Raw genomic sequence first — 115,343 nt, 5'->3', positions numbered from 1 at the left:
ACAAGTCTCAGCTGAAGAACCTTTCTCCGCACCGCTGCCGTCACACGTGTCACACTCAACCAATGTTGGTACTTCGATTTCTCTCGATACACCACGAACTGCCTCTTCTAGTGACAATTCCATGTTGTAACGTAGATCTGCGCCACGCTGTGCACGATGACCACCACCACCACGGCGACCACCACCAAAAATATCACCGAATACATCACCGAAGATATCGCCGAAGTCTGCACCGCCGCCGCCGAAGCCGCCACCGCCGCCCATACCGCCTTGTTCAAAGGCTGCATGGCCATATTGGTCGTAGGCTGCACGTTTTTGAGCGTCAGTAAGAATTTCGTACGCTACTTTTACTTCTTTAAACTTTTCTGCAGCGCTATCATCACTCTGATTACGGTCTGGGTGGTATTTCATCGCTAAGCGCTTGTACGCTTTCTTAATATCGCGCTCTGATGCATCGCGGCTTACGCCTAATACTTCGTAAAAATCACGTTTTGACATGTTCTTCGTCACCAATGTAGTACTGCAAACAGTGGCGTCGACCACTGCTTGGTGTTTATATCATTCTAGATAAAGGCTTTAAACAAAAGTGCTTATCTGGAAAGACAGTTAATTACAAACATACGGGCGTATGAGTTCCCCCAAACGCCCGCAAACTAAAGTCTTGTCGACGCTAGGCGACCATAGGCCGCCCAGTTAGAAATATTATTTCTTATCGTCTTTAACTTCTTCGAACTCAGCATCAACAACGTCGTCATCTTGAGCCTGTTGAGCATCAGCGTCAGCACCTTGTGCTTGTTGCGCTTGAGCTTGCTGTTGAGCGATTTCCATTAGCTTTTGAGCGGCTGCCATAAGCGCTTGAACTTTAGCGTCGATAGCTTCTTTGTCATCACCCTTACGAGCTTCTTCAAGCTCAGAGATAGCTGCTTCAATCTTCTCTTTTTCGTCAGCAGGAAGTGCTTCACCAGCTTCTTCGACTTGCTTACGAGTACCGTGAATCATTTGGTCAGCTTGGTTACGTGCAGTCACTAACTCTTCGAACTTTTTGTCCGCTTCTTTGTTAGCTTCTGCTTCTTGTACCATTTTCTCGATTTCTTCGTCTGATAGACCGCCAGAAGCTTGGATAGTGATCTTCTGCTCTTTGCCCGTCGCTTTATCTTTCGCAGATACGTTCAGGATACCGTCAGCATCTAGGTCGAAAGTTACTTCGATTTGTGGCATGCCACGTGGTGCAGGCTGAATGCCTTCTAGGTTGAACTGACCAAGAGACTTGTTGTATGTCGCTTGCTTACGCTCACCTTGCAGTACGTGGATAGTTACCGCGCTTTGGTTGTCTTCAGCTGTCGAGAACACCTGGTCCGCTTTAGTAGGGATAGTTGTGTTCTTCTCGATTAGCTTAGTCATTACACCACCCATCGTTTCGATACCGAAAGACAGAGGAGTAACGTCCAGTAGAAGTACATCTTTAACGTCACCAGCTAGTACACCACCTTGAACGGCAGCACCCATAGCGACTGCTTCATCAGGGTTCACGTCACGGCGCGCTTCTTTACCAAAGAATTCAGCAACTTTCTCTTGAACCATAGGCATACGAGTCTGACCACCAACTAGGATAACGTCAGTGATGTCACCTACTGATAGGTCAGCGTCCGCTAGAGCGACTTTTAATGGCTCAAGAGAGCGTTGAACTAGGTCTTCTACTAGAGATTCTAGCTTCGCACGAGTCACTTTAACGTTCATGTGCTTAGGACCAGTCGCATCCGCAGTCACATAAGGTAGGTTTACGTCAGTTTGAGAAGTAGAAGAAAGCTCGATTTTCGCTTTTTCTGCTGCTTCTTTAACACGCTGCATTGCTAGTGGATCAGTCTTAAGATCGATGCCTTGCTCTTTCTTAAACTCTTCTACTAGGTAGTTGATCATGCGGTTATCGAAATCTTCACCACCAAGGTGAGTGTCACCGTTAGTTGCAAGTACTTCGAATGTCTTCTCGCCTTCAACTTCGTCGATTTCGATGATAGAGATATCGAATGTACCACCACCAAGGTCGTATACCGCGATTGTGCGATCGCCACCTTGCTTGTCCAGACCGTATGCTAGTGCAGCAGCGGTTGGTTCGTTGATGATACGTTTAACATCAAGACCTGCGATACGGCCAGCATCTTTCGTTGCTTGACGCTGAGCATCGTTGAAGTAAGCCGGTACAGTAACAACAGCGCCAGTTACTTCCTCACCAAGGAAATCTTCAGCTGTTTTCTTCATTTTTTTCAGGATTTCAGCTGAAACTTGAGGAGCAGCCATTTTCTGACCTTGCGCTTCTACCCAAGCATCACCGTTGTCAGCCTTAACGATTTTGTAAGGCATGATTTCGATGTCACGCTGAACTTCTTCATCTTCAAAACGACGACCAATTAGACGCTTAATTGCAAATAGCGTGTTAGTTGGGTTTGTAACTGCTTGACGTTTAGCAGGTTGGCCTACTAGCGTTTCACCGTCTGTGTATGCAACAACAGAAGCGGTTGTACGCTCGCCTTCAGCGTTTTCAATTACGCGTGGCTTGTCACCATCTAGAACGGCAACACAAGAGTTAGTAGTACCTAAGTCAATACCAATGATTTTACCCATCAGGCGATCTCCGAATATATTATATTTTCGTTTTGCTATACCCCCTATGTGGGGACGTAGAGTCGGGTTTCAACCCTTACTCACAAACAAAAATAATGTTGTTTGCTTCTCTATGACCAATAGATAAGGGCGCCAAATGGCTTTTCAAGGGAAAGAGCAAAAAAAATTGAAAAAAGTTGTGTAAATAGAGAGGCGAGAGGCGAGAGGCGAGAGGCGAGAGGCGAGAGGCGAGAGAGCGTAACTTCTTTTGGTTAAATAAAGTCAACTCTCATTTGTTCAAACTTTTTCTAAACATATCTACCGAACAAAAGGATAAAACTAACGCTTTAACGAGGGATTAAAGTGAAATATGAAAAACTAAACGTCTGGAAAACAAGTTTCGATTTGTGTAAGCGCACTTATATCAGCGTTCAACACATTCAAGATTATTCTTTCAGAGATCAAATTCGCCGTTCAAGCATATCAATTCCAAGTAATATCGCTGAAGGTGTGGAGCGAAATAGCCCCAAAGAAACCGCTTACTTTTTAAATATCGCAAAAGGTTCAGTTGGAGAACTCAAAACTCAGCTAATGCTGGCTAGAGAACTCGACTACCTTCCCAAAAGTATTTGCGATGAGCTATGTGCATCATGTGAGGACATTGGACGAATTTTAGGTGCTCTTATCACTAAGCATAAAGCGCAGCTCTGATATCTCGACTCTTCAATCTCGATTCTCGTTTCTCCATAAAGCAAAGCGAGGCCCTAAGACCTCGCTTTAGATTCGATTTAGTGAGCAATGCTCATCTATACATTTGCTTGCGCTGGCTCAACATCCACGATTTCTTCTTTACCAATCTCGTTTTCAGACTTGGCAACAATCGTGTTTACGGCAGTATCACCGACAACATTAGATGACGTACAGAACATATCATTAATACGGTCAACTGCGGCAACGATAGCTAAACCTTCTGGTGGCAAGCCCAATTGGTGAAGGATAACGCCAACCATAACCACGCCGCCACCAGGAACACCACCCGCACCGATCGACAGTAGCAGAACCGTAAAGCCTAGTGTCACCAGATCAGATGCCGCGATAGGCTGACCAAATGCGTTCGCACAAAATACCGCTGCAATTGCAATGTAGATTGAAGCACCCGCCATGTTCATCGTTGCACCGAGTGGTACACCAAAGCCAGCAACCGATTTAGAGACACCGATCTTGTCAGTAAGGGTGCGCATCGTGACTGGAATCGTCGCGTTTGAGCTTGCAGTTGAAAGAGAGAAAAGCACTTGCTCACGAGTTTTGCGAGAGAACTCACGTGCAGAGATACCTGTAAACATCTGAACCGCCAGTGGGTAAACCACGAAGATCCAAAGCACCAGCATTGAAACCACAAGTGCTACATAACCCGCTACCGAAGCAAGCGTGCCCGCATCCAGAGTGGCACCAAGCTGAATCATTAGAGCGAAGACACCGTAAGGCGCAAGGCTCATCACAAGACCAATCAGCTTCATCATGATTTCGTTCGCCATCTTAAAGGTGCGAACCGCAGGACCACCTTTTGAATCAAGCGCTTGGATAGCAAGGCCAGTCAGAATTGCCATAAAGATGATTTGCAGCATGTCGCCATTTGCAAACGCCTGAACTGGATTACTTGGAACAATATTCACAACCATAGAGAAGATGTCTGGCGTTTCAGTGGACTTAAGCGCCACAGAATCAGAAATCGTACCCGCAAGGTTTGCGCCTGCACCAGGCTGAACAATCATAGCAACAGTAAGAGCAGCAACAATCGCAACGACGGTATTCAAAATGTAAAGCGTAAAAGTTTTACCACCCAAGCGACCAAAAGAACGAATGTCTTTAAGCTCAACAATGCCACATACAATTGACACGTAAACCAAAGGTACAACCAGCAGTTTGATCAACGAAACGAACATGCCGCCCGCCCCCTCTGCCGTACCTAGGATATAAGTATCAAAAATCGCAATACCGCTAAATAAGTACTGAATAGCTGTACCCAGCACAAGGCCGGCGAACAAGCCAATAAAAATCTTACTAGAAAGCGATTTATCCATCATAAATCTCCGAAATGTTGTGTTTGCTATTTATATTTTTGTAGTTACATCTGCTGTTTTTTTACAACAGACATCGCAAATAATACACAGCAAGGTTACAAAATAAAGACTTTATTTACAGAGATGTTAATAGTTAGGATTAGAGGTAAAACACTAGAAAAATACAGATACTCAGAATTAAATATTGAAGGCAAGCCTGAATGACCACTTATAGACACAGCATTCTATAACTAAACAACATAAAGAAAAGATACACCCTATCAGAAATATATTTTCCGATAAGAAAAACTTTGAAGAGGATCAACTTTAGCACCTACCTCATACTCAAGAGGATGATTATGCTTAAAGTCATATTTGAAGAAAAAACGCCGACTGTTTCGTAGTCGGCGTTTTAATATACTGTGATAGACAATGTTTAGCTGACTATTTAGCCACCATCACCATTGCTGGGCGGATAACGCGGCCGTTGAGCTCATAACCTTTTTGCATAACAAACATGACTGTGTTTGATTCGTGGTCTGGACTCTCTTGAATCGACATCGCTTGGTGGAATTCAGGGTTGAATACCTCACCTTCTGGGTTGATCTCTTTCAAACCAAACTTCGATACTGCGCCTACAAACGTTTTGTGCGTTAGCTCAACACCTTCAATAATCGGCTTCACCACTTCGTGTTCTGCGTCTGCAGCTTGAATGGCGCGCTCTAGATTATCGATAACGGGTAGAAGTTCTTCAGCGAATTTGTTTAGAGCATACTTACGCGCTTTGTCGACTTCTTGTTCAGTACGACGACGCATGTTCTCTACTTCTGCTTTAGCGCGAAGCACCGCATCTTGCTGATCTTTCACTTTTGTCTCGCTAGACAACAGCGCAGCTTCTAGTTGAGCAATTTTAGCGTCTTTCTCGTCACCAATATCTTCAAGTTCTTCTTCGGCTTCTTGTGCTGCCGCTTCCGCCTTCTCAGCTTCTGAGATGATTTGATCAAGCTCTTCTTCTGTTACTTTGTTTTCTTCGTTGCTCATGATATCTCCAGAATTCAACTTAATGTCTTTAAAGCCATTCGATTTTTGCGGGCTCTAACCACATAAAAATTCGCATATTTAGGTAACTTGCCATTATTATGGGGATGAAGATTCCTGATTCAAGCCTCTTTAGTGCGGAAATTCTATGAAAATACCATGTAACGTGATCGCGATTATCGGAAAACCCCGAGATCAGCAAGCGATTCAAACTCACAAAGAGTTGTACGAATGGCTGACATCCGAAGGTTACCAAGTGTTTATCGATGATCGCCTTGCTGCCATTTTAGACGAAATCCCACAAAGCCAGTTTGCAAGCCTCGTCGAACTAGGCAAGCACGCCGATCTCGCCATTGTGGTTGGCGGTGATGGCAACATGTTGGGTGCTGCCCGTGTGTTATCGCGCTTTGATGTCGCCGTTATTGGTGTCAACCGCGGTAACTTAGGCTTCCTAACGGATTTGAACCCGGACGATTTTAAAGCAGCACTAAAAGCCGTACTTAATGGTGAATACATTGAGGAAGAGCGCTTTTTGTTAGAAGCCGAGATCCATCGCAACGGGCAAATCAAAAGCCATAACACGGCATTGAATGAGGCAGTGCTTCACCCAGGCCAAGTGGCGCACATGATTGAGTTTGAAGTCTACATCGATGATAGCTTTGCGTTTTCATTGCGCGCCGATGGCTTAATCGTATCAACACCAACCGGCTCTACGGCCTACTCTTTATCAGGCGGCGGCCCAATTCTGTCACCAAGTTTGAACGCGATATCTTTGGTGCCAATGTTCCCACATACCCTTTCAAGCCGTCCATTGGTTGTCGATGGAAAACGCCGCATTAAATTGATTGTGTCACCTGAGAACCGTGGCACACAAGAAGTCGGCTGTGATGGACAAATCTCACTGCCAGTATCTCCGGGTGATGAGGTCCATATCTATCAAAGCCCAAACGTACTCAAGCTCATTCACCCGAAAGACTACAGCTACTACCATGTGCTGAGAAACAAACTTGGTTGGTCGAGCAAACTGTTTTAACCGACAAAGGTTGGTGGGAAATCATCAACCTTTTTTGAAAAAATCGCCCAATATAAACCACCTAATTTCCCCATAACACATTCAATTTAAACAAGTCGTTGTACCATACGCGACCTGTTTTTCCTTTCCTCATCACAAAAAAATACTTCTTTGATAAAAAATACCGTCCTTGACTTTACTGTATAAAGAAACAGTATATACTGTTTTCTTATACAGTATTGTTCAGTTATACAGGTAAATAAAAATGCTGGCTCATTTAAGTGTTAATAATTTTGCGATTGTTAAGTCCTTACAGCTCGAGCTTTTAAAGGGTATGACCACCATCACTGGTGAAACAGGCGCAGGTAAGTCTATTGCTATTGATGCTTTAGGTCTTTGCCTTGGTGGACGAGCCGATGCAGGCATGGTTCGGCAAGGCGAAGAAAAAACCGAAGTCAGCGCCGCCTTTTTACTGGACAACAATCTACACGCAACGCGTTGGCTAGAAGATAACGACCTGCTGGATGGCAGCGAATGTATCTTGCGTCGCACCATCACCAAAGAGGGCCGCTCAAGAGCCTTCATCAACGGCAGCCCTGTCCCACTTTCACAGCTCAAATCTCTCGGACAACGGTTGATCAACATCCATGGGCAGCATGCGCACCATCAATTGATGAAGAGCGAGCATCAAATGGCCATGCTTGACCAATATGCTGGGCACCTAAACTTGCTAAAAAGCACTCGCAGTACCTACCAGCATTGGCGTCAGGCCGATAATAACCTTAAGCAGCTAAAAAAGAACAGCCATCAAAATCAGGCACAAAAGCAGTTGCTTGAATACCAAATCAAAGAACTGAATGAGTTATCGCTAGGTGAAGAAGAATTCGCAGAGCTCGAACAAGAGCACAAACGACTGTCTAACAGCGGCGAACTTGCCGCTACCTGTCAGCAAGCCATCGAACTTATTTACGAGGGTGAAGAAGTCAATGCGCTTAGTATTTTGCAATCGGCCAATCACGCCCTAAGTGAACTGGCTGAGTTGGATGACAAATTAGCTGAATTGCCAACTATGCTGGCAGAAGCAATGATCCAACTGGAAGAAACCAAGAACGAACTTCGTAGCTACCTTGATGGTATAGATGTCGATCCGGGGCGCATGGCTTATGTCGAAGAACGTTTTTCCAAAGTGATGTCGATGGCTCGCAAGCACCACGTGATGCCCGATGAGCTATACCAACATCATCAAGAGCTTTTGGCACAAGTCGAAGCATTAGATTGCTCGGATGAGCGCTTAGAAGAGCTAGCCCAAGAAGTTGAACAACAATACCAAAGTTTCCTGACTCAAGCAGAGAAACTGCACAAATCACGCAGCCGTTACGCAAAAGAGCTGAACAAGCTGATCACTCAAAGCATGCACGAATTGAGCATGGAAAAAGCCGTCTTTAGCATTGAAGTAAACAACGAGAACACTCATCCGTCACCACTTGGCATGGACAATATATGCTTCTTGGTTTCAACCAACCCAGGCCAACCATTACAGCCAATTGCCAAGGTAGCATCGGGGGGGGAACTATCGCGTATCTCACTCGCGATCCAAGTGATCACCGCACAAAAAGTCGATACACCAAGTTTAATCTTCGATGAAGTCGATGTGGGTATCAGTGGCCCAACAGCAGCCGTGGTTGGAAAAATGCTACGCAAGCTGGGTGAATCGACCCAAGTCATGTGTGTTACCCACTTACCGCAAGTCGCCGGCTGTGGCCACCAGCAAATGTTTGTCGCAAAACACACCAAAGGCGGCCAAACGGAGACCCAGATGCGCTCACTCGATGAAGAGCAACGCGTGGCAGAGCTAGCCCGCCTTCTTGGTGGCAGCCAAATCACAGACTCAACATTGGCCAACGCAAAAGAACTGCTTATCGCCGCTTAACTTGTTATTTGAGTCACTGCCCATCCATCAGGTCAGTGGCTCATGTTCGTCCAAAGCTCATGCTCGCCCAAAGCACCAACTGCCCCTTTTTGCTTTTACTTTTTAGTGCGCGAATGAACAATGTTGTGCTGGGTATGACTCAATATCGAGCAATAAATGCAACTCAACTCAAAATTCGTGGTCAGATTTCCTACCATGCGACGCATAGCTTTTTACATCTGCGTCGAGCTTGTTTATTATCAGCGCAGTATTTTAAAGGTTACTAAGAAATTATTATGCAATTGAAGAAGTGGTTAGTTGCCGTACCATTAGCAATGACATTGCTGACAGGATGTTCGGTATTGGAAAAACTGGTTTATCGCATTGATATCAACCAAGGCAACTATGTAGAACAAAGTGCGGTTGATAAATTAAAGGTTGGGATGACTAAAGCACAAGTTCGCTACGTTCTTGGTTCACCTATGTTGGTGGAAAATGGCTACCCAAATACGTGGTACTACATTTACCACCAAACTCCAGGTCACGGTGACTCAGTGCAAAAAAATCTTATCGTTCAGTTTAACGACCAAGGTACGCTGTCAGACATCACTGGTGACTATCCGAAGAGCGATGCGTTTTACCAAAAAATTCAGTAAAGCAGCCTACTTTCGCAATATTGTTAAAGCCTTTGCGCACGCAAAGGCTTTTTGTATCCGCTGACTTTCTCTAAGCGCTCTGCTTAGCGGCGATCACTGATTCCCAGCAATTTTTGCCTGTTCCGCCCGCTTTCGACGAATCTCTTTAGGGTCTGCCAATAATGGTCGGTAAATTTCAATGCGATCTTTATCACGCACCGTTGCTTCTAAGCGGACGTTACGGCTGTAAACACCCACCTTATTTTTCTTCAAATCAATCTCAGGGTACAGCTCAAGTACACCCGACTGGCTGATGATCTCTTCCACTGTGGCTTGGTTGTTCACCACTAGGTTAAACACACGCTGCTCTTGAGGTAAGGCATACACCACCTCGACATGAATCATGTCCGACTCAATACTCATAGCATTCGTACACCTGTTTCGCTCGGCTGGTAAAAGCATTCACCATATTGCTGGTTAGATCATTAAAAATCTTACCAAAAGCCATCTCGATCATCTTGCTGGAAAACTCAAACTCCAGTTTCAGCTCTACTTTACACGCTTGTTCATCGAGTGACGTAAAGATCCACCCGCCACGTAATGTCTTAAATGGTCCATCGACCAAGTTCATCATGATGGCCTGCCCAGGGACAAGCTCGTTAGACGTGGTGAACGTTTTGCTGATACCTGCTTTTGCAACATCGACAGAAGCCACCATACCCTCGCCCGAAGACTCAATGATTCTTGAACCTGAACAACCAGGCAAAAACTCAGGATACTTAGAAACATCATTGACCAGATCGAACATCTGCTCTGCACTAAAAGACACCAAAGCAGAACGGCTGATTTGCTTCATACACACTCCTATCGATACGCGTACAAGTTTAAGACTTGTGCCAATTTTACTTTTATTCCACGATAGCGCAAATAAAAGGATTTCCTAACCTATATCCAACCCGTATAATGAGGTCATTATGGTAAAGAAAAAATCAAAGCAAAAAGCGGGTAGCAACACTATCGCGCTGAATAAAAAAGCTCGCCACGAATACTTCATTGATGATGAAATCGAAGCTGGCATGGAGCTACAAGGCTGGGAAGTGAAATCACTTCGCCAAGGCAAAGCTAATATCGCTGAAAGCTACGTTTTCATGCGTGACGGTGAGGCTTATGTCAGCGGAATGACCATCACTCCTCTTAATCAGGCTTCTACTCACGTTGTCGCGAACCCGACACGCGTGCGCAAACTATTGATGAGTCGTCGTGAACTCGACAACCTTCTCGGTCGCATCAACCGTGAAGGCATGACACTCGCCGCACTATCATTGTATTGGTCTCGCTCTTGGGTGAAGATCAAAATCGGTGTTGCTAAAGGTAAAAAGCTGCACGATAAACGCACTGATATGAAAGAAAAAGATTGGGCGAGAGATAAAGCACGAATTATGAAGAGTAGTTTGCGTTAATTTTAAGCACTTAAACGCACAGAACTAGACAGGATAAGCTTTTCTGGTACTATGCAGTTAACACTTGGGGCTGATTTAGGATTCGACAGGAATTTTGAAGTCTGAGGTGCATGCCGTGGGGCGGTTGGCCACGTTAAAAGCCGCAAAAAAATAGTCGCAAACGACGAAAACTTCGCACTAGCAGCTTAATAACCTGCTCAGAGCTCTCTTACCCTAGCTTCCGCTCGTAAGACGGGGAACAATAAGAGATCAAACCCAAACTAGCTAGCGTGGCTTCTCCCACCTGAGAGGAAAAGCGCGAATTATAATTCAGGTTAGCCTTTAACTAGCGTGTCGGTTCGCAGGTTGCTGGTGAATTTAAAGATCGACTAAGCATGTAGTACCAATGATGAATGATTTTTGGACGCGGGTTCAACTCCCGCCAGCTCCACCAAACGTTTGGAAAGGGCCAACTCGAAAGAGTTGGCCCTTTTTGTTTGCCTTCAGGTTCGGTTTAACCGGATAAATCTAAACAAGGAAATATGGCAACATCATTTCAAAACACGCCTAGTAATGCGTCAGGAGTTTGCTGGGAAGAAATCGTTCAGAGTAACGTCAATAAAATCAAAGCTGACAGCACTAAAGCTCTAACACCCTCTGACAAAGGCTGAAAAAAGATAGAACTGACTGAAAATGGTGCTGGTCGTAATGTTAAGAGCATTACGGCTAGTATGAAGCGCTAGAATTTATCACCGAGAGCGGTATGCAATGATTAATTGGTGAACTAACACAAAGCCAAGCGTTGAAATCGCTTACGCATAAATGTACTGAAGCTAAAACAACAGATAATTATGCTGTCCCATCCTGCTATATTGAACAGTCTGGCGGTTGGGGGCAAAATGCACACTGACATTCTGTAGTGATAGTTAAGAAAGTGAAGATAGAAAAATTACACGTTAGCGTACACGAAGCATCATCCAATCAAAATATTTCAATATTCAGACATAATGACACCATTAAAAAATAGAAATTTTAATGGAGTAAATAACACGTGGACTAATAGTGCGATTAAGTACAAGTCACGCTCTAGAAAAAGAGTAAAGGTTACTCACCCCAGAGCTTTTTCCATGCTAGCTTTTCTTGAATATCCTCTATTTTCTTTCTTGTTTTAGGAGGACGAACTGGCAGTTCTTTCTTGGTATTCTTTTTGTTAGTTACAGTCATATAATCCCAAACCTTATGATGCACAAATCGCGACACTGTTAATCCAGCGGTTATTTTCTTTATAGGCAACAAGCCTGCCAAGAATATCTCTCAACTCAATCCGGTATGTATATGATGGAGCAATTGATGATGCGGATATTTTTGCACCTCTTAACCCTTTCATAAAGACGGTTTCTGATTTTATTGTTGTATTTGATTCGTTTAAATATTTAATATTAAATGCTGACATTTTATTTCTCTTGTATATTATGCCAATCGTAGTAAATAGCGGATCATTCTCGCTTGTTATAACGCCCCATAACTCACTTAACACCTTGATTGTAAATAAATTACTAATCGAAAGATTTAGGCTTGTTGTTCGGAATTTTTCTGCGCTGTTTATGATTACTTATTTAGTTTGATTGGTATTAGTTCACCACAATAAACGAGAAAAATCCCATTTAGGCGGTTATTTATTATTTCACTCTATAACTGGCAAAAAGCACGGTACATTACTTCGAGTATTGTTAAATCCGTTCGCTTAACTTACATACATAAAAAGAGAATATGATGACGAGATAAAGGTGCAGCAAATAAGCCACTGAAGGGACGATTGAGGAAGATAGATGTGTGAAATATTTACTTGAAGGAAGGCAAGCAGCTTAACTGCTTGCCAACGCTTTAATTCTTATCCAGCTACAACGTTAGCTGCTTGAAGGCCTTTCGGGCCTTGCTCTACGCTGAAAGACACTTTTTGTCCTTCAACTAGCGTTTTGAAGCCTTCTGAAACAATAGCTTGGAAATGTACGAATACATCCGCGCCGCCATTATCTTGAGTTAGGAAGCCGAAACCTTTCGACTCGTTAAACCATTTTACAGAACCAGTTGCTTTGTTAGACATAATTTGTCCCTTATATTTAATAAAATTTAATCGTTAAAATTACGATTGATACGCTTGAAGCTTGAATTATTTAATGCATCAATGAAGCTAAGGGAAACACAGAGGATAACAACTAGGGAATTCTGAGGGTTTTTCTTTACAGCGAGAGTTTCATTTAATAACTCTGAACAACAGAGCAACGCCATAGTGCGCCATTATTTCTTATATGTAAAGAGATATTGTCTTTTTTTTAAAAAATATTAAATCCGCAAAGTTTAAATACACCATTTCCTTTTCACGCAGCGTACTCGCCAGAGACTTTAACCAACCACTGCTCTACCGAAATCTGGCTGATGTTCCCCAGCGTTCGGATTGCGGTGTGGCGACCCTTCTGTATCTGTGACGATTGATAAACTCGACTCTACTGTAATAATTTAAAGAGTACGATACCCAGCCGCCTCGGATGCTGGAGTATACAAACCCATCACTATTATCAAGTGCATGTCAGGTTTTACTGGCCGAGGTTGACCAAAATTACCAATAGGAGTATCACTCCTGCTTCGTTCCATTGTGGTTAGAGGAAAGCGTTTGGAACACATAGATGAATTATTAATGGCGACGAAACCATTGCTTGAACACTATGGCTATCTCGCCCTTATCGTCAGCATTTTTCTTGAGGGCATTGGCATTCCGATGCCCGGACAGTCCCTGATGATTGCAGCGTCAATCATCGCATCCGAGCATGTCATGAACCTCAGCTTGGTCATTATCATTTCCTGGCTGAGCTGTTTTTTTGGCAACACTTGTGGTTATTTAATTGGCTACTACTTTGAAGGCTGGTTGGATAAGAAAGGTTACATTTCTGGGCCTAAAATGCAGAGGCTACAAAATACAATTCAAAAGTATGGCCCTGCTTGTTTGGTAGTAAGTCGCTTTATTGAGGGAATGAAGCAGTTTATGCCGCTCGCTTGTGGTATTGCTAAGATGCCGCGCAACGCATTTTTGTTAGGAAATGCTCTCGCAACCACCATTTGGGTTGCCGTGTTCAGCGTGCTGGTTAATTTCACCTTTGAGCATTTAAGCGTACTCAGTCAGTTCTACACTGAGCACCGGTATCTGGTTTGGTCGAGTGCCGCTTTGCTGTTCTCACTGATGCTCTTCATGCTTATCAAGCGTAAAAAACGTAATTAGTCTACATCAGTAAAACTCTCAAAAAGCCCACAGTATCAATAAGATATTTTAGGTGGGCTTTTTTGGTGCGTCTTTCTATTAAAATTAACCAGCCATTTAGACGTCTAGACGTTGACAACAATTAGGCATCCGATTAGTCTGCACGCCTTATTTGTTGATTATGTTGTCGTTCACATGTCTGGTTCTAAACATTCTAATAAAGCCATCGCACCATCAGCGATCGCACTTTTACCTTTAGTACTGTTTCTTACGCTGTTTATTGGTGTAGGCACTTACTTATCTTTTCAGGGCGTTGCCCTTGCATTTTATCAATTCCCGGCTCCTATCGCCGCTCTGCCCGCGGTGATCCTTGCTCTTATTCTTAGTAAAGATAAGCTCAATCGCGCCATTGAGCACTTTATGCAGGGGGTTGGCCACACTGATATCATCGCTATGTGTATGATCTACTTGCTTGCTGGGGCTTTTGCTTCTGTTGCAAAAGCGTCAGGCGGAGTGGATGCGACAGTGAATTTTGGTTTGGCTATTCTGCCGCCAAGCCTCATTTTGCCCGGTATTTTTGTGATTTCAGCCTTCATTGCGACCGCGATGGGCACCTCGATGGGAACCATTGCAGCAATTGCACCTGTTGCGTTAGGTATCGCGCAGTCCGCGGGGATGAGTCTTCCACTTACCGCAGGTGTGGTACTGAGCGGCGCGATGTTCGGGGATAACCTTTCAATCATCTCTGACACAACCATTGCGGCAACACGCTCTCAGGGCTGCCAGATGAAGGATAAATTCAGAGAGAATATTCGAATAGCAATACCAGCAGCAGTCATTGCGATTCTGATTTTCACCTACTTTAGTACCGAAGCAGTATTGCCGGAGACAGGAGCGATTGAGTGGCTTAAGATCTTGCCGTATATCGCTATTCTTATTTTGGCAGCTTCAGGAGTGAACGTCTTCGTCGTCTTGACGATAGGGATAGCGCTAGCGGGCATCAGTTGTCTGACCTTTGTGGAAAATTATGCCGTGGCTAACCTTGCAAATGATGTTTACTCTGGCTTCACAAATATGCAAGAGATATTCTTGCTCTCGATGCTGATCGGCGGATTGAGTGAGCTTATGCGTCGTCAGGGTGGCTTAGCATTTCTGACAAACCTTGTCAGTATCGTTATCGCTAAATTTAGCTCCAAGCACAGTCAGAACGTTAGCAGCCGTGCTAGCGAACTAGGCATCGCAGGCCTTGTTGCATTGGTCAATACCTGCACAGCCAACAACACGGTTGCCATCATCGTATCTGGCAGCGTGGCTCGCCAACTGGCCGAAGAGAACAATGTATCCCCACGTCGCTCTGCCAGTTTGTTGGATATCTTCTCGTGCGTGATTCAGGGTGTACTGCCATACGGTGCGCAGGTCCTGCTACTTGGGTCTGTATTTCACCTCTCTCCACTAGAGGTCGTCGCGAATTCTTACTACTGTTTTGCCTTGGCTATTGCGGCCATCGTGGCCGTGTTTATCAAGCATCCAGCTCGGCAACAAACGCCTCAGACAGAAGGCTAATATTTCGTATAAAAAGGCTCCGCTTGGAGCCTTTTTTTTGCGCTCTCGCTCAATGGTATCTCGAAAACTTGTCGCATTAAAAAACACTGCACTTGCTCTTCGTGACCGAAGCAACGCAGTAATATAAAACGGGAACATAAAGGGAGAATAGCGCAGCACCATAAGCATTTGGAACACGGCAAACCCAAAAGTAAAAGCCTATATAAATAAATAACTTACATGGCAAATAACAGAACCTATCCAGCAAGGTACATGGGAGACCAAAACCTCACCAACAAAACCAGCCACCGCTATGTTGCGTTTTTATCTCAACACCTGCGATGCAATGCGCCCTTCGCCATTTATCTGATCTGAACTGAAAATCGACTCAGCATCACACCTGCCCTTTTATATATACAGTACACTGTGTTAGTCATATTTTATTACGGAACTTTTATATGAAATCAACATGGATCCCTTTCGCCCTATCCGGTCTTGCACTGACGGGCTGTTTTTCGGAAGAAGTCAAACAAACAGAAACCATTGCAGTGCCAATTAAAGCAACAGCGGCTGATAAAATATTCTTTGGTGGAGACATCCTCACCATGGCTGGAGATACCCCAGAATACGCTGAAGCGATTGCAACATCGGGTGAAGAAATCATCTATGTGGGCAACAAAGAGGGGGCGATGGAGCATAAGTTTGGTAAGACCCAGTTGGTTGATTTAAAAGGTCAAACCCTTATTCCCGGTTTTATTGATCCTCACAGCCATGTTTATGGTGTCGGTCTGCAGGCGATGGTGGCGAATGTCCTTCCCTCTCCTGATGGTCAAGCAGACACAGTGGATGACATTGTGACCATTCTAAAATCCGCCGTTCAAGACCAAACAAAGCGTCTTTTCATAGAGAAAACCGGTTGGATACTTGGCTTTGGTTACGACGATGCGCAGCTTGATCGCTACCCAACGAAAGCAGATTTGGACAAAGTCAGCACAGACACACCCATTCTTATTATTCATACCTCTGGTCACTTAAGTGTTGCGAACAGTAAAGCACTTGAATTAGCTGGCATCACTGCGGAAACTCAAGACCCTCAGGGTGGCGTTATTCGCCGACTAGATGGTAGCCAAGAGCCAAACGGAGTGTTAGAGGAAAATGCGCACTTTATTATGCTTTTCAGTTTTACTAAGGCCATTGACCTAGAACTGCAAGACATGATGCTTGAGGCAGCTCAAAAGATGTATGCCGAATATGGTTACACAACCGCTCAGGAAGGTCGCGCGACACTAGAGGGTTATGAAGCAATGAAGCGCGCCTCTAAAGAAGGCAAGTTACTTATCGATTTGGTGGCTTATGCCGATATGGTTTCAAGCAGCGAGTTTATGAACTCTGAATACAACTCTCTCACCTACACCAATCATTTCCGTATTGGTGGTGTTAAGCTGAATTTTGATGGCTCACCTCAAGGTAAAACGGCTTGGTTAACTCAACCCTACTTCCACCCACCTCATGGTCAACCAAAAAGCTATCTTGGATATCCAACGTTTAAAGATGAAAAAGCTTACCAATACGTGGAAACGGCATTTCAAAACGACTGGCAGGTTCTAACACACTCCAATGGAGATGCGGCGATAGAGCAATTTATTGATGCCGTTGCCAAAGCGAACGAAAAGCTGGGCAAAAAAGACCGACGCCCAGTGCTGATACACGGACAAACCATTCGCCAAGACCAAATTGACCGCTTAGCTGAATTGGGAATATTCCCATCACTCTTTCCAATGCACACCTTCTACTGGGGTGATTGGCATGTAGAATCGGTTTTGGGTCACCCTCGAGCAGACTTTATTTCACCAACCAAAGCCGTCCGAAACGCAGGCCTGATGTTCAGCACTCATCATGACGCCCCAGTCGCTCTACCGAGTTCATTCCGGGTATTGGATGCGACCGTGAACCGAACAACTCGAACCGATAAAGTCCTAGGACCAGATCAAAGAGTCGACGCTTACACGGCATTGCAAGCCATGACGATTTGGCCTGCCTATCAATACTTTGAGGAAGCAACAAAAGGCAGTTTAGAGGTAGGTAAAAACGCTGACCTAATCATCTTAGATAAAAACCCATTAAAAGTAGAACCAAGCGCCTTGAAAGACTTAAAAGTCCAGCAAACCATCAGTCGTGGTGAAACCGCTTATCAACGTTAACCCTGCTAGATCTTTGAACCGCAACCGCCTCAGATGAGGCGGTTTTTATCAGGCAAATTTCAACTGCATCCTCAGTTTACAAAACACCTGTCGTGAGCCCTGCGAATTAAGTTTAATTCGGCACTGCAAACCCGCTGCAATCGATGTCTTGATGCGCGTGATGTCAATAATTAAAACAAAAGCCAGCCCCCTTTCGCATTCACTATTAACCAATAATTATGCACCCCCCCCCTACTCACCATGAGTTTTCGCTGTAAACCGCCCCCGTATACCAAGTGAACTTTTCTTTAACAACAGCCTTGTACCACGTGCTCACCATCACATTAATGGCGAGCATTAGTTAAAAAGGTTTACAATTAGATTACAAAAAAGGGTAATGTTTTCGCACGAAAATTAATCATAGAAATATCAAACAGGGAAAGTAATCATGCAGTCATTAGTTGATTTACTGAATGGAATAATCTGGAGTCCTGCGCTGATTTATCTGTGCCTTGGCGCTGGTTTGTTCTACTCGATCATGACGCGCTTTGTGCAGATTCGTCATTTCTTTGAAATGTGGCGCTTACTGCTAAGTGGTAAAAGTTCAACCAAAGGGATTTCATCATTTCAAGCATTGGCCGTTTCACTATCTGGCCGTGTCGGTACAGGTAACATTGCAGGCGTTGCCGCTGCTATCGGCTTCGGTGGTCCGGGGGCGGTTTTCTGGATGTGGGTGGTTGCCTTTTTTGGCGCTGCAACGGCATACGCAGAATCAACACTGGCACAAATATACAAAGAAGAAGATGAAGGCGAATTCCGCGGCGGACCTGCTTATTACATAGAAAAAGCCATGGGTCAAAAGTGGTACGCGTGGATCTTCGCTATCGCAACAATCTTTGCCTGTGGCGTTTTACTTCCTGGTGTTCAGTCAAACAGTATCGGTAACGCGGTAGAAGCGGCATTTGGCTCAGGTGATATGATTGAAACTGCGATTGGTACCTTCAGTTTCGCTAAAATTTTAACTGGGACAGTGGTTTGTATCATTCTCGCCTTCATCATCTTTGGTGGTGTAAAACGCATCGCGAACTTCACTCAGATTGTGGTTCCGTTTATGGCTCTGGCTTACATCATCACTGCGTTCATTATCATTTTGCTTAACATCGGTGAAATTCCACGCATCCTTGGTATGATCCTGAGTGATGCATTCACACCAATGGCCGGATTTGGTGCAGCGATCGGTTGGGGTGTAAAACGCGGTGTTTACTCTAACGAAGCTGGTCAAGGCACTGGCCCTCATGCAGCGGCAGCGGCAAATGTTGATCACCCAGCACAACAAGGTTTAGTTCAGTCATTCTCGATTTATATCGATACACTGCTCGTATGTTCTGCAACCGCATTTATGATTCTTATTACTGGCGCGTACAACGTACAGGACGCCGTTGAAGGGACATTCCTGGTACAAAACCTGCCAGCGAATATCGGTGCAAATGGGCCTGTATTTACACAGATGGCAATTGAAAGTGCACTTCCAGGCGTTGGTAAGCTGTTCATTGCCATTGCTCTGTTCTTCTTTGCTTTCACAACGATTCTGGCTTACTACTACATTGCAGAGACCAACATCGCGTACATCCGACGTACTTTCAAAGTAAACGGCTTGATGTTCATCCTGAAGCTTGTGATTATCACGGCCGTATTTTACGGCACAGTAAAAACAGCCAATCTCGCATGGGCAATGGGTGATGTCGGGGTTGGCCTAATGGCTTGGCTGAACATCATTGGTATTGTGATCATTTTCTTCATGTCAAAGCCCGCACTAAAAGCGCTGACTGACTATGAAGAACAGCAAAAACGTGGCGTCACTGAGTTTACCTTTAACCCTGTCGCTCTGGGTATTAAAGGTGCCGATTACTGGGAAGAAAAGTACAAACGTAAAACAGGCAATGCTCCAACGGCAGACAGCGATACAACCGGAACGGTAAAACACGCTTCTACGTAAAGTCGACTTGAAACCTCACGCAATAGGTGAGAGTGAGCGATAAGAAAAGGTAGCAGTCCAAATAACGGACATCAAAAAAGGGTTAGCCGCTGGCTAACCCTTTTGTTTTACATTCCATTCGGAGCGATTATGCCGCAACTTCTTGCGCAGCAACTTGAGGCTTTTGCTTTTCGCCGATAGGAAGTACAGTGCGGCCGTACTCGTTATTTAGAACTTGAGCCATTGCAAAATAAATTGCGCTCGCGCCACAGAAAATACCTTCAAAACCAGCGATAGTGCCGATCAGTGTGCTGCCTGAGAAGTCACGTGCTGCAAGAAGGAAAAACAGGATAGTAAGGGAACCAAATACAACTTGCTTCGCGACTGGGTAGCATAGAGAGCCGATGAACATGAAACCAGTGAAGATGCCCCATAGAAGTAGGTACCACCCCATGAAATGAGCAGGGCTAGCTGGTAGACCCATGTAAGGCATGACGATCAGACCAACCAATGTTAGCCAGAACAGACCGTAAGAAGTAAACGCAGTGGTACCGAATGTGTCACCACGCTTGAAGCACATCATGCCAACAAGTACTTGGCTTAGACCACCGTAAAAGATGCCCATCGCCAAAATCATAGAGTCCATTGGGAAGAAACCTGCATTGTGGATGTTTAGCAGAATGGTAGTCATACCAAACCCCATTAGACCTAGTGGCGCTGGGTTAGCCAGTTTTGTAGACATGTACATTACCTTTTCAAAAATGTGAATAAAAATTGCGCGCGAATTCTAATCGACAAAAAAGCAAAAGAGAAAAGACGTTATTGAAAACTTAGATTACACAAACAGGCAACAAAACAATTAAAAAAAGGCCCTGCCAAAAAGCAGAGCCCTTATAAACAGTTAGGTGTTTTTTTGTTCAACTACTGGCAAGATATCTCATCCCAAAACCAATTACTTTGAGTGGGTGTTTCCCAAACTCCAGGGGGGTTCTTGGCAATAAAGCATTTCCCTTGATAAGTCACTTTATCACCACGAGCAACTTGAGTTACCCCTGGCTCCCATGTAGTAAAATCACCCGATACCGGAGGTTCTGTCACTGGTGGCTCAGTCACTGGCGGCTCGGAAGGGGTACCCGAAACCAATTTCCAAGGGTCGCCTTTAGTGGGTTCATTACCTTGTGACCACCACTTCGCCTCATATATTGCACCTTGGTAAGAGACTTGATCCCCCGTGTTGTATACCTTGGTGGCATCCCAAGCGGCAATGCCATCCACTGGAGGATCAACGGGATCATTCGAGTCTAACTTGTCAACAATTCGAACATCAGGCCAACCAGCATGGGATTGGTAAAAGTTTGTAACGCATTTCTCATAATCACCAGCAACGAGCGCCGAGTAAGCGGTTTGGAAGCCCACCAGCTCACACTCAAATGAATGACCACCGGGGCGATCTGAGTAGTATTTCCAGTTACCATCCCAGTTGGTGTAAAGCACATCGGTTGCACCATTGAGGTTTAAACTGCCATAAGGCGTTTGTTGCCAACAAGTATTGGTCTCATCTGATTCAACGGGAATTTGGTAGTGCGCAGCGAGCCCCTCCCAATAGCGGATACGGTTAACAGGCTGACCTTTGTCTTTATTTTGTTCACCGCACTCAATGCCGCCATTAATGACATTAATCGTGGTACCGAAACCGTAACCAATACCCGCGTTAATTTCACGTTGCGACGGCACCCAAGTACGATCAATCACATGCAACATTGCGGGCTTAGGAGCTTGAGGTGTTAAGAAGAACCAAATTGCAGAAGCCAAGTTCAACCATGAGTCAGCGACTAAACCCGGATTTTTTAGCAATACCGATGCATCACCGTCAAACATTACTTCAGAGAATGCGCCGTAGTTAAAGTGGTAAGAAAGCTGTTTTGCACCACGACCAAAATACCCCTGCCCCGGCTCACAAGGCCAACGCTTGTTTTGCCAATCATCCTGACCACAACCCGTCGTGTAACCTTCTTGACCTTCAGACCACCCCATTTCACGAACGTGCACAAGCGCTTGCTGCCATTCTTCCAGCGCAAGCGGATTATCCGATACATTATCAACTGCAATGTGCCCACCGGTCTCCTGAGCAAAGTGTGCGAATGCTGTCACAATGGATTTCTTACAAACGGCGTCTGAATCACGACCATCGGTGTACTCACCACAGAATGCTGGAAACTTACCAATAGCACGAAGGAAACGAGTATAAGTATACTCAGGCGCCGCCATCTGAGTAAGGAAGTTCCACTCGTTTTCAGGGAATACCTGCTCTACTCGCTTTACGTTTTCAGGGTTACTCGCTGCTCCAGGAATGATAGCTTCTACTAGCGTGTTGGGACGAGTTTCCAACGCTTGTGCCCAGATGGCATACATAGGGTCAGAAGTTTTGCTTTGTTCCACTGTTTGAATGTCGCCACGAGCAATCACGTAGCCATTTGGGTTTTGTGGATCAGGTTGAATGTTCATGCTGGCATGAGCTTGTACAGAAAGTGCACAACCCAATGCGAAAGGCAGGTGTTTAAATGCAAACATGTCTAATCTCCGTATTAAACAATACAACGTACAGTTGAAATTAAACACATAGTGAGTGATCTGTAAAAAACGCCGAGTAAAGTGGATTAATTCTGCGAGGCAAATTTGATAAATAAATACGATTGCACAGCGAGTATCACAGAACTGTTAGTTCGATTCTAAAAATATGAGGGAGTAACTCTCGGAGAAGCCAAGCCGCGGCGGCTATTTTCTTACATAAAAAAACCAGCCCGGTGGCTGGTTTTTAACTTGGTATAACGAATAACTAATGACTATTCGCTAATCACTCATAGTTATAGCTAATGGAGATTTATTCCCACTCAATGGTCGCTGGTGGCTTACCAGAAATGTCGTAAACCACACGAGAAATACCTTCAACTTCGTTGATAATGCGGTTAGAAACCTTACCTAGGAAGTCGTATGGCAGATGCGCCCAGTGTGCTGTCATGAAGTCGATAGTTTCCACTGCACGAAGAGACACAACCCAATCGTACTTACGACCGTCACCCATTACACCTACAGAACGAACAGGCAGGAACACTGTGAACGCTTGAGAGACTTTGTTGTACAGGTCCGCAGCGTGAAGTTCTTCAATGAAGATGGCATCTGCACGACGTAGCAAGTCGCAGTACTCTTTCTTAATTTCACCAAGAACGCGCACACCTAAACCAGGGCCTGGGAACGGGTGGCGGTAAAGCATGTTGTACGGAAGGCCAAGCTCTAAGCCAATTTTACGCACTTCATCTTTGAACAGCTCACGCAGTGGCTCAACAAGGCCCATTTCCATGTCATCAGGTAGGCCACCCACATTGTGGTGAGATTTGATCACATGCGCTTTACCTGTCTTAGATGCAGCAGACTCGATAACATCTGGATAGATCGTACCTTGAGCTAACCACTTCGCATTTTCCAGCTTCTTAGACTCTTCATCAAATACGTCTACGAATACGTGACCGATTGTCTTACGCTTCTCTTCTGGATCCGACTTACCTTCAAGTGCATTGAGGAAACGCTCTTCTGCGTCAACCTTGATGATGTTCAGGCCAAATTTATCGCCAAACATATCCATTACTTGTTGGCCTTCGTTAAGACGAAGTAAGCCGTTGTCTACAAATACACACGTCAACTTGTCGCCGATTGCACGGTGAACCAACATAGCGACTACAGAGGAATCAACACCACCAGATAGACCTAAGATAACTTCATCTTCACCCACTTGCTCTTTAATACGAGCAACCGCATCTTCAATGATAGATTCAGAAGTCCACAAACGTTCACAGCCACATGCACCAAGAACGAAGTTCTCTAGCATTTGCAGGCCACCTTTGGTGTGCGTTACTTCTGGGTGGAACTGAACGCCGTAGTATTTCTTCTCTTCATTCGCCATTGCAGCGTAAGGACACGTATCTGTCTCACCTACTTTTACGAAATCAGCAGGAATTTCTACTACTTTGTCACCGTGGCTCATCCACACATCTTGAGTCAGTTCAAGATCTTTAAATAGCGCAGATTCACCAGAAACTTTAACTTGTGCATAGCCAAATTCACGTTCTGTTGAACCGGCCACTTTACCACCTAGCTGCTCAGCCATAGTTTGCATGCCGTAGCATACACCTAGAACTGGCACACCAGAGTCGAATACGTACTGAGGAGCGCGTGGAGAGTTATTTTCTGTCACGCTTTCTGGGCCACCAGATAGAATGATGCCGTCTGGATTGAATTCACGAATATCCGCTTCTTCAACGTCCCAGCTCCATAGTTCACAGTAAACACCGATTTCACGTACACGTCGCGCTACTAGCTGAGTGTACTGAGAACCGAAGTCTAAGATCAGGATGCGTTGGTCATGAATATTTTTAGTCATTTTGAGCAGTCTTATAAGCTAGGTAATTAAAACGGAGGCGAGTGTACTCGCCTCTTATTAATGCTTCAAGGAAAAAGCAAACGTTTCCGTTGGGTGTATGGATTGTATTTTTACAACCTTAAATATTAACCGCGACGGTAGTTTGGTGCTTCCTTAGTGATTTGAACGTCGTGTACGTGGGATTCAGCCATGCCTGCGCCAGAGATGCGAACAAATTCCGCTTTGGTGCGCATGTCTTCAACCGTTGCAGAGCCAGTAAGACCCATGCTTGAACGTAGGCCACCCATTTGTTGGTGTACGATTTCTTTTAGTCGGCCTTTGTAGGCGATACGACCTTCGATACCTTCTGGTACTAGCTTGTCTGCTGCATTATCCGACTGGAAGTAACGGTCAGATGAGCCTTGAGACATTGCACCAAGAGAACCCATACCTCGGTAAGACTTGTAAGAGCGGCCGTTGTAAAGAATCACTTCGCCCGGTGCTTCTTCTGTTCCTGCAAACATAGAGCCAACCATCACACAGGATGCGCCAGCGACGATAGCTTTACAGATGTCACCAGAAAAACGGATACCGCCATCAGCGATAACTGGAATACCGAATGAATTCGCTACTTCTGCTGCGTCTGCGATTGCCGTTACCTGAGGAACACCAACGCCAGTTACGATACGAGTCGTACAGATTGAACCAGGGCCGATACCAACTTTCACTGCGCTAACGCCCGCCTCGATAAGTGCTTTAGCACCAGCACCTGTCGCCACGTTACCGCCAATAATGTCTAGGTCTGGATACGCTGCGCGTGTTTCACGGATACGGTTTAACACACCCTCTGAGTGACCGTGTGAAGAGTCGATAAGTAGAACGTCAACGCCTGCTTCAACCAGAGCGGCGACACGCTCCTCGTTGCCAGCGCCTGCACCAACCGCTGCGCCAACACGCAAGCTACCGCGCTCATCTTTACAAGCGTTTGGTTTACGTTCTGCTTTGTGGAAGTCTTTCGCCGTGATCATACCGGTAAGTTGGAACTCATCGTTAACGACTAGTACTTTCTCAACGCGCGCTTCGTGCATCTTCTCTTGCACTTCTTCGCGAGTTGCACCTTCTTTAACTGCAGCAAGGGTTTCTTTTGCGGTCATCACTGAAGAGACTTTCTTGGAAAGGTCAGTAACAAAACGTACATCACGGCCAGTGATAATACCTACAAGCTCATTGTTCTCTGTAACGACAGGGAAACCAGCAAAGCCGTGTTTGTCAGTCAGTGCAACCACATCGGCGATCGTCGCGTCAGGGTTAACCGTTACTGGATCAGAGACAACACCAGCTTCAAACTTCTTAACTTTACGTACTTCAGCAGCTTGCTGCTCAATAGACATATTTTTGTGGATAAAGCCAATGCCACCCTCTTGCGCCAGCGCAATGGCTAGACGAGCTTCAGTAACAGTGTCCATCGACGCTGAAATCATTGGGATGTTTAGGGTGATGTTCTTAGTCAACTGAGTGCGAAGATCAGCTGTATTTGGGAGAACAGTGGAGTGAGCTGGCACGAGTAATACGTCATCGAATGTCAGCGCTTCTTTGGCAATTCTTAGCATTTGCAATATCTCACAATTTGAGGAGTAAAAGGACAATCCGTTCTCATCGTTTCGCATAATGAGCGTAACCAATGTTAGGTAATTGACTACGTTTAGATTGGATATTGCGGACGGATTATACGGTGAACGCAATCGCTTTACTACAAATTTCTTTGATTTTTTTCTTGCAATCTACCCCTTGATATATATTATATTGCCGCTAAGTTCTATACTCACGTCTACGGAATCAGCGTGCTCTCCCAGACCAACCAAAATATCTTCACTGTTTCTCGTCTCAATGCCGAAGTGCGTCTGCTGCTCGAAAATGAAATGGGTATCGTCTGGCTTGTCGGAGAAATCTCCAATTTCTCAGCACCTGTCTCTGGTCACTGGTATCTCACTCTTAAAGACTCTCGCGCTCAAGTAAAGTGTGCCATGTTCCGTGGTAACAATCGCCGCGTGACTTTCAAGCCCACGAATGGCAATCAAGTATTAGTCAAAGCACGCCTGTCTCTGTACGAGCCACGTGGTGATTATCAGTTGATCATTGAAAGCATGCAGCCAGAGGGTGACGGTCGCCTACAGCAAGAATTTGAAGCACTTAAGATGAAACTTGCTGCGGAAGGTTTGTTTGCTCAGACCAATAAGCAGTCATTACCAGAGCATCCAAGGCGTGTTGGTGTAATAACCTCAAAAACGGGTGCCGCGCTCTACGATATCTTAGACGTATTGAAGCGCCGTGATCCCTCTCTACCCGTTGTGGTTTACCCAACCATGGTGCAGGGTGAAGATGCCGCCATTCAAATTGCGCAAGCCATCGGCCGTGCAAACAGCCGAGGTGAATGTGATGTGCTGATCGTTGGTCGAGGCGGAGGCTCGTTAGAAGACCTATGGTGCTTCAACAACGAGATCCTTGCTCGTACTATTGCATCAAGCCAAATTCCGATCATCAGTGCGGTTGGCCATGAGGTTGATGTGACGATTGCCGACTTTGTTGCCGATATGCGAGCACCGACCCCATCAGCGGCAGCGGAATTGGTAAGCCGCGATAACAGCCACAAAAATCAAGCTTTGGTGGCTCGCCAACACAAGTTAGCCAGTGCAATGCGTTACTACCTAGCGCAACAAAAACAGCAATCCGCTTCACTGATGCACCGTCTAGAACGTCAGCACCCAAGCTATCAACTGCAGCGTCAGACGCAACAACTTGATGAGTTGGACATGCGCTTACAACGCGCAATGCAAGGCTTCATAACAACGCGCCAACAAGCTGTTGAGCGCAAGCATCACCGCTTACAGCTGAATTCACCAGTGAAACGCTTGGCCGAGCAGAAATCGAAATTAGATCGTGTCGAGCAAAAGCTGATGGATGCAATGGATCGTAAATTACTGACCATGCGACATCAACTGGCCATTGCAGCAGAGAAGCTAGATACGGTAAGCCCACTGGCAACACTAAAACGTGGCTACTCCATCACTCAGACCGAACAAGGCCAGATTGTTACGCAAGCGAAAGAAGTGAAATCAGGTGACGTATTAGTCACTCGCTTATCTGATGGTGAACTTCGCTCAACTGTTAATTAACTGATTTTTTGAAACTCAAATCGAACCCGTGATTTCGATTTAAGTTCATTGCAGTCGCTGCAAAAATAGTTTTCCGCACCGCAAGCCCGCAGCTTCTCCAACGCCACATCGCAATCTGGGCAAAAACCCACTTTTTGATACACAGATTCACATCTGTTGCAGCTGTATTTTCCTTCCCATTCAAGTTCAATGTCGCATGTTGGGCAGATATTTGGTTGCATGGTTATCCTTTAAAACGTCGAATGACTGTTTATAGTTTAATCATACGGCAAGCTTGTGTTTTGATTCTTATCATATTTGTTTCGCACGTTTATTTTGATACATTGCCACATCGGCCTGTTGAATGAGCTGTTGCAATACCGCTCGTTCACACGCTGTATCACAAGCAGCACCAATACTGGCTTTTACTCTGTATTCGTTTAACTGACACACTTGGCTCAGCCTTTGTTCCAAGCGTGATACAAAAGCTTGATAAGCATGTTGGTTCGAGAAACAGCAGAAGCCAACAAACTCATCTCCCCCATAACGGCCTATCACTGAACACGCACGAAACGCCTGTTTAAGATGCTCTGCCACCGATACCAAGACTTGATCGCCAGTCTCATGACCAAAACGATCATTGATGTACTTAAACTCATCAATATCAACAAAGAAACACCCTACCAAGGTATTGCGACCACATTTTCCATTAATTTTTCGATCGACTTCCGTCAACAAAGCGCGGCGATTAAAACAATGTGTCAGTGGATCTCGGCTGGCATGGAAATGAAGTTGTTCCTCTAAACGATACTTCTCCAGCGCAACCGCATATAGAGCGGCCAACATCTCGAGCACTTCGAGTTCATGAGGGTGAGGTTCAGAGGGAATATCGCTGTACACCGCGAATGTTCCCAATACATGTCCATCGGAAGCAATGATCGGAACCGACCAACACGCTAAAAGCTGGGCCTGTTGAGTCAAGTTGAGGAAAGGGGCCCAGTTAGCATGATTCTCGATATCGCTGACAACAACGGTTTGTTTCAAGAACGCAGCAGCGCCACATGAACCAACTTGGGGACCAATTGGAACCCCCTCAATCGCTTCGTTATAGAAATCAGGCAAACATGGGGCGTATTCCAAATGCAGTGTGTTGGTATCGGGGTGCAATCGTAATATGGAAGCTTTCCTCTTACCGAATAGACTTTCACTTAACTCAATAACCTCGTGGTTGAGGCTCTTGCGTTCCATTCCTAGAGCGAGCTTACCTAGAAGACGATTGACTGCTCGGTGAGCATCTAACAGTCTGTCTTTATCCATTGTGACATATTCATATTGTTATTAGGCTGTTAATATTTTTAGCCTGAGATGTAATAGCTATAAAAATATGACACATATAACCAAATCACAACATGTGAACGCAACACAAGAAAAGATCATATACTGATCTTCGGATATTTCCTTTTTGATCAGCGATCAGGCCTTAAAAGAATATTTATATAACCACACACCGAAAGCATAAGTTACATATTCTGCATTTCAATTTGAAGCAGGATTAAAAACTACCAGGTAAGATTTAAATTAAAAAAACAGGATTTTGTAAAAAGATCGAAATCAAAACTTAGCGTATTACATCGCTGTGCATTTCAATTGTTTGTTGGTCGATTTCCACAAGTGTCACATGTATAGAGCCAAAGTCACTCAAATGGCTCGCATGCGTTCCCCCACAAGGGATGATAGCCACTTCGCCTTCGCCTAAATCGCACTGCCAATAACGTGAATCGGTAAGATGCTCGCCGTGACAATCGATAGTAATCGCTGCGTCTCTTTTCAGCCAATCTTCCAACAGAAGATTCACCTGTTGTTCGATTATTTTTAGGTCAGACAGCATATCTGCACTGTTTAACCCTCTTTTTCGGATTGTTTTGCCTAAACGGTAGGTATCCAGACATTTATCTGGCGTAACAAAACTGGTTTCTTGCGCATAGCTGTTGAAATCGTAATTACCGTGTGGGTCTTTGCGGTCCGCATCTTTACGCCAATAATTCTGCGCCAGGACTTTATTAAGCGCAAGGTATGCGATATGTCCCGCACTATGACCGCGACTCAGTGACAGCTGATACTCTTTATCCACCTCTAAAAAGACAACATCTCCCACAACGATGGTCTCATTACGTGCTAATACGTGTACCACCACAAATGCCCACCCTTCACTGTCGCGCTTTACCGGTATCGCAGCACCAACGTGCAAGGCTCCACTGGCCAGTTCAACCGCACCAACTTGGCAATCTATCACTTCAAAGCTCACCCCTTTGACTGTTAATGTCCCTTTGTCAGCTGGGTGATCGGGCCAGATGTGGCTGACAGGATGAAAAGGGGTCACCTCAGTGAGAACATAAGTGAGATCTTCTGTAGAGTGAACAAGTTGCACTGACGCTTCCAGTTGCCAAGTTTGATGACAGAAGCGTGTCTTGGTTGCTGTGATAGTCATATTTGTCATACTTCTAATGCATTGCTGTGAGCAAAAATCTGCTTATAAAAAAATACCCAAGTCAAAACTTGGGTATTGATAAAATCTTAGCGGTTACTTGTTGCGGTTTTTCACCGCAGACATCATCCGCTTGCGCTTACGCTCTTGAGATAGCGTTAGCTTGTTTGTGCGGTTCTCGTAAGGGTTATCACTGTTCTGGAAGTTAATTCGAATCGGTGTACCCATGATTTCAAGAGACTTGCGGAAGTAGTTCATCAAGTAGCGCTTATAAGAGTCCGGTAGCTCGCGGACCATATTGCCGTGAACAACGACAATTGGCGGGTTATAACCACCAGCGTGGGCATACTTAAGCTTGATGCGACGCCCACGAACCATTGGTGGTTGGTGATCGTCTGTCGCCATCTTCATAATACGAGTCAGAACAGAAGTACCAACACGTGTCGTCGCCGACTTGTATGCTTCTTGAATCGATTCAAACAAGTGACCAACACCTGTGCCGTGAAGCGCTGAAATAAAGTGAATACGAGCGAAGTCGACGAAGCCTAGACGACGGTCGAGCTCTTTCTTCACGTTCTCTTTCACTTCGTTATCTAGACCATCCCACTTGTTCACTGCGAGTACGATTGAACGACCTGCGTTCAATGCAAAGCCAAGTAAACTCAGGTCTTGATCAGAAATGTTTTCACGTGCGTCGATAACCAATAGAACCACGTTCGCATCTTCTACGGCTTTCAAGGTCTTTACAACGGAGAACTTCTCGACAGTTTCATTGATACGACCACGGCGACGCACACCCGCAGTATCGATCAATACGTACTCACGACCATCACGTTCCATTGGAATGTAGATAGAGTCACGCGTAGTGCCTGGCATGTCGTATACCACAACACGCTCTTCACCAAGAATACGGTTTGTCAGTGTTGATTTGCCAACGTTTGGACGACCAATGATCGCCAGTTTGATTGGCTGGTCTTGCAAACGTTTGAACTCTGCTTCTGCGTCTTCTTCGGTGTAATCTTCAATCGCCAGCTCTTCATCTTCGAATCCAGTCAGATCTTCGATCTCACCTTCTTCAGATTCACTTGCCAGTAGATCATCAAAGAATGGCGCTAATGCACGTTCTAACAAGGCCGTTACACCACGACCATGTGCCGCGGCAATATGGTACATGTCGTCAACACCAAGCTGCCAGAAATCGGCACAAGCTGCATCCGCATCAATACCATCGATCTTGTTTACTACCAGCATTGCTGGTTTTTCGATTTTACGCAGGTGCGCTGCAATCGCCTCATCCGAAGGCGTTAATCCAGCACGGCCATCAACAAGGAATAGCACCACATCAGCTTCATCAATCGCCGCTAATGATTGCTCTGCCATCTTGGTTTCCACACCTTCTTCTGTGCCGTCGATACCGCCGGTATCGATAACAATGAATTCGTGCTCTTCACCAAGGCTTGCCTGGCCATATTTACGGTCTCGCGTTAGACCAGGGAAGTCCGCAACCAACGCATCACGAGTGCGTGTCAATCGGTTAAATAGTGTAGATTTACCTACGTTCGGACGCCCTACTAGAGCAACAACAGGTACCATAACAACCTCTACAATAATTTTTCTTCTGTAGTTATAGGTAACAACTTGCTTGATGCCAAATCAAACCAGATATTTACCTATAACCACGTCAGGAATAATGGTGAATAAATAATAATTTCAAACAACAAAACGGCTCCTAGCTGTTGCCAACCAGGAGCCGAATGTGAATTATATCACGATATTATTCGTTAATGGTTAGTTTCTTTACATCGCCATTGCGCGTTGTAATCACGTAACCATCCGACAACAACGTCGGACCAACAGCAAAGCCGCTGTCATCGATAAATTGTTGTGCAACGAATTCACCCGTTGAGCGATCAATCCAGTGGAGGTAACCCAATGTATCACCGACCACTATGTAGTTATCGACAATGACTGGCGCAGTAAGCTGACGATATTCCAGCTTGCTGTTTTCCCAAAGTTCTGTACCACTTCGAGCATCGACTGCCACAAGGTGATCTTGCTCTGTCACGACGAAGAGACGTCGACCGTCTGTGGCGATATCTGTGGCCGATGAATAGTTGCGCTTCCAGATTGGGTTTGCAGAACGTAAATCGATAGCAATAAGCTGACCGTTATAACCGATAGTGAAAAGAGTACCACCGAGAACAACAGGTGAAGCATCAACGTCAACCAGACGATCGATTTCCGTTGCCCCTTTCGGTGTGCCTACTGGTTGTTGCCAGATCAATTGACCTCGTTCAACAATCGCCGCAGCGAGTCGGCCATTTGCCGTCCCCCAAAATACACCACCACCGATCGCTGTTGGCGTGCTATCACCACGCAACGTAAGGTTTGGCACTTCAGTACTCAATGCCCAACGTTGTTCACCAGTGCTTTCATCTAACGCAATCAACATACCACGACTGGTGTTTACGATGACCATGCCCGAATCAGCAACTGGTTTTGCAAGCACTTCGCCACTCACTTCGATACGCCAGTTGATCTCACCCGTTTCTTGGTCAAGTGCAATCACTTCACCATTTTCAGAACCGATGTAAAGGCTGCCGTAAGCGGCTGTGATGCCACCAGAAAGACGTAAAATAACGTCTTTCTCTAGGTTAACTTGCCATTTTTGCTTGCCGTTTTCTGGATCAAGCGCTTTGACTAGACCATCACGGCTTGCAACAAACAAGGTGTCATTTGCAACGACAGGCGACAATTTCGAGAAGTAATGACCTACGCCGCTACCAATCGAAGTCGACCATTTCGCATCTGGTGTAAATTGATTGTCTACCTGAGGCAATGGAGCCATAACAATGGTGTCCTCCTCGCTAGCACAACCAGCCAAGATTCCCACTATTAATGCCCCTAACAAGGCTTTCTTAAAGACTCTTTTCATCCAATGCGGTCCTTATTTCGCCAAGTCGTCCAATTTCATTTGTAGCGTTGGGCTAGCGTCAGTTGCTTGTTGAGCTTCCGTATACGCTGCATATGCTGCTGCTTTGTCATTTTGACGAAGCGCAATATCACCACGTAACTCAGCGATGCGACCAGTCCATGCTGCATCTGTTACCAGAGCTAACTCAGCGTTGGCTGCATCAAAATTGTTCATTTCTGCTTCAATGCGTGCAATACGGTAACTGATAAGTGGCGCTAAAACGGCGTCCTTCGTGTTGCTTTGGGCCCACTTTAGTTGCTCAAGTGCAGCTGAAAGGTCTTTTGCCTCCACTTGTACTTTCGCTAGCTGAAGCGCGGCAAGAACTGAATACTCTTTCACTTCGTTCGAGTCGATGAATGCTTGAATATCAGCTTGCGCATCAGCGCCTTTTGTTTGCAGCGTGCTCATCACTGTCGTGTAACTTTGGGAAGCTGCTTCACTCGCCTGAGTCACAGAATCCTGATAGTAACGCCAGCCAAATAGACCACCTAAACCAACAACCGCACCGATGATGACGGCCTTGCCGTTTTCCTTCCACCAGTCTTTAATCGCTTCAACTTGTTGTTCTTCAGTATCGTAAAGTTCCACTTCCTGTCCTCTTAAAACATATCAATGGCAGCGAACCTGCCATTATTCCCATTTCGTCGAAAGGCTCCTATCTTGGGAGCCTTACTATTACGAACTAGGGTTTAAATCTGAGTCTATTAAAAGACTTAAATCAGTGCTGCGATCTTCTCAGCAACTTCTGATTGGTTGTAAGTCTCTTGCTCACCACCAACCAAGTCTTTGAGTACTACAGTGTTTTCTGCAACTTCGTTTTCGCCCAGAACCAATGCTACTACAGCACCCACTTTATCTGCGCGTTTAAACTGTTTCTTAAAGTTACCACCACCGAAATGGTTCATCACACGAACACCAGGAGCCGCTTCACGAAGCTGTTCTGCCAGCTTCATCCCCGCCATCATAGTGCCTTCACCTGCTGTTACAACATAAACATCAACACTACGACGAACCTCTGTGAGCTCCAGTGTTTCGAGCATCAATACCAGGCGCTCTAGACCCATTGCAAAGCCAACAGCTGGTGTTGATTTACCACCCAGTTGTTCTACAAGACCATCGTAACGACCGCCACCACATACTGTGCCTTGAGCACCTAAGCTCTCAGTGATCCACTCAAATACCGTGCGGTTATAGTAATCCAAACCACGAACTAAACGCTCATTAACTGTGTATTCGATACCTGCTGCGTCTAAAAGTTCACATAGACCTGCGAAGTGTGCTTTAGACTCTTCACCTAAGTACTCAGAAAGGCGAGGTGCATCACCTAAAATAGCTTGAACATCAGGGTTCTTGGTATCCAGAACTCGCAGTGGGTTCGTGTGCATGCGACGCTTACAATCTTCGTCTAGCACATCGATATGCTGCTCAAGGAATGCAACCAGTGCAGTACGGTAGTCTGCGCGATCTTCTTGAGAGCCGATAGAGTTAAGCTCAAGACGAACATGTTCATTGATACCCAGCTCACGCCATAGACGTGCTGTCATCATGATAAGCTCTGCATCAACATCTGGACCATTTAGGCCAAACACCTCAACACCACACTGGTGGAATTGACGGTAACGACCTTTTTGCGGACGCTCATGGCGGAACATCGGCCCCATGTACCACAGACGCTGTTCGTCACGGTTGATCAGGCTGTTTTGAATACATGCACGAACACAACCCGCCGTCCCTTCCGGGCGAAGTGTTAGGCTGTCCCCGTTACGATCATCAAAGGTGTACATTTCTTTTGAAACGACGTCGGTCTCTTCACCAACTGCGCGGCTAAATAGGTTTGTTTCTTCAACGATTGGCATGCGTACTTCGTTGTAGCCGTATGCACTCACGGTATTTTTTACTGCATTTTCAAGTTTCTGCCACAGCGGAGACTGAGTTGGAAGGCAGTCGTTCATGCCTCGGATTGCTTGGATTTTCTTTGCCACAATAATTACCGTCGCTTGGTAGCCCGAGCACGCTGACGTGCTCAAGCTATGAGATTAATCTTCTTGTTTGATATCGATGCGGTTAGCTTGGTCTAATACAGACGCTTTCGCACGGATTTTTACTTCTAGTTGGTTGACTAGATCATCGTTGTCGAAACGCTCTTTCTGACGTTTGCCGTCTTCGTAAAATGCGCTCTTCTTATTACTGCCTGCTAGCCCAAGGTGTGAAACCTCAGCTTCACCTGGACCGTTGACCACACAGCCGATGATAGACACATCCATAGGCGTAATAATATCTTCTAGCCGCTCTTCTAGTGCGTTTACGGTGTTAATCACATCGAATTCCTGACGTGAACAGCTCGGACAAGCAATAAAGTTAATGCCACGAGAGCGAATACGCAGGGATTTAAGAATATCAAAGCCAACTTTGATCTCTTCTACCGGATCGGCAGCCAATGAGATGCGTAGCGTATCACCGATACCTTCAGCCAACAGCATGCCAAGTCCAACAGAGGATTTCACTGCACCAGCGCGAGCACCGCCCGCCTCGGTGATACCAAGGTGTAACGGTTGGTCAATTTGTTTTGCCAATAAACGGTATGAATCCACCGCTAGGAACACATCTGACGCTTTCACACTGACTTTGAATTGGTCAAAGTTAAGACGGTCTAGATGATCCACGTGACGCATTGCCGACTCCACTAATGCCTCTGCCGTTGGCTCTCCGTATTTCATCTGCAGATCTTTTTCCAAAGAACCACCATTGACACCAATACGGATGGGGATGTTTTTGTCACGAGCACAGTCTACGACCGAACGAATACGCTCTTCGTTACCTATGTTGCCAGGGTTAATGCGTAAACAGTCAACGCCGTACTCCGCTACTTTCAATGCAATACGGTAGTCAAAGTGAATATCCGCAACTAACGGCACTGATACTTGTTGTTTTATGAGTTTAAAGGCTTCCGCCGCATCCATGGTAGGAACAGAAACACGTACTATGTCTGCACCCACTTTTTCTAATGCTCGGATTTGTGCGACTGTGGCTTCCACATCAGTCGTGCGAGTGTTTGTCATTGACTGTACGGCAATTGGAGCACCGTCGCCAACGGGCACATCACCCACATAAATGCGCGTCGATTTACGACGAATAATCGGAGATTCGTGTTGCATAATATTTATAACGGTATGGTGAATCTAGCTACTTTGCCTGAAGTATACCCAGAAAGGTCGACAGGTTCACTTGCAAATGTCATTGTAACGCCTTCAGGTGCGCCTAATATCACTTTAAACGGTGCTTTGCCGGCAAGTTCTACGTCTTGCCCCGGCTTACGAGTACCGCTTACTAACGTTTTGCCGTTCACATCTTTGACTTGAATCCAGCAATCCGCCTTGAATTTCATGGTCAGCCGCGTCATGCCCTCTGGCACAACTGGAGCAGCAGGTTCTTCTATCTCTTGCACTGCTTCAACAACTGCATTTGGTTTTTGGATCACTTGCGCAGTCACTTCTTCTTTGGCCTCAGCCATCACTGGCTCAGTCACTTCAGCTTGTGCATTTATTGTGGTATCGGCAGCAGTGACTGCCGCTACTGGTGCTATTTCAGCTGGAGTACTTGCGATGAGCTCATCAGCACTCATTTTATCGATTTCGGCATCGTCAGCCATTTGTTCTGTTTCTGTAGTTTGCTCACTGAACTGAGCAAGACTATTTTCTTGTTGGTTCTGCCACCACCATGCACCCGAAATACCAGTGATCACGATAGCAATAACCCAAGTAAGTAACATGATGCGGCTATTGTGTTTCTCGTCTTTCGTCTTACGCGAGAAGCTCTGCATTTCTGCTTCTTGCGGTTTAGCGCGCACGCCAGACGCCTGCTCTAATGCAGCCAAGACTATCTTTTCATCAAGACCGACAAGCTTGGCATACGAACGCAGGTAACCACGCGTGAACGTTGAAACTAGCTGCTCTTCCAGTCGGTTTTGTTCGATGTCCTCAACTACAGAAACGCGAAGTCTCAGACGATCAGCAACGTGCTTCTGAGTCATGCCTAAAGATTCGCGTTTATTTTTAAGTAACGTGCCTGCCTCTATCTCGAGGGGCACTTCATTCGTATTTTCGTGTTCTGTCATAATGGCGGTATTTAACCTGTTTTGTGGCTAACGCAGTTGTTTATTTTCATTTTCGTTGTAATTAGGCCTCACTTAAAGATAGCTAGCCAGAACGCGTTAACCAAAATAATATTTTAGAAATTCTCAGTAATCAGAGTGAGAATGCTCGTTTTGCTCCGATTTAGCAAAGCGTATTGGAAAAATACTGAGGATAGTCAGTGTCATCGCTGTCTTTCGCATACCATGATAAGCGAATGTTTTATGAAGACAAAAACTCTTTGCTCTCAAATTAACAGATTGAGCAAGCTTTTGTCCAAAAATTGACACAATAACGCAAAACAATTATCGATACGCTGGTCAGTGTCAGGTGATATCTCACCTCCAATAAATGAAAGAGCCAGAGCATGAGGCTCTGGCTATCTCTCTGTTCTTGCAGATTACACCGCTTTTACGTCGATGGTTTCTGCTCCGCGCGCCGCTTTTAAAGCCGCTGTGCGCTTCGTGCGGTCTATAACGTCACCGACTAGCTGGCCGCAAGCCGCATCGATATCATCACCGCGCGTTTTACGAACCGTTACTGTGTGTTCGTATTGCATCAATGTTTTCTGGAAACGGTCAATGCGCGAGTTACTTGGTTTTTTGTAAGGAGAACCTGGGTACGGGTTAAATGGAATCAGGTTGATCTTACATGGCGTATCTTTCATTAGCTCCGCAAGTTCACGAGCATGGTCCATATCATCATTAATATGATCCAGTAAAACATACTCTACAGTGACCTTACCACGGTTGGCATTGGAAGACGCTATATAACGACGAACTGATGCTAGGAAATCTTGGATGTCCCAACGATCGTTGATTGGCATGATCTGACTACGTAGCTCGTCGTTTGGTGCGTGTAGAGAGATTGCTAGGGCAACATCAATTTTACCTGTCATCTGATCCAGACCAGAGACCACACCAGACGTTGAAACGGTAACGCGACGCTTAGAAAGACCAAAACCCAGATCATCTAGCATGATTTCAAGAGCAGGAATAAGGTTCTTCATGTTAAGAAGTGGCTCACCCATTCCCATCATCACTACATTAGTAATTGGACGACGGCCTGTTTCTTTCTGCAAACCGATTTCACGCGCAGCGCGCCATACCTGACCAATGATTTCAGATACTTTTAGGTTGCGGTTGAAGCCTTGTTGAGCCGTTGAACAGAATTTACACTCCAACGCACAACCAACCTGAGAAGATACACACAAGGTAGCGCGGTCATCTTCAGGGATATAAACCGTTTCTACGTCTTGATCACCGACCTTCATCGCCCACTTTATCGTGCCGTCTGAAGAGTGCTGAGCTTCCGCTACGGTTGGCGCTTTTATTTCACACTTGTACTGCAGCTTTTCACGTAACTTCTTGTTGATATTCGTCATATTGTCGAAGTCATCAACACCGAAATGGTAGATCCACTTCATAACCTGATCCGCACGGAACGATTTTTCGCCAAGCTCTTCCGCGAAAAATTGACGCATGCCTTTGCGATCAAAGTCGAGTAGATTGATTTTTTCAGTAGTCATGTTGCCTCTCAATGACTGAAACAAGAATAAGGGCGCGAATTGTACAGCCTTTATGCAGCCACAACAAGGGTTGTAAAGCCCTGAGTTCGCTAAGGCATTAAAATTACACTGATTAAATTTCACCCAATTTTATCACCCGTACTTTCTAAATGTCAGATAATAAAAAGCCCCGAAAAAACTCGAGGCTTAGCGATCAAGCGAGCACAAAATTAACGAGGACAAATCTCTGATTCAGGGAAGAAAAACTCAATTTCACGAGCCGCTGATTCAGGGCTGTCTGAGCCATGCACAGAGTTGTGACGCATACTCAAAGCGTAATCTGCACGTATGGTGCCACATGCTGCTTCTTCTGGGTTAGTTTTGCCCATTAGCTCACGGTAACGCGCGATAGCGTCTTCACCTTCAAGAACCTGAACCATGATTGGGCCAGATGTCATGAACTCTTTCAATGCAGGGAAAAAAGGTTTGCCTTCATGTTCTGCGTAAAAGCCGCTCGCCTGTTCTTCTGTCAGATGAACCATTTTTGCCGCGACAATACGTAGATTCGCTTTTTCGATGCGATGATAAATTTCACCAATCAGATTACGTTCTACAGCGTCAGGCTTAACAATTGAAAACGTTCTTTCTAAAGCCATAAAGTTTCCTCTTTGTAATTGTAATTGTGGTTGCAGTTGTAATAGTCGTTTTTATGCGTGACTCACATCTTTCTCAGTTATACCAGTACAAACGTGAGGCTGCACTGATATAAGTCTTATTTTGCGGCTTGCTCATTCAGGAAACGAGCAAGAGTGCGAACCCCCATCCCCGTTGCGCCAGCAGCCCACTTATCAGAGGCGGACTTGCGGTACGTACCTGCACAGTCAAAATGCAACCAACCTTTGTTGTAATCTTCAACAAAGTAAGACAAGAATGCCGCAGCGGTGCTTGCGCCAGGCGAGTAATCACCAGAACTGATGTTAGATAGGTCTGCAAAGTTTGATGGCAACATACCACGGTGGAAGTCAGCAAGAGGCAGTGGCCACAAGCCCTCTTTCTCTTGGCTTGCCGCTGTCAGTGCCTGATGAGAAAGCTCATCATCAAAGCTCATCAGTGCGTGGTAGTCGTTACCTAACGCATTCTTTGCTGCGCCTGTAAGGGTTGCGCAATCAATGATTAACTCAGGTTTTTGCTCACTTGCGTAGATAAGACCATCAGCAAGGACCAGACGGCCCTCTGCGTCAGTGTTCATGATCTCAACCGTCATACCATTTTTGTAAGTGATAATATCGCCAAGTTTCAGAGCACGGCCAGAAACCATGTTCTCTGCACAGCAAAGGATCAGCTTCACACGTTTGTTCAGGCCACGAAGAATGGCAAGGCCAAGACCACCAGTAATCGTACCTGAGCCGCCCATATCCGCTTTCATTGCCGTCATAAAGTTTGACGCCTTCAAACTGTAACCGCCTGAATCAAATGTGATGCCTTTCCCTACTAAACACGCAAAAACAGGGGCGTTTTCATCACCCGTTGGGTTGTAATCTAGTTGTAGCATTGCCGATGTGCGTTCAGAGCCGCGGCCTACCGCATAAATACCTTCCCAACCCTCTGACAGCAAATCTTTATCTTTAACGATACGAGCCGTTACTGTGCCTTGTGGCGCGATAGATTTGATGAATTCAGCGGCCATGGTCGCTAGCTGTCGCGGTGCGACTTCTTCTGCGGTTTTATTGATGATGTCGCAGGTAAAATTCGTAGAGATAATGCGAGCCTGTAGCTCAGCTTGGTCTTGTTCAGAAAGCCCACTCCACTCTAGGGTGCCGTGTTTTTTCGGATTGCGGTAACCTTGGTGGAATGCCCAAACGCTTTCCAACGCCCAATTATCACCAGCCAGTAAAATTGAACGAATTCCTTGGCCATCGAGTTGACGCGCTGCACGCTGAATTGCACTAAGATCATGACATTCACTTAGGTGAATGGTTGCGCCTCTCTCAGCGAACGAAAGCAGTGCATTATCACCCCAGTGTGGTGCTGCTGGCTCTTGGCTTAGAAATACAGACATCTGTGTAGACATGGTTTCTCCTTGTCTTTTAACGGCGTCGCCTACGCCTATTCTTTTTAATAACTACCGGATGTTAGCATTATGTAGGGTAAAAATGTCAACTTGATAAAAAACGGACCTAATGGTCCGCTTTTTTCAGTGAGAACTGTTAACCCTACGGCGTTTTGCTGCCGAAACAAACGTTAGTCTGCCTCATCCATCCAACATAAGATAACCGCTTCTAGAATCTTTTCATTACTATGGTTTGGCTCGTCGTCAAAACCATCCAATTCCATGATCCATTGATGAAGATCGGTAAAACGTACAGTTTTAGGATCTAAGTCGGGAAACTTGTCACAAAGCTCAATCGCGATATCGCGTGAATCGGTCCATTTCATTTCTCGTCTTCCTTTTTCTTCGCCCATACATTAGGAGGATAGTATTAGTGATCTTCCGACGCGTGGTTTAACGTGTATTTTGGGATCTCAACAACCAAGTCTTCATCTGCAATTCTTGCCTGACAGCCGAGACGAGATTCAGGCTCTAATCCCCATGCTTTATCGAGCATGTCATCTTCCAGCTCTTCACTTTCTTCTAGCGAATCAAAGCCTTCACGAATGATCACATGGCAAGTCGTACATGCGCATGACTTCTCACATGCATGCTCGATACCAATGCCATTTTTTAGCGCCACATCTAGAACGGAGTCACCAGCGTTTGCTTCCAACACCGCACCTTCTGGGCACAAATCTTCGTGTGGTAATACAATAATCTTAGGCATAAATACTTATCTCTTATATATCGTTAACTGACTGACCGGAAAGCGCAGCTCGAATTGATTTATCCATACGGCGCGACGCAAAGTCTTGGCTTGCTTTGTCGGTGTCTTTGATGCCTTGCTCGATAGCATTCGCATCATCGCCACTGCGTAGTTCAATCAGCGCTTCAATTACTTTTAATAGGTTCTGTTTCTCTTGGTCTGATAACAGCTCATCGCCATCAGCTTGCATCGCTGCGATCAAACCCTCAATGACACGATCCGCTTCGACACGCTGTTCGGCCAAGGCTCGAGCCTGCATGTCCTCTTTCGCGAAAGCCATCGAATCGCGCAGCATATTCGCTACTTCATCATCGCTTAGACCGTAAGAAGGTTTGACTTGGATCTCAGCTTGCGCACCCGTGCTCTTTTCCATCGCAGTCACAGACAGTAGGCCATCGGCGTCCACTTGGTAAGTTACGCGAATGTGCGCAGCACCCGCCGCCATCGGAGGGATTCCTTTTAATGAGAAACGCGCTAATGAACGACAGTCATCCACCATTTCACGCTCACCTTGTACGGTGTGCACGCTCATTGCTGTTTGACCATCTTTGAACGTGGTAAATTCTTGTGCTCGAGCGACAGGAATCGTGGTGTTACGTGGAATGATTTTCTCAACCAAGCCACCCATGGTTTCAATACCAAGAGACAATGGAATTACGTCAAGCAGCAACATTTCCGAATCAGGTTTATTACCCGCTAAGATGTCTGCCTGGATACCAGCGCCAATGGCGACGACTTCATCCGGATTAATACTGGTTAGTGGGGTACGACCGAAGAATTCGCCGACCATTTCGCGCACAAGCCTTGTGCGTGTTGAGCCACCGACCATCACCGCTTCAAATACCTCTTCAGTCTCCACGCCAGCATCTTTTAACGCTCGGCGACAAGACATTAGGGTTTTCTTCACTAACGGACGAATCAGATCCTCGAACTGTTCACGAGTCACTGAACCTTTCCAGCCAAATACATCAACGTCAACGCTGTCTTGCTCAGAGAAAGCAATCTTCGTCGCCGTAGCAATGTTCAGTAACACACGGTTTTTCTCAGCAGAAAGCGGCGCTTCTAAGCCTGCCTGCTCCATGAGGTAACCCGCTAATAGGTGGTCAAAATCATCACCACCTAACGCAGAATCGCCACCTGTCGCTAATACTTCAAAAACACCTTTCGACAAGCGTAGAATAGAGATGTCGAATGTACCGCCACCTAAATCGTAAACCGCAATCACACCTTCCTGACCAGAGTCTAATCCGTAAGCAATCGCAGCTGCTGTTGGTTCATTCAGCAAGCGGAGTACATGAAGACCAGCCAATTTCGCCGCATCTTTTGTACCTGCACGTTGAGCGTCGTCAAAATAAGCTGGGACAGTAATAACCACACCAGCTAACTCACCACCTAGCGTCTCCTCTGCACGTTTACCGAGTGCTTTAAGGATGTCTGCTGACACTTCAATCGGGTTCTTGTTACCTTGAGCGGTTTGCAGAATAGGCAGACCGTTGTCGCTTTGGTTAAACTGGTAAGGCAAAGATGGATAGCGAGCTTGAATGTCTTTTAATGAACGACCAATCAAACGTTTTACCGAAATAATGGTGTTTTGTGGTTCTTGCTCCGCTTTCGCTTTTGCCTCGTAACCAACTAACGCCGTCTCTTGTGCGTAGTTTACTACTGAAGGCAATATGCTGCGGCCTTGATCGTCTGTGAGTGTTTTTGCGTCGCCGCTTCGAACAGAGGCAACCAAAGAGTTGGTGGTACCTAAGTCAATACCCGCTGCTAACTTATGCTCATGAGGCGCCGAGCTTTGGCCCGGTTCTGCGATTTGAAGTAGTGCCATGATGGGTCCTTGTCGCGCTAACTAGCTGAGGAGTTTGTCTTCAACCAGTTCAATTTCGTTCTTTAGCTTGGCAATAAATTTGAGCTTGCGAACTCGGTCTGCGGCAGCTGGCCAAAGACCTTGGTCAAGCTCTTGTTCTACACTCGCCAAATGCTGTTTGTACATTTTGCTGACCTTGGCGTCGAAGTCAAAAAGCGCTGATTCAGGATCAGAGCAGTCAGCAATCTCTTCCAGTTCTTCGCGTAACTCCATTTGCTCCATTAGAAACATCGGATCTTGCATGGTTTGTTGCTCACCACGAATTTCTGTTCCGTTTTCTGCCAAAATATATTCAGCACGGGAGATCGGATGTTTAAGAATTTGATACGCGTCGTTGATTTGTGCTGCTTTTTGTACCGCCATAAGACGATCACGTTCAGAAGCTGTAGCAAAGTTATCTGGGTGGAAGCGCTTTTGCAGTTCTCGGAACTGAGAAGAAAGAAGGCTACCATCCAGCTGAAACTGACTTGGTAGCCCAAATAATTCAAAGTGATTCATTAAGATCGGGTCCTAGTAAAACCTTCTGGACTCGATTGCCCAGAAGGACTGTCAATTAGACGTTGAAGCTTTCACCACAACCGCATTCACTTTTCGCATTGGGGTTGTTGAATTCAAAACCTTCGTTCAACCCTTCCTTAACGTAATCCAGCTCAGTACCATCCAGGTAAACTAGGCTTTTCTTGTCAATAATGATTTTCACGTCGGACAGTTCAAAAACTTCGTCTTCTTCGTTTAGATCATCAACAAACTCAAGTACATAAGCCATGCCGGAACAGCCTGTCGTCTTCACTCCAAGACGCAAACCGATGCCTTTACCTCGGTTATCTAGGAATGCTTTTACGCGACTTGCCGCTGATTCTGTCATTGTGATGGCCATACTGCACCTTAGTCTATCTAAATTACGTTTTGGAATGGGAGCGCTTAAAGGCCCCCACTATTATGAGGAACGGTTATTCCTGATGTTTTTTCTTGTAGTCTGCTACGGCAGCTTTGATAGCATCTTCCGCAAGGATTGAGCAGTGCACTTTCACCGGTGGAAGTTCTAGCTCTTCTGCAATCTCAGAGTTTTTGATGGATGCCGCTTCGTCGATAGACTTGCCTTTTACCCACTCAGTTACTAGTGAGCTTGATGCAATTGCACTACCACAACCGTATGTTTTGAACTTCGCATCTTCAATGATGCCTTCTGGCGTCACCTTGATTTGAAGCTTCATTACGTCACCACAAGCTGGAGCACCGACCATACCGCTGCCTACCGATGGATCTTCTTTATCAAACGAACCAACATTACGTGGGTTCTCGTAGTGATCAATTACTTTTTCGCTATATGCCATAATAAATTACCTCGAATCCTCTATTCAGTCCGTGAGATTAATGGTGAGCCCATTCTACCGTGCTCAGATCAACCCCTTCCTTGTACATATCCCATAGAGGAGACATGTCGCGTAGCTTAGTCACTGCAACGCGGATTTGTTCAATTGCGTAATCAATTTCTGCTTCAGTCGTAAAACGACCAAATGAAAAACGTACCGAACTGTGCGCTAGTTCGTCGTCTAAGCCTAGTGCACGAAGCACATAAGATGGCTCTAAACTGGCTGAGGTACAAGCACTACCAGACGAAACGGCTAGGTCTTTCAGTGACATTAGCAGCGATTCACCTTCGACAAACGCGAAACTCACGTTTAGGTTGTGGGGAACGCGCTGTTCTAAGTCGCCATTCACGGTTACAGCTTCTAGGTCTTTCACACCATCCAGAAGACGATTACGAAGCGCGAGTGCGTGCTCGTAATCTTTTTGCATGTCCTCTTTCGCTAGACGGAACGCTTCACCCATACCCACGATTTGGTGAGTCGGCAGTGTGCCCGAGCGGAAACCACGTTCATGCCCGCCACCGTGCATCTGCGCTTCAAGGCGGATACGAGGCTTACGACGCACGTAAAGGGCACCAATACCCTTAGGACCGTATGCTTTGTGGGCAGAAAATGAGATAAGATCCACTTTTAATTCTTGAACGTCGATTGGCAATTTGCCTACTGACTGCGCCGCATCAACGTGGAATACAATCTTACGTGCACGACAAAGCTCGCCGATGCCAGCGATGTCTTGGATAACACCAATTTCGTTGTTTACATGCATGATTGAAACTAGAACCGTATCTTCACGCATTGCTGCTTGGAGCTTGTCTAAGTCAATCAGGCCATTTGATTCAGGCTGTAGGTAAGTGACTTCAAAGCCTTCGCGTTCTAGTTGGCGACATGGATCTAGAACGGCTTTGTGTTCCGTTTTACACGTGATTACGTGTTTACCTTTCTTAGCGTAAAAATGTGCTGCGCCTTTGATAGCAAGGTTGTCAGACTCTGTCGCACCAGATGTAAATACGATTTCGCGAGGATCTGCATTTAAAAGGTCAGCAATTTGCTCACGAGCAGTATCTACCGCTTCTTCTGCCTGCCAGCCGTAACGGTGCGAACGTGAAGCTGGGTTGCCAAATGTGCCATCCATTGTCATGTACTGAACCATTTTTTCAGCAACACGAGGATCGACTGGACATGTAGCGGAATAATCAAGATAAATCGGCAGTTTCATTCTCTACTCCAATGTAAAATGCAGACCGCTAAGAGCGGACGTTTACACCGATGGGCGCGGCGGTTGTATTTTTGTTTGAAAGCCCATGAGCGACCGCCAGATCAATGTCCTGACGATCAGAAATTTCTAAGACTTCATTGTCTGTCATTAGCTCACCGAGCGTAATGTTATTCAAGAAGTCGCTAATACGAGAACTCAGGTCACGCCACAACGTGTGAGTTAAACAACGAATGCCGCCTTGGCAATCACCTTTACCTTGGCATTTGGTTGCGTCTATTGACTCATCAACCGCGGCAATCACAGTGCCAATAGCAATACTGTGCGCATCTGCGCCGAGTCGGTAACCACCACCAGGACCACGAACGCTGGCTACTAGGCCTGCTTTACGCAATTTTGAGAAAAGCTGCTCTAAATAAGACAGCGAAATACCCTGACGCTCTGAAATATCAGCAAGAGGGACTGGGTTTTGTTGCGAGTGCAGTGCCACATCCAGCATGGCTGTCACTGCATATCGTCCTTTAGATGTAAGTTTCATTCCACACCGTATCCACATGGTTTGTAATGATTAGAATTTTTTCATACCCGACTAAAATGGTCAAGTATTTATTTGACTGTTTTAGTCAGGTATTCATCCACACATCTAAAGCGGTTATTATTCAGCGCTTCTTTTCTATTGCCGAAAGCACACCACGCAAAATATTCAACTCTTGAGTTTCTGGTCGTGCACGGGAATATAAGCGACGTAGTTTGTTCATCACCTGGCCCGGCTGTTCTTTGTTGATAAATTGGGTGTCAACCAGTACCTTTTCAAGGTGCTCAAAGAACATTTCGAGTTCTTTATGGCGCGGGTATTCTTCAACAGCATTTGGCGCGTATTGACTTTGCTCTAGATTAAGGTGCGCGACACGAACTTCATAGCTCAATGTTTGCACAGCCATGGCTAGATTAAGTGAACTGTATTCAGGGTTTGCCGGTATGCAAACGTGGTAATGACACTTCTGCAATTCGTCGTTGGTTAAGCCCGTTCTTTCACGGCCAAAGACTAATGCAACGGGGTGTTTTTGGCCTTCCACGGCAAACTTCTCACCACATTCACGTGGCTCGAGCATTGGCCATTCGAGTGTACGTGAACGTGCACTGGATCCGACAACAAGACCACAATCTGCGATGGCCTCCTCAAGCGTGCTTACGACGGTTGCGTTTTGAGCAATATCGCCCGCACCAGCAGCAAGAGCAAGGGTTTGGTCATCAACTTCACACTGCGGCTCAACCAATACAAGTTGGCTTAGACCCATGACTTTCATCGCTCTTGCAGCCGAGCCAATGTTGCCTGAATGAGAAGTTCCGACGAGTACGATTTTTACTTGATCCAACATCTGTGTTTGCTACCTGAATGAAAACCGCGAGATATTATCATAACTTTCTAACACACCCTAGAGCGAAGCAGATTTCTATTTGTATTCTCATCACTTGTCTGCCTATTTATGCATAAAACTATCGCCAAGCCTCACTAACGCGCAAAAAATAACCACTTCCTTTTTCCATTGACTCTGGTATACTCGCCGCCGCTTTAAATTGTTCTTTAACATCCGTTGGGAAACTCGTATGCATCCAATGCTAAACATTGCTATTCGCGCTGCGCGAAAGGCAGGCAATCACATTGCTAAATCAGCAGAAAACAAAGATAAAGTTGAATCTACGCTAAAAGGCACGAATAACTTTACGACTAACGTAGACAAAGAAGCTGAATCTATCATCATCGATACTATCAAGCAGTCTTACCCGGATCACTGTATCGTTGCTGAGGAAGCTGGTCTTATCGAAGGTAGAGATAAAGACGTACAATGGATCATCGACCCACTGGATGGCACGAATAATTTCGTAAAAGGCTACCCGCACTTCGCAGTATCTATCGCAGTACGCTTCAAAGGCAAAACTGAAGTGGCTTGTGTCTATGATCCATTGCAAAATGATCTATTCACAGCACAACGTGGTGCTGGCGCTCAGCTCAACAACGCACGTATCCGTGTGAGTCAACTGAAAGACCTACATGGTACTGTTCTAGCGACTGGTTTCCCATTCAAACAGAAGCAACATTCTGAATCTTACATCAAGATCATCGGTGCTCTTTTCACTGAATGTGCTGACTTCCGTCGTACAGGCTGCCCAGCTCTTGACCTATGTTACGTGGCTGCTGGCCGTGTAGATGGTTACTTAGAACTAGGCCTAAAACCTTGGGAAATGGCTGCAAGTGAGCTTATTGCACGTGAAGCAGGCGCAATCCTAACTGACTTTGCTGGCGGTACTGAATACATGAAGTCTGGTAATATCGTTGCTTCTAGCAATCGTGGTGTGAAATCTATCCTTAAGCACATTCGCGAAAACGGCAATGAGGCGATGCAAAAGTAAGACGTCCAAGTCATACTTGCCCCTTTTGAATAGCCCTGCTTACTGAGCGGGGCTTTTTTGTGTCTAAAATTCCTCACCGGGCGACTTTTGAGGTTGGTCAGTAGCAAGGTTGATTGGGTCTCAAGATTGGTCTGGCATAAAAAAACCGCTGACTGCTCAGCGGTTTTTGTTTTCGATTCTCAACATGCCTTATGGCATCTCGTCGAACTCTGCGCCTTCTTTTTCTACTTGAGGTGGCATCAAGTGCTCTTTCTGGATACCCAGTTTGAGAGCAAGAGCTGATGCTACATAGATAGAAGAGTAAGTACCTACAGTGATACCCAGTAAAAGGGCAGTTGCAAAACCGTGAATCATCGCCCCACCCTGCATGAACAGAGCAATAACTACGAACAAGGTTGTACCGGATGTAATCAAAGTACGACTCAATGTTTGAGTAATTGAAGCATCCATAATGTCTGAAGGCTCACCCTTACGCATCTTACGGAAGTTTTCACGAATCCGGTCGAATACAACGATGGTATCATTAAGCGAGTAACCGACGACCGTGAGCAGCGCTGCGACGATAGTGAGGTCGACTTCAATTTGTAAAAATGAGAAGACCCCCAACGTAATGATGATATCGTGTGCTAGCGCAAGAACCGCACCTGCTGCCAAACGCCATTCAAATCGCATCGATACGTAAAGCAGGATACAGATTAGCGATGCAAGAATCGCCAGACCACCCGCTTCCGTTAATTCATCCCCCACATTTGGACCGACAAATTCGATACGGCGCATTTCTACGCTTTCACCCGTACCTTCTTTAATCGCACCGATGATTTGGTTACCCAGCGTTTCGCCAGACATATCATCGCGTGGACGAAGGCGAACCATCACTTCACGAGCACTTCCGAAGTTTTGTACGGTCGCATCACCGAAACCTTTTGAATCTAACGCCGCACGAATATTCTCAAGGTTTGCTGGTTGTTCAAAACCAACCTCGATAAGTGTGCCACCAGTAAAGTCTAGGCCCCAGTTCAACCACTTGGTTGATAATGTGAAGATAGAAGCAGCGATCATGAAGATAGAGAACGCGAACGCGACTTTCGACCAACGCATAAAGCCGATCGTTTTTTCTGCTTTTAGAATCTGAAACATATTAATTCCCAGCCTTAGATCGACAATTTATCAACGCGTTTGCCACCGTAAACCAGGTTCACGATACAACGTGTACCAATGATGGCGGTGAACATTGAAGTTAAGATACCAATAGATAGTGTTACTGCGAAGCCTTTCACCGCGCCTGTGCCCACTGCAAATAGAATAATGGCAGTGATCAGCGTTGTGATGTTGGCATCGGCAATGGTACTAAACGCGTTCGCGTATCCCTGATGAATCGCCTGTTGCGGACTGCGTCCATCTCGTAGTTCTTCACGGATACGCTCGAATATCAACACGTTCGCATCGACCGCCATACCGACCGTCAGCACGATACCTGCAATACCAGGCAGCGTCATGGTTGCCCCTGGAATCATCGACATCACGCCAATGATAAGCACTAGGTTCGCCATCAGTGCAATATTGGCAATCAAACCAAAACCGCGGTAGTAGAGCAGCGTAAATAGCATTACGGCTACCATGCCCCAGATACATGCTTGGATACCCATATCGATATTTTGCTGACCCATTGATGGACCAATGGTACGCTCCTCAACGATAGAGATAGGCGCGATTAGTGCACCTGCACGAAGTAAAAGAGCTAGGTTGTGCGCTTCTGCAGCAGAGTCGATACCTGTGATACGGAAGTTACGACCAAGAGCTGATTGAATCGTTGCTTGGTTGATGACTTCTTCATGCTTATCAAGGATAACTTTACCTTCAGGCGTGCGGCGGCCACTGTCTTTGTACTCTGCAAATACCGTCGCCATCAGCTTACCGATGTTCTTTTTAGAGAACGCCGACATCTTGTTACCACCTTCGCTATCTAACGAGATGTTAACTTGTGGACGACCGTATTCATCAGCACTTGAACTGGCGTCCGTGATGCTTTGACCACCAAGGATAACGCGTTTCTTAAGCACAACTGGACGACCATCACGATCCATCTTGACTTCGCTGCCTGCTGGCGCACGGCCACTTGCCGCTGCTGATAGGTCAGCTTTATCGTCGACTTCACGGAACTCTAGTGTGGCTGTTGCTCCTAGAATTTCCTTGGCACGGGCAGTGTCTTGAACGCCCGGTAGTTCAACGACAATACGGCTAGCGCCTTGACGTTGTACTAAAGGTTCAGCAACACCCAGTTCGTTAACACGGTTTCGAAGAATCGTGATGTTTTGTTCAACAGCGTAGTTGCGTATCTCTTGCAAACGCTGTTCAGTAAAGGTAGCAATTAAGGCGTAACGGCCATTAGAATCAGCATCGACAAACTTCATGTCTGGGTGATTCTTTACTAGCGTAGTTTTTGCTTCCGCTAATTGCTCCTCGTTACGTAACAAGACTTCGACACCCTCTGTACCAGAAGGGCGGATTGCACGGTAACGAATCTTAGCTTCGCGAAGTTCACTGCGGAAAGCTTCTTCTTGCTGACCAACTAACTTCTCCATCGCCGCGTCCATATCGACTTCCATTAGGAAGTGAACACCACCGCGCAGGTCAAGACCGAGCTTAAGTGGTGACGCACCAACGGCTTCGAGCCAATCTGGTGTCGATGGAGCAAGATTGAGTGCAACAATTTTATCTTTGCCAAGCGCTTCGCTGATAATATCGCGTGCACTGATTTGGGTGTCCGTGTCATTGAAACGAACAAGAATCGATCCATTCTCGAGAGCAATGGACTTATGAGAAAGCTGCTCTTTATCAAGAGCTTTGGTGACAGAATCCAGCGTTGACATATCGACAGAGGCGCCGCGCGCCCCTGTAATTTGAATAGCCGGATCTTCACCGTAGATATTTGGAAGTGCGTACAATGCAGCGGTGATGACGGCAAAAAACACCATCAAATACTTCCATAATGGATAACGGTTTAGCACAGCGAGGATCCTTTAGCTGTTTATAGAGACTTCAGCGTACCTTTTGGTAGCACTGCAGTTACAAAGTCTTTCTTGATGACAACTTCATTGTTTACATTTAGCTCAATTGAAATGAAATCATTGTCTTCAGCAATCTTGGTGATTTTACCCACTAGACCGCCGCTTGTTAGTACTTCATCCCCTTTACCCATAGAAGACATTAGGTTCTTGTGTTCTTTAACACGCTTAGATTGTGGACGGTAAATCATGAAGTAAAAAATCACCGCGAACATGCCTAGCATGATCAGCATTTCAAAACCGCCGCCAGCTGGAGCACCTTCTGCCGCTGCGTGAGCTTGAGAAATAAACATTAATAAATCCTCATTATATTTTATTGATAATCCAACAAGTTGGGCTTTCGTAAATTAGATTCAAGTTTGAGGTTAGGTAATAGGGACCGCCTTCTCAAAAATAACGCACGTTAGCCTACTCTATTAGCAAAAGCCTCTGGCAACATGCCAAAGGCCTTAATTCTTTTAATCTGTCAGTGATTGTTCTTTTGCTAGTGGTGGAACTTCACGACCACGACGCTCATAGAACTCAGTCACAAATTCATCGAAACGGTCTTCATCAATCGCCTTACGAATGCTTTCCATCAGACGCTGGTAGTAGCGTAGGTTGTGGATAGTGTTCAGACGAGCACCTAGGATTTCGTTACAACGCTCTAGATGGTGAAGGTACGCCTTGCTGTAGTTCTGACAAGTGTAACAGTCACAGTGTGGATCAAGCGGAGTTGTATCCGTTTTATGTTTCGCATTACGGATCTTGATCACACCACCAGTCACAAATAGGTGGCCGTTACGTGCATTACGCGTCGGCATGACGCAGTCAAACATGTCAATACCACGACGAACCCCTTCAACCAAGTCTTCTGGTTTGCCTACGCCCATTAGGTAACGAGGCTTATCTTCAGGCAGCTGTGGACAAGTGTGCTCAAGGATACGATGCATGTCTTCTTTTGGCTCGCCAACGGCTAGGCCGCCGACAGCGTAGCCATCAAAACCGATTTCAGTGAGGCCTTTAACCGATACATCACGTAGATCTTCGTAAACACCACCCTGAACGATACCAAATAGGTTGTTCGGGTTTTCAAGCTTATCGAAGTGGTCACGTGAGCGTTGTGCCCAACGCAGTGACATTTCCATCGATTTTTTCGCTTCTTTGTGTGTCGCAGGGTATGGCGTACATTCATCGAAGATCATCACGATATCAGACCCTAGATCTTTTTGTATTTCCATTGACTTTTCAGCGTCCATGAAAATCTTGTCGCCGTTTACAGGGCTACGGAAGTGAACACCTTTCTCAGTGATCTTACGCATTTTACCTAGGCTGAATACTTGGAAACCGCCTGAATCAGTAAGAATAGGACCGTGCCAGTTCATGAAATCGTGCAGGTCACCGTGCATTTTCATCACTTCTTGACCAGGACGTAACCATAGGTGGAAAGTGTTACCGAGCAGAATTTCTGCCCCCGTGCCTTTTACTTCTTCCGGAGTCATACCTTTAACCGTACCGTAAGTACCGACAGGCATGAACGCTGGAGTTTGAACAGTGCCACGTTCGAAGGTCAATTGACCACGACGCGCGTTGCCGTTTTTCTTTTTAAGATCGAATGTTAATTTCACGATGCCTCCAAGTGTCAGAGAAACAATCTGACCATGTATATTGGGGTCTCCCCCACTTTAAGGAGCGGTCGCTTTCCGTGCGAGAGACAAAGCTGAAATTCTGCTCTGTTTCCTAGCTTACTGCTAGCACTCGTAACTTGTTACCCTCTGCTCGCCTCTCTCCTAAAAAGGGCAATGGCCAGTACTTTGCGCCCTATTACCACTTATGCGAATCGAGGGGAAACGGGAATTTTATATCGTTTTCTTCTTAATGAACATTGAATCACCGTACGAGAAAAAACGGTATTGGTTTTCCACCGCGTGCTGATAAGCATTCATGGTGTTCTCGTAACCAGCAAACGCACTGACCAACATGATCAAGGTCGATTCTGGTAAGTGGAAGTTGGTGATCAAGCAATCCACCAGCTGGTACTCGTAACCAGGATAGATAAAAATTTCCGTATCACCAAAGAATGGTACCAGCTCTGTGCCTTTCTTCAACGCGTCTTGCGCTGCACTCTCAAGTGAACGCACTGAGGTTGTACCGACTGCAACGATTCGGCCACCACGCGCTTTCGTTGCATTAATCGCGTCCACTACCTCTTGCGGTACTTCAACGTACTCTGCGTGCATGTGATGATCATTGATATCATCCACTTTTACTGGCTGGAACGTACCTGCGCCAACATGCAGTGTCACGTAAGCAAACTCGGCGCCTTTCGCCTTGATCTTTTCAAGTAGAATATCATCAAAATGAAGGCCAGCCGTCGGCGCAGCAACCGCACCAGGCTTTTGATTGTAAACGGTTTGATAACGCTCTTTATCTGAGTCATCATCTGGACGGTCAATGTAAGGAGGAAGTGGCATGTGACCAATTTCTTCCAAAATCTCCAAAACCGTCTTATCGGCGTTAAACTTCAGTTCAAATAATGCATCATGACGAGCCACCATTTGCGCTGTATACTCGTCATTTTCACCAACTAGGATCGTTGTCCCAGGCTTTGGTGACTTTGAACAACGAACGTGTGCCAGAATGCTTTTCTCGTCAAGCATACGCTCCACGAGCACCTCTAACTTACCACCTGACTCTTTACGACCAAACATACGCGCAGGAATGACGCGAGTATTGTTGAAAACCACCAGATCACCGGCTTGGATTTGATCCAACACATCGGTAAATGTGCCGTCAACGAGTTCACCTGTGTTGCCGTCCATCTGCAGCAGTCGACTAGCGGTACGCTCTGGCTGAGGGTAACGAGCGATGAGTTCATCTGGAAGATCGAAATGGAAATCTGATACTTGCATATTACTTGTCTTATCTATTGGTCAAATCACGTCTAGGGCGACGATAAAATTGCGACGAGTTTTTCGCAGCAAACTAGTATATGTTTACATGCTGCAATAGCAAGCAAATCCCCTCAGATTGACGGTAAAAGCTTTGAGTCAAAGGGCAATGAAACATGAAAGGCGTAGAATATACTCAAATCACGTTCAGTAATGAATAAAAATGGGCAGTGACAATAAGGGCAAATCGACAACAAAGACAAATTGGTAACAAAGAAAACCAAGGTCAGTTTTTAGTCATCATCGTCACGACCATGCTTTGCAAGTACGATCAGTCACGTGCCTGTGCGGCAGGAGAAATTAGCGCTGGTTGAGGCCTGCACTCGTGCGATCGAGGCTGGTGAGCGCGCAACAACGGCCAATCACAATAAATAAGTGCTCTGAACTAGCAAAAAAAGAGCGGCTTAATCGCCGCTCAAAGATTCCATTACTCACCTAATCATTTGTGATTCATGCTGGTTAGAATTGGTCTTCTTCAGTAGACCCAGTTAACGCTGTCACTGACGAGTTACCGCCTTGAATAGTATTGGTCATTCTATCGAAATACCCTGTACCTACCTCTTGCTGATGCGCGACAAACGTGTAGCCTTTTTCTGCTGCCTTGAACTCAGGACGCTGAACTTTTTCAACATAATGACGCATGCCTTCACCTTGTGCGTAAGCGTGTGCCAATTCAAACATGTTGAACCACATGTTGTGGATACCTGCAAGTGTGATGAACTGGTACTTGTAACCCATATCAGCCAGCTCTTGTTGGAACTTGGCAATGGTCTCTGCGTCGAGGTTCTTCTCCCAATTGAATGAAGGCGAGCAGTTGTATGCCAACAGTTGATCTGGGTACTCAGCATGAATCGCTTCTGCAAACTTACGCGCTTCTTCTAGACAAGGCGTTGCTGTCTCGCACCAAATAAGGTCCGCATATGGCGCGTAAGCCAAACCACGAGAGATAGCTTGATCGATACCTGCACGAACACGGTAGAACCCCTCTGGCGTGCGCTCTCCTTGAATAAAGTCTTTGTCGTACGGGTCGCAATCAGACGTTAGCAGGTCTGCGGCGTTTGCATCGGTACGCGCAATGACCAGTGTTGTCGTGCCCGCCACGTCTGCTGCTAGCCGAGCCGCAACCAATTTTTGTACCGCTTCTTGGGTTGGAACCAGTACTTTCCCCCCCATATGGCCGCACTTCTTCACTGACGCTAATTGATCCTCAAAGTGAACACCCGCCGCACCTGCATCAATCATCGATTTCATCAACTCATAAGCATTGAGTACACCACCGAACCCGGCCTCTGCATCCGCGACAATTGGTAGGAAGTAATCAATACCCCCTTCGTCTTGAGGCGATTTACCTGCTGACCATTGAATTTGGTCTGCGCGACGAAATGAGTTGTTGATACGTTTCACGACTGAAGGGACAGAATCTACTGGGTAGAGCGATTGGTCCGGGTACATAGTTGAAGCCGTGTTGTTGTCTGCCGCTACCTGCCAGCCAGAGAGGTAAATCGCTTCAATACCCGCTTTTGCTTGCTGTACCGCTTGCCCTCCAGTGAGTGCGCCAAGACAGTTTACGTAACCCTTCTTTGAACTACCGTTGACCAGTGACCAAAGTTTGTCGGCTCCGCGTTGTGCGATGGTATTGGCAGGTACCATAGAACCACGTAATTCTACGACTTCTTCTGCTGTGTAGGTCCGCTTTACGTTTTTCCAGCGTGGATTGGTTGCCCAGTCTTTTTCCAGAGCTTCTATTTGTTGGCGGCGAGTTAAATTCGTCATTGGTCTATCCCTCATATTATGTACACTTTGGCGTGTGCGTTGAGTTTTCCGTTCTCAGGCAGTACATCCATATCTGCCTCGAATCCTTTACTTATTGGTAAAAAAAAATCGTTAGTTTGGCGCTTTCGATTAGTCCAAGTAGTCGTAACCTGGAATGGTTAAAAAGTTGGTCAGTTCATCGCTAGTGGTCAACCTTGCCATCAAGTCTGCCGCTTCTTCAAAACGACCTGCTTGATAACGCTGTTCACCCACCTCTTGCTTCACAACTTCAATCTCTTCTTTCAGATACAGCTCGAAAAGCGCCTTAGTGACCTTCAACCCGTTGTCGAGCGACTTACCGTGTTGAATCCATTGCCAGATAGAAGCACGGGAGATTTCCGCCGTCGCAGCGTCTTCCATCAGTCCGTAAATCGGCACGCATCCATTGCCAGAGATCCAAGCCTCAATATATTGCAACGCCACGCGAATGTTGTGGCGCATACCTTGTTCTGAGCGTTCCCCTTCGCATGGTTCCAGCAAGTCTTCAGCTGTGATTGGTGCATCCTCCACACGGCTCACATCCAATTGATTGGTACGCTGACCCAGTGTGGCGCTGAACACCTCTACCGCGGTGTCGGCCAGGCCAGGGTGCGCAACCCAAGTGCCGTCGTGACCATTATTGGCTTCCAATGATTTATCGTTACGGATCTTATCCAGTACTTGTTGATTTTCTTGAGGATCTTTTGCGGGAATAAAGGCAGCCATGCCGCCCATCGCAAACGCACCACGCTTATGGCAAGTACGTACCAGCAATCTCGAGTAAGCGTTAAGGAACGGCTTATTCATGGTCACCACTTGACGATCTGGAAGTACGCGGTCTGGGTGGCTTTTCAATGTTTTGATGTAGCTGAAGATGTAATCCCAGCGACCACAATTCAAACCAACGATGTGCTCTTTAAGTGAGAACAGGATTTCGTCCATTTCGAATACAGCAGGCAAGGTTTCAATCAGTACGGTGGCTTTGATAATGCCCGTGTCCAAACCGAAATATTCTTCGGTGAAATGAAATACGTCACTCCACCACTTCGCTTCATGATGCGATTGCAACTTTGGAATGTAGAAGTAAGGACCACTCCCCTTTTTCAGTAGCGCTTTGTAATTGTTGTAGAAATACAGAGCAAAATCGAATAGCGCACCTGGGATATCCTCACCGTGCCACGTGACGTGTTTTTCTTTTAGATGCAGCCCTCGAACTCGGCAAATCAATACCGCAGGATCTTCGACCAACTGATAATGTTTTCCATTATTTGGATTGGTGTAACTGATGGTACCGTTAACCGCATCGCGCAGATTCATTTGACCATCTAAGACTTTACTCCACGCAGGTGACATCGAATCTTCGAAATCCGCCATAAAAACTTTTACATTCGCATTCAGTGCATTAATCACCATCTTGCGGTCTGTAGGGCCGGTAATCTCGACACGGCGGTCTTGCAGATCTTGTGGAACTCCGAGGATCTTCCAACTCCCTTCACGGATGTCTTGTGTCTCTGGCAGAAAATCTGGTAGCTCGCCTGCATCAATACGTGCTTGCTTATCTTCTCGAGCTTGCAACAACTGTTCGACACGTCCGGCAAATTTGTCACACAGCAAAGATAGAAAGGTTTGAGCTTCAAAAGGGAAAATGGCTTGATGTTCAGGGCTAACCACTCCATTCACCTCAAGCATGCCTTGGGTTTGCTTCGATTGTTGTGTTTTTTGTTCTGTCTGAACAAGCATAATCATCCATCCTCAACGTGCTTTTTCAACCTTGCTTGGGCTGTCAGCCTAAAGCTACATTTGTAAGTTATGAACAACAAATTAGATCCTTCGACTTGGTGTCCACTTGGCTGTATTGTGCCTACCTCATACCTATCTGACATTGCTCTGCAAATCGAGACACAAACCTCACAAGCCCTTAATTAACCTAACCCAACAAAGGTTATAGCGAAACCCCCAAAGTAAACAAAAGGTTAATTTTGAAGTTTTATCCGGTATCAAACAAGTGTTTGATTTTTAAGTTGTATATGTAAGTTATTACGTAATTTTATTACAATAATTTTATCGGTTATTTTTGAATTCAAACAAGCGTATGAATGCTGTGGTGGGTAAAAAATCCTTGTCTACACAAGAACTAGGATAGAGAAATGAAACGCAACTCAAACAGGTTACACAGACAGTGATGTAAAATTAACATTGTGAAATTTCACTATTTTATGAAAGCTTCATGAAAGTTCATCTGTAAAATTTTACAAGTCAAAGTTGACCTACAGAATAAAATGCTAAAAAGCGCACCATTTCTAGTGCGCTTTTTAGTGTTAGATTGATGATTGCAGACTAATACCAACCACTAAAGCAGCTCAGAGACGACTTCAGCCAATTGATTGAAAGTGTTTGAGCGTGACGAACTTGGACGCCAAACCAAACCAATATCGCGATAGGCTTGTTGACCTGGGGGATCGATAACCACCAAGTTTTGGTTATGCAGCAAGCCATGATCAATCGCCATTTGCGGGATAAAAGTGGTACCCAAGCCATTCGCTACCATCTGAACTAAGGTATGCAGACTGGTCGCAGTGAATGGGTTGATCTTCTCTTTGTCCGTCAACTTACACGCTGACACGGCATGCTCAGTAAGGCAATGTTCTTTCTCCAATAAGAAGACAGATTCATTCGGCAAGTCTGCATAGCGGATCGGCATAGGCACAGAATCGACTTGATTGGCACTGATGACCATACGGAATGGGTCCTGCCCTACTACACGGCTTTCCATTCCCTCTATTTCTACGGGCAAAGCTAGGATCAAAACGTCCAATTCTCCGTGGCGGAGTGCTTGCAGTAAGTTAGTCGTCGTATCCTCTCTTAACAAAAGGTTTAACTGTGGAAAGCGGTGATTGACCTTCTGAACCAGTTCGCACAGTAGGAAAGGAGCAATAGTCGGTATACAACCCACTTTAAGCTGTCCTTCCATATCATCGCCTTGGCACAGACGCCCTAATTCGACAAGATCTTGCCCTTTCGCCAGCAGTTCTCGCCCCTGCTGTACCACCATTTCACCAGCTTGAGTGAAGACCAACGGGCTTTTTTTCTCTTTCTTCTCGTAAAGTGGACAACCAATTAACTCTTCTAGGGTTTGGATCCCCTTACTTAGGGTTGATTGGCTGACGAAACAACGCTCAGCAGCGTCACTAAAGTGTCGAGTCTCATGCAGGGTGACCAAGTAGTGTAACTGCTTCAAGCTAGGCCATTTATTCATAATTCTATTGATATCTATTGCTATTGCGGTGATCGAGATAATAGTTTCGCTGCTATCGCTTTTTTCGATGAACTCAATCTAATTATTTCGCTTTTTTCAATACTACAATCTGTACTATAGTTTGTCTCGCACAAACACGGACTAAACCTAAATAACTCAAATAGGTTTGGAACTAACCAAAATTTTTAGGAGCAAAAAAATGGTACTAGTAGGTCGTCAAGCCCCTGACTTTACTGCAGCAGCTGTTCTAGGTAACGGTGAAATCGTTGATAACTTCAACTTTGCAGAGTTCACAAAAGGTAAGAAAGCAGTAGTATTCTTCTACCCACTAGATTTCACGTTCGTTTGCCCATCTGAGCTAATCGCATTCGACAACCGCCTAGCTGATTTCCAAGCTAAAGGTGTTGAAGTAATCGGTGTTTCTATCGATTCTCAGTTCTCTCACAACGCATGGCGTAACACTGCTATCGAAGATGGCGGTATCGGTCAAGTTAAATACCCTCTAGTTGCTGATGTTAAACACGAAATCTGTAAAGCGTACGATGTAGAGCACCCAGAAGCAGGCGTTGCTTTCCGTGGTTCTTTCCTAATCGACGAAGACGGTCTTGTACGTCACCAAGTAGTTAACGATCTACCACTAGGTCGCAACATCGACGAAATGCTACGCATGGTTGATGCACTAAACTTCCACCAGAAGCACGGCGAAGTATGTCCTGCACAATGGGAAGAAGGCAAAGCAGGTATGGACGCATCTCCAAAAGGTGTTGCAGCGTTCCTATCTGAGCACGCAGACGACCTAAGCAAGTAATAGACGCACTGCCCAAGCTCAACGGGCATGTTGGTTGGATATCTATAAAGCACTAAGCTACTGCGTAAATCGCGAACGCCAATCAGTCTAAGTAAAGTCAAAAAAGCCCAGAGTTTCGCTCTGGGCTTTATTTTTATCTGTGCTTTTACCAGTAAAGAGGTAAGCCTCACACAAAAAGTTTACCTCTATTTCGCTCAGTTCCAGTACAGCTCCTCTCCTTTCATCCTGCTAGTATGTGCTGTAAAGACCACCATTAAGGACGACATCGTGAACACTCAGCTTGAAGTTTGTATTGATACAATTGAATCACTCCACAATGCAATTGCTGGTGGTGCAACCCGAATCGAACTCTGCTCCTCTCTTGCTTTAGGAGGCTTAACTCCAAGCTATGGCTTTATGCAACAAGCCGCTGACCGCTCTACCATTCCAATCTACGCAATGATCCGCCCCCGCCAAGGTGACTTCTTTTATAGTGAGGAAGAAATCGAAATAATGCGTTGGGACATTGAAGCCGCTAAACAAGCAGGCTTGGACGGTGTCGTGTTCGGTGTGCTGACTCAAGACGGAAATATCCACATGCCTTTTACAAAAGCGCTGTGTGAATTCGCTCAAGCGCTCGGATTAGGCGTGACCTTCCATCGCGCCTTTGACCAATGTCGTGATGCAGAAAAAGCCTTAGAGGAGCTGATCAGCTTAGGCTGTGAACGTATTTTGACTTCCGGTCTTGCATCTTCTGCGCCACAAGGCACCACTATGCTAAAAGCTTTGGTTGAGCAAGCACAGGGGCGTATTTCAATTATGGCCGGAGCCGGTGTGAATGCAGACAATGTGGGGCAGTTGATTGAGCAAACCAAGGTTACGGAAGTACATTTATCTGGCAAGGTTGCGCGTCCAAGCCACATGACCTTTATTGCCGAGCAGAGCAAGATGGGCGCAGCCAATGTGGACGATTTTTCGATTCCGATCACCAGTACTGAGGTCATTACTAAAGTGAGCGCTGCGCTCGGTAACTTGATTTAACGTTTTGGCTGCAGAATTACGACTTATCCGGCCTGGTTTTCAAACGTGGTTCCCCGGCAAATTCTGATCATTTCCTCACTGTAATTGTTATGAGTGCTAACATATTGATAGCAGAAGACGGGAGGATATATGGCGAAACTAAAGAAAAAGGAATACCTAAAAGCGCTAGAACAGCTGCAAATTGAATTAGTCAAACTCCAAGAGTGGGTAAAGCATAAAGGGCTGAAAGTCGTTGTCATTTTTGAAGGACGAGACGCCGCAGGCAAAGGTGGCACCATCAAACGCATCACCGAAAAACTTAATCCTCGTGTCTGCCGGATCGCTGCCCTTCCCGCCCCGACAGAAAAAGAAAAAACACAATGGTACTTCCAGCGCTACGTCGCGCACTTGCCCGCTGCTGGAGAAATTGTGTTGTTTGACCGCAGTTGGTACAACCGCGCTGGCGTTGAAAAAGTCATGGAATTTTGCACTCCAGACCAGTATGAAGAGTTTCTCCGCTCTTGCCCAGAGTTTGAACGCATGCTGCAACGCTCCGGCATCATTTTGCTTAAGTACTGGTTTTCGGTTTCCGATGAAGAGCAAGAAAAACGTTTTCTAGAACGTATCAATACCCCCATCAAACGCTGGAAGTTCAGTCCTATGGATTTGGAATCTCGTAATCGCTGGGCAGAATACTCTGAAGCAAAAGACAAGATGTTTGCCTACACAGACACGAAGAACTGCCCTTGGTGGGTGGTCCCCTCAGATGACAAAAAGAAAGCTCGATTGAACTGCATTAGCCACTTACTTAGCCAAGTTGAATACGCAGAGATTGAGCACCCCTTTATTGAATTACCGGAACTGAATAAAGAGGGTTATGTGCGAGCACCTATTGACACTCAAACCTTCGTTCCAGAGACGTATTAATCATCTTAAAACAGCATCACTTCAGTGCGTCATCGATGCTTTGGTCACCAAGATGACGTACATCTTTTCCTTTGACGAAATAAATGATGTATTCACAGATATTCTGGCAACGGTCACCCACGCGTTCAATGGCACGCGCAGACCACATCACTTGTAGAATGTGCGGAATATTTTTCGGGTCTTCCATCATGTAAGTCATCAGCTGACGAATTACGGCTTCGTATTCGGCATCCAACTTATCATCAAGCTTGTGCACTTCTGCCGCAGCCTCGACATCCATGCGCGCAAATGCATCGAGCACTTGGTGTAGCATTTGGATCGCTTGACGACATAAAGGCTCTAACGAGACCTGAAATTGACGCTCTTGCGATGATGGACTTTCAATCGCCACGTAGGCAATGCGCGTTGCAACATCACCAATTCGCTCGAGATCAGTGATGGTCTTGATGATCGCCATGATCAAACGTAAGTCTTTTGCAGTCGGTTGACGCTTCGCAATGATACGAGTACAGGCTTCGTCGATAGACACTTCCATCGCGTTGACTTTGTGATCATCACGCACAACTTTACGCGCCAGCTCGATGTCTTCCTTATGCAAGGCTTGAATAGCAAAAGACAGTTGCTGTTCTACCAAACCGCCCATAGTGAGTACATGGGTTCGAATCGATTCTAACTCTACGTTAAATTGTCCTGAGATGTGACGTCCAAAGTGCATGGCTTTTCTTTTCATCCTTCAAGGGTCGCGGCTTAGCCGTAACGACCGGTAATGTAATCTTCGGTTTGCTTCTTCATTGGAGAGGTAAAGATAGAATCCGCATCCGAATATTCAATCAACTTACCCATATGAATAAATGCAGTGTGATCGCTGACGCGCGCCGCCTGCTGCATGTTATGGGTAACGATAACGACAGTATATTGAGTCTTTAGCTCATTGATAAGCTCTTCAATCGTCAACGTTGAGATTGGATCCAATGCCGATGTCGGTTCATCCAATAATAAGACTTCTGGTTCAATCGCGACTGCGCGGGCAATCACCAAACGCTGCTGCTGACCGCCAGAAAGTCCAAATGCGTTTTCATGCAGGCGATCTTTTACTTCATCCCATAATGCCGCTGAACGTAGCGCACGTTCGACCGCATCATCCAGCATACGACTGTTCTTCATACCCTGTAGACGAAGGCCATAGACTACGTTTTCATAAATCGATTTGGGGAATGGATTTGGACGCTGGAAAACCATCCCCACTCGGCGACGCAACGTGGCAACATCCACACTTGGGTTGTAGACATTCTTACCGTGCAAGCGCACTTTCCCCGTCACTTTACAACCTTCAACTAAGTCGTTCATGCGGTTGATACAGCGCAACAACGTGGATTTACCACAACCTGACGGGCCAATAAATGCCGTAACACGCCCTTTCGGAATGCGCATGGAAATATCGTGAAGCGCCTGTGCCTGACCATAGAAAAGATTAAGGCCCTCAATCGAGATCGCCGTTTGTTCATCCGTTAGATTATGCACATCCAGCGGCGGTTCATAACCCAATGTATTATCAAAGTTAAACATGCTTAATCTTGCCCTAAAGTTCGGTATTTCTCTCGCAGGTTATTACGAATACTGATTGCTGTTAAGTTGAGGCCGACAATAACCGTCACGAGTAAGAAGGAGGTCGCATAAACCAGTGGACGCGCGGCTTCGATATTTGACGTTTGGAACCCAACATCGTAAACCTGAAAACCAAGGTGCATGAATTTTCTGTCTAAATGCACGTAAGGGAATTGTCCATCGACGGGCAAGCTAGAAGCCAACTTCACAACGCCCACTAACATTAATGGCGCCACCTCACCCGCTGCACGGGCGACGGCGAGAATCAAACCCGTAATGATCGCAGGGGTAGCCATAGGTAAAACGACACGCCACAGTGTTTCAAATTGCGTTGCCCCCAACGCCAATGAACCATGACGCACCGAACTCGGAATGCGAGTTAGCCCTTCTTCTGTCGTCACAATAACCACTGGCAGCGTCAAGACAGCTAACGTCAGTGCAGACCACAACAAGCCCGGCGTACCAAAGGTTGGAGCGGGTAATCGTTCGGCGTAAAACACGTTATCAATGGAGGCACCAATGGTATAAACAAAGAAACCCAAGCCAAATACACCATAAACGATGGAAGGAACACCAGCTAAGTTAATCACCGCAATGCGGATCATTCGAGTAAGGGCATTATTCTTAGCGTATTCATGCAAATAAATGGCCGCAACCACACCCAACGGCATCACTATGATAGACATGATGATAACCAAGAAAACCGTACCAAAAATCGCCGGGAAAACACCGCCTTCAGAGTTGGACTCACGAGGCCCCTCAGATAAAAACTTCCAAACCTGTTTCCCCCAGTGAGCAACTTTCTCGGGCAATGACATTTGGTTTGGATGCCAGTAATCCAAAATATCCTCTAGAGGAATCGAAACCTGAGCTCCGGTCATGTCTTCAACAATGAGCGTGTAATCGGAGAAACCCAAACGCAATCCATCAAGTTGGCTATCTAACTTCGCCAATTCAGCCTCAATCTCAGATTTGCGTTGATTGTTGTCTAGCAAAAAGTCTTCGCTAATGGTGTCATTCAGCTCGTGCTTACGTCTGTCCAAGCGAAGCTGCTCTAACTGCCAGCCTAAGTCTTTTACCTTGTCATCCACCAGCATATCGATTTCATGATGTAAGGTTTGCGCATCATCCAGTTTCTGCTCCAAAAGCGTTGGAATCTTGCTTTCGTAGCGTGTTGCACCATCTTGGAAAGCAACAAACTTACCGAAGAAGTAGCCACCACGGCTGCGTTCAATCACAGCCCATTCGTCAGGCGTTGTCGGCTCATCCAACTGCATGCTCAGCACCGAGATAAAATCCGCAGGGTACAATTCACGGTTGGCGATTTTGATGTTTAGACGCGTCGCGAACTCTTCGTCACCAGCTAATTTATCCGCCGCTTCTTGTGGTAAGTAGCTTCTTGGCACAAAACTGCGTTCGTAAACCTGACCGACCAGAATCGAATTTTCCGGCAGCACTTCGCCCTGTACCGGAGTCAGCGCAGCAACATTCCACTGATAAAGGGGGGCAGGCCAAAAATAAGTGAGCCCCTTCCAGCCAATCAATAGCAATAAGCCGAGAACTGAAAGCAAGCTGATGCTTACTGCCCCGCCAGTTAGCCAAATCCAAGGTGCGCCAGAGCGAATCCAATTTAACACGCGAATACTCGCTCTTTTATTAACTGATTATAACGCACGATATTTGTCTCTTAGTCTTTGACGAACCCACTCTGCCAAGGCGTTCACCGCAAAGGTGAAGACAAACAAAATTAGCGCAGATAGGAACAACAATCGGTAGTGAGAGCTGCCGACTTCAGATTCTGGCAACTCAACCGCTATGGTGGCCGATAAGCTTCGTAAACCCTCGAGGACATTCCAGTCCATCAGTGGCGTATTCCCCGTTGCCATTAACACAATCATGGTTTCACCCACTGCGCGACCAAGCCCCATCATGATCGCCGAAAAGATACCCGGACTGGCTGTTAGCAACACCACATATATCAGGGTTTGCCAGGGCGTCGCACCCAGTGCTAAGGAACCATCTGATAAATGTTTCGGCACAGAGAAAATCGCATCTTCTGCAATGGTGAAAATCGTTGGAATAACCGCAAAGCCCATTGCTAAACCAACCACCAGCGCATTACGTTGGTCAAAACCAATACCATGGTCGGTCAGGAACAAACGCATGTCACCGCCAAATAAGACTCGCTCAAGCCATGGCGATACCCACACAACCAAACCGATCAACAGCAAAAGCAAAGGCATCAACACCAAGGCATGCCATCCATTTGGCAGGCGGTTACGAACTGTTTTTGGGATCAGCGCCCATAGGCCGCCCACCACCATAGTGCCCAGAGGCAACACAAACAGCATCATTACAACAGTAATCAGATGGTCCTCGACAATAGGGGCAAACCAAAGACCAGCAAGAAAACCAATAATAACGGTCGGTAAAGCTTCCATCAGCTCAATTGACGGCTTCACCACACGCCGCATGCGTGGTGACATAAAGTAAGCGGTGTAAATGGCACCAAGCACCGCTAACGGCACGGAGAATAACATCGCGAACATCGCCGCTTTGATGGTACCAAAGGCAATTGGAACTAGGCTAAATTTTGCTTCAAAATCATCACTGCCTGAGGTGGATTGCCACACAAACTCTGGCTCAGGGTAACCCTCATACCAGACTTTTTGCCATAAGGCGGAGAAAGAAACTTCTGGGTATGGATTATCAACTAAAACGACGTTCAATTTATCGTTTTGCCAAGTCACCAGATAGCGCTCATTATTCGACATTGCCGCCATTGCTGGCGCTTGTTGGTAAGCACGTTGAAATAGCACCAATTTCTCACTGGTGGTGTAGTGGCTTTGCACCGTACCGTTAGTATAAAAGCTGTAAAAACCTTTGCGATGTGAATCTGGCAGTAAGTACTTAAGCTCTGATGCTAACTTAAAGTCACGAATGTGAGTCAAAGTACGCCTATCGCCTTGCAAGGTATCAAACCACTGTGAAACACGACCATCATTGTGCGTAACAAGCAGAGAATATGCCCCAGCCAACAAATCCATCGTTCTTACCGAGTGTTTTGTCTCGCCCTGAGTCAGATCAATCACTTCGCGTACGGAGAATTTATTGTCATCTTTTACCAAGACGATCAGCTCCGACCCATTGCGTAAATATAAGTTGTTGCCGTCTGGTGTCAGCAGCATTTGGTCTGGAGTATCAAAGCCCGAAGAGAAAGTGTAATCACGGGTTATAGGTGGTGCATCTAATAACTGGGGAACTTGCCAACGCGCTTTTAATTCGCCCCTCTGTGTTCGCCAAACCAGGGTTGGCGTTTGCGAAGAAGCACTAAAAACAAATTGAGTTACGGGGTCTGATGTACCTGTTAGTTGCATATCCATGGTACTTCTAAAGCGTACAACTTCTGGGGCTCGAGTGTTTTCACGTAGCGTCGCGTTAAATTCCGGCTTAAATATGTGCGCTTTACCTCGGTCATCGACTAGGCCATACCAACCCACTCCTGGAGCGGATTGAGAAAACACAACTGGGTTATTCGCTACCTGCTGAGTAAGCAGCACAGGCTTGCTAGAATCATCAAGAGGAACGAATTGCACCTCGCCAGATTGGGTCACAACCAAACCGATTTGCGCGTAATCATCAATCGAAATTGCGAGTGGCTTCCCGCTTTGGGTTATTCTAGATGCATAATTGGTCTCAATCTCTGCGTCAGAAAACAGAGGGATAACAACCATTGCAAGGTAAACAAAGATCAAAACAAGGGCGGCTAAAACGCCCACGCCACCGGATGTCACTGCAAATCGGACTAAACGATCTTTAATCAATCGCTTCTTATCTTTTTCCTGCAATGAAAACTCGGCTTGTGCCATTAATCTCTCTACCCTTTTTGACTCAGTACTAGAATATGTCGTTAAGATGACAATTATATTACAGTTCACATTAAACAACTGAAAAGAATACAACTCTTATTCAGGCCGTGTTGCCAAATAAAACTGTCGTATTCATCATCGTCAGTAATCTTTGACAATTAAAACAAGCGAGAATGACCTGTTATTGACTACGATTGATATAACGTAAGATGGTGTACAAACTCCTCTTTATGTCCCCCCGAACAACATGGATGACTTCATTTTAAGCTAGGTAAGGTTATGAGCGCAGAGAAACTCTATATAGAAAAAGAACTGAGTTGGTTGTCTTTCAATGAGAGAGTACTACAAGAAGCTGCCGACAAAACCGTCCCTCTTATTGAACGAATTCGATTTCTCGGGATATTTTCCAATAACTTAGACGAGTTCTACAAAGTCCGCTTTGCCAACGTAAAGCGTCGGATTTTGATCAGTCAAGAGCGAGGTGAAAACGATAACTCTAAGCACTTGTTAACCAAGATGCAAACCAAGGCATTGAAGCTTAACGAACAATTCGATGAGCTGTATGGTGATTTAATCCGAGAAATGGCGCGACGCCGCATTTTTTTGGTCAATGAGAACCAACTTGATGACACGCAGAAACGCTGGATTAGCAAATATTTTCGTAAAAAAGTCATGCCGCATATTACCCCTCTTCTCATCAAAGAAGACATTGATGTTCTGCAATTCCTTAAAGACGAATATGCTTACATTGCTGTTGACTTACAAAAAGACGATCAATCGCAGTACGCTTTAATTGAAATCCCAACGGATCACTTACCTCGTTTTGTCATGCTGCCTGAAAAAAAAGGCAAGCGACGCAAAACGATCATCTTACTCGACAATATTATCCGCTACTGCCTGGATAAATCGTTCAAAGGCTTCTTCGATTACGATGAGCTAAATGGCTACGCCATGAAGATGACCCGTGATGCCGAATACGACTTACGCCTAGAGGTCGAATACAGCATGCTTGAGCAAATGTCTGAAGGGGTAAATCAACGTCTTACCGCCCTACCTGTGCGCTTCGTTTACGAGCGCGAAATGCCACGAAAGATGCTCAACTTCTTATGCCAAAAACTGCAAATTTCCAATTACGATAATCTTATCCCTGGCGGGCGCTATCATAATTTCAAAGACTTTATAGGCTTTCCCAACGTTGGCCGAGATTATTTAGAAAACAAACCAATGCCACCTATGAAATGTGCTGACTTTGAGGGCTATGCAAACAGTTTTGAAGCCATCAAAGCCAAAGATATACTGCTGCACTTTCCTTATCATACCTTTGATCACATCTCAGAATTAGTTCGACAAGCCTCATTCGACCCTAAAGTGATTAGCATCAAGATCAATATCTACCGCGTCGCCAAAGACTCACGTTTGATGAACTCGTTGATCGATGCCGTCCACAATGGCAAGAGCGTCACCGTTGTGGTAGAGCTGCAAGCCCGCTTCGATGAAGAGGCGAATATCGAGTGGTCCAAAATACTGAAAGATGCTGGTGTGCATGTTATTTTCGGAGCTCCGGGCCTTAAGATTCACTCCAAATTACTTCTCATCAGCCGTCGTGAAGAAGAAAAGATTGTCCGCTACGCTCACATTGGTACGGGGAACTTTCACGAAAAAACGGCACAAGTTTATACCGACATTACTTTACTTACCGCCGATCACAAACTCACCAATGAGGTAAGAAATGTGTTTGGCTATATCGAAAATCCATATCGTCCGGTGGAATTCAACCATTTGATTGTCTCCCCAAGAAACTCACGGGCGCAATTATACCACTTAATTGATACCGAAATTGCCAATGCCAAAATGGGTAAGGAAGCAGCACTGACCATCAAGGTCAATAACTTGGTCGACAAAGGCATCGTTAATAAGCTTTACCAAGCGAGTAATGCCGGGGTAAGAATCAATATGATCATCCGTGGCATGTGTTCACTCGTACCCGGCATCGAAGGGGTGAGTAAGAACATTCGTATCATCAGTATTGTCGACCGCTTCCTTGAGCACCCTCGCGTTTTGATCGCTCACAATGACGGCGACCCACTGGTTTACATCTCATCAGCAGACTGGATGACACGAAATATCGACCATCGAATTGAAGTGGCGGCTCCGGTTCGTGATCCACGTTTGAAACAACGCATTATTGATATAATCGACATTCACTTTACCGATACAGTAAAGGCTCGTTTGATAGATAAAGAGATGAGTAACCGCTACGTACCTCGTGGTAATCGTAAAAAAGTTCGCTCACAAGTTGCCATCTACGACTATCTTAAAAATATAGAGAAACAAACTAGAAAACAAAAAGCAAATGCCTCAAATACTTGAACAAGATGTACGCCATATTGCCGCCATTGACCTTGGATCAAACAGCTTTCATATGGTGGTGGCGAAAGTGGTTGGAAGCGACTTGCAATTAGTGAGCCGCCACAAACAGCGAGTGCGCTTAGCTTCCGGTCTAGATTCAGAATTAAATCTCAGTCACGCCGCAATGGAGCGGGGCCTTGAGTGTCTGGCGATGTTCGCCGAACGCTTACAAGGTTTTGAAGCTTCAAACGTAAGAATCGCCGCAACCCACACCTTAAGACGAGCCAACAACGCCCACCTCTTTATTAAGCGGGCCAAAAATATACTGCCTTTTGCGATTGAAATCATTCCGGGCGAAGAAGAAGCGCGCCTCATCTATCTCGGCGTCGCGCATACTCAAGCAGAGTCTAATTCCAAGTTGGTTGTCGATATCGGCGGCGGCAGTACCGAGATGATCATTGGCCAAGAGTTCGAGCCAGAGTTGCTCAGTAGTAAACAAATGGGTTGTGTGAGTTTCACCGAGCAGTTCTTCAATAATGGCAAACTGTCGCATAAGAATTTCAGTAAGGCGATGCTCGCCGCAGAGCAACGTCTTGAATCCATTGCCTCAAAATACCGCAAGAAAGGCTGGGATATTGCTTTGGGGTCTTCCGGTACGATCAAAGCGATTCGTGAAGTACTGATTGGGTTAGGGCATGAAGATGAACTGATCACGACGAAGCGTCTAGTTAAGCTTATCGACACACTGTGCAAGTTTGATTCTATTGAAGATATCGATCTTGTCGGCCTCACTGAGGAACGCAAACCGGTTTTTGCTGCTGGAGTCGCTATTTTGGCAGCCATCTTCCAAGCACTGAAAATCAACCAGATGTTCTTCTCTGATGGCGCCCTGCGTGAAGGCTTACTCTACGAAATGGAAGAACGTTTCGCTCGCTCAGACATTCGTATGCGCACTACAGAAAACCTGGCGAAGCAGCATCGTGTCGATATTGAACACGCAGCTAGAGTAAAAGGTAATGCGCGGGAGATGCTGTGCAATGTACGCTCTAAGCTGGGTATCAAAAAAAAGAGCGAGCTGTTCGATTTACTGGAGTGGGCAGCTTTGCTACATGAAGTCGGCTTGAGCATCAGTCTACGGGGTTTCCATCGCCACTCGTTCTATATTTTACAGCACTCCAACTTACCCGGCTTTAATCACGAGCAGCAGTTGATATTGGCAACCTTAGCTCGCTTCCAGCGTAAGTCTTTAAAACTGAATGATTTCCCAGAGTTTAACCTCTACAAACAAAGTGACATCATCAACTTAGTTAAGGTTCTGCGCCTAGCCATAGTGGTGAATGGGCAACGCAGTGACGATCCGCTGCCAGAGCTGACGCTGTCAATACAAGAAGATAAGTGGGTACTTACCTGCACAGAAGAAGATTGGCTGGAGAATAACAAACTGCTCGATGCCGATTTGCAGCAAGAGCAGCAGCGTTGGGAAAGCGCTGGATGGGCACTGAGCTTCTAACCGAAAACTCCATGAAGCAAAGAAAAGAGTCGGCTTATAAACCGACTTTTTTTAATTCCTCCGCAGCGAAAGCAGCAGTAATCGGAACATAACCATCTTTCGCAACCAGCGCTTGACCTTGAGCTGAAAACATAAAGCGAATGAACTCAGCTTCAATTGGACTTAGTGGATAGTCTGGGTGTTTATTCACGTAAACGTAGAGATAACGTGATAGTGGGTACTTACCTGAAATAATGTTTTCACGTACTGGATTGACGTAATCTGTGCCTGTTTTCGCGATTGGCACTAAACGAACCCCTGCGACTCGGTAACCTACACCAGAGTAACCAACGCCACTAATCGTAGACGCCACAGACTGGACCACTGACGCCGATCCAGGTTGCTCATTGACACGGGTTTTGAAATCACCACCACACAAGGCATTACTTTTGAAGTAACCGTAAGTCCCCGAAACGGAGTTGCGCCCAAACAGCTGTAAGTTGCGCTTTGCCCATTCCGCTTTGATGTCTAACTCACGCCAATTAGTGATGAACTCACTTTCACCACAGCGCAGTGTCGCGGAGAACATCGCATCCAATTGATTGAAATTCAACCCTTTAATTGGGTTGTCTTGATGAACAAAGATACCAATAGCATCAATCGCAACACGAAGTGCCGTTGGTTTGTAACCATGCACCCGCTCAAACGCTTCAATTTCACGCATACGCATTGAGCGGCTCATCGGACCGAATTGCGCCGTTTGTTCCGTTAATGCTGGTGGCGCAGTCGATGAGCCGGAAGCTTGCACCTGAGCATTAATGTTGGGATAGATAGATTTAAACTCCTCCACCCAGAGCGTAGTCATGCCTGCTAGCGTATCTGAACCAACGGACAGTAAATTACCCGCAATGCCCGTTGTCTTCTGATAATTAGGCAGAAGATTATCTTGTGCAAAAGCCACGTTGGAGAGAACCAGTGTAACGAGAGTGATATTCTTCATTACGTTAGAGATGACACTCATGACTTGACCACCAATCGACTTGGCAGAACAAAAGAGAACTGACTGCCCACACCAACTTCACTGTGAATGTCTAGATGAGAATCATGATGACTCAGGGCATGCTTCACAATGGCTAGGCCAAGACCACTACCACCAGTATCTCTCGAGCGAGCTTTATCGACGCGATAGAAACGCTCGGTCAATCGATGTAAGTGTTGTGGCTCAATTCCATCGCCACTGTCATTCACTTCCAGACGAGCACCTTGTACAGTTTGATACCAACGTACGTTAATGTGTGCACCGGGTGGTGTGTACTTGACCGCATTGTAAACCAAGTTTGAGATCGCACTGCGCAGTTGATCATCATCACCAAGCACGCGCAAACTCGAATCGACATCGAACTGCAGGTGATGCTTGTCATCGCCGCTTAAACTTACCGCCTCTTTCTCAAGCACTTCCAGCATACTTGGCACGTTTACGACATCTTCCAGTTCGTGCATAGGCGCCGCTTCAATCTTTGAGAGCGTCAGCAGCTGATTCACTAAACTGTTCATTCGATTGAGCTGCTCTGTCATCACACCGTGCGCTTTGGTCCACATAGGGCCGACAATCATGTCTGGATCTTCCGTCATCTCGAGATAACCTTGCAGTACCGTCATCGGCGTGCGCAGTTCATGAGAGACGTTGGCGAAGAAGTTACGTCGCATGCCTTCAAGCTGTTTTAGTTGGCTCACATCACGCACCACCATCAAGTGCTCACCTTCGGTGTAAGGCACAATACGCAACTCCAACATGCGTTCGACGTTGAGTGGTGAGCGCATTTCTAGCGGCTCAGAAAAATCTCGCTTGTTGATGTACTTAATAAAATCTGGAGTACGGATAAGGTTAGAAATAGGTTGTCCAGAATCTTCCGGCCAGTGAAAACCCAAAAGGTGCTGCGCCAGCTTGTTACACCACACTATGTTGCCTCCTGCACGAAATACCACCACCGCATCTGGCAGCGATTCTGCACCATTACGGAAACGGCGAATCAAGTTAGTGAGCTCTTTACGCTTACGACGCTGGCGTTGCTGCAAGCGGTATAAACCGTTAAACAACGACTCCCAGTTGCCGCTTCCTGACGGCGGCGTGAGACGCTTTTCATCCCATAACCAAGCAGACAAACGCACCTGATAATGCAAATGCCATACAAGCTGCAAAGCCGTGGCTGCCAGAAGCAACCACGGCATATAACCGAATATCCAACCTACTATCACCCAAGGGGTGTAAAAAAAAGCCAGCTCCCAGGCCAGCTTTTTCCAAGTCAATCTTTCAACCACTCATGACTCCTGAAATGGTATTGATAAGCTGCTAGCAATGTTATGCCTTCGTCGAGAAACGATAGCCTGCGCCGCGGACGGTTTGGATGAGCTTGTCGTGACCAGCCGCTTCAAGCGCTTTACGTAAACGTCGAATATGCACATCTACCGTGCGATCTTCTACATACACATTGGTGCCCCAAACGTTGTTTAGCAGTTGTTCACGGCTGTAAACGCGCTCTTGGTGCGTCATAAAGAAGTGCAGCATTTTGAACTCTGTCGGCCCCATATCGATCGCTTCGTCATTTGCAGTCACGCGGTGAGAGACAGGATCTAATTTCAGTCCCTGTACGTCAATCACATCTTCAAGCGCTGTCGGGGTCACACGGCGAATAACCGCCTTAAGGCGAGCAACCAACTCTTTTGGCGAAAAAGGTTTGGTGATGTAGTCATCAGCGCCAACTTCTAAGCCGCGGACCTTATCTTCTTCCTCACCACGAGCGGTCAACATCACAACGGGAATGTTACGAGTTAGCTCCTCACGCTTCATATGCTTGATGAAGTTAATACCACTGCCACCTGGTAGCATCCAGTCTAGTAGCACTAAATCCGGGAAAGGTTCAGCCAGTTTGGTCACCGCAGAGTCGTAATCTTCTGCTTCGACTGCTTGATAACCTTTCTGTTCAAGCACGAAGCACAGCATTTCACGAATCGGAGCTTCGTCTTCAACAACCAGAATCCTTCTAGACATAATTGAATAACCTTATGTGAGTTGAGCTAATGAATTTAAAGGACAAGGCGCCCCTCTATGCATAAGCATTATCACTACCAATTATGACACTTTTGTGACCTTTGAAAACAAATTTTCACATAACTTTCTTTTGGGATTCATGGTTATCTTTTTTAAATCAATTAGGACAACGCCGCTAAAATTCCCTATGATTAGGCCCTTGTCATCAAGCCTAGAGAAGATTTATGTGGTTTAAAAACTGTCTGGTATACCGTGTTAACCGCGAGGTTAACTTCAATGCCGATCAACTGGAAACTCAACTAGCCGAGTTCCGATTCACTCCTTGTGGCAGCCAAGACAAACAAAAGTTTGGCTGGGTGAGCGCGATGGGTAGAAATGGCGACATGATGACGCATGTTTCCGAAAACCGCATTCTGATTTGCGCTAAGAAAGAAGAGAAGATGCTACCTGCTTCAGTGATCAAAGATTCACTAAACGCAAAAATAGAAGCGATGGAAGCTCAAGAAGGCCGTCCTCTGAAGAAAAAAGAGAAAGACAACCTTAAAGATGACATCGTGATGGATTTACTACCACGTGCATTCAGCCGCAGCAGCCACACTTATGTGCTGATCATGCCAAAAGAAGGCTTCATCCTTGTTGATGCGAGCAGCTACAAAAAAGCAGAAGACGTGTTGGCACTGCTACGCAAAACCATGGGTAGTCTACCTGTTATACCGGCAATCCCTGAAATGGCGATCGAAACGACGCTGACGGAATGGGTAAAAACGGGTGATACGCCACAAGGTATTTCTATGATGGACGAAGCGGAACTTAAGTCTGTGTTAGAAGATGGTGGTGTGATTCGTTGTAAGAAGCAAGAACTGGCAACCGATGAAATACGTAACCATATCGCAGCAGACAAAGTGGTGACTAAGCTAGCTCTCAACTGGCAAGATCGTATTGAATTCATCATGGCGGAAGATTCTGGTATTAAACGCCTGAAGTTCTCTGATGAGATAAAAGATCAAAACGATGATATCCCACGTGAGGATCAAGCGGCGCGCTTCGATGCCGACTTCTCACTAATGTGTGGTGAATTCAGTGCTTTCCTGCCAAATCTATACGAAGCATTGGGTGGCCTTCCAAACCCAAACGCTTAACGCAGTACAAAGATTAATCATAACGCCCTCACTTTTTTTGAGGGCGTTTGTTTATCTGAGCCATAATTATCCTAGTCACTGGTCACATTTTGACGTAAAATTTGCGCCCCATTTCCATAAGGTGGAATTGGCCTGACTTGTGATCAGATATAAGAGAATTGAGCAATGACAACTGAGAAAGCATTCGTACCTGAGCTACTATCCCCAGCAGGTAGCCTTAAAAACATGCGTTACGCGTTCGCCTACGGCGCAGATGCGGTTTACGCTGGCCAGCCTCGCTACAGCCTTCGTGTACGTAACAACGAGTTCAACCACGAGAACCTACAAATCGGTATCAATGAAGCCCATGCCCTAGGCAAAAAGCTTTACGTGGTATGTAACATCCAACCGCACAACTCTAAGCTGAAAACTTTCATTCGCGATCTTAAACCTGTGGTAGAAATGGGTCCAGACGCTCTCATCATGTCTGATCCTGGCCTTATCATGATGGTTCGCGAAGCGTTTCCAGACATGCCAATCCACCTGTCGGTTCAAGCGAACGCCGTAAACTGGGCAACGGTGAAGTTTTGGGCTGCGAACGGCGTTGAGCGCGTGATCGTTTCTCGTGAGCTTTCTCTGGAAGAGATTGAAGAAATTCGTGAGCACTGCCCTGAAACAGAATTAGAAGTATTCGTTCATGGTGCACTATGCATGGCGTATTCTGGCCGCTGCCTACTTTCCGGTTACATCAATAAGCGCGATCCTAACCAAGGTACATGTACAAACGCATGTCGTTGGGAATATAAAGTCGAAGAAGGCAAAGAAAACGACACTGGCGATATCGTAGAAAAGTTTGACCCAACGGAAGTACAAGCGATTGAAGTCGCAGACGAGCGCCCTGAAACAACTATCGGCCGCGGTAAACCAACCGATGAAGTCGTGCTGCTTTCTGAAGCGCATCGCCCTGAAGAAAAGATGGCAGCATTCGAAGATGAGCATGGTACTTACATCATGAACTCGAAAGATCTACGTGCAATCCAACACGTAGAACGTCTGACTAAGATGGGTGTTCACTCATTGAAGATCGAAGGTCGTACTAAGTCTTTCTACTACTGCGCACGCACAGCTCAGGTTTACCGTAAAGCGATCGATGACGCTGTTGCTGGCCGTCCATTTGATGAAAGCCTAATGGGTACGCTAGAAAGCTTAGCTCACCGTGGCTACACAGAAGGATTCCTACGCCGTCATACTCACGACAGCTACCAAAACTACGATTACGGTTACTCTGTATCTGATGCCCAGCAATTTGTTGGTGAATTCACTGGCAAACGTCGTGGCGACATGGTCGAGGTTGAAGTCAAGAACAAGTTTATTGTTGGTGACAGTCTTGAGCTAATGACACCAAAGGGCAACGTAATCTTTACGCTAGAAGCAATGGAAAACCGCAAGTCAGAATCCATTGAAGACGCAAAAGGTAACGGCCACTTCGTATTTATCCCGGTTCCAGAAGACATGGACTTAGAATACGGCCTGTTAATGCGTAACTTAAATGCAGGTCAGGATACCCGAAACCCAACGGGCAAGTAATCATGGCACTACTTATTACCGATAAGTGTATCAACTGCGACATGTGTGACCCAGAGTGCCCTAATGGCGCAATCACTATGGGCGACCGGATCTTCGAAATTGACCCTGCACTTTGTACAGAGTGCAAAGGCCACTATGAGAAACCAACATGTCAGTCAGTATGCCCGATTACAAAATGTATTATCACCGACCCAAACCATGTTGAGACCGAAGAACAGTTGCTAGAGAAATTTGTGATTATTCAAGGATTAGCTTAGTCAAAAGAGGTTCAACTTTACAACCAAAGTTGAACCTTTCTTCAACCTGATTTTTCGATGGGAATGATGTTACAAAACAATTCTTTCTCGAAATGATACTCCAACCTTTCACGCCAATTTTCAGCCTGAGATACAGGTATCAAATAGAAATTTTCTCGGCTCGTATCAGTAACGAAGGCAATGCCATATTGCATTAGCTCGTAATGCACATCATTAACGAAACCTGGATCAAGGCGCTGACGCCCTGTCAGGTGATTTATATCCTCTCGGGTCAAATAGACCCCTTTAGTATCACTGCTAAATCTGTGTCTTAACCACTCTGCAAATTCTTTTGCGCAAATCATAGTCATGGTTTTGTCCTTGATTAACTCTTAGGTAGGGAAACGGCACCCTTTCCCACCTCTATACAGTTGTCTGCATTGTCGTATTTCTTTACCAACCAACAGACATATTGCTAAGAAATCAGAGAATCACGACGAAAAGATCTTTTTATTTTCAAAATTATGAATAGCAAATCTCATTCACAACCCATTGTTTTTATTAGATTTCTATAATATGCCATGAAAACTAATCCGGTTAGTTTTCTTACTGGTATTATTCACTTTAGACAAAAGAATGATCTTTCTCCAGTTTCATAACAAAGAACTGGTTGAAGCATAATGATAAATCTATGGGGCAAAAAGGCTTTCAATTATTGGTGAGCAAGAGTTCGCACTGCGCTGGCATCACTTTTTTCTTCTTCGGTTTTGGTGTTACATCAGGCTTTTTCTTTGCCGCTGTAGACGGTGTCGTTTTAGGCTTCCAGCTAACTAATTCGGCACCACAACCATCCCCCACAGGAGGCGGAGCTTGGTTAATACAATGAACACTCGACTTAGGGCACATGAGCCTCACGTGAAAATGGTAGTGATGTCCCCACCAAGGACGTACCTTGCGCAGCCAAGCACGGTTTTTATCTCCCTCTTGTTTGCATAACTGTTCTTTAATCACTGGATGAACAAAAATACGTGCAACGTCTTTATTTTTTGCGGCAATACGGATTAGTTTGAAGTGTCTGTCTTCCCAACGATTGTCCAGTATCTTGTATTTCTTGATATCCACGACACTCATTGGTTTAGGAAGCTGGAGTTCATTGTAAGAAAGTGGTTCATCAGCCAAACGTAGCCATATATCCACATCCAATCCCGTTTGATGGCTAGAATGACCAGATGAGAAACGACCGCCTCGAGCGAGAGATAAATCGCCAACCAGTAAACTTGTGTGTAGTTCTTGATGTGCTTTTAGTGCTAACTCCTCAACGAAGTTGATCGTATGAGGGTGCCCATAGTAACGTTTCGTTTTACTTCTCAGCACCTGATAACCTTTCCCATCAAGAGGGAGAGGAGAGGCGCCATCTAAGCAGCCATTAGCATAGCTGCCAACAGAAGAAGAAGTGTTGTTTGTGGGACCAGGGACCTGTTCCCACGGCGTCGCGTTGAGTGATGCTGAGAATAAAAAACTCAAATAAAAATAAAGACTCAGCTTCATCACAATCATTCCTTAATAGTGCTCTCCATTATCATAGTAGCCTTTAGGAGAGAGTGCAGAGAAAATTACCGCAACATCGGCGTTTTCACCCACGATACCACGTACTTGTTCAGTAATCGCTTGAGCGACTTGGTCTTGAGTATCTTGGCCACGGTCGAACCACAAAACCTCAACAAAAGGATAAGCGCCGTTGACTTCACCCTCACTAAAGAAAGTGGTGTAAATATACTCAAATGTGAAGTCTTCACGAGGGCAGCCCATCAATGGCTGTAATTCATCAGTAAGAGGTTTTGACAATACTTGAACCGTTTGAGGCTCTACCGCTCTAAATCGAAGATGTGGCATAGACTTGCTTCCTAATTATTAGAATTCAGCGTCGATAATAGCAGGAAGTCACTTTCTAATCACGTTGAGCGCTTGCTAGTCTGCCAAAATTGAGGCTGCAGAATAGACTGGTCTGATGCTCTTTCCTTCAGACGTAAAAAGCCCCAGCATTGCTGCTGAGGCTTTAAAATATGGCAGGGGTGGAGAGATTCGAACTCCCAACACGCGGATTTGGAATCCGCTGCTCTGCCAATTGGAGCTACACCCCTGTGGTTCGTGTTTAATGAGACGACTCTCGAATAAGTGGCGGAGCGGACGGGACTCGAACCCGCGACCCCCGGCGTGACAGGCCGGTATTCTAACCAACTGAACTACCGCTCCGCACTGGTTAGACATTTAAGTCTAAATTTTTGTCTTCATCTTTCTGGAAAAGATAAAAACGAAATTAAAGCCTGGCGATGTTCTACTCTCACATGGGGAAGCCCCACACTACCATCGACGCTAATTCGTTTCACTTCTGAGTTCGGAATGGAAATCAGGTGGGTCCAAATCGCTATGGTCGCCAAGCAAATTCTTTTTGTCTTCAGGTCTAATTCAACCTAAAAACAATCATTCGGAAAGCTGTTTTCGTTCTCACACATTCAATCTGTTCTTGCTTTGAGTCCATCAAAACCTCTTGGGTGTTGTATGGTTAAGCCTCACGGGCAATTAGTACAGGTTAGCTCAACGCCTCACAACGCTTACACACCCTGCCTATCAACGTTCTAGTCTCGAACAACCCTTTAGGATACTTAAAGTATCAGGGAAGACTCATCTCAGGGCTCGCTTCCCGCTTAGATGCTTTCAGCGGTTATCGATTCCGAACTTAGCTACCGGGCAATGCCATTGGCATGACAACCCGAACACCAGAGGTTCGTCCACTCCGGTCCTCTCGTACTAGGAGCAGCCCCCTTCAATCTTCCAACGCCCACGGCAGATAGGGACCGAACTGTCTCACGACGTTCTAAACCCAGCTCGCGTACCACTTTAAATGGCGAACAGCCATACCCTTGGGACCGACTTCAGCCCCAGGATGTGATGAGCCGACATCGAGGTGCCAAACACCGCCGTCGATATGAACTCTTGGGCGGTATCAGCCTGTTATCCCCGGAGTACCTTTTATCCGTTGAGCGATGGCCCTTCCATTCAGAACCACCGGATCACTATGACCTGCTTTCGCACCTGCTCGAATTGTCATTCTCGCAGTCAAGCGGGCTTATGCCATTGCACTAACCTCACGATGTCCAACCGTGATTAGCCCACCTTCGTGCTCCTCCGTTACGCTTTGGGAGGAGACCGCCCCAGTCAAACTACCCACCAGGCACTGTCCGCAACCCCGATAAGGGGTCGACGTTAGAACATCAACACTACAAGGGTGGTATTTCAAGGACGGCTCCACGCAATCTAGCGACTGCGCTTCAAAGCCTCCCACCTATCCTACACATGTAGGGTCAATGTTCAGTGCCAAGCTGTAGTAAAGGTTCACGGGGTCTTTCCGTCTAGCCGCGGGTACACTGCATCTTCACAGCGATTTCAATTTCACTGAGTCTCGGGTGGAGACAGCGTGGCCATCATTACGCCATTCGTGCAGGTCGGAACTTACCCGACAAGGAATTTCGCTACCTTAGGACCGTTATAGTTACGGCCGCCGTTTACCGGGGCTTCGATCAAGAGCTTCGACCTAAGTCTAACCCCATCAATTAACCTTCCGGCACCGGGCAGGCGTCACACCGTATACGTCATCTTACGATTTTGCACAGTGCTGTGTTTTTAATAAACAGTTGCAGCCACCTGGTATCTGCGACTCTCAATAGCTCCATCCGCGAGGGACTTCACCGTCGAGAGCGTACCTTCTCCCGAAGTTACGGTACCATTTTGCCTAGTTCCTTCACCCGAGTTCTCTCAAGCGCCTTGGTATTCTCTACCCGACCACCTGTGTCGGTTTGGGGTACGATTCCTTACAATCTGAAGCTTAGAGGCTTTTCCTGGAAGCATGGCATCAATGACTTCACTACCGTAGTAGCTCGACGTCGTGTCTCAGCCTTAAAAAGAGCCGGATTTACCTAACTCTTAAGCCTACGCACTTGAACCTGGACAACCGTCGCCAGGCCCACCTAGCCTTCTCCGTCCCCCCATCGCAATTGTAAGAAGTACGGGAATATTAACCCGTTTCCCATCGACTACGCCTTTCGGCCTCGCCTTAGGGGTCGACTTACCCTGCCCCGATTAACGTTGGACAGGAACCCTTGGTCTTCCGGCGAGGGGGTTTTTCACCCCCTTTATCGTTACTCATGTCAGCATTCGCACTTCTGATACCTCCAGCATGCTTTACAACACACCTTCAACGGCTTACAGAACGCTCCCCTACCCAATGCACTAAAAGTGCATTGCCGCAGCTTCGGTTTACTACTTAGCCCCGTTACATCTTCCGCGCAGGCCGACTCGACCAGTGAGCTATTACGCTTTCTTTAAATGATGGCTGCTTCTAAGCCAACATCCTGGCTGTCTGAGCCTTCCCACATCGTTTCCCACTTAGTAGTAATTTGGGACCTTAGCTGGCGGTCTGGGTTGTTTCCCTCTCCACGACGGACGTTAGCACCCGCCGTGTGTCTCCCGGATATTACTTACTGGTATTCGGAGTTTGCAAAGGGTTGGTAAGTCGGGATGACCCCCTAGCCTTAACAGTGCTCTACCCCCAGTAGTATTCGTCCGAGGCGCTACCTAAATAGCTTTCGGGGAGAACCAGCTATCTCCAGGTTTGATTGGCCTTTCACCCCTAGCCACAAGTCATCCGCTAATTTTTCAACATTAGTCGGTTCGGTCCTCCAGTTGATGTTACTCAACCTTCAACCTGCCCATGGCTAGATCACCTGGTTTCGGGTCTATATCCAGAGACTGAACGCCCAGTTAAGACTCGGTTTCCCTACGGCTCCCCTAGATGGTTAACCTTGCCACTGAATATAAGTCGCTGACCCATTATACAAAAGGTACGCAGTCACCCAACAAAGTGGGCTCCTACTGCTTGTACGTACACGGTTTCAGGTTCTATTTCACTCCCCTCACAGGGGTTCTTTTCGCCTTTCCCTCACGGTACTGGTTCACTATCGGTCAGTCAGTAGTATTTAGCCTTGGAGGATGGTCCCCCCATATTCAGACAGGATATCACGTGTCCCGCCTTACTCGATTTCACTATAAATGCGTTGCCGGTTACGGGGCTATCACCCTGTATCGCACAACTTTCCAGAAGTTTCACCTGACGCATAAATAGCTTAAGGGCTAGTCCAATTTCGCTCGCCGCTACTTTCGGAATCTCGGTTGATTTCTTTTCCTCGGGGTACTTAGATGTTTCAGTTCCCCCGGTTCGCCTCGTTATGCTATGTATTCACATAACGATACGTGCTTATGCACGTGGGTTTCCCCATTCGGAAATCCCAGACTCAAGCGGTTTTTACTACCTAATCTGGGCTTATCGCAAGTTAATACGTCCTTCATCGCCTCTGACTGCCAAGGCATCCACCGTGTACGCTTAGTCACTTAACCATACAACCCGAAGAAGTTTCGAATTGACGTTAAACAACCAAAGTCGCTATCTCATTATTTGAATGAGCGAGATAGCATTCGATTTTGCCGGACTCAAATATGTTTTGTTTTACTTAAACAGTAAGACAAAACCCAAGAACACTTGAATGTGTTCGTTTACTTTCATTTTTAAAAAATGAAAACAAACAGTTGGAGTATTCAATTAAGAATACTTTGAGAACTTTACAATCAAATCTTATTCACTAAGGAATAAATTTGATTTGTCAGCTTTCCAAATTGTTAAAGAGCGAATCACTTCTAATGAAGTAACCATTTTTAAAAACTCTCAAGAGAGTGTTTAAAGATGGTATCCCGTAGGGGAGTCGAACCCCTGTTACCGCCGTGAAAGGGCGGTGTCCTAGGCCTCTAGACGAACGGGACACTGTAGAATGTTTTGCAAAAAGCGGAAACAATATAGCTAGTGGTGGAGCTAATCGGGATCGAACCGATGACCTCTTCGCTGCCAGCGAAGCGCTCTCCCAGCTGAGCTATAGCCCCACATAAATCGTTTCAGCACTTTATGCAGAACCAATTTTTGCTCTGAAATATAAACCATATCAATCTGTGTGGACACTCATCGTGACTCATTTGTCTTCACTTTTTAAAAGTAAAAGCAAACTATCCATTTCGTATAAGGAGGTGATCCAGCGCCAGGTTCCCCTAGCGCTACCTTGTTACGACTTCACCCCAGTCATGAACCACAAAGTGGTAAGCGTCCTCCCGAAGGTTAAACTACCTACTTCTTTTGCAGCCCACTCCCATGGTGTGACGGGCGGTGTGTACAAGGCCCGGGAACGTATTCACCGTGGCATTCTGATCCACGATTACTAGCGATTCCGACTTCATGGAGTCGAGTTGCAGACTCCAATCCGGACTACGACGCACTTTTTGGGATTCGCTCACTTTCGCAAGTTGGCTGCCCTCTGTATGCGCCATTGTAGCACGTGTGTAGCCCTACTCGTAAGGGCCATGATGACTTGACGTCGTCCCCACCTTCCTCCGGTTTATCACCGGCAGTCTCCCTGGAGTTCCCGACATTACTCGCTGGCAAACAAGGATAAGGGTTGCGCTCGTTGCGGGACTTAACCCAACATTTCACAACACGAGCTGACGACAGCCATGCAGCACCTGTCTCAGAGCTCCCGAAGGCACACCTGCGTCTCCGCTGGCTTCTCTGGATGTCAAGAGTAGGTAAGGTTCTTCGCGTTGCATCGAATTAAACCACATGCTCCACCGCTTGTGCGGGCCCCCGTCAATTCATTTGAGTTTTAATCTTGCGACCGTACTCCCCAGGCGGTCTACTTAACGCGTTAGCTCCGAAAGCCACGGCTCAAGGCCACAACCTCCAAGTAGACATCGTTTACGGCGTGGACTACCAGGGTATCTAATCCTGTTTGCTCCCCACGCTTTCGCATCTGAGTGTCAGTATCTGTCCAGGGGGCCGCCTTCGCCACCGGTATTCCTTCAGATCTCTACGCATTTCACCGCTACACCTGAAATTCTACCCCCCTCTACAGTACTCTAGTCTGCCAGTTTCAAATGCTATTCCGAGGTTGAGCCCCGGGCTTTCACATCTGACTTAACAAACCACCTGCATGCGCTTTACGCCCAGTAATTCCGATTAACGCTCGCACCCTCCGTATTACCGCGGCTGCTGGCACGGAGTTAGCCGGTGCTTCTTCTGTCGCTAACGTCAAACAATACAGCTATTAACTGTACCGCCTTCCTCACGACTGAAAGTGCTTTACAACCCGAAGGCCTTCTTCACACACGCGGCATGGCTGCATCAGGCTTGCGCCCATTGTGCAATATTCCCCACTGCTGCCTCCCGTAGGAGTCTGGACCGTGTCTCAGTTCCAGTGTGGCTGATCATCCTCTCAGACCAGCTAGGGATCGTCGCCTTGGTGAGCCTTTACCTCACCAACTAGCTAATCCCACCTAGGCATATCCTGACGCGAGAGGCCCGAAGGTCCCCCTCTTTGGCCCGAAGGCATTATGCGGTATTAGCCATCGTTTCCAATGGTTATCCCCCACATCAGGGCAATTTCCTAGGCATTACTCACCCGTCCGCCGCTCGACGCCGTTATCGTTCCCCGAAGGTTCAGATAACTCGTTTCCGCTCGACTTGCATGTGTTAGGCCTGCCGCCAGCGTTCAATCTGAGCCATGATCAAACTCTTCAATTTAAAGTTTTGATTTCCTAATAAATAGGAAGAGGCTCAATGAATACTGACTTTAAACTACCTTAGTAATCTAAAGCTATTATCATTCCAACAGAATGATAATGAATTGACTGTGCCAAGTCTTGCGACTTGCTTGGTCACTCAGTTCATTGAAACCTAATTCGATACCGAGGTATCTAATTGGATTATCATCAACGAGTGCCCACACAGATTGATAGGTTCTTATTTTTAAAGAGCGCACTCTGAAGTTACCTTCAAAGTGGACGGCCATTTTAGCGATTTAACTTATGGTGTCAAACACTTTTTTAAGTTATTTCTCTGTGACTTATTTCTAACTCACTGGCCTAGTTATCTCGATTTTGCTTTGCTTGCTCTCTCGTGACAACGAGGGCGAATTATAGGGAGTTCGTTGAGGAACACAAGCCTATTTTTCAAAAAAACTTACTCTTTGGGTTTGTTCGTACATAAATCAACCAAGAACTGATATAAGCCTAAAAAGTAGGGGGCTAATGCCCCCTATTTTTTAACTTAATCACACTTTCACAACATTAATGCGAAGGCTGGTGAGCAATGATTTGGTCATTGTTCACAATCAACTGCACTTTCTCATCTGGCACGATTTGGCCAGCTAAGATTGATTTCGCTAATGGGTTCTCGACATTCTGTTGAATTGCACGTTTTAGCGGTCGCGCACCATACACAGGGTCAAATCCAACTTGAGAAATCAATTCGAGCGCTTTTTCGGATACCTCTAACTGATAACCTTTTTCTTCTAAGCGTTTCGCTAGATGTTCTAGCTGAATAGAAGCAATCGACTTAATGTGCTCCTGACCAAGCGGGTGGAATACCACACTTTCATCAACACGATTTAGAAACTCTGGGCGGAAGTGTTTACTCACCACGTCCATCACCTCGTTCTTTATGCCTTGGTAGTCTAACGTTGCAAAGTTCTCTTGGATACGAGCCGAACCTAAATTCGATGTCATGATGACGACGGTATTACGAAAATCCACCGTTCGACCTTGGCCATCAGTGAGTCGACCATCATCCAATACTTGGAGCAGAATATTGAACACATCTGGATGTGCCTTTTCTACTTCATCTAATAGAATGACAGAATACGGCTTACGACGAACTGCTTCTGTTAAGTAGCCCCCCTCTTCATAGCCGACATAACCCGGGGGCGCGCCAACCAATCTCGCCACAGAATGTTTCTCCATGAACTCAGACATATCAATACGCACCATGGCGTCTTCGCTATCGAACATAAAGCTCGCAAGTGTCTTACACAGTTCGGTTTTACCCACACCAGTTGGACCTAAGAATAAGAAGGAGCCGATTGGTTTGTTTGGATCGGATAGTCCTGCTCGGCTACGACGGATTGCATTCGATACCACTTCAACGGCTTCTGCCTGACCAATCACACGTTTGTGCAGTACGTCTTCCATATGAAGCAGTTTCTCTTTTTCTGCCTCAAGCATTTTTGAGACAGGAATACCCGTCTGCTTCGAAAGTACTTCCGCAATCTCGTTGTCTGTTACCTTGTTTCGAAGCAGCGTCATCTCTTGCATCTCAGCTTGAGTAGCAAGATCAAGCTGCTTTTCAAGTTCTGGAATACGGCCGTATTGCAACTCCGACATACGATTTAGGTCACCCGCACGACGCGCAAAATCCATATCCATGCGGGCTTGCTCTAACTCACTTTTAATATGCTGGGTACCAGAAAGTGCCGCTTTCTCTGCATTCCATACTTCTTCTAATTCTGCGTACTCACGCTCTTTTTCATTCAATTCTTCATTGAGTACATCTAAGCGCTTTTCACTTGCGTCATCGTTCTCATTACTCAGTGCTTGTTGCTCAATCTTGAGTTGAATGATTTTACGTTCAAGCTTATCGAGAGATTCAGGCTTAGAGTCTATCTGCAGACGAATACTAGAGGCGGCCTCATCAATCAGGTCGATGGCTTTATCAGGCAGTTGACGATCAGAGACATAACGATGCGACAAGCTCGCGGCAGCAACAATCGCTGGGTCGGTTATCTCGACATGATGATGAAGCTCATAACGTTCTTTTAAACCACGAAGAATCGCAATCGTATCCTCAACACTTGGCTCATCCACCAGCACTTTTTGGAAACGACGCTCAAGTGCCGCATCTTTTTCTATGTATTGACGGTATTCGTCCAATGTAGTGGCACCTACACAGTGAAGTTCACCACGAGCCAAAGCTGGTTTCAGCATATTGCCGGCATCCATAGAGCCTTCGCCTTTACCTGCGCCAACCATAGTATGAAGTTCATCAATAAATAGAATGACGTTACCTTCTTCTTTTGCTAACTCATTCAATACTGATTTTAGACGCTCTTCAAATTCACCGCGGTACTTGGCACCAGCAACAAGCGCGCCCATGTCTAAAGAGAGCACGCGGCGTCCACGTAGCCCTTCAGGCACCTCATTATTGATAATTCGCTGAGCCAAACCCTCTACGATGGCCGTTTTACCTACACCAGGTTCACCGATGATCACTGGGTTGTTCTTGGTGCGGCGCTGTAAAACTTGGATAGTGCGACGGATTTCATCATCACGACCGATAACCGGATCCAACTTACCCTGCTCTGCACGTTCGGTAAGGTCTATGGTGAACTTTTCTAGTGCTTGGCGTAGTTCTTCCGCATTCGGGTCATTAACCTTTTGACCACCTCTGATCTTTTCGATCGCTTGGCTGACTTTCTGCTCGGTCAAACCAATCTCTTTCATTAGCTGACCAAGCGGGCCACGGTCTTCTATTGCCGCAAGCAAAAAGACTTCGGAAGAGATGTAGGAGTCCTGACGCTTTTGCGCCACTTTGTCGCACAAATTGAAAAGCGTTCCCATGGAGCTAGATAGCTGAACATCACCGCCGATACCGCTGACTTTAGGCAGCCGATCTAACATTTCACTCAATTTTGATCGTAGATGACTCACGTCGACATCTAACATAGTTAGCAGCGGACGAATTGGGCTACCGTTCTGATCGAGCAATGCCACCATTAGGTGTACAGGTTCGATATATTGATGATCGCGCCCTAACGCTAGTGACTGAGCATCAGAGATAGCGATTTGAAACTTACTGGTGAATCGATCAAGACGCATATCTTTCTTCCTAACCTCAACTTAAGAAAATTCTTTTGACAGTTAGAAAGATGGATACGCAAAGAGGGAATTTCAAGGGATTCGATTAATAAAGATCGCTTTGCAAAAAAGAAGCTTCGCATCTTTACGCTTTTACGCGGTATCAGTTAGTCTTCAATCCAAATAAATGAGGCTTGTCGACCAGTTACACCATCGCGTCGATACGAATAGAAGTCGTTTTTGTTTTGGAAAGTACAAAGGCCTGAATCAAATACCTGAGTGACCCCCTGCTTATTGAGGCGCTGAGTAGCTAGTATGGACATATCCGCCAGCCACTTCCCTTCAACATCACAAGGCGTAAATGCTTGATGGGCTTGCGAGTCGAAATCCACAAAGGCTTGCAGAACATCTTCACCGACTTCAAATGCTTGAGGACCAATTGCAGGACCTAACCACACCATAACTTCACCAGAGAACAACTCGAGGGCGTTTTCAACGATACCATTTGCTAAGCCGCGCCATCCGGCATGCACCGCCGCGACTTGGGTGCCTTGCGTGTCAGTGAGTAGTACAGGCAAACAGTCCGCTGTCATTGCAGAACAAACAACATGGCTTGCTGATGTAAAAACACCATCTGCGTCAAGTACTTGTATTGTTGGCTCGGTGATTTGTGCAACCACTGTAGAATGCGTTTGATTCAACCAAATCGGCGCACTGGGCATATTTGCTTGTTGCGTCAACCAGTTGCGGTTCTTCTCTACAACCGACGTATCATCCCCAACGTGCGCACCAAGGTTGAGCCCTTGATAAGGCGCTGCCGAAAAGCCTCCGACTCTAGTAGAGGCGAAAGCTTTGACATTTTTTGGTGCTGACCAGTTGGGAGTGATCATTTTCATATTAGAACTCGTCAGGTAAGCCGAACTCCTCAGTATCCTTACGCAGGGACTCTGTCATTTCGACCATATCATCAGGAATTGGAGCGTGGAACTCTAGCTCTTCCCCCGTGATAGGGTGTTCGAAACGCAACATAACAGCGTGCAGTGCTTGGCGATCAAAACCACGAATCATTGCCGTTAGCTCTTCCGACGCGCCCGTTGGGATACGAGCACGACCACCGTAAGCCGTATCACCAAGTAGAGGATGCTGTAGGTAAGACATATGAACACGGATTTGGTGCGTACGACCGGTTTCTAGACGAAGACGAATACGCGTGTGTTCACGGAAGCGCTCTGCAACACGGTAATGCGTTACCGCAGGTTTACCCAAAGGCGCAACCGCCATTAACGTACGTTTGGTAGAGTGACGACCGATAGGCTGCTCGACTTTACCGCCCGCTGTCATGCGGCCGATCGCTATCGCTTCATACTCACGAGTGATGTTACGTTTTTGCAATGCGCGAACCAGACGAGTTTGTGCAGGCACGGTCTTCGCAACCACCATCAGACCCGTCGTATCTTTATCCAGACGGTGAACGATACCAGCTCGAGGTACTTCCGCGATGTCTGGGTAATGATGCAGTAATGCGTTCAGCACTGTGCAATCTGGCGTGCCTGCCCCTGGGTGTACGACAAAATCACGAGGTTTGTTGATGACAATGATATCTTCATCTTCGTAGACGATATCTAAGGGGATATCTTGCGCCTCCCAGCGCTCCTCATCCTCTAACTCGGCTTGCAAGGTAATTTCCTCGCCACCCATTACTCTGGTGCGAGGTTTAGTGACAACTTCACCATTCACATGTACCTTTCCATCAAGCAGCCATTCTTTCAAGCGAGAACGAGAGAAGTCAGCGAATAATTCTGCGATAGCTTGGTCCAAACGCTGACCTAACTGGCTATCTTTTACGGTATTGGTTAAAACAATCTGTTGGGCCATATCGAACTTTTTTAAAAACTGTGAGACTAATGCTCACGACTGTGGAAAAATAGAGTATTCCGTCATTGTATCTGTTACTGCAAAGAAAGTAACGGCAGCTTAAGAAATATTTAGATTCAAGGAACAGACTCCTGATATGAAACATCAGACTTTAATAGGCCTTTTAGCGGTTTCCCTCCTGTTTGGCTGTGCAAGCAAAGAAGAAATCGTTCCTGATGTGCCGCCTTCTGAACTGTATGCAGACGCGCAAACTTCTCTGCAAAGCGGTAACTGGCTTTCTGCTATCGAGAAGTTAGAAGCTTTGGATTCACGTTACCCGTTTGGAGCCTACTCTGAGCAGGTGCAACTTGACCTCATCTACGCGTATTACAAAAATGACGACCTAGCATTAGGCTTAGCAACCATTTCCCGCTTTATGCGTTTGAACCCAACTCATGAAAAAATGGACTGGGTATTGTACATGCGTGGCTTGAGTCACATGGCGCAAGACCGTAACTTCATGCATGACTTATTCAATGTCGATCGCAGTGACCGTGATCCAGAGCCTGTGAAAAAAGCGTTCGGTGACTTCAAAAAACTGCTAGAACGTTACCCAAGCAGCCCATACGCGGAAGACTCACAAAGACGCATGGTTGCACTAAAGAACCGTCTGGCAAACTACGATCTTGCCACTGCTGACTTCTACTTGCGCCGTGAAGCTTGGATTGCAGCAATCAACCGCTCTCAAGAACTTCAAAAAGCTTTCCCTGATACAGAAGCAGCACGTAAGTCACTTGAAATCCAGTTAGAAGCCTACAAACAACTGAAACTGGACGACGCCGTTGCTAGAACAGAAGCGCTGATCAAGCTTAACTCAGCAAACTAACTTCTCACCGCCACAGCTCAAACTGTGGCGGTGTTGTTTCTGCCTTCATCATTATTATCTTGTCTTTTATTGTTACCACCCCCCTAACTTGATGGTTTTTTAAGCAGTGCATATGCTTAAAGTTCTCCTCCACCATTAACATGGATGTGAACGTGACCCTACCAAAGTTATGGGCGTGGCTAATACTCCTGCTCTCCGCTTCAAGTTTTGCGCTGGAGCTCTCCCCTCTCAGACAACCACCTTATAAGGGTGATCTTGGTGTCATCAAAGACAAAAACATCCTGCGCGTTTTGGTGTCTGCCGACCTTGGTTTCTATTATATAGAGGGTGGGAAGCCAAAAGGCATCGGGGCAGAGTTATTGGCTCATTTCGAAAAAGACCTCCGCAAACTCAAACCTACTATCAATATTCAAATTATTCCCGTCTCTAGAGATCAACTTCTGCCTTCTTTAGAGCAAGGTTTAGGGGATTTAGTTGTCGCTAACCTTACTATTACCGAAGCGCGCAAGAAGTCGGTCAGTTTTAGCGCCCCTGCAATGACTGGGATCCAAGAATGGATAATCACCAAAAAAGACACCCCAGCAATGACCAAGATTGAACAATTGAGTGGTAAAGAGATTTGGGTCCGCGCTAGCTCAAGTTACTTTGAGAGCATTCAAGCCTTAAACAAAAACCTCAACAAAAAAGGTTTACCACCTATCGTGGTGCATTTTATCGAAGAAACGCTACAGGATTACGAGTTAGTAGGGATGCTAAATAATGGTTACGTCAAAGCCATCGTGCTGGATAGCCATAAAGCCAAACTGTGGATGAATTTTATGGGCGGCATCCGCGCGCACACGAAGATCCCAATTCGCAAAGGTGGAGAGATCGCTTGGGCCACGCGCCAAGACAGTCCTGAGTTGATGAAAGTCGTGAATAAATTCATTCGCACCGCTAAGTCTGGCACCTTACTTGGCAATGTCATTTACGGTAAGTATATCGACAACACCAACTGGCTCAATAAAGCGCTAAACCCCAAAAAGATTGCCCAACTCGAAAAGCTCTCCTCACTTTTTTCTAAATATGGCAAGAAATACGATTTTGATTACCTGCTCATTGCCGCCGTGGCCTATCAAGAATCAGGGTTCAACAACAACCTATCCTCAAGTCGTGGTGCGGTCGGCATCATGCAGATCTTACCGAGTACTGCGGGTGATCCTAATGTAAACATTAAAAACATTCGTAACTTAGAAAATAATGTTCATGCGGGCGTGAAGTACATGGCGTTTCTCCGCCGCTATTACTTTAATGACAGCGCGATCAGTAAAGACAATAAACTCTATTTAACATTAGCGGCATACAATGCAGGGCCAGGGAATGTAGAGAAAATGAGAAAACGGGCGGCTCAGCAAGGTTACGATCCGAATGTTTGGTTTAATAATGTCGAAGTGGTAACACGCAAAAGTTTAAGAGAAACCGTAAGGTATGTGACCAATGTGAATCGTTACTACGTGATCTACAAACAGTTAGAAAGCCTTGATCTCGCGAAAACGCTCGACAACGTCTTGCTTGTACCAGACATTCCTGTCTTCATGATTCCCATACGCAGAGTCGGTCAAACGCCCTAAAACTGTATCGCCAGATAGAAATTATATCGTCAGCCAAAACTAAAACGCCGCTCAACCAATGAGCGGCGTTTTAAAATCAAATTTATTGTGCACAGCAAGGGTGAGCTGATTCACAGCTTTGACTTGGTCAGTTTTTGACTCGCTAGAATTACAAGTCGTAAATAGCCCCTAAAAACGTTTTAGTTTTCAGCACAGTACTCTATCCAATCTAATGATTTAGAATCCGATAACAAGCAATTTTCACATAAATCTGAACAGTTCTTGAGTGAGATCACATTCATTTTTTATCTCGAAACAACCACTCAAAAAGGTGACATAAATCACATTCTTTTCTCCTCAAAGGGGTAATCTGAAGTTAACCCATTAGGGATGACACAGAGGAAAAACATTTATGACAATGAATATTACTGGTAAAAACATCGAAATCACCTCTGCAATCCGTGCTCACATTGAGAGTAAATTCAAGAAGCTGGAGAAGTGGCAGGTCGACATTATCGGATGCCAAGCAACGTTCAGTGAGGAACCAAACAAACAGAAGAAATTCGAAGCCATTATTAAGGTTCCTAAAGGCCAACTAATCGCCTCAGCAACTCATGAAGACCTTTACGCCGCCATCAATGAAGTGGAGCAAAAATTAGAACGTCAGCTAAATAAGCTGACCCACAAACCTGAAGCTCGACGAGCAAGTAAGCCTGAGCTAGTGGAAGAAGAAGAGTAAAAGACAAAGATTGAGGAAATAGCGCCGAAAGGCGCTATTTTTTTGCTTGACGCTCCCCGCCAGCTTGCTTATTGTGTTTAAACACTCACAAATTAAGCACTATTTATGCATTCAACAAACCTGTTTCTTTTTGACTTCTTTTTCCTTCCATAGTTGGAGGGGCTAACTCGTTTGTGAAAGAAAAGTCAAAAACAAACAGAAAGCCTCCCAAATCGGGAGGCTTTTTTATAAGGAAAGAATTGATGACTGACCAACCTATTTCCCTGGAAGAAATTCGTTTACGTTTGAATGAGCTCGATGACGAACTTTTATGCCTATTGTCTGAGCGCCGCAATCTAAGTATTGCTGTAGCCAAAAGCAAGGTTAAAACATCGAAGCCTGTTCGTGATGCCGTCCGTGAACAGCAACTCCTCGTTAAACTGATCGCCAACGGCCGTGATAAATACCAACTCGACGCTCAGTACATCACCAAACTGTTTCACACTATTATTGAGGACTCTGTCCTTCTTCAACAAAGCTACCTGCAAAACCTAGCTAATCCACAACAAAGCCGTAAGCCTCTTGCTCGTGTTGCTTTCCTTGGCGCAAAAGGCTCTTATTCACACCTTGCTAGTCGCGAATACTTCAGCCGTAAAAATACCGAACTGATAGAACTCAACTGTGAACACTTCAAAGAGGTGACGCAAACCGTGGAGTCAGGTCATGCTGACTATGGCGTTTTGCCCATCGAGAACACCAGCTCCGGCTCTATTAACGAAGTCTACGACTTACTGCAGCACACAACGCTGTACATCGTCGGTGAACTGACTCAACCGATTGAACATTGCTTAGTCGCAACCAAAGACATTCGTCTTGAGAACATCAAAACGCTTTACTCACACCCCCAGCCACACCAACAATGCGGTGAGTTCTTAAGCCGTATGAAAGGTGTGAAGCTTGAGTCTTGTGCAAGTACTGCTGATGCAATGAAAAAGGTACAAGAGCTTAACCGTGACGACGTCGCTGCAATCGGCAATGCTTCAAGCGGCAAGCTTTACGGCTTACAAGCGATTCAAGGCAACATCGCGAATCAAACTGAAAATCATACCCGTTTTATCGTTGTTGCTCGCAAACCTGTTGAGGTGTCGACGCAGATTCCAGCTAAGACCACCCTGATCATGTCGACGTCACAAGAAGCAGGGTCACTGGTTCAAACGCTATTGGTTATTCAGCGTTACGGCATCAATATGACCAAGCTAGAATCACGTCCAATTATGGGAAACCCATGGGAAGAAATGTTCTACGTTGATCTTGAATCCCACCTTGGCTCCAACGAGATGCAACAAGCCATTGATGAACTAACAAAAATCACCAAACACTTGAAAGTCCTGGGTTGTTACCCAAGTGAGAACGTAAAACCGACCCAGGTAAAACTGAGCTAACTTGCGATAGTTAACAAAAGAGACAGTAGGTAAAAAGAACATGCTAGGTAAAAAGATCATGGTAACCCAAAAGGTCGTAATCGCTTCCTTAAACCCTGCAAAAATTAAGGCAGTAGAGAGTGCTTTTCAGAGCGCTTTCTCAGAGCAAAGTTTTGAGTTTGTAGGTGTCAGTGTTCCAAGTGAAGTGGCCGATCAACCGATGTCGAATGATGAAACTCACCTTGGCGCATTAAACCGAGTTCGTAACGCCAAAACAGCAATACCCAATGCGGACTTCTATGTCGGTTTAGAGGCTGGGATTGAAGAAAATGTCACTTTTGCTTGGATGGTGATTGAATCTGAGACGCGTCGTGGTGAATCACGCTCTGCAAGCCTGATGCTACCACCAGAAGTACTACAAAAACTTGAACTTGCCAATGAGCTTGGCGATGTGATGGATGACGTATTTGGTACCGAGAATATCAAGCAAAAAGGCGGCGCAATTGGTTTGCTGACCCAAAACCAGCTAACGCGCAGTTCGGTCTACCATCAAGCTTTGATTCTGGCGTTGATTCCTTTTACCAATCCTGAACATTTTGCAGCGAACCTCTAGCAGTAAGACGATGATTAAAAAGGGCGGAGATTCCGCCCTTTTTGCTGTCTGTAACTCAGAGAATTGAGCGCAAAGGTTATTGCGTGCCCTGCTCTAGCAATGTCTTGAGTTTGTCTTTATCCATGTCCGACTTCAACTTTAACTCATTTGAACCACGAGTGATGGTGGCAATCCCCACACCAAGCATTTGACTGATTTGGCGCTGAGAAAGCTCACCTTTGAGCAGCTCATTCAGAATGTTAACGCGGGCGGTGAGCGATTCTCTCTCGTCCGGCGTCATCAACATGGTCAACAACATCTCGTGTTGCTGGTTATCCACACTAGAACGGATCAATTCGACAATCTGTTGCCAGTCTTTGTACTCAGGTTCGTGTGACATCAAGTTACCTCACTCAATACTTGGTATCGATCTCATTTGGGGTCAAGAACGGACCATCGACACCTAAAAGGTCGCGGTAATATGTCTCAAACATCAAAATGTTCTGCACATAACCACGCGTCTCTTTGAAGGAAATCGCTTCGATGAAGGAATAAGCGTCGACTTTTCCTTGAGTTCGCTCTCGCCACATTTTTACTCGGTTAGGCCCCGCATTATAAGCAGCGAGCGCAAAAATACGATTATTATCGTAATCCTCCATCAAACCTTGTAGGTAGTGACTGCCGACTTCAATGTTCTTACTCACCTTATAGAGGTCTTGCGCCCCTTGATACTTGAGCTTGTATTTTTTCGCTGTGTACTTTGCCGTTGCTGGCATAATTTGCATGAGCCCTCGAGCACCAACAGGAGAACGCGCTTCAGAGTCCAAGGCACTTTCTTGGCGTGCTAATGACATCATGGTGATAGGGTCGATGTTGTGCTTCTTGGCATAAAAGTCGAACCACCAGCGATGCGCTACCGGGAAGCGCAACGGGATATTATCCCACATTTTCGCTTCGATACTCGCAACAACGGTTAGGTTATGCCAATGTTTAGAAGCCGCGTAGGCTGCCAACTGAGTTTTGTCGGCTTTATCGACACGACGAAGCAAATGGGCCCATTCGCTCTTCGCTGCGGCAATCTTGTCCGTTTCGATCAACTCTTGGATTCGCGCCAACGACTTCTGGTACGGCTGTATGACGCTCTTGTCTAACTCAACCGTGCTTGATGGATACTTGATTGACTGGCCTATCGCATTCGCAGCAGCAACGCTGTAAAAGTTACGTTGGCCGACCAGTTTTGTTAAACGTTGCTCACCAGCGGCTTTATTCCCGAGCGCAATCTCACTTCGACCGAGCCAGTATTGCCATCTAAGCGTCGCTTGCTCTTGCTCACTCAATACCGCGATCCACTTCTGAACGCCTCTCCAATCACCATTTTGAATCGATAAGCGGATACGGCTTTCAATTAGGGACAGATCTTGACTGGTTTTGGTTTTATCATCACGCCACTGAGCAAGTGAATCCGACTCAGTACGAATCAATCGAATCGCTATATAGTCAGCCAGTGCTTGTGCTTTTTCTGAAGAGAACTTCTGCCCTTTCACTACCGTCGCGTACGCCGTTTTCGCTTGCTTGGTGTTCTTACGCGCCAGTTTTTCGAGCGCATATTCGCTCTGAGCGCGATTAAAATCATTGGCAGGCTGCTTCTTAGCAAATGCGGCAACCGTTTCCGGTTTATCAAACAAGGCCTTCATCGCCTTAGCTTGCTGCTTTGCTTGAGCCGATTCAGGCAGTTTTTGCAGATAATTCATTAACCCACTGTTACGCGCATCAAATGCCAACAACATACGTTGAAGAATCAAATCATCCGTGCGCTTTCCAGCTTTGTCCCAAGCGGAGAACAAGGGATCACACTCGTCGGCGATGCTCTTTCCGCGTAACCACATTTGCTCTGCGCCTTTAAAGGCTGTGGCTTGTTTACCCTGCTTCAGTTGAGCAACGTAAAAAATGCATTGATAACGCTCACCACTTGGCTCTACTTTCTGAAACTCAGCAATGGTTTTCCAATCTTTCTGACGGTAAAGGTTATCTAAATAAGGGGCACGAATACGACGCGAGAACGGAAACGCCTCGTGATCGCGAATAAATTCGTCTACCTGTTGTGGAGACTTACTCGGTAATTGTCTCAGAAACACCCGATAATCGACATAAGGCGTGAGTGGATAATTAGCGATTTTAGAACGGATAGACAAGTAACCATCGATGTCACTCTTGTCTAATAAATCTTGAGCTTGTTCATAAACTTGGCGCTGTTTTTCTAGGCTCAGCGCAGCGTTTGCTGACACACTTACCGCACATAAAGCGGCTGCGTAGCATACTCTTTTAGCCAATACAGATACATTGAATCTCATGTGCGTCATTTTCCCCAGACGTTTATCCCTTAACTTGTTATCACTGGTGAATGCAAAGCGTGACAAGCTGTAAGGTTATTTACACCGTATTAAGTTGTTATTGTAAAGCGACTAGATGTAATAAATGTTGTACTCGCGAAACTTTTGCGTGCTCGTGAAAATGTTGAGCTCTTTTCAGCAAAAAAATTCGAGACCATTCTCTTTTTCGATGCAGCCTTAGCTTGCATTCAAGGTGATAAGAAAAGTGTATACCTTAAAATTGTGAGTTTCCGGTCAGTAATAAAGAAGAAATCGCAGCAGATGCTAATTTCTTGCAATGCGGTAACAAAACTCAAGGAGTTGGTATAAAATAGACGCTTCAAATGACAGTTAATTTAGGAACGATCGGCAATGGCTGAATACGTATATACCATGTCGCGGGTGAGCAAAGTCGTGCCACCTAAGCGTCAAATTCTTAAAGACATCTCTCTAAGCTTCTTCCCAGGCGCAAAAATCGGTGTTCTAGGTCTGAACGGTGCAGGTAAATCGACACTGCTACGTATCATGGCGGGTATCGATACTGATATCGATGGTGAAGCGCGCCCTCAACCAGGCCTGAACGTAGGATACCTACCTCAGGAACCAATACTCGACGAGTCCAAAACAGTTCGTGAAATCGTTGAAGAAGCAGTGTCTGATGTTGCAGACGCACTGAAGCGTTTAGATGCGGTATATGCTGCGTATGCAGAACCAGATGCAGATTTCGACGCACTGGCCAAAGAGCAAGGCGAACTAGAAGCACTCATTCAGGCGAAAGACGGCCATAACCTAGATAACGCGCTAGAACGCGCTGCGGATGCACTTCGTCTACCTGAATGGGATCAAAAGATTGCAAACCTATCAGGTGGTGAGCGTCGCCGTGTAGCTATCTGTCGTCTGTTGCTAGAAAAGCCAGACATGCTGCTACTAGACGAACCAACCAACCACTTGGATGCAGAGTCTGTTGCATGGCTAGAGCGCTTCCTTGTTGATTACAATGGTACCGTAGTGGCGATTACCCACGACCGTTACTTCCTAGACAACGCCGCAGGTTGGATTCTAGAGCTTGACCGTGGTGAAGGTATCCCATGGGAAGGTAACTACACATCTTGGTTAGAGCAGAAAGATGCGCGTCTACAACAAGAAGCCTCTCAAGAAAAAGCTCGCCAAAAGACCATTGAAAAAGAACTTGAGTGGGTACGTCAAAATCCTAAAGGTCGTCAGGCAAAATCAAAAGCACGTATGGCACGCTTTGAAGAGCTACAAAACACGGATCACCAGAAACGTAACGAAACCAACGAACTGTTCATCCCGCCGGGTGAGCGTCTCGGTGATAAAGTGATCGAAGTGAACAACCTGACAAAGTCATTCGACGGTCGCGTTCTTATCGATGATCTATCGTTCAGCATGCCTAAGGGTGCTATCGTGGGTATCGTCGGTGCCAACGGTGCAGGTAAATCGACCCTATTTAAAATGCTAAGCGGCACTGAGCAGCCAGATTCAGGCTCGATTGAACTGGGTGAAACAGTGAAACTGGCGTCTGTTGAGCAGTTCCGTGACTCAATGAACGACAAAAACACCGTGTTCCAAGAAATTTCTGAAGGTGCTGACATCATCAAGATCAACAACTTCGAAATCCCAGCTCGTGCATACTGTTCACGTTTTAACTTCAAAGGCTCAGATCAGCAGAAGATCATCGGTGAGCTTTCAGGTGGTGAGCGCAACCGAGTACACCTTGCTAAACTGCTGAAAGCAGGCGGTAACGTACTTCTACTCGATGAACCAACCAACGACCTTGACGTTGAAACACTGCGTGCACTAGAAGAAGCATTACTCGAGTTCCCGGGCTGTGCAATGGTTATCTCGCACGACCGTTGGTTCCTAGACCGTATCGCTACCCACATCATCGATTACCGCGATGAAGGCCAAGTTAACTTCTACGAAGGTAACTACAACGAGTACATGGAATGGCTGAAGAAGACCCTTGGTCCTGAAGCAGCAGAACCACATCGCATCAAATACAAGCGCGTATCGAAGTAACCTTAATTATAGGTTTTACATTCGGTATAATTACCCTAGCTTGTAATTCGTACAAAGGTCGCTATCATGGCGATCTTTGTCGTAGGTGCTAAATAAATAGCCCGAACGCCTCTGAAGTAGGTCAATAACATGACCATTAGCCAGTCCAACTCTGTTGCTATGGCGACATTTTAATAACAAAGGCCGCACAAATTTTGTACTATTTGCTATAGTCTTTCACTAGTTAAAATACTTTACGAGAACCTTCATGACGGAGAGACGACGCTTTTCGCGCATCATCTACCAAGCACCCGCTTTAATTGAGCAAGGGGACTCGGTAATGCAAGCGACAATTCAAGATCTGTCATTGCATGGTTTGCGATTACAAACTGAAGATGCAAAATCGTTGGATTTATCACTTCCGGTGGAAGTCGGTTTCTCATTTACTCAATCAGAGCAAGTGGTGCAGTTACGTGCCAGTATCGTTTTGATTACGGGTAATGAGATTCGGCTAAAGATAAACAACATAGACCTGGAAAGTATTAGCCAGCTCAAACGGTTTATCGAATTGAACGTAGGCAACGACGAGCTTCTTCATCGAGAGTTAGAACACCTCGCCAATTTAGGAGAAGAATAAATTGACCGCCTGCTTTAGTAACCATAATCATGTCTAAAAAAATCATCATACAGATCCCGACAAAAGATGGGATCCAGCAATTTTATTTGAGTCGCCTCCCGACTCTCGCTATCTGTGTATCCGTTATTGCACTGCCCGCTGTCATCGGTAGCGCATGGTATTTAAACCAAAAACAGGTTCACGATACTCAGGCCTTTAGTCAGACTATCGCTAGACTAAAAAGTGAGAAAGCTGAAATTAAAGCTTTGTACCAAGAGCAGCTCGATACCAACCACTCTCTGTCTCAATCTCTTGCGGATAAAAATAACCAGATTCAACTGTTAGGCAAGCGTGTATTTGATGTGGAATCGGTCTTAGGCCTTGCCGATGAAGAAGTAGTAGGTGAAGAGAATAGCCTCGCGCTAGAAGAACGTATCGATGCTGCTGCAATTGACTCCGCCGTTCGTGCCACCATGTTCCGTCTGATCCCAAACGACAGTCCGATGACGTATCAGCGTATCTCGTCTCCATATGGCAGCCGCATTAACCCTATTTCGGGTAAACGTCATATACACAAGGGGATCGACTTAACTTGTAAGCGTGGTGAAGACATTCTTGCACCAGCGGATGGAGTCGTAGAAACCGTACGTCGAGGCAATCATGGCTACGGTAACTATTTGACTTTGCGTCATTCATTTGGTTTTTCAAGCTCCTTTGCCCACCTAAATAAGTTCAGTGTAAAAAATGGCGAGTTTGTCAGTAAAGGTGATGTCATTGCGGAATGTGGTAACTCGGGTCACTCAACTGGCCCACACCTTCATTACGAGGTACGCTTTCTTGGTCGCACTTTAAATCCACGTTACTTAATGGATTGGACACCAGAAAACTTCAACTCGGTGTTTGAAAAAGAGAAGATGGTGAAATGGGGACCATTGATTGAGTTGATTGATAATGTGGTTCGCCTGCAGATCAGCTTAACCAACTCTCCATATCGTGATACCAGCATCAGCACAGTATCGAGTGAAGACAAGAGTGGCACTTCGACCAACTGATCGTTTCTAAGACTGCGAATGAAAAAGAGCAGCCCGTGAGCTGCTCTTTTGGTAGTTACAATCGATGCTTATCCGCGATGAAGATTATCGTTCGCTTGTTTGAGTAGGTTCTGACTCTCATTCATAAATTGCTGCGAGTAATCGCCAAACCAACCGCTCACTTGTTCAAAGCTTTGGACAAACTCTGCTTTGTCTTTGCTATCTAAGATATCTAGAGCCTCACCGAAACGTTGGTGGAAGCGCTTGATCATATCGATGTTTTCTTGCGATGAAAGAATGATATCACCGTATAGATTCGGATCCTGACCAAACAGGCGCCCTACCATGGCTAATTCTAGACGGTAAATGGGCGAGCTTAACTTCAACAGTTGCTCGATATTTGGATTTTCTTTGCTCAAGTGCATACCGTAAGCAAACGAAGTAAAGTGACGCAGCGCCTGAATCAATGTCATACCATGATCGTGCTCCTGCGCATCGATTTGACACAGACTTGCGCCCCAAATACCAAACTGTTGCAATAGCCATTGGTATTGCTCGGTGCTACGGCCATCACAATACACAATTACCTGTTTTGCTAGGCTTGGGACATCTGGACCAAACATTGGGTGCAGACCAACCACCGGACCTTGGTGCACATCCAGCATCGCTTGCAGTGGCTTGGACTTCACCGACGTAAGGTCACATAAAATACAGTCCGCTGGCAGATTGCCGAGCTGCCCAATCACCTCTTCAGTTAAGTGGATTGGTACGGTGACGACCACAAGGCCTGCTTCTTTTAAAATCTCGTCAGCTTGGCCCCAGTCTTGACTCCCCAACACCTTTACTTGATAGCCAGATAGTTTGAACATTCGACCAAACAGACGACCTAACTGGCCATGACCACCAATAATGACCACAGAACGTAATTCAGGATTTAAGCACTTAAAGCCCGAATCTTTCTCGCTGGCATAAGACTCACGCATGGTTCGACGCAGAATGTCTTCAATCAGCTGTGGAGGAATACCCATTTTTTCAGCTTCAGCACGTCGTGACGCTAACATGGCAGCCTCACGATCTGGGACATAGATTGGCAAACCGTGTTGGCTTTTTACTTCCCCCACTTTCTCTACTAATGCTAAACGCTGAGCCAATAGCTGTAACATTTGCTTGTCGACTGCATCAATTTGATCACGTAATGCGTTAAGTTCAACTGCCATCGATGTTCCTTAAATAAGTTCCGTTTTAGCCTTTAAGGCGATTCTCTAAGAAAGGCACCAACTCTTCGTGTGCATGACGTAATAGTGCCTCAGTTGACTCCCAATTGATACATGCGTCGGTGATCGATACGCCGTATTTCATCTCTTCAAGAGCAAGGTCAGAAGCTTGGTTACCCTCATTAATATGGCTCTCAATCATCAAGCCTATGATTGACTTGTTACCTTCACGGATTTGGTGAATCACATCCTCGGCCACTAATGGCTGACGACGGTAATCTTTGCGCGAGTTAGCGTGGCTACAGTCGACCATCAATGAGGCATCAAGACCAGACTTCGCCATTTCTTGCTCACATTCAGTCACGGATACTGAATCATAGTTAGTTTGCTTACCACCACGCAGAATCACGTGACCATTCGGGTTACCTTGCGTGGTCAGGAGCGCCACTTGGCCTTCGCGGTTAATCCCCATGAAACGGTGACCAGAAGAAGCCGCTTGCATCGCATTAACAGCGGTTGCCAAGCTGCCATCCGTACCATTCTTAAAGCCGATAGGCATTGAAAGACCACTTGCCATCTCACGGTGTGTTTGTGATTCAGTCGTACGAGCGCCGATCGCAGCCCAGCTAAAGGTATCCGCTAGGTATTGCGGGCTGATTGGATCAAGTGCTTCGGTTGCTAGCGGGATTTCCATCTCGGCCAATTCAACGAGAAGTTCACGACCAACATGCAGACCATGTTCAATATCGAAGCTACCATCGAGATGTGGGTCATTGATCAAGCCTTTCCAGCCTACCGTGGTTCGAGGCTTTTCAAAGTAAACACGCATGACAATGTACAGTTGGTCGCTTAGTTGTTCGGCAAGAGCTTTTAGACGCTTAGCGTAATCCTTCGCTGCCTCTACGTCATGGATAGAACATGGTCCACATACAACAAGCAAACGATGATCTTTCTTATGAATGATGTCAGCAATGGTTTGACGAGACTCTTGAATGAAACGACGAGCTTTATCGCTCAGCGGAAGCTTCATTTTAAGCTCCTCTGGCGTGATCAGAACTTGCTCTTCACTGATGTTGATGTTGCTCAATTCACTTTTCTGCATGACTCTAACCTGTACATTAAATTTTACATCCAACCACTTTTTGGCGAGATAACTAAGCTTTATCGATAAGATAACAGGCTAAAAAAGAATTTCAACCGTACATAATAAAAAACATTTGGTGTAAATTTAACTTTACATCAAAGAAAAAAAGCCGAAGCACGGAGCGCTTCGGCTTTCACTGGATGTTTTCGACAGCTTGTTCACACCCCCAAACAAACCATTACTTATGGGTTAAAGCTTAAGTTAATCAGTCAATGGTTTCATGGCCTCGGTCGCCTCTTTCCATTCTTGAGACAATTTTAGCTCACTGAGTGAGAAGCTTTGTTTCTTCAACAAGGCATCAGCAAGAGGAACAGACGTGATCGGGAGTTTATCCAGCACTTCGACTTGCGCGTCGCGCTTATTACAAACCAACAGCATGTCACAGCCAGCGTTTAATGCTTGTACACCGCGCTCGCCAGGCCCGCCCATGATTGCGGCACCTTCCATGGTCAAATCATCAGAGAAGATCAATCCCTTAAAACCAAGTTGCTGGCGCAAGATTTGTTTTAACCAATATTCAGAGCCACTTGCGGGTTGGGCATCATAATTGGGGAAAATAACATGAGCAGGCATCATCGCATCCAAGATGCCAGCATCGATTTGCGCTTTGAAAATGGCCATATCTTGCTCGAAAATATCACTGCGCTCGTCGTATGGCGTCTCTAGGTGAGAATCAGCAATGACACCACCATGCCCCGGGAAGTGCTTACCCGTTGTTGCCATACCGACACTCCTCATCCCCAGCATATAAGCAGAGCTATGGCGCAAAATGGTATCAATATCTTCACCAAAGGCACGACTGCCAATCGCTTTACACTGGTGGCCTTTATCCAGCACTGGTGCGAAGCTCAAATCGATGTCATGAGCAATCAGCTCGGCCGCCATCAACCAACCGCCCATTCGTGCCAACTCTTCACTGTTTTTGTGCTTGGCGTATTCATCTGCAGCGGGAATGGGCGAGAAACCTTCGCGGAAACGCTGAACACGCCCACCTTCTTGATCAACACCAATCAAAATCGGCCGCTTAGCCGCTTTTCGGATAGATTGGGTAAGAGCGTGAAGCTGCTTGCTATCATGGTAGTTACGCGTAAATAAAATCAAGCCACCAACCGTTGGATGCTCCAAAATTTCTCTGTCTTCTGCTGTTAACTCGCAGCCTGCAACATCAACCCATAACGGTCCCATCTTTTCTCCTCAAAATCAGCTGAATATCTCGTATTCGATGAGGTTATTCGCTTAAGAATTGCTTTACAATAAGTGAATTAAAGAATTGACGGAATTGGCTGTGAATCTTAACAAACTGTATATCGGTGTGATGTCTGGAACCAGCATGGATGGCGTAGATACCGCACTGGTTGAAATCGACGAGAACCGAGTACGCTTAATCGCGTGCGATGACTACCCAATGCCAGCCTCTATTAAGCAAACGCTGTTTTCGATTTGCACAGGGCAAGACACAAACCTCAAAGCCATTGGAGAACTTGATCATCAGCTTGGTCACCTGTTTGCTGATGCGGTGTTACAGCTATTGAATAAGTCTGGCTATTCTGCTGAACAAATCCGAGCGATTGGCAATCATGGTCAAACCGTGTTCCACCAGCCAATTGGCGATCTGCCTTTCACCATCCAGCTGGGCGATGCCAACATTATTGCCGTCAAAACAGGCATAGATACCGTGGCCGATTTTCGTCGCAAAGACATGGCGTTAGGCGGTCAAGGTGCGCCGCTCGTTCCTGCTTTTCATAAACGTATTTTCGCCATGCAAGACTCGACAACCATAGTGCTCAACATTGGGGGAATTGCCAATATCTCGGTACTGCACCCTGAGCAGGCGGTGATCGGCTATGATACCGGCCCGGGCAACATGCTGATGGATGCATGGTGTGAACAGCATACTGGACAAAGCTTCGACAAAGATGCGGAATTTGCTCTGAAAGGCAACACCGATGCAGCACTGCTAACTCAACTCTTAGCAGAGCCTTACCTCACCATATCGGCGCCTAAGAGCACAGGGCGAGAGCGGTTCAATATCGATTGGCTTCACCAACAGTTAGCTCACTACAATACTACTGCAGAAGATGTACAGCGCACACTGTGTGAATACTCGGCGCAGACCATTGCACATGAGGTCAAGAAATTCACTTTTGGTCCACAGCCGCAGCTACTGGTTTGTGGCGGCGGTGCGCGAAACCCTCTACTAATGCAACGCTTAGCAGAACTTCTGCCGCAGTGGCAGGTTGCAACAACCGATAACAAAGGCGTCGATGGCGATTACATGGAAGCCATGGCGTTTGCTTGGCTTGCTCAACGATACATCGACGGACTGCCGAGCAATCTACCAGAAGTAACAGGCGCAAGCCATCTTGCTTCACTCGGTGTGCTCTATCCTAAAAACTAAATCCGCTGCTTTAAATGCGGTTTAAAGAGAAAACGAAATCAGTATTCAAAAGGTTTGAACGACTATGACAAATGATGCGCTTATCGCTGCTCTTGCCCACTTGGTATCAGAAGGGCGCAACCCAGATACGATGGACATCGACTTATTACCGTCTCTCGACATTGTTCAGCGTCTGAACCAACAAGACAAACTGGTACCGCTTGCGGTCGAGAAAGTACTTCCAGAAATCGCCCTTGCCGTGGATAAGATCACCGCTGCATTTAAAGTCGGCGGTCGTTTGATTTACATGGGTGCAGGCACCAGCGGTCGTTTAGGGGTACTTGATGCATCGGAATGTCCGCCGACATTCGGCGTGTCTGACCACATGGTCATTGGTTTGATTGCAGGTGGACCGGAGGCGATCCTTAAAGCCAAAGAGGGCGCGGAGGACTCGCCCATTCTGGGCAAACAAGATTTGAAAGACATCAAGTTTACCAGCCGCGACGTGGTGGTCGGTATCGCCGCCAGTGGACGCACGCCTTATGTGATTGGCGGTTTGGAATATGCCAACGAAATTGGTGCGACTACGGTGGCGCTGTCTTGCAACCCAGATTCTCCCATTGCCGATATTGCTCACATCGCGATTTGCCCAGTCGTCGGTCCAGAAGCCTTAACAGGATCAACACGTTTAAAATCAGGGACCGCACAGAAACTGGTCCTAAACATGTTGACCACAGCGAGCATGATCCGGTTGGGAAAAAGCTACCAAAACCTCATGGTCGATGTAAAAGCAACCAACAATAAACTCGTCGCACGTGCCTCACGTATTGTGATGCAAGCGACTGAATGCAGTGAAGAGAGAGCGAGCGAAGTGCTCAAACAAACGGAATATGAGGTAAAGTTAGCGATATTGATGATCCTAACCGATCTCGATATCGACTCAGCTCGTCAGCACCTTCATCAGCAAGACGGCTTCCTGCGTAAGGCTGTGGAGAGTCACCGCTCCGAATAACAGCCTTGATGGTAAAATCAAGGCAAACAAAAAGGAGACCGCGTGATCTCCTTTTTGCTCTGATATCGATATTTAGTCTTCGTACAACCACTCATCAAACTCTTTGTTCAGCTTGTCATTTGCTTTGCGCTTGATGTGATCAGGGTTTGTAATGTTCTTAACATTATCTACTTTGTCGGTGTACTTGCGCTTGGTTTGATTTACTTCACGCTTAACCTGATTTTCCACATAAGTGCCATCCGTGACCTCTTTGATATTGCGCTTAGTGTGCTTGACGGTATTGGTAATATGATGCTTGTCATGATCGTACTTACGCTTCATCTTTACCGACTCTTTCAATACATTGCTAGCACTAACCGTTAGGGGAAAGAGCATCAAAGCGACCAAAAAGATCTTCTTCATATTTCGATTTCACTTCTGATTAAATTGACACCATACAGTAAATCAAAGCACAAAAACTTAAATGTCAGGGGTTCAGTAGGAATGGCAATATTCTCAATAATAAGACAATCTGGTTGCTGTATTCATTCCAGCCACGTTGCCATTCCATACGAAATTTCTGGGCTTGAGACGTACCTTCACAAACCCCCTCGTAATACTGCCCTGACAAGCCAATTTGGTAAGCAAAATCAGGATTACAGTATTCCGTCACACCGTCTAAATAGCCTTGATCGTAATCACCTTGCGTCGCATGACCAAGTTGATTGAGCTCTTTCACTGAGCGAGAAGTGTGGCCAGTGACCCCATCTTGATAACCGATCTGATACCAATCACCAGTGTGCGCCAGCTCTTCCGTGGTTGCTACACACCCTGCCAGTAAAGTCAGCGCCAAGCCTAACGTTGCCTTTTTCATGATTCTTTCTTTACTAATTATTTCTCGAGCAAGCTTACCACTAAAATCAATGCTTTGCTGGTACGCCACCTTGAACTTTAGATTTCTCCTTTCGCCCCCTCGTTGAGCACGGAACCTATCGACCATCTGTATTAAGTAATGAGTTTCACCACTGAACGACTCCCTCGATCACTGACTTAACAACAAAGCCACTTAATCCTTGTGTCGACCACTCGCCTCTCTATTCGACCACTCATCCATAGAGTGAATGCACGGAACACTAGAGGCCAATAAGATACATACTGACCTTAAAAATTACCCTACCTATTAAACCAAGGAAAATTGTTATGATGTGGTTTCTCACCTGTGTCGCAGCCCTCATCGGCGGATATTTTATCTACGGCGCTTTCGTTGAAAAAATTTTCGGTATCAATGAGAATCGTCAAACGCCTGCCCACACAAAAACCGATGGCGTTGACTACGTTCCAATGTCAACCAAACGCGTTTACCTTGTTCAACTGCTTAATATTGCCGGTGTAGGTCCTATCTTCGGCCCTATCATGGGTGCGCTTTACGGCCCAGCGGCAATGCTGTGGATTGTTGTCGGTTGTATCTTCGCGGGCGCCGTACACGATTACTTCTCTGGCATGCTTTCTGTTCGTAATGACGGCGCATCAGTACCAACGATTACTGGCCGCTACCTAGGCAATGGCGCAAAACATTTTATGAACATCTTTGCTATTGTCCTATTGCTTCTTGTTGGAGTGGTATTCGTATCGGCGCCGGCAGGCATGATCACCAATCTGATCAACGATCAAACCAGTTTTAACGTGAGCATGACGAGCATGGTGGTGTTGATTTTTGCTTACTACATCATCGCGACTATTGTTCCGGTAGACAAAATCATCGGTCGCTTCTATCCCCTATTCGGTGCACTTCTTATCTTTATGTCTGTTGGCCTAATGACAGCGATTGCATTTTCTAGCGAACATACCGTAATGGGTAACTTCCAAGTAAGCGACATGTTCACTAACTTGAACCCTAATGATATGCCACTATGGCCAGCACTATTCATCACCATCGCATGCGGTGCCATCTCGGGTTTCCATGCGACACAATCTCCATTAATGGCTCGTTGCATGGAGAACGAGAAAAATGGTCGCTTCGTATTCTACGGTGCCATGATTGGTGAAGGTGTTATCGCACTCATCTGGTGCGCTATTGCTCTGTCTTTCTTCGGAACGCTTGACGGCCTTGCGGAAGCGGTGAAGAACGGTGGCCCTGGTCACGTGGTGTACAGCGCGTCATTTGGCCTATTGGGTGTATTCGGTGGTGTCATTGCTTTTCTTGGCGTCGTCATTCTGCCAATCACGTCTGGTGATACAGCGTTCCGCTCCAGCCGTCTGATCCTTGCAGAATACTTTGGTATGGAACAGAAAACGCTGCGCAACCGCCTACTTATGGCTGTGCCGCTATTCGTCGTCGGCGGCATACTAACGCAAGTAGACTTCGGTATCATCTGGCGCTACTTCGGCTTCGCAAACCAAACCACAGCCGTCATGATGCTCTGGACGGCGTCGGCTTACCTGCTGCGCCACAACAAGCTGCACTGGATTACCACGGTACCTGCTGTGTTCATGACGAGCGTATGTGTGAGTTTTATTCTAAGCAACAGCACATTGGGTTTCGGTTTACCAATGCAAACCTCGACCATCGCTGGCGTCCTATTTGCACTGGCGGCGGCAGGCTACGTTATCAAGATTTCTAAAGGCAAAGGGGAGACTGACCTGGCAGGAGAAGAGAAACCACAAGCCACTTCAGAAACCGCATAATAAAGACCTTTGCTTGCTAACGATTCATTATCAATGACCTGATAAACCAAGAGCCTGCTCACTTCAACGCCGCAGGCTCTTTTTGTTTTTCTTCTGGGTTACAATAACGACATTATTTTTCGGTTAGGTTGGTTATGGAACTGGTCATCTCCCTTTTACAGCAGATGTGTGTTTACCTAGTGCTGGCTTACATGCTGAGTAAAACGCCGATAATTCTGCCTCTACTGAGTATCTCCTCTCGCTTCAGCCATAAACTCATTTGCTACGTCCTGTTCTCTGGTTTCTGCATTCTTGGCACCTATTTCGGCTTACAGATTAACGACGCTATCGCTAACACTCGAGCTATTGGTGCTGTGATGGGGGGGCTATTTGGCGGCCCTATTGTTGGGTTTGCTGTAGGCTTCACGGGCGGGATCCACCGTTACACTCTCGGCGGTTTTACCGATTTGGCCTGTGCCATTTCGACCACAGCAGAAGGCTTGATTGGCGGCTTACTGCATGTTTACCTCATCAAGCGGAACAAAGGCTCCATCTTGTTTAACCCGAGCGTGGTGTTCAGCATCACTCTCGTAGCAGAAATCGTGCAAATGATTCTGCTGCTTGCCGTCGCCAAACCTTTTGACCAAGCCTATCAGTTGGTTTCAGCCATTGCTGCCCCGATGATCATTGCCAACTCCGTTGGTGCGGCTCTATTTATGAGTATTCTACAAGACCGTAAAACCATTTTTGAAAAGTACTCTGCAACCTTCTCCCGCCGCGCATTAAGTATTGCCGATCGCTCCGTCGGCATTCTAAGTACTGGCTTTAACAGCGAAAACGCCGATAAAATTGCCCGCATCATCTATGAGGAGACCAAAGTAGGTGCTGTTGCCATTACTGACCAAGAGAAGATTCTAGCTTTTGTTGGAATCGGCGATGATCACCATAAACCAAATACGCCAATCTCATCGCAAAGCACACTCGACTCAATGAAGCAGAACAACATCATCTATCTTGATGGCAGTGAACACCCTTATCAATGCTCATTGGCACAAGACTGTAAATTAGGCTCTGCATTGATCATTCCACTGCGCGCGGGCAAAGAGGTGGTTGGAACGATTAAGCTTTACGAACCTAAGCGAAAATTGTTCTCTACTGCGAATATGTCCATGGCTGAAGGGATTGCTCAGTTGCTGTCGAGCCAAATCTTGTACGGTGATTATCAGCAGCAGCAAACTCTGCTCGCTCAGGCAGAAATTAAACTGCTTCATGCTCAAGTGAACCCGCATTTCTTGTTTAATGCGCTGAACACCATCAGTGCCATTACTCGTCGTGACCCAGATAAAGCCAGAGAACTGATCCAAGATCTCTCTCAATTCTTCCGCAGTAATTTAAAACAAAACATCAATACCGTGACGCTGAAAGAAGAGTTAGCGCATGTGAACTCTTACTTATCAATCGAAAAAGCACGTTTTACTGATCGCCTAGAAATCAAGATCGATATTGCTCCTGAACTGCTGGATATCAAACTGCCAAGCTTCACTCTTCAACCTCTGGTCGAAAATGCCATTAAACATGGTATTTCAAATATGCTAGCAGGTGGCAAGGTGTCTATTTACAGCCAGACGCACCCGCAAGGTGCCTTGATAACAGTTGAAGACAACGCGGGCAGCTATGAGCCACCAAAAGAGAATCATTCTGGTTTGGGGATAGAAATTGTCGATAAACGCTTATCGAATCAATTTGGCCGTGATTCAGCGCTAAAAATCATCTCTCAACAGCATCAATTTACTAGAATGAGTTTTATCATTCCTCACTCGCGATAAACACTGTGAAACGCATAAAGGTAGCCTTGAATGTTAACCGCCCTTGTCATTGATGATGAACAATTTGCTCGTGAAGAGTTAGCAGAACTATTGGATGAAACGGGTCAAGTTGCGGTAATTGGTCACGCATCAAACGCCATTATGGGACTCAAGAAAATCAATGAACTCAAGCCTGATGTGGTCTTTCTCGATATCCAAATGCCTCAGGTGACTGGCATTGAGCTGTTGGGTATGTTGGATCAAGAAACCATGCCCTACGTAGTCTTTGTAACCGCCTACGACCAATACGCCATCCAAGCCTTTGAAGACAACGCGTTCGATTACTTGCTTAAACCCGTTGATCCATGTCGCTTGCAGAAAACGGTTAAGCGCCTTAGCAAAGTCATGGGCCAGTCCCTACTCACTCAGCAACTGTCAGCATTAGCGCCTGAAAGCTTGAATCAAATTCCATGTATTGGGCACAACCGCATTATGATCATGGCAACCGACACCGTTGAGTACGCTTACAGCGACCTCAGTGGTGTGCATGTACGCTCCACCAACCAAACAGCCAGTACACAACTCACCCTGAAAACCTTGGAAGAAAAAACGCCTCTGGTGCGTTGTCATCGCCAGTACCTGGTGAGCATCAAAGCCATCAGCGAGATCAAACTGCTAGAAAATGGGTTGGCGGAAATCATCACCAAAACAGGCTCCGAGATCCCAGTGAGCCGTCGCTACTTAAAAGTGCTCAAAGAGCTGTTGGGTATCAGTAGCTGAGCTTAGCCCTTAACGAACTCGTGTAGAAATTCCAGATTAAAAAAGGCGACCTCATGGTCGCCTTTTTGGTGTTTGATTGGCCTTAATCGACTTGCTTGATTTGCAGCTCTTTAGGCACTTCGAAGAACATGTTCTCTTCACGACCCAGCACTTCGTCTACTGCCTCAGCACCAACCAATCCTTTTATGCGCTCTAGAATTTGATTTACCAACTCTTCGGGTGCAGATGCCCCCGCAGTTACACCGACTTTCACTTTACCCTCAAACCACTCTGGCTTGATGTCTTCTGGACAGTCCGTTAAGTAACCCGGTGTGCCTAGCTTTTCCGCCAACTCTTTTAAACGAGTAGAGTTTGATGAGTTCTTAGAGCCCACGACCACCATGACATCAACATCAGCAGAGAGCTCACGCACGGCATCTTGACGGTTTTGCGTTGCGTAGCAGATATCATCTTTGCGTGGACCTTGAATCTCCGGGAATACGCGACGAAGCTCTTCAATCACATCTGCAGTTTCGTCAACAGACAGCGTGGTTTGGCTTACGTAGTGCAGATCAGACGGATCTTTCACGATCGCTTTTAGCTGCTCAACATCGGCTGGCGTTTCTACAAGGTACATCCCGCCCGTCTCACTCGAGTACTGACCCATTGTTCCTTCCACTTCTGGGTGACCAGCGTGACCGATCAGTACCACTTCCATGTTGCGACGGCTGGCACGCGCCACTTCCATATGTACTTTGGTGACCAGCGGACACGTCGCGTCGAATACCGTTAAATCGCGAGACTTCGCTTCTTGGCGTACGGCTTGCGACACACCATGAGCGGAGAAAATCACAATGTTGTTGTCTGGCACTTCGTGCAGTTCTTCAACGAAGATAGCACCACGCTGCTTTAAGCCTTCAACCACAAAGCGATTGTGTACCACTTCGTGTCGAACGTAGATGGGTGGCTGATACATCTCTAGCGCACGCTCTACGATGCTAATTGCGCGGTCAACACCAGCGCAGAAACCACGTGGGTTGGCTAACAGGATTTTCATTTCATTGCTCATGGAAGTTATCTTTAATTTGGTTCGCTATTCTACTGACAAAATTTCAACTTCGAAAGTCACGTCTTGTCCCGCGAGTGGATGGTTGAAGTCCACGGTGACTGAATCGCCAGCAATCTCAGTAATAATGCCCGGGATTTCCATACCATCTGGACCACTGAACGCCATGATAGTACCGACTTCCACTTCCGCTTCACCAACAAATTTAGTGCGATCCATATGGTGGATATGGTCTGGGTTCGGTAAACCAAAAGCATCAGCCGCTTTGAGTTCAATGGCCTTCTGCTCACCTATTTGTAAGCCTAGTAGGCATTGCTCAAAGTTCTCACTTAAGCTGCCATCACCCATTACGAATTTAGCAGGCTTGCCCATATTATGCGTGCTGTCCGCTACAGAGCCATCTTGCATTTTGATGGTGAAGTGCAGCGTTACTACTGAATCTTGATTTATTGTTGTCACGTTAGTGCTTCCTTGTTCTTGGGTTGTCCAGCGCTTGGTCTGATCACGTGTTGTAATTGATTTTATTGTACGACGATACGCGATTTGCGCTCCAACATAATAAAAAGCGCCGTTCGAATCAACGGACGACGCTTAGGGTTATTCGGTATATCGCAAAGGGTTACTTGTTCGTGTCCTTTTTGCGAAAGCCGTCAAGAATGACCATGGCTGCACCAATACAGATTGTACTATCGGCTAAGTTAAATGCAGGCCAGTGATAAGTCCCCCAAAAAAAGTCTAGGTAATCAACAACAAAACCATGAACCACGCGATCAAACACATTGCCCACTGCCCCGCCAATAATCAGTGCGTAAGCGATGTTGTTCCATTTCTCTTTGGCTGGAAGCTTGCTCATCCAGTAGGTTAAAAGGCCCGTCACAACAAACGCGATCCCGCTAAACAACCAGCGCTGCCAACCCGCTTGATCACTCAAGAAACTAAATGCAGCCCCGTAGTTATGGACATAAAGTAGATTAAAGAATGGCAGCACCTCAATTCGGTTTGCCCATCCGTAACCCATGTTGTCCATTACCACCAATTTGATGCCGATATCGGCAATAAATACCAGAATTGCCAACCACAGCCAGCGAACTCCCGATTGTTTTAACGTCAGTGCTTTTTCACTCATTACTTTACCTACAAACAGCCCCAGTAAGTACTGGGGCTGTTAATTTTAAAAAAAGTTCAGTCGTTCTAGGCTATTACGCGAATTTACGTACTTCACCTTCGCCGTCTACGTTCGACACACAGCGTCCACAGATCTTCTCGTGACCTTCAATTGTGCCTACGTCTGACGTATGGTGCCAACAACGGTCACACTTCTCGCCTTCAGCTGCCACTACTTCAACAAACAAGCCTGCTACATCTGTCGCTTGCGCTGCATCAGACTTCTCACTTAACGGCTTAACTTTCGCAGCAGAAATCAGTAGAACAAAGCGCAGTTCATCCTCGAGTTTGTTGATTTTCGCCGCTAGAGCGTCATCAGCAAATAGCGTCACTTCAGCTTGAAGCGCACCACCAATGGTTTTCTCTTTACGAGCGTCTTCTAGAAGCTTGTTAACTGCACCACGAACCGCTTGGATCTCTGCCCAGAATTCGTTGTTCAGCTCTTCACCCTCAGCAAGACCGAATAGACCATCAAACCACTCGCCTGTGAATACGAACTTGTCGCGCTTCTCTCCAGACGGAAGTGATGCCGGCATCTCATTCCAGATCTCATCTGCAGTGAACGACATGATTGGCGCCATCCAACGAACCAGCGCTTCTACAATGTAGTAAAGTGCCGTCTGACAGCTGCGTTGAGCGTGACCGCCTTGCTTCGCTGTGTACTGGCGATCTTTGATCACATCAAGGTAGAAAGAGCCCATTTCAATTGAACAGAACTGCATTAGACGCTGAGTTACACCATGTGTGTTGTACTCTTCGTATGCTTTGACAATCTCTTCTTGTGCTGCAAGTGCACGACCAACGGCCCAGCGATCAAGCGCCACCATCTCTTCTGCAGGAACCATGTCTGTTTCAGGGTTGAAACCATTCAGGTTAGCAAGGAAGAAACGCGCCGTGTTACGGATACGACGGTAAGCATCGGCAGAACGTTTTAAGATCTCATCAGAAACCGCTACTTCACCAGTGTAATCGGTAGAAGCAACCCATAGACGAAGAATGTCAGCACCTAACTTGTTGGTGACATCTTTTGGCGCAACGACGTTACCAACCGATTTCGACATCTTACGACCGTGACCATCAACCACGAAACCGTGTGTCAGTACTTGTTTGTAGGGCGCTTCGTCTTTCATCGCGATAGATGAAATTAGTGAAGATTGGAACCAACCACGGTGTTGGTCTGA

General features: G+C 46.1%; 97 protein-coding genes, 4 tRNA genes, 3 rRNA genes, 1 other RNA gene and 1 other annotated feature (1 of these 106 running past the window's edge). Of the genes, 33 read left to right on the top strand and 72 right to left on the bottom strand.

Features of this window, described 5'->3' with window-relative positions; all coding sequences use genetic code 11:
- Together dnaJ and dnaK are read right to left on the bottom strand one after the other, a co-directional pair.
- Positions 1-498, bottom strand: the 5' portion of a protein-coding gene (gene dnaJ / locus AND4_RS11635; protein ID WP_009843168.1) for a molecular chaperone DnaJ. The gene continues 648 nt to the left of window position 1, outside the view; the window shows 498 of its 1,146 coding nt (coding positions 1-498); it begins with the start codon at positions 496-498; its stop codon lies beyond the left edge, outside the window.
- A 204-nt stretch (positions 499-702) separates the two neighbouring features.
- On the bottom strand, positions 703-2,619 hold the full coding sequence (gene dnaK, locus AND4_RS11630) for a molecular chaperone DnaK (RefSeq protein WP_009843167.1): 1,917 nt from the start codon (positions 2,617-2,619) through the stop codon (positions 703-705).
- A 342-nt stretch (positions 2,620-2,961) separates the two neighbouring features.
- On the opposite strand from dnaK, the gene AND4_RS11625 reads away from it, so the two are divergent.
- Positions 2,962-3,309: a four helix bundle protein gene (locus AND4_RS11625; RefSeq protein ID WP_009843166.1), complete on the top strand. Its 348-nt coding sequence runs from the start codon at positions 2,962-2,964 to the stop codon at positions 3,307-3,309.
- Positions 3,310-3,404: 95 nt separating this feature from the next.
- Here the strand turns inward: AND4_RS11625 and AND4_RS11620 are convergent, their stop codons facing one another.
- Positions 3,405-4,679 (bottom strand): dicarboxylate/amino acid:cation symporter, encoded by a 1,275-nt coding sequence (locus tag AND4_RS11620; RefSeq protein WP_009843165.1) that lies wholly within the window; start codon positions 4,677-4,679, stop codon positions 3,405-3,407.
- 423 nt (positions 4,680-5,102) lie between these two features.
- Positions 5,103-5,699, bottom strand: a complete 597-nt coding sequence (grpE, locus tag AND4_RS11615; protein ID WP_009843164.1) for a nucleotide exchange factor GrpE — start codon at positions 5,697-5,699, stop codon at positions 5,103-5,105.
- A gap of 145 nt (positions 5,700-5,844) precedes the next feature.
- Here grpE and nadK point away from each other — a divergent pair, with 145 nt between their 5' ends.
- The 3 genes from nadK (at position 5,845) to bamE (ending at position 9,273) form a co-directional block, all read left to right on the top strand.
- Positions 5,845-6,729 (top strand): NAD(+) kinase, encoded by an 885-nt coding sequence (gene nadK / locus AND4_RS11610; protein ID WP_009843163.1) that lies wholly within the window; start codon positions 5,845-5,847, stop codon positions 6,727-6,729.
- 244 nt (positions 6,730-6,973) lie between these two features.
- Positions 6,974-8,638: a DNA repair protein RecN gene (gene recN, locus AND4_RS11605; RefSeq protein ID WP_009843162.1), complete on the top strand. Its 1,665-nt coding sequence runs from the start codon at positions 6,974-6,976 to the stop codon at positions 8,636-8,638.
- A gap of 275 nt (positions 8,639-8,913) precedes the next feature.
- Complete coding sequence (gene bamE, locus AND4_RS11600; RefSeq protein ID WP_009843161.1) at positions 8,914-9,273, top strand: outer membrane protein assembly factor BamE; 360 nt, start codon at positions 8,914-8,916, stop codon at positions 9,271-9,273.
- Positions 9,274-9,366: 93 nt separating this feature from the next.
- Here the strand turns inward: bamE and AND4_RS11595 are convergent, their stop codons facing one another.
- Both AND4_RS11595 and AND4_RS11590 read right to left on the bottom strand, forming a co-directional pair.
- A complete protein-coding gene (locus AND4_RS11595) occupies positions 9,367-9,675 on the bottom strand; it encodes an RnfH family protein (protein WP_009843160.1) in 309 nt (102 codons plus the stop codon).
- Complete coding sequence (locus AND4_RS11590) at positions 9,665-10,108, bottom strand: SRPBCC family protein (RefSeq protein ID WP_009843159.1); 444 nt, start codon at positions 10,106-10,108, stop codon at positions 9,665-9,667. Before AND4_RS11590 ends, AND4_RS11595 begins: the two co-directional genes overlap by 11 nt.
- 118 nt (positions 10,109-10,226) lie before the next feature.
- Between AND4_RS11590 and smpB the strand changes: the two genes are divergently transcribed.
- Positions 10,227-10,712, top strand: a complete 486-nt coding sequence (gene smpB, locus AND4_RS11585) for an SsrA-binding protein SmpB (protein WP_009843158.1) — start codon at positions 10,227-10,229, stop codon at positions 10,710-10,712.
- A 66-nt stretch (positions 10,713-10,778) separates the two neighbouring features.
- Positions 10,779-11,145, top strand: a transfer-messenger RNA (tmRNA) gene (gene ssrA / locus AND4_RS19545).
- 783 nt (positions 11,146-11,928) lie between these two features.
- Here ssrA and AND4_RS19540 read toward each other — a convergent pair.
- Both AND4_RS19540 and AND4_RS11580 read right to left on the bottom strand, forming a co-directional pair.
- Complete coding sequence (locus tag AND4_RS19540; protein WP_083796285.1) at positions 11,929-12,144, bottom strand: hypothetical protein; 216 nt, start codon at positions 12,142-12,144, stop codon at positions 11,929-11,931.
- 438 nt (positions 12,145-12,582) lie between these two features.
- On the bottom strand, positions 12,583-12,795 hold the full coding sequence (locus tag AND4_RS11580) for a cold-shock protein (RefSeq protein WP_009843155.1): 213 nt from the start codon (positions 12,793-12,795) through the stop codon (positions 12,583-12,585).
- Between the two features lie 591 nt (positions 12,796-13,386).
- Between AND4_RS11580 and AND4_RS11575 the strand changes: the two genes are divergently transcribed.
- The 4 genes from AND4_RS11575 to AND4_RS11560 all read left to right on the top strand — a co-directional run bounded on the left by AND4_RS11575 (position 13,387) and on the right by AND4_RS11560 (position 19,662).
- Positions 13,387-13,965: a DedA family protein gene (locus AND4_RS11575; RefSeq protein ID WP_043991635.1), complete on the top strand. Its 579-nt coding sequence runs from the start codon at positions 13,387-13,389 to the stop codon at positions 13,963-13,965.
- A 174-nt stretch (positions 13,966-14,139) separates the two neighbouring features.
- On the top strand, positions 14,140-15,507 hold the full coding sequence (locus AND4_RS11570; RefSeq protein WP_009843153.1) for a Na+/H+ antiporter NhaC family protein: 1,368 nt from the start codon (positions 14,140-14,142) through the stop codon (positions 15,505-15,507).
- A 437-nt stretch (positions 15,508-15,944) separates the two neighbouring features.
- Positions 15,945-17,687: an amidohydrolase gene (locus tag AND4_RS11565; protein ID WP_009843152.1), complete on the top strand. Its 1,743-nt coding sequence runs from the start codon at positions 15,945-15,947 to the stop codon at positions 17,685-17,687.
- Positions 17,688-18,114: 427 nt separating this feature from the next.
- Positions 18,115-19,662, top strand: coding sequence for an alanine/glycine:cation symporter family protein (locus AND4_RS11560; protein WP_009843151.1), 1,548 nt, complete (start codon positions 18,115-18,117; stop codon positions 19,660-19,662).
- A 127-nt stretch (positions 19,663-19,789) separates the two neighbouring features.
- Here the strand turns inward: AND4_RS11560 and AND4_RS11555 are convergent, their stop codons facing one another.
- From AND4_RS11555 to guaB, 4 genes are all read right to left on the bottom strand, one after another.
- Positions 19,790-20,383, bottom strand: coding sequence for a GPR1/FUN34/YaaH family transporter (locus AND4_RS11555; protein WP_009843150.1), 594 nt, complete (start codon positions 20,381-20,383; stop codon positions 19,790-19,792).
- 179 nt (positions 20,384-20,562) lie between these two features.
- Entirely contained in the window at positions 20,563-22,212 is a 1,650-nt protein-coding gene (locus AND4_RS11550) for a glycoside hydrolase family 19 protein (RefSeq protein WP_009843149.1), read from the bottom strand.
- A gap of 310 nt (positions 22,213-22,522) precedes the next feature.
- Positions 22,523-24,076 carry a glutamine-hydrolyzing GMP synthase gene (gene guaA / locus AND4_RS11545; protein WP_009843148.1) on the bottom strand — a complete coding sequence of 518 codons (1,554 nt, stop codon included), beginning with the start codon at positions 24,074-24,076 and terminating at the stop codon, positions 22,523-22,525.
- Positions 24,077-24,201: 125 nt separating this feature from the next.
- Complete coding sequence (gene guaB, locus AND4_RS11540) at positions 24,202-25,665, bottom strand: IMP dehydrogenase (protein WP_009843147.1); 1,464 nt, start codon at positions 25,663-25,665, stop codon at positions 24,202-24,204.
- A gap of 231 nt (positions 25,666-25,896) precedes the next feature.
- Here guaB and xseA point away from each other — a divergent pair, with 231 nt between their 5' ends.
- Positions 25,897-27,228 (top strand): exodeoxyribonuclease VII large subunit, encoded by a 1,332-nt coding sequence (gene xseA, locus AND4_RS11535; RefSeq protein WP_009843146.1) that lies wholly within the window; start codon positions 25,897-25,899, stop codon positions 27,226-27,228.
- Here xseA and AND4_RS19535 read toward each other — a convergent pair.
- The 21 genes from AND4_RS19535 to trmJ form a co-directional block, all read right to left on the bottom strand.
- Complete coding sequence (locus AND4_RS19535) at positions 27,225-27,449, bottom strand: zinc ribbon domain-containing protein (protein WP_009843145.1); 225 nt, start codon at positions 27,447-27,449, stop codon at positions 27,225-27,227. The genes xseA and AND4_RS19535 overlap by 4 nt on opposite strands.
- Positions 27,450-27,519: 70 nt before the next feature.
- Entirely contained in the window at positions 27,520-28,524 is a 1,005-nt protein-coding gene (locus AND4_RS11530; RefSeq protein WP_009843143.1) for a sensor domain-containing diguanylate cyclase, read from the bottom strand.
- Positions 28,525-28,825: 301 nt separating this feature from the next.
- Positions 28,826-29,695 (bottom strand): alanyl-tRNA editing protein, encoded by an 870-nt coding sequence (locus AND4_RS11525; RefSeq protein WP_009843142.1) that lies wholly within the window; start codon positions 29,693-29,695, stop codon positions 28,826-28,828.
- Between the two features lie 93 nt (positions 29,696-29,788).
- Complete coding sequence (der, locus tag AND4_RS11520) at positions 29,789-31,285, bottom strand: ribosome biogenesis GTPase Der (RefSeq protein WP_009843141.1); 1,497 nt, start codon at positions 31,283-31,285, stop codon at positions 29,789-29,791.
- Between the two features lie 181 nt (positions 31,286-31,466).
- A complete protein-coding gene (gene bamB, locus AND4_RS11515; protein ID WP_009843140.1) occupies positions 31,467-32,627 on the bottom strand; it encodes an outer membrane protein assembly factor BamB in 1,161 nt (386 codons plus the stop codon).
- A gap of 12 nt (positions 32,628-32,639) precedes the next feature.
- Complete coding sequence (locus AND4_RS11510; RefSeq protein ID WP_009843139.1) at positions 32,640-33,254, bottom strand: YfgM family protein; 615 nt, start codon at positions 33,252-33,254, stop codon at positions 32,640-32,642.
- Between the two features lie 125 nt (positions 33,255-33,379).
- On the bottom strand, positions 33,380-34,648 hold the full coding sequence (hisS, locus tag AND4_RS11505; protein ID WP_009843138.1) for a histidine--tRNA ligase: 1,269 nt from the start codon (positions 34,646-34,648) through the stop codon (positions 33,380-33,382).
- 54 nt (positions 34,649-34,702) lie between these two features.
- On the bottom strand, positions 34,703-35,821 hold the full coding sequence (gene ispG / locus AND4_RS11500; RefSeq protein WP_009843137.1) for a flavodoxin-dependent (E)-4-hydroxy-3-methylbut-2-enyl-diphosphate synthase: 1,119 nt from the start codon (positions 35,819-35,821) through the stop codon (positions 34,703-34,705).
- A 5-nt stretch (positions 35,822-35,826) separates the two neighbouring features.
- Entirely contained in the window at positions 35,827-36,780 is a 954-nt protein-coding gene (gene rodZ / locus AND4_RS11495; RefSeq protein WP_009843136.1) for a cytoskeleton protein RodZ, read from the bottom strand.
- A 416-nt stretch (positions 36,781-37,196) separates the two neighbouring features.
- Positions 37,197-38,324, bottom strand: coding sequence for a bifunctional tRNA (adenosine(37)-C2)-methyltransferase TrmG/ribosomal RNA large subunit methyltransferase RlmN (locus AND4_RS11490; RefSeq protein ID WP_009843135.1), 1,128 nt, complete (start codon positions 38,322-38,324; stop codon positions 37,197-37,199).
- 209 nt (positions 38,325-38,533) lie between these two features.
- Positions 38,534-38,959 carry a nucleoside-diphosphate kinase gene (ndk, locus tag AND4_RS11485; protein ID WP_009843134.1) on the bottom strand — a complete coding sequence of 142 codons (426 nt, stop codon included), beginning with the start codon at positions 38,957-38,959 and terminating at the stop codon, positions 38,534-38,536.
- A 116-nt stretch (positions 38,960-39,075) separates the two neighbouring features.
- Positions 39,076-40,374: an aminopeptidase PepB gene (gene pepB / locus AND4_RS11480; RefSeq protein ID WP_009843133.1), complete on the bottom strand. Its 1,299-nt coding sequence runs from the start codon at positions 40,372-40,374 to the stop codon at positions 39,076-39,078.
- 170 nt (positions 40,375-40,544) lie between these two features.
- Positions 40,545-40,739, bottom strand: coding sequence for a Fe-S cluster assembly protein IscX (iscX, locus tag AND4_RS11475; RefSeq protein ID WP_009843132.1), 195 nt, complete (start codon positions 40,737-40,739; stop codon positions 40,545-40,547).
- Between the two features lie 44 nt (positions 40,740-40,783).
- Positions 40,784-41,122 carry an ISC system 2Fe-2S type ferredoxin gene (gene fdx / locus AND4_RS11470; RefSeq protein WP_009843131.1) on the bottom strand — a complete coding sequence of 113 codons (339 nt, stop codon included), beginning with the start codon at positions 41,120-41,122 and terminating at the stop codon, positions 40,784-40,786.
- 13 nt (positions 41,123-41,135) lie between these two features.
- Positions 41,136-42,989 carry a Fe-S protein assembly chaperone HscA gene (gene hscA, locus AND4_RS11465; protein WP_009843130.1) on the bottom strand — a complete coding sequence of 618 codons (1,854 nt, stop codon included), beginning with the start codon at positions 42,987-42,989 and terminating at the stop codon, positions 41,136-41,138.
- A 21-nt stretch (positions 42,990-43,010) separates the two neighbouring features.
- The gene (gene hscB / locus AND4_RS11460) at positions 43,011-43,526 is read right to left on the bottom strand and encodes a co-chaperone HscB (RefSeq protein ID WP_009843129.1); all 516 of its coding nucleotides are present in this window, start codon (positions 43,524-43,526) and stop codon (positions 43,011-43,013) included.
- A gap of 55 nt (positions 43,527-43,581) precedes the next feature.
- Complete coding sequence (gene iscA / locus AND4_RS11455) at positions 43,582-43,905, bottom strand: iron-sulfur cluster assembly protein IscA (RefSeq protein ID WP_005424893.1); 324 nt, start codon at positions 43,903-43,905, stop codon at positions 43,582-43,584.
- A gap of 73 nt (positions 43,906-43,978) precedes the next feature.
- Positions 43,979-44,362 carry a Fe-S cluster assembly scaffold IscU gene (gene iscU / locus AND4_RS11450; protein WP_005424883.1) on the bottom strand — a complete coding sequence of 128 codons (384 nt, stop codon included), beginning with the start codon at positions 44,360-44,362 and terminating at the stop codon, positions 43,979-43,981.
- Positions 44,363-44,399: 37 nt separating this feature from the next.
- Positions 44,400-45,614 (bottom strand): IscS subfamily cysteine desulfurase, encoded by a 1,215-nt coding sequence (locus AND4_RS11445; protein ID WP_009843128.1) that lies wholly within the window; start codon positions 45,612-45,614, stop codon positions 44,400-44,402.
- A 28-nt stretch (positions 45,615-45,642) separates the two neighbouring features.
- Positions 45,643-46,149, bottom strand: coding sequence for a Fe-S cluster assembly transcriptional regulator IscR (iscR, locus tag AND4_RS11440; protein ID WP_009843127.1), 507 nt, complete (start codon positions 46,147-46,149; stop codon positions 45,643-45,645).
- Between the two features lie 121 nt (positions 46,150-46,270).
- Positions 46,271-46,990, bottom strand: coding sequence for a tRNA (cytosine(32)/uridine(32)-2'-O)-methyltransferase TrmJ (trmJ, locus tag AND4_RS11435; RefSeq protein ID WP_009843126.1), 720 nt, complete (start codon positions 46,988-46,990; stop codon positions 46,271-46,273).
- 229 nt (positions 46,991-47,219) lie between these two features.
- Here trmJ and suhB point away from each other — a divergent pair, with 229 nt between their 5' ends.
- Positions 47,220-48,023, top strand: a complete 804-nt coding sequence (suhB, locus tag AND4_RS11430) for an inositol-1-monophosphatase (RefSeq protein ID WP_009843125.1) — start codon at positions 47,220-47,222, stop codon at positions 48,021-48,023.
- Positions 48,024-48,212: 189 nt separating this feature from the next.
- Here suhB and secF read toward each other — a convergent pair whose 3' ends face one another.
- From secF to AND4_RS11390, 8 genes are all read right to left on the bottom strand, one after another.
- Positions 48,213-49,160, bottom strand: coding sequence for a protein translocase subunit SecF (secF, locus tag AND4_RS11425; protein WP_009843124.1), 948 nt, complete (start codon positions 49,158-49,160; stop codon positions 48,213-48,215).
- 14 nt (positions 49,161-49,174) lie between these two features.
- The gene (gene secD / locus AND4_RS11420; protein ID WP_009843123.1) at positions 49,175-51,031 is read right to left on the bottom strand and encodes a protein translocase subunit SecD; all 1,857 of its coding nucleotides are present in this window, start codon (positions 51,029-51,031) and stop codon (positions 49,175-49,177) included.
- A gap of 20 nt (positions 51,032-51,051) precedes the next feature.
- Entirely contained in the window at positions 51,052-51,381 is a 330-nt protein-coding gene (yajC, locus tag AND4_RS11415) for a preprotein translocase subunit YajC (protein WP_009843122.1), read from the bottom strand.
- Between the two features lie 165 nt (positions 51,382-51,546).
- Complete coding sequence (tgt, locus tag AND4_RS11410; RefSeq protein WP_009843121.1) at positions 51,547-52,695, bottom strand: tRNA guanosine(34) transglycosylase Tgt; 1,149 nt, start codon at positions 52,693-52,695, stop codon at positions 51,547-51,549.
- Positions 52,696-52,926: 231 nt separating this feature from the next.
- Positions 52,927-53,979, bottom strand: a complete 1,053-nt coding sequence (queA, locus tag AND4_RS11405; protein WP_009843120.1) for a tRNA preQ1(34) S-adenosylmethionine ribosyltransferase-isomerase QueA — start codon at positions 53,977-53,979, stop codon at positions 52,927-52,929.
- A gap of 498 nt (positions 53,980-54,477) precedes the next feature.
- Positions 54,478-55,791, bottom strand: a complete 1,314-nt coding sequence (gene aceA, locus AND4_RS11400) for an isocitrate lyase (RefSeq protein WP_009843119.1) — start codon at positions 55,789-55,791, stop codon at positions 54,478-54,480.
- Positions 55,792-55,920: 129 nt separating this feature from the next.
- The gene (gene aceB, locus AND4_RS11395) at positions 55,921-57,549 is read right to left on the bottom strand and encodes a malate synthase A (protein ID WP_009843118.1); all 1,629 of its coding nucleotides are present in this window, start codon (positions 57,547-57,549) and stop codon (positions 55,921-55,923) included.
- 610 nt (positions 57,550-58,159) lie between these two features.
- Positions 58,160-59,065 carry a hydrogen peroxide-inducible genes activator gene (locus AND4_RS11390; RefSeq protein WP_009843117.1) on the bottom strand — a complete coding sequence of 302 codons (906 nt, stop codon included), beginning with the start codon at positions 59,063-59,065 and terminating at the stop codon, positions 58,160-58,162.
- Between the two features lie 199 nt (positions 59,066-59,264).
- On the opposite strand from AND4_RS11390, the gene AND4_RS11385 reads away from it, so the two are divergent.
- From AND4_RS11385 to ppk2, 3 genes are all read left to right on the top strand, one after another.
- Positions 59,265-59,873, top strand: coding sequence for a peroxiredoxin C (locus AND4_RS11385; RefSeq protein WP_009843116.1), 609 nt, complete (start codon positions 59,265-59,267; stop codon positions 59,871-59,873).
- A 267-nt stretch (positions 59,874-60,140) separates the two neighbouring features.
- Positions 60,141-60,893, top strand: coding sequence for a copper homeostasis protein CutC (locus AND4_RS11380; RefSeq protein WP_009843115.1), 753 nt, complete (start codon positions 60,141-60,143; stop codon positions 60,891-60,893).
- 129 nt (positions 60,894-61,022) lie between these two features.
- The gene (ppk2, locus tag AND4_RS11375; RefSeq protein ID WP_009843114.1) at positions 61,023-61,799 is read left to right on the top strand and encodes a polyphosphate kinase 2; all 777 of its coding nucleotides are present in this window, start codon (positions 61,023-61,025) and stop codon (positions 61,797-61,799) included.
- Positions 61,800-61,815: 16 nt separating this feature from the next.
- Here the strand turns inward: ppk2 and phoU are convergent, their stop codons facing one another.
- From phoU to AND4_RS11355, 4 genes are read right to left on the bottom strand one after another with little or no spacing between them, the layout of a single operon-like run.
- Positions 61,816-62,514 (bottom strand): phosphate signaling complex protein PhoU, encoded by a 699-nt coding sequence (gene phoU / locus AND4_RS11370; RefSeq protein ID WP_009843113.1) that lies wholly within the window; start codon positions 62,512-62,514, stop codon positions 61,816-61,818.
- Between the two features lie 32 nt (positions 62,515-62,546).
- Complete coding sequence (gene pstB, locus AND4_RS11365) at positions 62,547-63,365, bottom strand: phosphate ABC transporter ATP-binding protein PstB (RefSeq protein WP_009843112.1); 819 nt, start codon at positions 63,363-63,365, stop codon at positions 62,547-62,549.
- A gap of 2 nt (positions 63,366-63,367) precedes the next feature.
- Positions 63,368-65,041: a phosphate ABC transporter permease PstA gene (pstA, locus tag AND4_RS11360; RefSeq protein WP_009843111.1), complete on the bottom strand. Its 1,674-nt coding sequence runs from the start codon at positions 65,039-65,041 to the stop codon at positions 63,368-63,370.
- 27 nt (positions 65,042-65,068) lie between these two features.
- Positions 65,069-67,273: an ABC transporter permease subunit gene (locus AND4_RS11355; RefSeq protein ID WP_009843110.1), complete on the bottom strand. Its 2,205-nt coding sequence runs from the start codon at positions 67,271-67,273 to the stop codon at positions 65,069-65,071.
- Positions 67,274-67,552: 279 nt separating this feature from the next.
- On the opposite strand from AND4_RS11355, the gene ppk1 reads away from it, so the two are divergent.
- Complete coding sequence (gene ppk1, locus AND4_RS11350; protein WP_009843109.1) at positions 67,553-69,643, top strand: polyphosphate kinase 1; 2,091 nt, start codon at positions 67,553-67,555, stop codon at positions 69,641-69,643.
- Entirely contained in the window at positions 69,627-71,132 is a 1,506-nt protein-coding gene (gene ppx / locus AND4_RS11345; protein WP_009843108.1) for an exopolyphosphatase, read from the top strand. Before ppk1 ends, ppx begins: the two co-directional genes overlap by 17 nt.
- A gap of 34 nt (positions 71,133-71,166) precedes the next feature.
- Here the strand turns inward: ppx and AND4_RS11340 are convergent, their stop codons facing one another.
- From AND4_RS11340 to phoB, 3 genes are read right to left on the bottom strand one after another with little or no spacing between them, the layout of a single operon-like run.
- A complete protein-coding gene (locus AND4_RS11340; protein ID WP_009843107.1) occupies positions 71,167-72,132 on the bottom strand; it encodes a phosphate ABC transporter substrate-binding protein PstS family protein in 966 nt (321 codons plus the stop codon).
- Complete coding sequence (gene phoR / locus AND4_RS11335) at positions 72,129-73,430, bottom strand: phosphate regulon sensor histidine kinase PhoR (RefSeq protein ID WP_009843106.1); 1,302 nt, start codon at positions 73,428-73,430, stop codon at positions 72,129-72,131. The genes AND4_RS11340 and phoR overlap by 4 nt, the downstream gene beginning before the upstream one ends.
- Before the next feature lie 40 nt (positions 73,431-73,470).
- Positions 73,471-74,160 (bottom strand): phosphate regulon transcriptional regulator PhoB, encoded by a 690-nt coding sequence (gene phoB / locus AND4_RS11330; protein ID WP_009843105.1) that lies wholly within the window; start codon positions 74,158-74,160, stop codon positions 73,471-73,473.
- Positions 74,161-74,384: 224 nt separating this feature from the next.
- Between phoB and rdgC the strand changes: the two genes are divergently transcribed.
- The 3 genes from rdgC to AND4_RS11315 all read left to right on the top strand — a co-directional run bounded on the left by rdgC (position 74,385) and on the right by AND4_RS11315 (position 77,122).
- Complete coding sequence (rdgC, locus tag AND4_RS11325) at positions 74,385-75,299, top strand: recombination-associated protein RdgC (protein ID WP_009843104.1); 915 nt, start codon at positions 74,385-74,387, stop codon at positions 75,297-75,299.
- Between the two features lie 165 nt (positions 75,300-75,464).
- On the top strand, positions 75,465-76,865 hold the full coding sequence (gene yegQ, locus AND4_RS11320; RefSeq protein ID WP_009843103.1) for a tRNA 5-hydroxyuridine modification protein YegQ: 1,401 nt from the start codon (positions 75,465-75,467) through the stop codon (positions 76,863-76,865).
- Positions 76,866-76,867: 2 nt separating this feature from the next.
- Positions 76,868-77,122: a YfhL family 4Fe-4S dicluster ferredoxin gene (locus AND4_RS11315; protein ID WP_009843102.1), complete on the top strand. Its 255-nt coding sequence runs from the start codon at positions 76,868-76,870 to the stop codon at positions 77,120-77,122.
- A gap of 41 nt (positions 77,123-77,163) precedes the next feature.
- Here the strand turns inward: AND4_RS11315 and AND4_RS11310 are convergent, their stop codons facing one another.
- The 13 genes from AND4_RS11310 to rluD form a co-directional block, all read right to left on the bottom strand.
- Entirely contained in the window at positions 77,164-77,472 is a 309-nt protein-coding gene (locus AND4_RS11310) for a hypothetical protein (RefSeq protein WP_009843101.1), read from the bottom strand.
- Positions 77,473-77,809: 337 nt separating this feature from the next.
- Positions 77,810-78,649, bottom strand: coding sequence for a penicillin-insensitive murein endopeptidase (gene mepA, locus AND4_RS11305; protein WP_009843100.1), 840 nt, complete (start codon positions 78,647-78,649; stop codon positions 77,810-77,812).
- Positions 78,650-78,661: 12 nt separating this feature from the next.
- Complete coding sequence (locus AND4_RS11300) at positions 78,662-78,994, bottom strand: DUF1904 domain-containing protein (RefSeq protein ID WP_009843099.1); 333 nt, start codon at positions 78,992-78,994, stop codon at positions 78,662-78,664.
- A gap of 171 nt (positions 78,995-79,165) precedes the next feature.
- Positions 79,166-79,242 (bottom strand) — tRNA-Trp (locus AND4_RS11295).
- Between the two features lie 35 nt (positions 79,243-79,277).
- Positions 79,278-79,354 (bottom strand) — tRNA-Asp (locus AND4_RS11290).
- A 69-nt stretch (positions 79,355-79,423) separates the two neighbouring features.
- A 5S ribosomal RNA gene (rrf, locus tag AND4_RS11285) occupies positions 79,424-79,540 on the bottom strand.
- Between the two features lie 120 nt (positions 79,541-79,660).
- Positions 79,661-82,552 (bottom strand): 23S ribosomal RNA (locus tag AND4_RS11280).
- Between the two features lie 344 nt (positions 82,553-82,896).
- Positions 82,897-82,972: transfer RNA gene (locus tag AND4_RS11275), tRNA-Glu, on the bottom strand.
- 41 nt (positions 82,973-83,013) lie between these two features.
- Positions 83,014-83,089: transfer RNA gene (locus AND4_RS11270), tRNA-Ala, on the bottom strand.
- A 134-nt stretch (positions 83,090-83,223) separates the two neighbouring features.
- Positions 83,224-84,776 (bottom strand): 16S ribosomal RNA (locus tag AND4_RS11265).
- The 16S, 23S and 5S rRNA genes sit together here with 4 tRNA genes alongside, the layout of an rRNA operon.
- 545 nt (positions 84,777-85,321) lie before the next feature.
- Positions 85,322-87,904 (bottom strand): ATP-dependent chaperone ClpB, encoded by a 2,583-nt coding sequence (gene clpB, locus AND4_RS11255; RefSeq protein ID WP_009843097.1) that lies wholly within the window; start codon positions 87,902-87,904, stop codon positions 85,322-85,324.
- Between the two features lie 146 nt (positions 87,905-88,050).
- A complete protein-coding gene (pgeF, locus tag AND4_RS11250) occupies positions 88,051-88,779 on the bottom strand; it encodes a peptidoglycan editing factor PgeF (RefSeq protein ID WP_009843096.1) in 729 nt (242 codons plus the stop codon).
- 1 nt (position 88,780) lies between these two features.
- Positions 88,781-89,758 (bottom strand): 23S rRNA pseudouridine(1911/1915/1917) synthase RluD, encoded by a 978-nt coding sequence (rluD, locus tag AND4_RS11245; protein ID WP_009843095.1) that lies wholly within the window; start codon positions 89,756-89,758, stop codon positions 88,781-88,783.
- Positions 89,759-89,894: 136 nt separating this feature from the next.
- Here rluD and AND4_RS11240 point away from each other — a divergent pair, with 136 nt between their 5' ends.
- The 5 genes from AND4_RS11240 to yjjX all read left to right on the top strand — a co-directional run bounded on the left by AND4_RS11240 (position 89,895) and on the right by yjjX (position 94,964).
- A complete protein-coding gene (locus AND4_RS11240; RefSeq protein WP_009843094.1) occupies positions 89,895-90,623 on the top strand; it encodes an outer membrane protein assembly factor BamD in 729 nt (242 codons plus the stop codon).
- Between the two features lie 140 nt (positions 90,624-90,763).
- Positions 90,764-92,233 carry a lytic transglycosylase F gene (locus tag AND4_RS11235; protein WP_009843092.1) on the top strand — a complete coding sequence of 490 codons (1,470 nt, stop codon included), beginning with the start codon at positions 90,764-90,766 and terminating at the stop codon, positions 92,231-92,233.
- Positions 92,234-92,624: 391 nt separating this feature from the next.
- Positions 92,625-92,951 carry a ribosome-associated translation inhibitor RaiA gene (gene raiA / locus AND4_RS11230; RefSeq protein WP_005425319.1) on the top strand — a complete coding sequence of 109 codons (327 nt, stop codon included), beginning with the start codon at positions 92,625-92,627 and terminating at the stop codon, positions 92,949-92,951.
- Between the two features lie 108 nt (positions 92,952-93,059).
- Positions 93,060-93,181 (top strand) — a sequence feature (Phe leader region).
- Between the two features lie 12 nt (positions 93,182-93,193).
- Positions 93,194-94,372 (top strand): prephenate dehydratase, encoded by a 1,179-nt coding sequence (gene pheA, locus AND4_RS11225; protein WP_009843091.1) that lies wholly within the window; start codon positions 93,194-93,196, stop codon positions 94,370-94,372.
- Between the two features lie 58 nt (positions 94,373-94,430).
- A complete protein-coding gene (gene yjjX / locus AND4_RS11220) occupies positions 94,431-94,964 on the top strand; it encodes an inosine/xanthosine triphosphatase (protein ID WP_043991638.1) in 534 nt (177 codons plus the stop codon).
- Between the two features lie 76 nt (positions 94,965-95,040).
- Here yjjX and trpR read toward each other — a convergent pair whose 3' ends face one another.
- Positions 95,041-95,343 carry a trp operon repressor gene (gene trpR, locus AND4_RS11215; RefSeq protein ID WP_009843089.1) on the bottom strand — a complete coding sequence of 101 codons (303 nt, stop codon included), beginning with the start codon at positions 95,341-95,343 and terminating at the stop codon, positions 95,041-95,043.
- 13 nt (positions 95,344-95,356) lie between these two features.
- Positions 95,357-97,303, bottom strand: a complete 1,947-nt coding sequence (gene sltY / locus AND4_RS11210) for a murein transglycosylase (protein WP_043991632.1) — start codon at positions 97,301-97,303, stop codon at positions 95,357-95,359.
- 381 nt (positions 97,304-97,684) lie between these two features.
- Here sltY and ettA point away from each other — a divergent pair, with 381 nt between their 5' ends.
- The 3 genes from ettA to AND4_RS11190 all read left to right on the top strand — a co-directional run bounded on the left by ettA (position 97,685) and on the right by AND4_RS11190 (position 100,999).
- A complete protein-coding gene (gene ettA, locus AND4_RS11200) occupies positions 97,685-99,352 on the top strand; it encodes an energy-dependent translational throttle protein EttA (protein WP_009843087.1) in 1,668 nt (555 codons plus the stop codon).
- 247 nt (positions 99,353-99,599) lie between these two features.
- Positions 99,600-99,968, top strand: a complete 369-nt coding sequence (locus AND4_RS11195; protein WP_009843086.1) for a PilZ domain-containing protein — start codon at positions 99,600-99,602, stop codon at positions 99,966-99,968.
- Positions 99,969-99,997: 29 nt separating this feature from the next.
- Positions 99,998-100,999: a M23 family metallopeptidase gene (locus tag AND4_RS11190; RefSeq protein ID WP_009843085.1), complete on the top strand. Its 1,002-nt coding sequence runs from the start codon at positions 99,998-100,000 to the stop codon at positions 100,997-100,999.
- Between the two features lie 68 nt (positions 101,000-101,067).
- Here the strand turns inward: AND4_RS11190 and tyrA are convergent, their stop codons facing one another.
- From tyrA to nagZ, 3 genes are all read right to left on the bottom strand, one after another.
- Positions 101,068-102,195, bottom strand: coding sequence for a bifunctional chorismate mutase/prephenate dehydrogenase (gene tyrA / locus AND4_RS11185; RefSeq protein ID WP_009843084.1), 1,128 nt, complete (start codon positions 102,193-102,195; stop codon positions 101,068-101,070).
- A gap of 25 nt (positions 102,196-102,220) precedes the next feature.
- Positions 102,221-103,294 carry a 3-deoxy-7-phosphoheptulonate synthase gene (locus AND4_RS11180; RefSeq protein ID WP_009843083.1) on the bottom strand — a complete coding sequence of 358 codons (1,074 nt, stop codon included), beginning with the start codon at positions 103,292-103,294 and terminating at the stop codon, positions 102,221-102,223.
- Between the two features lie 243 nt (positions 103,295-103,537).
- Positions 103,538-104,521: a beta-N-acetylhexosaminidase gene (gene nagZ / locus AND4_RS11175; RefSeq protein ID WP_009843082.1), complete on the bottom strand. Its 984-nt coding sequence runs from the start codon at positions 104,519-104,521 to the stop codon at positions 103,538-103,540.
- A gap of 100 nt (positions 104,522-104,621) precedes the next feature.
- Here nagZ and AND4_RS11170 point away from each other — a divergent pair, with 100 nt between their 5' ends.
- Positions 104,622-105,734: an anhydro-N-acetylmuramic acid kinase gene (locus AND4_RS11170; RefSeq protein ID WP_009843081.1), complete on the top strand. Its 1,113-nt coding sequence runs from the start codon at positions 104,622-104,624 to the stop codon at positions 105,732-105,734.
- 64 nt (positions 105,735-105,798) lie between these two features.
- Positions 105,799-106,725 carry an N-acetylmuramic acid 6-phosphate etherase gene (murQ, locus tag AND4_RS11165; RefSeq protein WP_009843080.1) on the top strand — a complete coding sequence of 309 codons (927 nt, stop codon included), beginning with the start codon at positions 105,799-105,801 and terminating at the stop codon, positions 106,723-106,725.
- Positions 106,726-106,797: 72 nt separating this feature from the next.
- Here murQ and AND4_RS11160 read toward each other — a convergent pair whose 3' ends face one another.
- The gene (locus tag AND4_RS11160; protein WP_009843079.1) at positions 106,798-107,127 is read right to left on the bottom strand and encodes a hypothetical protein; all 330 of its coding nucleotides are present in this window, start codon (positions 107,125-107,127) and stop codon (positions 106,798-106,800) included.
- Between the two features lie 64 nt (positions 107,128-107,191).
- Positions 107,192-107,578: a DUF2799 domain-containing protein gene (locus AND4_RS11155; RefSeq protein WP_043991637.1), complete on the bottom strand. Its 387-nt coding sequence runs from the start codon at positions 107,576-107,578 to the stop codon at positions 107,192-107,194.
- Between the two features lie 326 nt (positions 107,579-107,904).
- On the opposite strand from AND4_RS11155, the gene AND4_RS11150 reads away from it, so the two are divergent.
- The 3 genes from AND4_RS11150 to btsR all read left to right on the top strand — a co-directional run bounded on the left by AND4_RS11150 (position 107,905) and on the right by btsR (position 111,953).
- Complete coding sequence (locus tag AND4_RS11150; protein ID WP_009843077.1) at positions 107,905-109,389, top strand: carbon starvation protein A; 1,485 nt, start codon at positions 107,905-107,907, stop codon at positions 109,387-109,389.
- A gap of 134 nt (positions 109,390-109,523) precedes the next feature.
- Positions 109,524-111,194, top strand: coding sequence for a sensor histidine kinase (locus AND4_RS11145; RefSeq protein WP_009843076.1), 1,671 nt, complete (start codon positions 109,524-109,526; stop codon positions 111,192-111,194).
- Positions 111,195-111,224: 30 nt separating this feature from the next.
- On the top strand, positions 111,225-111,953 hold the full coding sequence (gene btsR / locus AND4_RS11140) for a two-component system response regulator BtsR (protein WP_009843075.1): 729 nt from the start codon (positions 111,225-111,227) through the stop codon (positions 111,951-111,953).
- A gap of 82 nt (positions 111,954-112,035) precedes the next feature.
- Here the strand turns inward: btsR and ispH are convergent, their stop codons facing one another.
- The 4 genes from ispH to AND4_RS11120 form a co-directional block, all read right to left on the bottom strand.
- Positions 112,036-113,001: a 4-hydroxy-3-methylbut-2-enyl diphosphate reductase gene (gene ispH, locus AND4_RS11135; RefSeq protein WP_009843074.1), complete on the bottom strand. Its 966-nt coding sequence runs from the start codon at positions 112,999-113,001 to the stop codon at positions 112,036-112,038.
- A gap of 24 nt (positions 113,002-113,025) precedes the next feature.
- On the bottom strand, positions 113,026-113,457 hold the full coding sequence (gene fkpB / locus AND4_RS11130) for an FKBP-type peptidyl-prolyl cis-trans isomerase (RefSeq protein ID WP_009843073.1): 432 nt from the start codon (positions 113,455-113,457) through the stop codon (positions 113,026-113,028).
- 160 nt (positions 113,458-113,617) lie between these two features.
- The gene (gene lspA, locus AND4_RS11125; protein ID WP_009843072.1) at positions 113,618-114,124 is read right to left on the bottom strand and encodes a signal peptidase II; all 507 of its coding nucleotides are present in this window, start codon (positions 114,122-114,124) and stop codon (positions 113,618-113,620) included.
- Positions 114,125-114,197: 73 nt separating this feature from the next.
- Positions 114,198-115,343 (bottom strand): class I tRNA ligase family protein (locus AND4_RS11120; RefSeq protein WP_009843071.1); only part of this gene is annotated, 1,146 nt, incomplete at its 5' end.

The organism is Vibrio sp. AND4 (genome assembly GCF_000171815.1).
In the GTDB taxonomy this organism is placed as follows: Bacteria; Pseudomonadota; Gammaproteobacteria; order Enterobacterales; family Vibrionaceae; genus Vibrio.
The sequence above is the reverse complement of the archived record's forward strand: the minus strand, read 5'-3'. Positions and strand labels throughout refer to the sequence as shown.

What these genes read in the sequence shown, in the direction of transcription:
- dnaK (WP_009843167.1), bottom strand. Translation starts at nt 2,619, where the DNA reads ATGGGTAAAATCATTGGTATTGACTTAGGTACTACTAACTCTTGTGTT.
- AND4_RS11620 (WP_009843165.1), bottom strand. Translation starts at nt 4,679, where the DNA reads ATGGATAAATCGCTTTCTAGTAAGATTTTTATTGGCTTGTTCGCCGGC.
- grpE (WP_009843164.1), bottom strand. Translation starts at nt 5,699, where the DNA reads ATGAGCAACGAAGAAAACAAAGTAACAGAAGAAGAGCTTGATCAAATC.
- nadK (WP_009843163.1), top strand. Translation starts at nt 5,845, where the DNA reads ATGAAAATACCATGTAACGTGATCGCGATTATCGGAAAACCCCGAGAT.
- recN (WP_009843162.1), top strand. Translation starts at nt 6,974, where the DNA reads ATGCTGGCTCATTTAAGTGTTAATAATTTTGCGATTGTTAAGTCCTTA.
- bamE (WP_009843161.1), top strand. Translation starts at nt 8,914, where the DNA reads ATGCAATTGAAGAAGTGGTTAGTTGCCGTACCATTAGCAATGACATTG.
- AND4_RS11595 (WP_009843160.1), bottom strand. Translation starts at nt 9,675, where the DNA reads ATGAGTATTGAGTCGGACATGATTCATGTCGAGGTGGTGTATGCCTTA.
- AND4_RS11590 (WP_009843159.1), bottom strand. Translation starts at nt 10,108, where the DNA reads ATGAAGCAAATCAGCCGTTCTGCTTTGGTGTCTTTTAGTGCAGAGCAG.
- smpB (WP_009843158.1), top strand. Translation starts at nt 10,227, where the DNA reads ATGGTAAAGAAAAAATCAAAGCAAAAAGCGGGTAGCAACACTATCGCG.
- AND4_RS19540 (WP_083796285.1), bottom strand. Translation starts at nt 12,144, where the DNA reads ATGTCAGCATTTAATATTAAATATTTAAACGAATCAAATACAACAATA.
- AND4_RS11580 (WP_009843155.1), bottom strand. Translation starts at nt 12,795, where the DNA reads ATGTCTAACAAAGCAACTGGTTCTGTAAAATGGTTTAACGAGTCGAAA.
- AND4_RS11575 (WP_043991635.1), top strand. Translation starts at nt 13,387, where the DNA reads ATGGCGACGAAACCATTGCTTGAACACTATGGCTATCTCGCCCTTATC.
- AND4_RS11570 (WP_009843153.1), top strand. Translation starts at nt 14,140, where the DNA reads ATGTCTGGTTCTAAACATTCTAATAAAGCCATCGCACCATCAGCGATC.
- AND4_RS11565 (WP_009843152.1), top strand. Translation starts at nt 15,945, where the DNA reads ATGAAATCAACATGGATCCCTTTCGCCCTATCCGGTCTTGCACTGACG.
- AND4_RS11560 (WP_009843151.1), top strand. Translation starts at nt 18,115, where the DNA reads ATGCAGTCATTAGTTGATTTACTGAATGGAATAATCTGGAGTCCTGCG.
- AND4_RS11555 (WP_009843150.1), bottom strand. Translation starts at nt 20,383, where the DNA reads ATGTCTACAAAACTGGCTAACCCAGCGCCACTAGGTCTAATGGGGTTT.
- AND4_RS11550 (WP_009843149.1), bottom strand. Translation starts at nt 22,212, where the DNA reads ATGTTTGCATTTAAACACCTGCCTTTCGCATTGGGTTGTGCACTTTCT.
- guaA (WP_009843148.1), bottom strand. Translation starts at nt 24,076, where the DNA reads ATGACTAAAAATATTCATGACCAACGCATCCTGATCTTAGACTTCGGT.
- guaB (WP_009843147.1), bottom strand. Translation starts at nt 25,665, where the DNA reads ATGCTAAGAATTGCCAAAGAAGCGCTGACATTCGATGACGTATTACTC.
- AND4_RS19535 (WP_009843145.1), bottom strand. Translation starts at nt 27,449, where the DNA reads ATGCAACCAAATATCTGCCCAACATGCGACATTGAACTTGAATGGGAA.
- AND4_RS11530 (WP_009843143.1), bottom strand. Translation starts at nt 28,524, where the DNA reads ATGGATAAAGACAGACTGTTAGATGCTCACCGAGCAGTCAATCGTCTT.
- AND4_RS11525 (WP_009843142.1), bottom strand. Translation starts at nt 29,695, where the DNA reads ATGACTATCACAGCAACCAAGACACGCTTCTGTCATCAAACTTGGCAA.
- der (WP_009843141.1), bottom strand. Translation starts at nt 31,285, where the DNA reads ATGGTACCTGTTGTTGCTCTAGTAGGGCGTCCGAACGTAGGTAAATCT.
- bamB (WP_009843140.1), bottom strand. Translation starts at nt 32,627, where the DNA reads ATGAAAAGAGTCTTTAAGAAAGCCTTGTTAGGGGCATTAATAGTGGGA.
- ispG (WP_009843137.1), bottom strand. Translation starts at nt 35,821, where the DNA reads ATGCAACACGAATCTCCGATTATTCGTCGTAAATCGACGCGCATTTAT.
- rodZ (WP_009843136.1), bottom strand. Translation starts at nt 36,780, where the DNA reads ATGACAGAACACGAAAATACGAATGAAGTGCCCCTCGAGATAGAGGCA.
- AND4_RS11490 (WP_009843135.1), bottom strand. Translation starts at nt 38,324, where the DNA reads ATGACTACTGAAAAAATCAATCTACTCGACTTTGATCGCAAAGGCATG.
- ndk (WP_009843134.1), bottom strand. Translation starts at nt 38,959, where the DNA reads ATGGCTTTAGAAAGAACGTTTTCAATTGTTAAGCCTGACGCTGTAGAA.
- pepB (WP_009843133.1), bottom strand. Translation starts at nt 40,374, where the DNA reads ATGTCTACACAGATGTCTGTATTTCTAAGCCAAGAGCCAGCAGCACCA.
- iscX (WP_009843132.1), bottom strand. Translation starts at nt 40,739, where the DNA reads ATGAAATGGACCGATTCACGCGATATCGCGATTGAGCTTTGTGACAAG.
- fdx (WP_009843131.1), bottom strand. Translation starts at nt 41,122, where the DNA reads ATGCCTAAGATTATTGTATTACCACACGAAGATTTGTGCCCAGAAGGT.
- hscA (WP_009843130.1), bottom strand. Translation starts at nt 42,989, where the DNA reads ATGGCACTACTTCAAATCGCAGAACCGGGCCAAAGCTCGGCGCCTCAT.
- hscB (WP_009843129.1), bottom strand. Translation starts at nt 43,526, where the DNA reads ATGAATCACTTTGAATTATTTGGGCTACCAAGTCAGTTTCAGCTGGAT.
- iscA (WP_005424893.1), bottom strand. Translation starts at nt 43,905, where the DNA reads ATGGCCATCACAATGACAGAATCAGCGGCAAGTCGCGTAAAAGCATTC.
- iscU (WP_005424883.1), bottom strand. Translation starts at nt 44,362, where the DNA reads ATGGCATATAGCGAAAAAGTAATTGATCACTACGAGAACCCACGTAAT.
- AND4_RS11445 (WP_009843128.1), bottom strand. Translation starts at nt 45,614, where the DNA reads ATGAAACTGCCGATTTATCTTGATTATTCCGCTACATGTCCAGTCGAT.
- iscR (WP_009843127.1), bottom strand. Translation starts at nt 46,149, where the DNA reads ATGAAACTTACATCTAAAGGACGATATGCAGTGACAGCCATGCTGGAT.
- trmJ (WP_009843126.1), bottom strand. Translation starts at nt 46,990, where the DNA reads ATGTTGGATCAAGTAAAAATCGTACTCGTCGGAACTTCTCATTCAGGC.
- suhB (WP_009843125.1), top strand. Translation starts at nt 47,220, where the DNA reads ATGCATCCAATGCTAAACATTGCTATTCGCGCTGCGCGAAAGGCAGGC.
- secF (WP_009843124.1), bottom strand. Translation starts at nt 49,160, where the DNA reads ATGTTTCAGATTCTAAAAGCAGAAAAAACGATCGGCTTTATGCGTTGG.
- yajC (WP_009843122.1), bottom strand. Translation starts at nt 51,381, where the DNA reads ATGTTTATTTCTCAAGCTCACGCAGCGGCAGAAGGTGCTCCAGCTGGC.
- queA (WP_009843120.1), bottom strand. Translation starts at nt 53,979, where the DNA reads ATGCAAGTATCAGATTTCCATTTCGATCTTCCAGATGAACTCATCGCT.
- aceA (WP_009843119.1), bottom strand. Translation starts at nt 55,791, where the DNA reads ATGACGAATTTAACTCGCCGCCAACAAATAGAAGCTCTGGAAAAAGAC.
- aceB (WP_009843118.1), bottom strand. Translation starts at nt 57,549, where the DNA reads ATGCTTGTTCAGACAGAACAAAAAACACAACAATCGAAGCAAACCCAA.
- AND4_RS11390 (WP_009843117.1), bottom strand. Translation starts at nt 59,065, where the DNA reads ATGAATAAATGGCCTAGCTTGAAGCAGTTACACTACTTGGTCACCCTG.
- AND4_RS11385 (WP_009843116.1), top strand. Translation starts at nt 59,265, where the DNA reads ATGGTACTAGTAGGTCGTCAAGCCCCTGACTTTACTGCAGCAGCTGTT.
- ppk2 (WP_009843114.1), top strand. Translation starts at nt 61,023, where the DNA reads ATGGCGAAACTAAAGAAAAAGGAATACCTAAAAGCGCTAGAACAGCTG.
- phoU (WP_009843113.1), bottom strand. Translation starts at nt 62,514, where the DNA reads ATGCACTTTGGACGTCACATCTCAGGACAATTTAACGTAGAGTTAGAA.
- pstB (WP_009843112.1), bottom strand. Translation starts at nt 63,365, where the DNA reads ATGTTTAACTTTGATAATACATTGGGTTATGAACCGCCGCTGGATGTG.
- AND4_RS11355 (WP_009843110.1), bottom strand. Translation starts at nt 67,273, where the DNA reads ATGGCACAAGCCGAGTTTTCATTGCAGGAAAAAGATAAGAAGCGATTG.
- ppk1 (WP_009843109.1), top strand. Translation starts at nt 67,553, where the DNA reads ATGAGCGCAGAGAAACTCTATATAGAAAAAGAACTGAGTTGGTTGTCT.
- ppx (WP_009843108.1), top strand. Translation starts at nt 69,627, where the DNA reads ATGCCTCAAATACTTGAACAAGATGTACGCCATATTGCCGCCATTGAC.
- AND4_RS11340 (WP_009843107.1), bottom strand. Translation starts at nt 72,132, where the DNA reads ATGAGTGTCATCTCTAACGTAATGAAGAATATCACTCTCGTTACACTG.
- phoB (WP_009843105.1), bottom strand. Translation starts at nt 74,160, where the DNA reads ATGTCTAGAAGGATTCTGGTTGTTGAAGACGAAGCTCCGATTCGTGAA.
- rdgC (WP_009843104.1), top strand. Translation starts at nt 74,385, where the DNA reads ATGTGGTTTAAAAACTGTCTGGTATACCGTGTTAACCGCGAGGTTAAC.
- yegQ (WP_009843103.1), top strand. Translation starts at nt 75,465, where the DNA reads ATGACAACTGAGAAAGCATTCGTACCTGAGCTACTATCCCCAGCAGGT.
- AND4_RS11315 (WP_009843102.1), top strand. Translation starts at nt 76,868, where the DNA reads ATGGCACTACTTATTACCGATAAGTGTATCAACTGCGACATGTGTGAC.
- AND4_RS11310 (WP_009843101.1), bottom strand. Translation starts at nt 77,472, where the DNA reads ATGACTATGATTTGCGCAAAAGAATTTGCAGAGTGGTTAAGACACAGA.
- mepA (WP_009843100.1), bottom strand. Translation starts at nt 78,649, where the DNA reads ATGAAGCTGAGTCTTTATTTTTATTTGAGTTTTTTATTCTCAGCATCA.
- AND4_RS11300 (WP_009843099.1), bottom strand. Translation starts at nt 78,994, where the DNA reads ATGCCACATCTTCGATTTAGAGCGGTAGAGCCTCAAACGGTTCAAGTA.
- clpB (WP_009843097.1), bottom strand. Translation starts at nt 87,904, where the DNA reads ATGCGTCTTGATCGATTCACCAGTAAGTTTCAAATCGCTATCTCTGAT.
- pgeF (WP_009843096.1), bottom strand. Translation starts at nt 88,779, where the DNA reads ATGAAAATGATCACTCCCAACTGGTCAGCACCAAAAAATGTCAAAGCT.
- rluD (WP_009843095.1), bottom strand. Translation starts at nt 89,758, where the DNA reads ATGGCCCAACAGATTGTTTTAACCAATACCGTAAAAGATAGCCAGTTA.
- AND4_RS11240 (WP_009843094.1), top strand. Translation starts at nt 89,895, where the DNA reads ATGAAACATCAGACTTTAATAGGCCTTTTAGCGGTTTCCCTCCTGTTT.
- AND4_RS11235 (WP_009843092.1), top strand. Translation starts at nt 90,764, where the DNA reads ATGGATGTGAACGTGACCCTACCAAAGTTATGGGCGTGGCTAATACTC.
- raiA (WP_005425319.1), top strand. Translation starts at nt 92,625, where the DNA reads ATGACAATGAATATTACTGGTAAAAACATCGAAATCACCTCTGCAATC.
- pheA (WP_009843091.1), top strand. Translation starts at nt 93,194, where the DNA reads ATGACTGACCAACCTATTTCCCTGGAAGAAATTCGTTTACGTTTGAAT.
- yjjX (WP_043991638.1), top strand. Translation starts at nt 94,431, where the DNA reads ATGGTAACCCAAAAGGTCGTAATCGCTTCCTTAAACCCTGCAAAAATT.
- trpR (WP_009843089.1), bottom strand. Translation starts at nt 95,343, where the DNA reads ATGTCACACGAACCTGAGTACAAAGACTGGCAACAGATTGTCGAATTG.
- sltY (WP_043991632.1), bottom strand. Translation starts at nt 97,303, where the DNA reads ATGACGCACATGAGATTCAATGTATCTGTATTGGCTAAAAGAGTATGC.
- ettA (WP_009843087.1), top strand. Translation starts at nt 97,685, where the DNA reads ATGGCTGAATACGTATATACCATGTCGCGGGTGAGCAAAGTCGTGCCA.
- AND4_RS11195 (WP_009843086.1), top strand. Translation starts at nt 99,600, where the DNA reads ATGACGGAGAGACGACGCTTTTCGCGCATCATCTACCAAGCACCCGCT.
- AND4_RS11190 (WP_009843085.1), top strand. Translation starts at nt 99,998, where the DNA reads ATGTCTAAAAAAATCATCATACAGATCCCGACAAAAGATGGGATCCAG.
- tyrA (WP_009843084.1), bottom strand. Translation starts at nt 102,195, where the DNA reads ATGGCAGTTGAACTTAACGCATTACGTGATCAAATTGATGCAGTCGAC.
- AND4_RS11180 (WP_009843083.1), bottom strand. Translation starts at nt 103,294, where the DNA reads ATGCAGAAAAGTGAATTGAGCAACATCAACATCAGTGAAGAGCAAGTT.
- nagZ (WP_009843082.1), bottom strand. Translation starts at nt 104,521, where the DNA reads ATGGGACCGTTATGGGTTGATGTTGCAGGCTGCGAGTTAACAGCAGAA.
- murQ (WP_009843080.1), top strand. Translation starts at nt 105,799, where the DNA reads ATGACAAATGATGCGCTTATCGCTGCTCTTGCCCACTTGGTATCAGAA.
- AND4_RS11160 (WP_009843079.1), bottom strand. Translation starts at nt 107,127, where the DNA reads ATGAAGAAGATCTTTTTGGTCGCTTTGATGCTCTTTCCCCTAACGGTT.
- AND4_RS11155 (WP_043991637.1), bottom strand. Translation starts at nt 107,578, where the DNA reads ATGAAAAAGGCAACGTTAGGCTTGGCGCTGACTTTACTGGCAGGGTGT.
- AND4_RS11150 (WP_009843077.1), top strand. Translation starts at nt 107,905, where the DNA reads ATGATGTGGTTTCTCACCTGTGTCGCAGCCCTCATCGGCGGATATTTT.
- AND4_RS11145 (WP_009843076.1), top strand. Translation starts at nt 109,524, where the DNA reads ATGGAACTGGTCATCTCCCTTTTACAGCAGATGTGTGTTTACCTAGTG.
- btsR (WP_009843075.1), top strand. Translation starts at nt 111,225, where the DNA reads ATGTTAACCGCCCTTGTCATTGATGATGAACAATTTGCTCGTGAAGAG.
- ispH (WP_009843074.1), bottom strand. Translation starts at nt 113,001, where the DNA reads ATGAGCAATGAAATGAAAATCCTGTTAGCCAACCCACGTGGTTTCTGC.
- lspA (WP_009843072.1), bottom strand. Translation starts at nt 114,124, where the DNA reads ATGAGTGAAAAAGCACTGACGTTAAAACAATCGGGAGTTCGCTGGCTG.